Here is a 115,343-nt window from a genome sequence, read left to right on the forward strand (position 1 = left end):
TAACCATCCAGGCATTACTGGCACAAACATTTCCAAATTCATAACTTGGACAGAAACCAATAATATGACGGGCATCGGTTAATATGTAGGCTGTATTTGGAGCCAGTAATATCCAAGCAACACTTAACAAAATAATTACAAGATAATTTTTCTGTTTTAAACGAATAAAATTTACTAACCAATAGGTTATCAATACTGCCAAAGCTGCCAAAAAGAAATTCCAAGCAATAACAGAAATAGGATAACCGTTTATTTGTGTTTCCCAGAATGGCAATTTATTTAAAAATACTTCAGGACGATACAAAGAGTTATTTATAAATCGAGACATAAAATATTATTTCTAGATACTAATTGAATCGAACTGATTGACCAGGTTGTAATGAGCCGTGAGTATGATTATGTTGTTCTCTGGGTGAGCTGATATCGTTATTTAAAACAGCGTCGTGAGTTTTTTCAATAGTAGGTTGCAGAATAGTTTGATTAATTTTATTACCATGAAAATCACTTGGAACTTCAGCTGATAATTCACTAAGTGATAAAGGACGAGGAGATGATTGCTCCACAGGAGCCACTGGTTCAAAAATTGGCTTATTAATTTCTTGAGGTGATACTTGGGGTTTTGTGAAAGAAGCAGAGTAAATTGGTCGTTTAGATAATTGCTCAATTTCTTTCTGTTTTAAAGCTTTCCTCTGATTTGTTGATAGTTCTTTTTCTTGTCGTAAAATTGTTAAGCATTCCTTACAAAATATTGGGCGAACTCCATCTGGTTTAAAAGGAACACGAGTAGTTTTTTGACAACGAGAACATATCGCCTCGTACTTGTACACAGAAGGATCAAGTATTGGCATAGCTTGTGGTTGAGGACTTGGATTTTGTGAAACTTCTCTTACTTGATTAATAGGTTCTGAATTAATTTTTTGAGAAATCGGCTGCGACATAGGCTTAACAGCTGAGGTAGGTTTAATTGGTTGTATTGATTCAGATGGCTGATTTTTACTAACAGTAATGCGTGGAGTTTCTTCTTCGGCATGCCAGCGCATAATCTTTTCTTCTACTTCTTCTCGAGGTGCAGAATAACGTTCACGGGTATTTCTAATAACCTTTTCTTCATTTTGTGTTCGTTCAGAATCTTTTAAAGGGGCTAAACCACGGGCTGAAAATGGATCTGAAGCCACACCATCAATCATTAATTTTAAACAAATACTATATTTTGGAAGATTGACTAAATCTTCTTCAGTAAACACTGGAGTAAATTCTTTAACTAATTCTTCAGCATCAGTAGCCCCAATTCGAAATACTACCAGTGTTCCAACGTTTCCAAAAACAGCTGCTTTAACTTTATCACTAAGCTGCTCAATATATTGATGACCCATTATTAAATTAAGGCGATACTTACGGGCTTCTGAAAGAATGTTGGCAAAACTATCTGTAGCAAAATTCTGAAACTCGTCAACATATAGATAAAAATCCCGTCGCTCCTCTTCGTGAACATTAACTCGACTCATGGCTGCTAATTGAATTTTTGTAATAACCATTGAACCAAGTAACTCTGAATTATCTTCACCAATCCGACCCTTACTGAGGTTCATGATTAAAATTTTTCCTTCGTCCATAACCTCGCGCAAATCAATTGATGAGTTTGTTTGGCCAACAATATTTCGGATTAAAGAACTTGATAAGAATTGTCCAACTTTATTTTGAATTGGAGACACTGCCTCAGCCGCAAATTTATCTGCATAACCAGCAAATTCTTTTGTCCAAAAAGATTTAACAACCGGATCTTGAATATTATCAATAACTTTTTTTCTAAATGACTTATCAGACAACATTCGTGTAACAGCCAATAAAGTTGAATTTGGGTAATCCAAAATTGCTAAGATACTGTTACGTAAAATATATTCCAAACGAGGTCCCCAAGAATCTGCCCACAATTTTTGAAATACTCCAATTAAACCAGAGGCTACCAAGTGTCGTAGATGAGGAGCAACTTGTTCAACAACGTTAAAAGCAATCGGATAATTTACATCTGCCGGATTAAAATAGATAACATCATTAATACGGTTTGAGGGAATATATTGAATAACTTTTTCTGCCAAGTCGCCATGAGGATCAACAACGGCCACTCCCCGCCCAGCCCGAATATCATCAATGATCATATTCTCTAAAATCGTTGACTTACCCATACCAGTTTTTCCAATCAAATACATATGACGACGACGATCGTCAGTTTTGATCCCAAAACGTCGATGTTGATTTCTATAAGTTGTTTCCGCAAATAGCGCTAAATCTGACATATGGTAAAATTTATCCAAAAGGTAAATTATCAGGCACTACACCAGGTTGTTTTGGCGTTTTGGTCTCATGAGAATTATCAACTGGCTCTGGACTAATTTCTTCAATAGACTTTTCTTCTACTGCTTCTGTTACTTCGGTTTCATCATCATCAAAAAAACCAGGTCGACCAGAATTTGGTTTAGCAGTAGTCGATTTTTCTTCATGAATATCATTAGACTTATCAGAAAGTTCATTATCGTCGACAATTTTAAAGCCTGGATCAAAAATCGGATCAAGGTGACCAACTTGCTTTCGACTTTCCTCAAAAGGAAGAGACATTGGAGGCTCTATTCTTCGACCCTGAGAGCGCTGAATTAATGGAGCTTTTGTCACTGCATCTAATGGGAAATGCCACAAGGTTGCTAATTCTTCCACGTTTAAAATCCAAGGTGCACGACCAATCATTTCACTACGAGATTTATACCCACGCATAATACTATTTTTTTTCTGATTGATACGACTCTTGGTAAAGAAATAACTTGCCGAAGTCATTGTCATTTTTGTATCAGGTTTAAGAGCATTAAGATCATTTGTATTAAATTGTTTTATATATCCAACAAAACCATTAACTACCTTTGGTTTATTCATTACCTCCTTACGACTTAAATATATCATTCGAATACAAACTTCAAAACCCATCTTAATCATTTTTTTATGGACAGCTTCAATCTGAGCTTTCTGCATTGGATCCATTTCCATAAAACTTAAAGCTTTTGATTTTTCACTTTTTTTATCATCAACATCACCCCAGAGTTTATATACAACTTCACTAAAATCGCCTAACCATTGTATAAATCTATCTACCAGTTCATTACTTTTTGAAACATGCTTGCTTCTACCTAACTTTTCATCAATAAATTCCTTGGCTTCTTTAGTCCAAGCAGTTCCCGTTGGGACTAAAATAATCTGATACCAAAGTTGTTCTCCTTTTCGCAAGCTACTCATAAGATCCATTAATGAAGTCATTGGATCACGAAACTTAGTTTCTTTTTCACCGAAATCATGCTCAAACTGCGGATAGGTTTTTATTGGCAAGGCTTGATTTGTTACCTGAACAATTTCAGAACCCCAAATATCATAATCTTCATCCGGGAAAACATTTGGAGCTATTTTCGTATAATCCTCTACTTCGTATATTTCAGCATCAGGATATTGCGAATACACTCCTGTTTCAACAAAATTACGAAAATGAGCTGGAGTATGAATTAAAAACTGAATATAGCCTCCAATAGAAATAATCTCTAAACTAAAACCCAACTGAAATTTTCCGTCCCACCACTTTTCAATTAACGAAAAAGAACCATGACCACCAGCGAAGTAGGTAATCATGTTCTCAACGGCCATTAATGATTGAGTATTATTACGAGGAACATCAATGGCTAATAATATAAATTTTTGCTTATGTTCCCAAGCTCCTCGACGTTCAAATAGCCAATACTGCAAAAGTCCCCAAAGCATAACAATTGCGATTGGTAACCAGCCAAAATACCAAAAAAATACACGCCATAAAGCTACTTCCATTGGTAAAGAAAGTAGCTCTTGGATTCCACTAAAATCAAGAGATATTGTCATAACTTTATTTTTATTTTAACACATTTTTGCTACTGAAAGCAAAAAAACAGTCTTTTAGTTATTATACTTTTCTACTTGAGACAAAATATCCTAACTATCAAACTGTCTTTTAGCAATAAAATTTAAATATTACTTACAAGCGCATATTTTCCACCAGCGACACGTTGAAAACGTTTTTTATTCATTAGGGCTAAATCAATAGTAGTTTTCTTTACCATTCGTTGTTCCATAACCTTTTCTGTAATATCTTTTTTGGTTAATGGTTGACCGGCTTCTTCAAGAATTGTGGCAATAATATCAGCTACTGTACCTTTTGAAAATCCCCACTCTTTTAAGGCATACAAGCCTCGGCCGACTAAAATATACTTATCATCAAGAATTAATTCATTATGAACCGTTGCTGTATTGACTGTTTTTTTATCAAAACCAGTTTCATTAATAGTTTTACCAATATCTTGGTAATGCATTGGCTTGCCATTATTTTTCAATACTAGGTAAATCTTGTCATTAATAGTTTTTGGTTTAACATCACGTCGATCAGTATGGCCCCAATCACCAAATTTATTTTGTTCAATATCGGCAATAGATCGAAGCAGTGCATATAATGACTTGAAATTATTAGCTGATTCAGCGTCATTACCCGGTAGAATACTTGTTAGGGTTTTGGATAAATCAAGGCTTTGTTTATTTTCTGGGGACATCTTTTCCTTATGCTTCTTAAACGAATCTAAATTACTGACTGTTTCTAACAACTCGGTAGTTAAAAATAATCGCTTTGCTGTTTTGATATACTGTAATAAATCCTCGGCAATTTCCTCAAGATGTTCAAATTCCTGAAAATGTTGACTTAAAAGAGGGTTGAAATATTTTGAATCATTGATTTCTTTAAAGTCACCATCAAGTATCTTTCCAAGGATGAAGTTAAAGTGGTTTTTATAGACCTTAGTCTCAGTATTATTAGTTTGAGTTGAATCAAGAGCTAACGCTAAAAGAATATCAAAAAGATAGTCTTTATCCATTGTCCCACCATGATCTTCAAGTAACTGGTTCACAAGCGTTCGTAAATCACTGACTACTTCACCAATTTGTTCAAGCTTCTTAATTTTATTAATACTACCAGTTTCAATTTGACGAATACGTTCACGTGTTAAATGATGAGTTTGGCCAATTTCTTCAAGGGTGGCTTTCTTTGACTGACTTAAACCAAAACGACGTTTTAGAATATCTTGTTCGCGTTCATTTAAATTAACAAATAATTTTTCAATCATTTCAATTACATCAAGACGACCGATTTTCTCGGCCTGCACCTGGCTCATAATAGTGTCTAGGATTGAATTAGTTGACATATATAGTAAAAATACCCAAATACAATCTTATTGCATCAATTAGCAGAATATCTGAGGTTTTTTCATTTATTTAAAGATGTTTTAAAGTATAGCATAAAATATTAAAATAGTCAACAGACAGCACATTTCACCTATATACGCTATTTTTTAGCTAATATTAAATAAAAAATATTTAAAAAAGTGTTTTAGATAGTAATAGCTTTTTAATTGAAAGGGTCACTCTTAAAGAGAATTAGCTAATTTTTGTTTACTTATTAATGATAATCGTTTTATTTCTGCCTCCCTCTTCAAAGCACTACTTCTTGTTTTTACTTTTTCAGTATAGACAATTTTTTTAACTTTGTGAGAGCGGGTATAGTGGCCTCCTTTCCCCTCTTGGTGTTCTAAAAAACGTCTTTCGACGTCTGTAGTAATTCCGGTGTATAAGCTTCCATCTGTGCATTGTACTATATAAACAAAGTACATAATTATCAACTACCTAACTTCAAAATTTCATCAACCAACTCTGGAAAAGTTTCTTGATTAAAGTGGCCTTTATCTGTAAAAACCCTGGCTTGGGCAGATGGAAGCCCTGCTTGATACTTTGCAAGTTCTGAGAAAGGTACAACAGGATCATCTTCACTTTGAAATATAAAAATATGCTCAACCTGCTTTTCAATTAATTCTAATGAAGAAGGGAGCCTAAAGTCAGCCAAAGAATAGGTATCAACATTATCAAAGGGCGCAGCAATCAAAAAGACAGCCGAGACAGTTTTTGCTAAAGTATTTTCAGCTAAGTATTTAGCTAAAAATATCCCTCCCAACGAATGTCCAACCAATATAAGCTCTTGATTAATGAAAGGTATATATTTTTCAAACCAAATTTTCCATTCTAAATATTTAGCATTAAACTTATTAGGCATTTGCAAGAGCAGAACTTCATATTCCTCTCCTAATTCAGCTTGCAAAGAACTTTTCCAGCCTTTTAAAAATAGACTTTCTTTATCTACTTCAAAGGCATTTAAAAAAGTAAGATAGTCTTCATAACTATCAAATGTATCGCCTCCATGAATAACTACAAGCTGTTTTTTCATAGGTTATTCGTAATCCTTACTAAAATAAACATTAAAATAAGCTTTGGAATACTTGGCTTGGAGTTTAAGCATTCCTTCCTTTTCAAATCGACGTGGCGAACTTTTGACGATTAATTTTGTATCAAAGACTACTTTACCAACACGACGACTAAAGAGCATAGCCGTGGCACCATCATCACCCCAAAAAGCCAACGGAGGCAAGCCACCAATTTTATTAATCGCACTTCGCCAAGCTCCAAAATTTCCGCCAATCATTATCCCTGCTTTGCGCCCAAATATTAAGTATAAAACATCTGGCAGTAATGGAAAAAGAATATTATAAAAAATATTTGCAAAAAATTTATTCAGACCAGTAAAGCCATAATCATACGGTCCAGAAACCGCTGCCACTCCAGGATGACGTAAATTATACTCAATGCGAGCCAACCAATCTTTTCCTGGATGGCAATCAGCATCAAGAAAGGCCACTATTTCTCCATGAGATACTTCAACACCTCTTTGCCTGGCAAAATTTGTGCCTTTTAGTTTTTCAGAAATGACAATATCAGCACCTGCTTCTCTGGCCAATTTCGCAGTTGCGTCAGTTGATTTACTATCAACTACAACAATCTCATAGTCTTTTCTACTTATTGACTGCTCGGAAATGAATTTAATTGTTCGCTGAATTTGCTTAGCTTCATTCAACGCTGGAATTACCACTGAAAATTTCATAGATTTATGCTTTCTTTATTCTACCATATATCTTGATACCTATAATATATGCAACAATAATGGCAAGTAAAATTATAACAGTATTCCCAAACCCTAAATAATCTGAGACTATTTCCCATTTTGGTCCAAGAATCCAGCCCAGAATCACATATCCACCACTCCAGGTTAGAGCTGATAATAATACGGCTGGAATAAACTCACGGGGTGGCAGACGCAGTAACCCGGCGGCGACTGAGGCATACCCTCGAAGTATGGGCAGTAATCGTCCAACGTATATTCCCCACCGCCCTTTATGAGAAAGAAAGTCTATTAATGAATCTATCTTTTTGCTAGGCAAGAAACGTTTGAAATGCTTCATTATCCTCTCACCAAAATAATAAAAAACTGAATAGATGATAGTTGTGCCAATAAAATCTGCTGATACTGCCGTAATCACAATCCAATAAAAATCCAAGGTGCCTATTGAAGCAAGATAACCTGCAAATAATAAAATTAGTTCATTAGGTATCGGATTTGGTACACCTAATTCTTGTAAGAAGACTAAACCAAAAATAGTGATATATCCGTATTCAATAATGTAATTTGCTAGCTCTGGAGGCATATTAATGTTATTTATTCACAAGCTTTAGAAAAACTGGATCATGATCAGATAAAGGATTCGGTAAATGAACCGGTGTATATTGATCCACCTGTAAATTAAATTTTTCTAAAAATCTAGTAAATATATAATCCAGGTGACCTGATTCTTTTAGTCGATTTATCCACGTTTGTGTTAGTGGATTATCAAGACGATATGTATGCTTAGATTCAGCAGAAAAAATACCAGGGTGAATGAAATTTGTATTAGTAATAACACTTGTAAATGATTCATCAGTCATTATTTGATCTTGATTAAAATCTCCCGCTAAAACTGTTGGAGTTTCCTGATCTTGGCTTACATAAGAAAATAACTTTTTTATTTGCTCAAAACGAATTGAGGCTAAAGGTTGATGCAGATGTGTATTAATTACTCGTAAAATTCCCCACGGAGTTTTTACAAATGTCTCAAGAAAACCTTTGTCCCCCATCCATTCAGTCCAAAAACGTCCGGAAATACCGAATCTAACAAATTTTTCAGAAATAATTGGAAATTTTGACAGAGTTAATAAACCACCTTGTCGGCTGGAAAAATCTAACCATTTTCTATGTAGTCTTGTCTTTGAACCATCTGAATATATGTGATAGGTATCTTGTAAAACATTAGAAAATAAAGACTTAGTTTTTAAACTCCAGACTTCTTGCAAACATATAATATCAGTTGAAACATTTTTAAGAAAATTTGCAATATTTTTCATTCGTTTAAAACTACCACGAGGTGTAAAGAAGGGTAGATTCCAAATATTATAGCTAAGAATAGTTAAATCATCTTGTTTCATACACCAGTATTTTGCATATAAGCTAACCAATAATTTCTTTTATATGATTGGCCTTTGAATTTAGTGTAATTAGTCTTTTTTGTTAGTCGTAATATTTTAAAATATGGACTATATACATTAACAAAATCCTCACGACTAAACACTCTTTCAGTTAACCCCATGTCTTTATTTATATATGTATCATGTTCTTGACCTGGGTTGTCATGTAATAAGTTTTTTGCGTTCTTATCCCCTTCTTTACACAATCCTTTGACAAAAAAATAACCGTCGGGCTTTAAGACTCGCTTTGTTTCTTGTAAATATATCTTTCGTTCGGCTTCATTTAAGGAATTAGATGACATAATATCAATAATCAAATCAAAAAATGTGTCCTTAAAAGAAAAAGGGGTTCCGAAACTAGCAATTTCATAGTGTGCCTTAACGTCCATTTCCTGAGCTCGTGTTCGGGCAAGGCCAACTGCAGTTACAGAAAGTTCAAGTCCATAGACAGTATTATCAAATTTGGCAATATAATTTGCATTCCGACCTGTACCTGAACCGAGATCCAAAACCACTAGATTTTCTATAGGAATACCTTGATTTTTGCGTAAAAATTTAAGAAAATTTTTTAAATCTGTTAATGGCTCAGCTTTCTTGGTTAAGAGTTTAGGTTGTTGGTATTCTTTTTCCCATACCTCTGACTGTGCCATATAATTATTTAATAAACACAGTTGCTAAAACACCAGCAGTTACTAAAACACCACCGACAATGTTACCCACAGATGGTTTTTCTCCTAAAACTATAAATGCCAAAAAAATAGTCAAAGCAATACTTAATTTATCAATCGGTGCCACACGTGATGCTTCGCCCATTTGTAAGGCCTTGTAATAAAATAACCATGACAACCCAGTGGCAATGGCCGAAAGGATAATAAATATATATGAATATTTTGAAATCTTAAATAAATCACCGGCATTTCCTTGCAGGGCAACAATCCCCCAGGCAAAAATAACAATAATCACTGTTCGTATGGCAACTGCTAAATTACTATCAACTCCTTTGATACCAATTTTTCCAAATATAGCCACTAAAGAAGCAAACAAGGCTGACAATAAAGCATAGGTTATCCAAGTCATAAAAATAAATTATACTAAACAATCACAAGGTTTAGTTTTTAAAATTTTCTTTTGTTCTGAAATTGTATTAATAAATAGATCTTGGGTAGACTTACCTTTGGCTAGACTCTTCTCAAGTGGTGAATTATGTATATACCCACGACGTCCCATTTCCTCTACCAGGGCTTGATGTCGGTTATACAAAGCTTTAAGTTTCCCTACCCAGCGTTTTGTTTCTGGGTGTTGCGAGTAGCCTCCCTTTCCCTCATGCTTGGTTAAAATGTTCCATAATCCATGCAATTCACGGTGTTCACCAAGTAAGTGCTTTCGACATAAAATTGTAACATCAACATCCCAGACACGCATAAAATATAATAAAGATACTTAAAATATACGTCTTTTCTCAACTTTTAGCAATCAGAGCATTAAATATTTTATATAAATAAAATAGCCGAATTTCTCCGGCTACTTTACCTATTTCTTTGGATAATCTATTCACGAAGATATTTATAAGCCTGCATACCAACTACAGAACCAATAATTGGTCCAAGAATATACATTACATTAAATGACTTAACACCCATTGCTACAGCTGGATTAATAAGTCCATTAGACCCAAGAAGTACTGCAAAAGCAATACCAAGTAGCAATGAACCACCAACCATTATGCCTGAAAGTTGGTTTGGAGTTTTTCCATAGACAACAGAAGCAATACCAAAGGCAAAGAACAAGGCTCCAACACCTTCCGCAACACCTATCTTAATTTCATTTGTGACCGTTAAAGTTTCTGGGGTGGCAACTGTTGAAATTAAGGTTAGAGCTGCCGCTGCACCAAAAAATTGGGCAATAAGATAGGCAATCGCATCTTCATTAGAGATTTTTTTAATACTCCAGGCCCCAATTGTCACAGCTGGGTTTAAGTGAGTACCTGATAAATGCCCAACAGAGTAAACAAACAAACCAAGCGTTAAAGCTGCCAAAATTGGCGTTGAAACCGGAAATTCACCGGCTAATGAAAGACCAACGACTAATGTTAGTGCAAAAGTCCCAATGGCCTCAGCAATGTATTTATTCATAGAATAAATTAATAATTAGTTAATAATATCTATAATTATATAATATCTTGATAAAACTGTATAGAAAAAAGCAAGACTGCTTAACTCAGATCCCCAACTAAATCGGGGATGACAAGAGGGTTAAGCCAAGTTGATACATCTGTGTATCATAGCCCCTAGTCTCCTCATCATTTCTTGAAAGTCCTAATGTTTCTAGTTCTTTAAACAATTCTTCTCTAATTTGTTCTGGATTAACATCATCAGCTGCAAGTTTTTCAAGTTCTACAAAATCCCCTAACTTTTCGACTTGATCAAGACAAATTTCATATTCACCAAGTTTACCCTTTCTTCTTATTTTTTTTACTCCAACAATTGGCGTCCAGCCTAATATAGATAATATGTTATGCATTTGATCTGGTTCTTTAACTTCTGTTTCATACTCTAAATTATCTAACTCTCTTGAACATTGTTTTTTTAAGGTTAAAACCGTCTTATCTTTTAAATACCGTAGACGAATAATAACGTCTTTTTCTCCAGCAGATTCAAACTCTTTTGTACTATTATTCAAAGAATAAATAACATCATGTTGAGTAATAGGTATTGATAAAAGCACCCCCTTATCATTCAAGGATTTTTCTAAATTTTCAAAGTTTTTTGCCTTAAGTTTAATTTCGATTTCTCTCATATATTATTTCTTAATATTCTTAACTACTTCATCAAAAGTTTTTAGCGAATTTTTATTTTTTGTTTCCTGATTCAAATAACGACGTAGTCTAAAATATTTATACCAACCATATAGACCAAGCAAGAACAAAGTAAGAATTATAATATTACTCCAGGTTATCAAGTTCTTAAGATTAATAAACCATAAGCGCAATTTTGCCCAGAAAGAATCTTTGACTGTAATCTCAATTCTATCTGATGACAATGCTGAACTACCATCAACTACCTCACGCTCGACCCACAATGTATATTTACCTCCACCAGCAATCGGCTCACTCAAAAAATTAAAATTACCATCAGCTTGTGATTTAATATAATAATATCTAATTAAACCATTTTGTGTTGATAAAGATACACGAAGAACTGAGTCAACCGGAGCTAAACCAACAACTCTAATTGAATCATTATCTCTTATTTCTTTATCATAATCAGTTATTGTTATTTTTTCTTCTTCAACATTTTCAAAATCAACTACTTTAGAAGTACTATTTCCGGCTTTATCAAAGGCAACAACTGTTAAAATATGCTTTCCTTTTGATAATGGGGGTAGTAAAGCAATAGTTTCATTTTCAGTAACTGGGACTGTAACCGGAAGCTGAGAATCAATTTGAACTGTATAATAAGCTAAACCCGAACCTTTATCAGTTGCTGTCATAACTGCTGATAATCGATTTTCAGTATCATTTTTAATCGTGGCATTCAAATTCTCAGGAGCTGTTAAATCAACCTGAATTTTATATGTATATACCGGTGACCAATTTTTTCCTACTTGAAAACGAGCGTGAAAATACCATACTCCATCAGTTAATGTATCAATCGTCAAAGTGTTAACCGCGGGACGACGGACAACGGCTGGTGCACCGTCAGATTTTTGGTCAAATGAAGTTTGAGTAGCAGTGGCTCCAGACGGTAATCGCCAATTAAAAACTGCCTTTGGCTCTTTATACCATAATTTATTATCAGGGTGGGTTGGAGAAGTTATGATGACTCGTTCTATTGATGGTTGGTCAGGCTTCTCTGATGGTTCGGGCTTTTTTTCAGGTTCAGGCTTTTTTTCCTCAATAATTAAAATTGAACTGCCACTCTGTCCAGATAAGATATTGGTGCCCAAACCATCATTCTCACGAATTGCCGTACCGGATAAAGAAAACTTTGCTGTACCGGCTTTTTTGGCCTTAAAAACAGCTGTCATAACTTGTCCACTACCGGAAAATCCGGGATTTGGGACTCCACCATTAAAAGAAATTGTCCCGGCACTATTTGAAAAAGCTGGTGGTTCAACCCAAAGAGAAAAAATACCACCCGAGCTAACTGAAACAACTTGAACTAAATCAGTTGGAAAATTTATTATTGCTTCTGCATTATTAATCGTCTTTCCCTGAGTATTAACTGAAACTCGAATTGAGAAATTCTTGCCAGGGTTAACTTGGGCAACTAGGGTTTGTGCAGACATTGTGGCTGCCTGAGATAGAATTGGGAAAAATATAAAATAAAAAACTAAAACCACCAGAAGTGGACGCCTGAGTGTAGCAAAAAACTTATTTTTTATATTTATTTTTTTATTTTCCATTTTCGTATAATCAGGATCAATACAGTTATGAAAATTATAATTATTCCTATTACTACTATCATACCAAACATTCCTACATTCTGAGAAGTCGTAACAAACGTAGCTGATTGACTATTGCCTGCTTTGTCATAGGCCACAACGGTTATTTTTTGTTCAAGTTCTTGATCCTGCAATACATAGGTTGTGCCACTACGTACTGGGTTACGATCGCCTTCAGTGACTTCATAGTGATCAATACCTGAACCGTTGTCAGTCGTCATAAAACTAATAAATTTTTTATTATCAAAGACTGAACTATCTTGACCAAGAGTGATAGAAAAGGGCAACGGTGGCTCAGTATCTTTTTGCACAACTTCTTGCCACTCATCATGCGGTGGCCTATCGGCTTTGTAAATATACATTTTCAATTGATTTCCATTAACTGATACTGGGGTACCTTTACCATCATTAAGATAACCAGTTAGTGAAACCGGAACAATAAATATTTCTCCTGGGTTTTCTGCCGTCAAAGCAATAGTAAAAACTAAGGCATCATCAGTATTAATACCATTTGGAACACCTCCAGTAAAACTTATTGATGAACTTTCTTTTCCAGCTGACAAAGAAGGCTTACTTGGCCATAAAGAGAAGTCAGAACCGGCCACACTTAACTCGTGAATATAGACTGGACCAGCTGAAGAATAGACACCAACTAAACCTTCAAGCGTATTAATAGTTTTGCCCTCAGTATTAAATCGGATAGTTACTAAAAATTTATCTTCAACAACAATACTCTGATTACCGGCGACTGGATACACATATGCAGCCTCAGAATTAATTGGAGAGATTAACAATATTACTAATATCAAACAATAAACAAGTAATTTACTTCTTAGTCCATTCATACAAAAGAATTGAAAAGTCTACTGAGTTAACGTTATTATCTTTATTTATATCAACACAAGGATTTTTAAATGGTGGTTTAGTTTTCCAAAAAGCTAATAAAATAGAAAAATCTATGGAGTTTACTATTTTGTCATCATTAAAATCTGCTCCTTTGCAAACCCGTTCAGTGTCCGGGGGCACTACTGATGTTGGCGGTATTGTCGGTGTAATAGTAATAGTTGGAGGTGGATTTCCTCCACCACCTCCTCCGCCACCACCTCCTCCTCCACCAGCTGAGATGGAAAAAGTTTGAGAAGCTTCTGAGCTATCACTACCGAAATACACAATTAACTTAAAAATATAGGTACCAGGAACTGGAACTATTGCTGCCAGGTTAGTATTCCAATCCTCGTCAGGGTCTAGAAACTTGGCTGCCACGGCATTAAAGATATCATCTCCCCCGCCACAGGCATTACCAGCCGTGGTCACAACACACCACTCATACTGGTATTCATAACCAGTAAGGCCTTCATTAGAAATTGTTACATTAGCACTGACATTTGGCACCACGGTCGCTGTAACACTATTTATAATAACCTGGGCTGGAGGAGCATCGGGATTAACTTGAGCAGAAATGAGAGTTGTTAAAGCTTTGACTGAAGAAAAAGACATCAGCCAAAGTAGAGCTAAAACACAGAACGACGCAACTAAAGTCGCGCCGAATAACAGTCTCTTATTTGTCACAAAAAAATTTAAGATCGAGCCTTCTTAATAATCCAGCGGTTATACCTTCTAAAAATAAATCTTATCAAGAAAAAGCCAATCAACAATAGCAAAACTTCAACTAGTATTAACTGCCAAGGAAACACAAAAAAAGCAAAACTGCCAGTAGCAACATCACCTTTGTTGCCATAGTTAATACGTAAGTCGGCTGTATAACGGCCAAAGGCAAAATTATTCCATTGATACTTAATTGAATCTAAAAATGACAAATCTGAAGGTTGTGACTTTGGAACAACACTGGTATCACTTTTTGATTTCCACCATACTTCAAAACGTCTAATACTGCCGGGCAAAACATTTCCTTCAGTTGCGTTAGCATCAATAACAGCTTTATCTTGACCGATTATGTTATTAATCGTTAAAGAGCTCTTTGGAAAAACTCGATCAGCCCCAGAATTTTGAAAACGATAATAGAAATTTACTGGCAAAGCATTATGCCATTTCTTTTTATCTTTTGTAGCAAACTCCAAAAGTGAGCCATTTTCAATAATATCTCCGTTTACTCTAAATAAAACCAAGGTACCAATTCTACTACCAATTGCTAATTCATTAGGGTTACTATTTGGTGGGGTTGAACCAACAAAAATTGCAGCGAAATAACCACCCGGTTCTGTTCCGTCCGGAATCGTGATTGCAAAATCTACAGTTTTACTTTCACCGGCTGGAACTTCGATACTTGTTGGTGCCGTAATCCAACTTGCTAAACCTTCTTTACTTGGCTTAAAACTTGGGCTTCCGGTTTCTCCAGAAGCCTCAAAATTTTCAAAAGCTGTATAAAGAGTTTTTGATTCTTTTTCGTCGTTAAATATTTTAAAATTTCCACCAACAGATGTACCAGGATCTCCAGACAGTTCAAGTCGAACAGGTGATACTGTCATTGCTTGCAAAGAAAAAAATGGCAACAAAAATAATACTGCGCTTATACCAAAAAAACTGAGCAAACGACGATTATTAATAGTCATATCATCAAAGCAATCTGGCAAGTGTTAGTTTAGAACAAGCCAGTTGCTGTATAGGTGAGAGTAGTAGAATAACTCCCCGGTTCAGTCGTGGCCGTAATGTTGCCAATATAGGTTATACTAAAAGTAGTAGTAGTTGAAGGGACAGTGGAATTTGCTATATCATCCTGGGTGGTTGTGGCATTATAAGCATAGTTAGCACTGGCGTACGGTGCAACTGCTGCACCGCTTCCACCAGAAGCACTAACTTTTAAGCCAAATTGCTCTGTTCCTACGCTTGAAGCTACAGCTGAGCCACCAATAGCATCAATTGTATTCAAACCACTTGTTAAAGTAGCACCTAGTACATAAATAGTATAGCCTGAGGCAGCATTAGTGGCAGCTGTTAAATCATGAGCCGTAACTTCAGTTCCTGACCCAGTGGCTGCCCCGTTTGCCCAACGTGCGGCTGAAGAGCTCAAAGTTCCATAACCGATAGTTGAGTCTGTAGTAGCAAAAGAAATTGTTGGATCAACCGTTGCTGTAATACTTACTTGATCTCCACCAGAAGCTACTATTGCTATACCCAATGTTCCGGAATCAGCAATAGAACCGCCTAAAGCCAAGGAAGCTGTTTGAGCTCCCGAAGGATTGGTAATTTGAATCGTACCAGCACCACCGCTGGTAGCGTTTGATCCAATTTCAATTTGAACACAATGAGTAGCTGTAACCGTATCAGTTCCTGAAGTAAAAGTAATAACTTGGCCTGATTGTCCTACTCCCCATGTGGCTCCAGAAGGTGAACCAGATAACGTCTTATCAGAAAAAGCGCCACCACAAGTTGTCGCTGTGGCCATATCAACGTTATTTACGTTAAATGAACCCATTGTAAAATCAGCGTCAAAGGTTAAAGTAAAGTTTTGACCGGCAGTTATACCGGTAGGGGTAACAAATTGAATTGTATGGTTAGCTAAGGTGCTAACTGCCAAACGGCTTAAGTTATCGGAAAAACTTGTTACCGTTGCTGCTTGAGCTGGCAAGGCAAAGGGCGCTGTCATAGCAATAAATGCTACAACTACGATAATGTGAACTACTCTTTGAAAATATAACTTTCTCATATTATTGAAGTTTAGGATTATTGATTTAATTATAACATATTATTATACAAGTGTGTATAGAGAACCTTATTTTTAGAATAAGCCTGTAGCAGTATAGGTTAATGTTGTCCCATAACTCCCCGGCTGAGTTGTTGATGAAATGTTTGCTATATAGGTAATACTATAGGTAGTGGTAAGCGAAGGTACAGATGATAGTGCAATGTCATCTTGAGCTGATGTGGCATTATAAGCATAATCAGCGCTGGCATATGGAGCGACTACTCCCCCACTTCCTCCAGAAGCACTGGCTTTTATGCCAAACTGCTCGGTTCCGGGGTTAGAAGCTACAGCCGATCCGCCAATAGCATCAATTGTATTTCCTCCACTTGTTAAAGTTGAGCCAAGAACATAAATTGTATATCCTGAAGTGGCGTTAGTTGAGGCGGTGATATCATGAGCCGATGTTTCACTGCCATTCCCAAGAGTATCACCGGTTGCCCAACGAGCACCTGAAGCTGAAAGAGAACCAAAGCCAATAGTTGAATCAGTTACAGCAAAAACAATGACCGGATCAACGTTTGCGGTTACGGAAACTTGGTCACCACCGGTAGCTACTATGGGGATACCAAGGGTTCCTGAATCACCAACACTAGCTATAGTCAGGGTAGCAGTTTGCGCTCCAGATGGATTAGTGATTTGAGTTGAACCAGCTGCTCCAAATGTTGCATTCGAACCAATTTCAACCATTACACATTCTCCAGGTGAAACACCACTATTATCGTTAGTAAAAACAAGATCTTGTCCTACTTGATTAACCCTCCAATTAGGAGAAACAGGGAATCCTAGACCAGTGACTAAAGTTCTATCTGAAAATGATCCATTACAAGTACTAGCAGTTGCTAAATCAATATTAGCAAGAGCAAATGTCCCCATAGTAAAATCTGCATCAAATGTTATAGTAAAGCTCGCAGTAGCACCAACACCGCTTGGAGAAATAAATTTAATAGTATGATCAGCTAAGGTACTAGTTTGTAAACGTGTAAGATTGTCTTCCATGCTAGTAAAAGTAGCTGCTTGAGCGGGCAAGACAAAAGGAGTCATTGTACAAACAAAAACAACTATAATGACTATATTTATTAATTTCTTAACCACGTACTTCATGCTCTACAATATTAAGATAACTATATATACTTAAATATTTATTATACCATTTTTACAAAATTAAATATATACATAATGTCAAAACTTTAGAAATCACCAACCATTGTATAGATTAAAGTTGTAGAATAGTTTCCAGCTTCTGTATTTGAACTGATATTTGCAAGGTACCGAGCACTATATCTTCCATATCCCCCATATGATGAAGCACTGCCAATATCGTCCTGGACTAATGCATCAGCTGCATAGGCAAAGTACGCAGTATCATAAGGAGAAGATACATTATATGGTTGAAACCCTCCGCCAGTATTATAACGAACCCCGAATTGTTCAGTTCCAGGACTTGAAGCAGTTGCTGTGCCTCCAATAGCATCAATAGAATATGAGCCACTTGCTAGGGTTGCACCCCTTACGTATACTGTCCACCCAAGTGCAAAGTTTGAATCAACTTCTATGTAATGAGCTATAACATCAGAAGCAGAGCCAAGAGTATCGCCAGTTGCAAATCGTGCCGCACCAGAATTAAGTGATCCAAAACCAACAGTATTATCATCTATAGTCATTGATATAAATCCTGGAGTAGTGGTGATTTCAGGATAAACATAATTTGAAAAAACCGTTCCATCAGATTCAACGATTCGGAAACAATAAGTGGTATTCACAGGGGAAGAGTTATCTATCAAAGAAAAGTCCCACAAACCGTCTTGTCCTGAATTAATAATTTTTTGGGAATTGGTAAAATTATTAGCTTCGACATAGGTTTGTTGTCTGACAAGATCGCTACCATGAGTTGGGTCATTAGCATTAGTTGTTAAGGCCGCCCCGTCAGTTGGCGTACCATTGTCACTATATGCAATCAAAGTACTACCTGTAACGTCAGTATAAGATGAAGGGGTTCCCCCAGAAGGAGAGGAACATGTCCCTGATCCCTTTCCAACATACTGTAATTTAAAATTTTTCTGTGAAATGCGGAGATCATCATTATCAAGATGTATTAACATACGTAAGCGAAAATCAGCTCCAGTAGTTCCTAAAGTAGCATTAACATCTTGCCCGGCCAATGCGCTTCCAACATCAGTGCTATCTGCATTATTAAAGAATCGAAAGGCGGACTGAGAATACACTGGCTTAGTTTCAATCCACTGCGGAGCAATCATGGCAAAATCCCACTGGTTAATTGAATTGTTAGTGGTTGCACCAGAAGTTCCGGTACGCAATCGAAGAGAAATTTTATTGTTAACAGTATCAATATAATTTTGAGCTTGTGAACCTATTGAACCCTGATAGGAAGCAGATTGTATATTATCGAACATAGAAAGAGATGTTGTACCCGCAGAAATACCCATCATACTATAACCACCGGTATTACCAATAATACCCGAAAAATCACGAATACTAATGTTAACATTACCAGCAGCCCCAGACATAATTGATTGAGCAGTATAGACACTTGTCATAGCAGAATATGCTGGCAACGTAACAGCAAATTTAATATGAGAGGCTGCTGCTTCTTCAACGTTTGCATCGCCATCATTATCAAGAGCATAATAATCATGCCCAAAAGTGTTTGATTCATCTTCAGTGGCAATTTTCCAAGCGTTGGCCGCTGTTGTTGAATCAAAATCTCTTGTTCGGGAACAGTCACCTTCACTGTTTGTACCAAAAGAAATTTCACAATCACCGGTATCTGTGTTAGTTGTACCAACAAGTACATAAATTGCATCGAAACGTATGGCTGTAGTTGAATTTGATAATCCTCGCCAACCAACCCTAATCTCACCATTGGATATATAGTTAGAAATTGTCACATTATTTTTAACAAAAATACGAGTTGCATCAGCCGTTGCACAAGTAATTGAAGAAGCTGTTAGATCTTCCCAAGAAGCTGAGTTAAAATTATATATCTTTGGTCGATGAGTTAAACCTGAGGCTGATGAACAAGAATGATCAGATCGAACATAAATTGAATTCATGCCAGTGTATGTTTTGACATTCTTAAAAGAAAAATAAAAATCAGGGACAGTGCCAGCTGTTCCGGCAACCTCAACACGAACATCATCAAGATATGTCTGTGAACTTGGAATTGTGCTTGTATAATCTCCGGTAATTGATCCACTCCCTAAGTTTGTTAGGCCTGCGGCAAAATATACTGGATTAACTACTGGTGCTATAGTCATATTGTCAATTGAAACTACTGAAGTAGTATTTGTTGTAGAATACAGTCTAACACGAACTTCATTCGTACTTTTTACAAAATTAGTTAAAGGCGTTGAAATAGTAGTATTAGAACCATCGGTCCAATATCCATCATATATAAACCAGGTATATGAAGTCGGAGTAGCAGTATTGATTACAACCTTACGACTATTAATAGTTCGCCAACCACCGCCAGTGCATTGAGCATCAGCGGCATTATCAACACTTGTGGTTGATACCCAATCACAAATCTGCACCAAAGTATCAGGAGCTGTGGCGTCTAAATCAAATTCCGTATAAATCATCATTGTATTCGCACCATTCAGTTGCGTATCTTCAAACACAAGCTGAGCATCATATCCGCTCGTGGTGCTAGCTATCTGCCAATGAAAATTCTCATTACCAATTGTTCCTCGCCAAGAGCCAGTATTAACACCTTCATCAGATGCAGCTGTGGCTGCTAGAATATTTTGGGCAGTACCTGTAACCAGTTGACCTCCAGTTGGTTGAAATTGCCAAGAAGTATTTGCACGATTTTCATCCTCAATCCATTGAATACTCATCATTAAAAAATCCCATTGATTTACTGAATTATTAGATGTTGCGCCACCACCCGAAGTTCCTAAGTGAGCTTGAAATCTTCCATTTACTGTATCCACATCACTAATTGCACTAAATTGCCCTCCGGCTGGCCCACCCCAAGACATACTTCCATTAACAATGTTATCATTATAAGCTAAGCTTGCTGAGCCGCTAGTTGCTATATACAAAAATCCTCCTCCTACAGTTGTGGCATATATGTTTCCAAAACTACGAAGATGAACAGCTACTGTCCCAGCAACACCTGACATTTGACGAGTAGCATACAGCATACCGGTTACTTGTGCATTTGTTGGCAAGGTAATATTCATATCAATTGTGGCTGCTGCAGCCTCTTCAACGTTAGCATCACCATCACTATCACTATAATAAAAATCATGCCCAAGAGTATTTGACTCATCTTCAGTAGCTATACTCCAAGTATTAGCAGTTGTCGCAGTATCAATATCACGAGTATTAGAACAATCATTTGCACTATTAGTTCCAAACGTAATTTCACAAGCCCCTGTATCAGTATTTGTTGAACCAACCATAATATATATCTGATCAAACCGTAAGGTAATAGTAGAATTTGATAAGCCATACCAGCCCACTCGTATTTCACCATTTGAAATATAGTTAGAAATTGTAACATTATTTTTTGCACCAATAAAAGTAGCGTCAGTGGCAGAGCAAGCAATAGAAGCTGTTGTTAAATCTTCCCAAGAAGATGAGTTAAAATTGTAAATTTTTGGCCGATGATTAATACCACCAGCTGAACAAGAGTATTCTGCCCGAACTAAGATAGTATTCATTCCAGTAAAAGTTTTAACATTTTTAAATGAAAAATACATATCAGCCACAGATCCAGCCGTACCAGCAACTTCATATCGAGTATTATCAGAAGCACCCTGTGTTACAACCGTAGTACTGGTGTAATCCCCTGTAACCCCACCTGAACCTAAATTAGTCGTATCAGCAGCACTATATACTGAGTTAATAACAGCAAAAACTCTAAGAAAATCAATTGAGACCACTGAAGTTGTATTTGTCGTTGAATAATATCGTATTCGCACTTCATTTGAACCATTAATAAAATTAGTCAAAGGAGTAGAAATTGGCACATCTGAACCATTTGTCCAATATCCATCATAAATCTGCCAATGATACGCAGTTGGAGTCACTGTTGTAATCCCAGTTTTAGTATTATTAATCGTTCGCCAACCACCGGTAGTACATTGTGCATCTGCGGCATTATCAACACTTGTTGAAGTAACCCAATCACAAATCTGAACCAAAGTTGAAGGTGCTGTAGCATCTAAATCAAATTCAGTTTGAATCATTATTGTATTAGCGCCGTTCAATTGGACAGCACCTAACACTAACTGAACATCGTAGCCACCTGTAGTACTTGCATTTGTCCAATGAAAGTCATCATCACCCATTGTGCCTTTCCAAGAACCAGTATTCACCCCTTCATTAGAGGCGGCCGTAGCCGAAACAATAGTCTGTGCAGTACCTGTAACCAACTGACCACCCGTTGGAGTAAATTGATAGGTTGCTTTTACTGGCTTGGCCGTTTTTGGCTCAATCTTTATTTGGTTATTATCTTTTTTTATTTCAATATGAAATCCCGAAATGATGGATGAAAAAATAATGAAAAAAATAAGAATTTTTTGTAAATATGGCCAACGAATTTTCATAATAACTTATTCAGTAAAAACAAATTTTTTCTCAGAGAGAATTAAAATAGCCTTTTTTTCTTGACTTGAGGGACTACGGTACATAATAAAATTATCACCACTTTCTGGCTCATAAATTTGAGAATTATAGCCTTGGGTTAGAATATTATATGAGTTCAAAACTGTGCCTTTTTTATTTAACCAAAAAACATAGCCATCCTGTAAAGCAATTGGCATAGCTCTATGAACCGAATCATCACCATCTATAAAATTCCAGTAATATCTTTTTTTCTTCTCTGGTGTTTTGGATGTTTTTTTCTCTGAAGAAATATCGGGACTGACAGTCTCTGTTGGAAAAGAGGTGCTTTCCGTATCAGGATTTTCAATAATTAATTTTTCTGTTTCCGATATAGTTTTATCCCCTCTTATTAACTCTTCACTAGTAAGACTTGGTGTTTATAATAAAGGACTTTCAGTAACGATAGGAGTTTGCGTGTCTTCTTTAATGACAATCGCTTCAGTATTGTTTTGATTAGTTTCTGATGATTGTTGAGGTTCTATTGTTCTATACCAAATCTCATATTTCTTATTATCATCTCGTTCAATTCTTATAGCCTCTATCCCATCAAGAGTTATACGATCCAAAATTTTATCAGTATATAAATCTGGCTGTCTAATTGGATCAAGTGAATCCCCTGTACTATATTCAACCACCAACTTAATACCCTCTAAAGCTAGGTTATCTATCTGATCAAAGGTCATCAACGAAGTTAAAGATACTTTTAAGACGGCTAAATCATCAACTGTTAAGGAAATAGGGTATATTTTTGATAACTGCTCCTGGGTTACCTGTCCTAGCGATTGTTGTTTTTTATCAGAAACAGCATAAGAAATACTATATAAAGCAGTCCCTGTATCAACCTCATTTACAATTTCTTTAGTCGCTTCAGCATTACCTTCAGCATTTGTTTCAGCCTGGCTAGAAGAAGTATCATTCAAAATACTATCATTCAATGGTATTTCATTTTCGTTAGAAGCCTCTTCTGGTGCTACATTCTCTTGAGCTTGTGTATCTTTTTGTTCAGTTTGGATATCTATATTTTGTTCATTTTGAAGATCGGTTTTTGTTTCATTGTTGGCCTCAACTGTTTCTAATGGAGCTTCAACTGGAGCAGTAAGTTCCTCTTCTGCCGATACTTCTGAAATAAAAAGAGACCGAATTGAAAAAGGGAGACGTGATGTTGAATCTGGCTCAACTTTAGAATCATTAATGACGGGATCAATATTATCTGCCTCAGGCAAAACTTTAAGATCATTTTGCTCTATTTGAGGGATAATCTCAGAATTTTGGGGTATAACTTCAGAATCAATAGATTTAATCTCACTATCTTGAGGTATTTCTTCCTCATCAGCCACTGGGGTAATTTGATCATAACTTTCTTCTATTGAAGGTTTTATAAAATTATTTTTTTCATTGCCTGATGTCCATAAAAACTCAAGATGAGTATCGGTAATCGAAGCATCTTCAGGTAGGCTTGTAGTATCAAAAGAATAACAGGAAAGAGTATCACCCACAGCAGCTGACTCTGCCCCAATCAAAAGATTGTCAGCTGGATCACCGCTGGCTTCATCAGCGTTATTCCAGCTCCCCACACACTTTGTCGGATATAACGAAATTTCATCAGCAAAAGACTTCTTTGTTTTAAAAAGAAACGGGTAAATAATAAGTAAAACAATAGTAAAGGCAATTACTATTTTAGTACTTTTTCTATGTAAAAAATAACCAAATTTTTTGGGCATGGGTATATAGTATAGTATACCATATACCAGAGTTTTTTGAGGCTTAATTTTTCGTTCTTTTTTTGTAATTCTACTCAACAATTTCAACCCGAACTGTAATTTCCTTATTATCAATCTTTAGAAGTGAAATTGTATAACCAAAAGCTACTGCTTTGTCTTTACCAGCTGATCGTACCCCAGCTGTCTTTGGAGACAATAAAATTATATTCTGACGAACAAGGCGACGAGAAACTTCAAGCTCAGCTCTATCCGCACAACCAAGCGGACCACCTAAGCACCCTCGCCCTGTTAAGTCATCAACCTTAAGAGCTTTAATAAATATATCAGTTCCTAAAACTTTAGTATTTTGTCCTTCAACTAGATCAATCTCCAGGGCAAAATCGGTAACCATTGGTGAAACGTCATCATAATTAATTGCATCTTCATTAGTTTCAATAATAGGACCATTAATTTGCTCCCCTTTTAGTATTTGAGGCATGTTAAATCTAACTACGGGAATTAAATTAGCTTTATAAGCAAGAAAATAATAGCCAAAACTAAATAAAGCCAGGCCTATAACAATTGTGGCCACAATAGGGCTAAAACCTTTAAAAAATAAAGAATGAAAATTTTTTAACCATTTCATATAAATATGATTACCGAGGCAATAAAAAAGAAAATAAGTAAGCTCAACAGATCCTGAATAATTGTGGCCACTGGACCTGCTCCAAGAGCTGGGTCGCTGTGTTGTCGTCTAATAATACTAGGAATTGTCACTGCTAAAATTGGCGCCAAGGTTAAATTAATTAAGGTGGCTAGTCCAACAGTAAAAGCAATGGCTGCCGAATGCAACCAATAGGCTGCAAAAATCCCTAAACAAGAACCAAAAATAACCCCCAAAGCCAACCCAACTAAACTCTCCTTTAAAACATAGTTTAAAAAATGAACCTTTGTCTTTACTATTGCTCTAATATAAATTGTTTCTGTTTGAGAACCTACGGCATCACTTAAATACACAATAATTGGTATAAAAAAAGCTACCCTAATGTCAGCATATAATATTGCTTCATAGTTAGATACTAAAAGCGTTGTTAAAAGACCTCCAAATAAACCTAAAAATAGCCAAGGAATACGATCTCTTAGTAAATGTTCAACTGATTGCGTAGCGGTATTTTCTTGAATGTAAGAATTTTTTTTTCTCCGATCTCGGATTACCATATTGTAAAAAATAAACTTGTAATCTAATTATATCCTGTTTATATGTATTTAGCTATGAGTGGAAGTCAAAACTGTAAAACTTAAAAATTTCAAAACTACAAAAAATCAATGTGTACTACTTCCCAAATTGATAATAAATATTTGTACCATTAACCCCAGTACTAGAACCAATAAGAACGCCAGTCCCCCGTCCGGCTTCAGGTGCAACCATCCCTGAAAGAGTTATAGCTTCTTCTTTATTTTCTAAATTTGCATAAATAATACACTTATCTGTGGCTGTTACTTGATATCTATACATTGACTCCGTATCAGTTCCAGTTTTAGGATCTTTTATCATTGGTAGCATTTGAGCTTGAGGATAGATTGTTTTAAGCTCAGTCATTATCACTGATATATCATATTCACCAAAGCCAGAAATTGGCACATAACAATTCCCTAAAAATAAAAATTTACCAACCTGACCAATATCAAATTTACGCTTTATATCACGAGCTTTATAGCGTGTATTCCCGAAAAAAACCAAGGTGATTGTAGCTAGTAAACCAATAATAGCAATGACAATCAACAATTCAACTAGCGTAAAGCCTGGTCTATTTTTTATCATATACTATAATTATAAAAGTTTTTCTATATTTTGACTAATCAAAAAAACCCCAAAAGGGTTTTTATGAAATAGAATAGAATATATTACTACTTAATTAATTCAGTGAAAATAACTCTTCGCTGATCATAATTTTGCTTATCCTTATCCCAAGAGCCAGCACAGGTAATTAAATTTAAAAAGACACCATCATTATTATTAAATACTTCGTTTGTATCATCATCAGCATTATACATCCGAACTTCCTTAACTATAAAATTCAATTTCTTACCTTGATCATCAATAACAGATACAATATCATCAATGTTAACCTCAGCTAAATCAGCAAAAACTGCTCGGGATTGATCCTCTTTATCAAGATGCCCATCAATAACAGCGCTTCCCTGTTCACCAGGACGAGGACCAAGATTATACCAACCCACATTATCTGGATCCACTGGAGTATCCATTGCTCCCTCGGGCGTAAGACCAACAGACTCCACAGTCGCATCAACATTAATACTACTAATCTCTAGACGTTTTGGTATTCCATAGCTTTTTTCTTGAACTGTGCTCACAAAAAGCTCATCAGCTTGACGATTTACAGAATTCGAAAACTTTAACAATACCAAAGATGGGGAAATAATTAAAATAACAATAAACAAACTATATAACCAATACCAATGGTATGATATTTCCGAAACAGTCTTTTTATTCATTAGACTATAAACAATTTATTTAGAGGCTAAAACTGTCTTTTTTTGATTAAGACTAACAAGTAAGGCAGCTGATAATAAGAAGGCAAGAGAAAGCTGCCAAAGAATTGAATTTGTAGTTCCAGAAGCTGAACCTGTTTTAGGGAATGTAGGTGAGGTAACTTTTTCACCAAGTACAGAGGCAAATTTCTTTTCACCTAAGACTTGTTGACTTGGAGTTCCGTCAGAGAAAACTTGTTCACCAAGAACCTGTTGATCAGGAGTTGTTGGTGTAGTTGGTGAGTTAGTTCCTAGAACATCAGTTTGAAAGAAACTAATTCCACCACCTCCGCCACCGCCACCGCCGTTACCGGTTGGGGTTGGTGTTGGTTCTTCATCATCAATAACAACCTCTACATCGACCAATGAAATTGGTGCAGGATCAATAATTGGCGCAGGCCCTGGATTCACAATACTTTCATCATCATTAATAAAACCTTCACCATCTAAAGCTGGTCCTGGGGGAATAATCGGAGCTGGTCCTGGATTAGGAATAGACTCTTCAGTCCGAGGCCCTTCAATATCAACAAGGTCAATAATCACTGGAGTAATTGGTGGCTGACTTGGATTTGGAATAGATTCTTCACTACCAAAGCCTTCACCATCAAGTGTTGGTACTGGAGGAAAAATTGAAGGATCTGGATTAGGGATAGATTCTTCATCAACCGGACCCTCAACATCAACAAGGTTTATAGGCAAAATTGGGACAGGAGGTTGCTCAGGTCCAGGAATTGCTTCTTCATTAACAAAACCTTCACCATCAAGAGTTGGACCAGGAGGGGTAATAGAAGGACCCGGATTTGGAATAGCTTCTTCATTACTTGATCCTTCACCATCAATCATTGAAATCGGGAATGGCGGAACATTTGCTTCTTCAGGATTTGGAATAGTGCCTTCACTTCCACTATTTTCAAAATTAACAGGCAATAAACAGAAATTGCTAAGTGTTGAAGCAGTGACATCAATCTCATCTGGACCAAAGGCAGGACAAAGTGGTTGAAAAATTTCATTATTAGGATCACTAACTTCCGCACTGGTATCATTAATTACTACAGAAGCATCAACATCATGAAATAATGGATTAAACGGGCTAAGGACTAAAACAAAAATTGAAAACAAAATAATCTTCTTCATAGGAGGGTGTTTAGAAAGTAAGTAAGAATACCTAAAGGTATTTTTTGCTTACATTAGACATATAGTATATATATCACTTTGTATATAAAATGTCAATTATTTTATTATAAAAAAATCTTAATTATTTTATTATTATATCAGAAAACTATCAAAAAGACCATACAAAGAGCCAAACCAAGACCTGAAGCTATTAAGTGAGGATGTTGCTTATGTCGAGCAATAAAGATATTTAATACTAAAGCGATAATAGAAAGAATCAAAATAATTTTATAATACCAACCACTAAAACTAAATATTTGACCAAGCCAAGAGTCTGGATTTGAACGATATAAATTATATTGACTTAATAAAGAAGACTTTTCTGGAACAATATTTACTGCTTCAATGTCAGAGCGGGTAGATTGCCCAGAAGTATCATTTGTGGTAAGAGCCGGAGGCACGATAGAAGAAGAATTGTCGGTAGTAGTTATAATCTCTTGCCCTTGCCATTGACCATTAGCTTTTTGCTCTAAGGCAATCTTACGATCAAAGATATCCACAACTGCACTTGTTGTATCTTTTGGTAAATCAACTTTCACTTGCACAACTTTTTCATAAGGCTTACCAACTGGCTGACTAACAACTATTTTTGGTTTTGGTTGCGTAGGGGGTGGGATATTTTTTTGAATAGCTACTTTTGGAGGAGTAACGACTGGAGCTACTGGTGGTTTAGTTGTTGTTTTTTCCGACAAAACAGCTGGTGGCGGTGCTACTACCTTTTCAATAGTTTTTTTTGGTTCTGGTAGCGGGATAGTATTTGCCAATTGCATAGAACCAAAATACTGAGCTATAAAAACAGTATCTTTATCTTTGTACTGACCACCAACAATACTAACACCAATATCCTTATAGTTTTGATCAACTAAATTACTATAATGAGTTGGGCTTCGTTTCCAAGCACCCATAACATCTTCGGCATTATTAAAACCAACAGCTAAATTTTCTCCAATTACTGCATAGCCTGAATAGCCTACTTGTCTGGCCCAATACTCAAGAGTAAGTCCAGCCGGGCTATGATGAGCAAAATACTGATTAATAAACATGTCTTGAACTTTTTTATAGGCCGCCATATTTAACTTTTGATTCTCAGACAAATTATTCAAAGATAGGCCTGAACGAAGACTATTAGTCAATGTAATAATTTTTTTTCCTTCAGAGGCTGAAACTTCTGGTGACATCCAAGCTGTTAAAGGATAATTAAAAACAAATATCAAAACGATTACTTTTGTAACCAAAGCAACTGAGATATGAAACAAAACTCGCTTGGGGTGAAGTGAAGTAGGCTTGTGATTATTTCCAGAATGAGGAATAAAAAAATCCTTAAAAGTACTTTTACTTAAAGGATGATCAAAAAAGAAAAAATTAGTTGATTCTTTTTTTATAGTTTTCTTTTTCGCTTTCTGAAGTTTCTTTTTGGGCATATTTATACCCTATATATACAACTATTTTAATGAAAAGTCAATTTCTATTTATTAAATATCATGTAGTTTGAGTATATACTCCTTAAACTATTTTGAATATTATAAAACCTCACCAGTAGAACACTGATGAGGCTTTACTAAAATATCTAATCAATTATAAATTTTTCACACAACGAAGTGATTGAGCTCGATTAAAGGTTAAATTTCCAGCATCGCGATAGACTTGAGAACTACTAGCTGTTAACATGCGACGATGAACAGAAGGAATTGAATACTGTGAGGACCAAAACCAAGTCCCAAAGCCATTATTAGAAAAAGTTATACCATTAGCTTCTCGACGTCCCCCTAAAATAGCATTAAAGCGAGAACACCCTCCAACTTTCAAACTTGTACCTTCATTGGTTCCACGATATCCATAGGTTGAAGTATCATAAGGAAAATCAGTATCACAATTTCCTGATGTGCAAACTGCGCGTTCCAAAGTTGTAAATTCATTTTGAGTTGGAATATGCCAGCCATCAGGACAAATACCTTGGATGCCAGGTGTTATTAGATTTCCACCAATTCCACTGTACGTATATAATGCACCGTTAGCTGTACAACTAGTTTCTAAGTTTCCATAGCATGAGCGACCCTTTCCATTATCAGCAACAGAAGCATCAGCACAAGGGGTTGGGCCTCCATTAATACAAGTGCCATCAACTTTAGTTTTAGTCTTTAAATTTTCGGCCATCCAACATTGTTCGCCAATCCGGATTGTTTTATAAGTATAGCCATCTCGGTCAGTGATTGTTTCACCACAAAATGATGGTACTGGAATATCTCGGACACATCGCAATGACTGAGAACGATTAAAAGATAAGTTTCCAGCATCACGAGAAATTTGACCACTACCAGCGGTAATCATACGACGATGAATTGAAGGTAATGTATATTGTGATGACCAAAGCCAAGTAGAATTATTGCGATTAGTAAAAGTAGTGCCATCTGCCTCACGACGACCAGTTAAGAGCGCATTGAAACCAGAGCAACCACCTGGTTTTAAACTTGTAGCTTCATTAGTACCACGTAATCCGTAAGTTACTGTGTCATATGGAAAATCAGTTTCACAAGTTCCTGAAGTACAAACCGAGCGTTCCAAAGTTGTTAACTCATCGTGAGTTGGAATGTGCCAACCAGTTGGACAAATACCTTGGATGCCTGGAGTAGTTAAATTTCCACCAATTCCACTGTAAGTGTACAGAGCACCATCAGTTGAACAATTAGCTTCATTATTATCATAGCAAGCACGACCCTTTCCATTATCAGTCACTGACGCATCAGCACAAGGGGCTGATCCGCCATTAATACAAGTACCGTCAGCTTTAGTTTTGGTTTTTACATTTTCTGCCATCCAACACTGATCACCAATTTGAATTGTTTTATAAGTGTAGCCATCACGGTCGGTAATTATATCACCGCAAGTGGTTGCTTCAACTTCATTAGGAATCTCAAACACAATTTTGACATCGGACTCAAGAACTTTATTACTTACTTTCTCTTCGGCTCCTTTTGTAGAATTTAGTTCTAATGGTTGAATGCTTAATTCTGCTTGAACTAAAGCGCTCCCAACTAGACCGAGAACTACTAAAGTAGTTACAAAAACAATAATCTTTTTGCTCATAAAATGAATATTTAGGCGTTATTTATGCTAATAACGAATAATTAAGTTATCCAGCATCTTACACCCTTAAAAAAATTTGTCAATATTCCCCTAAACAAAAAGGTTATCTAATGTTAGCTATTTTTTTGATTTAAAAAACCAATAAATAATAAAGCTTAAAATTGCTGCAAAGAAACACCATACAGAAGTTAAGGTAACTGTGTAAAAGTAGTTGGCGATCAGTAAAGACAGAAAAGCTAAAAATCCAAGAAATCGTAATAATCTATGACTTGATAATAAACAACTAAAACAGGTGGCAATAATATATAAATACATGATAAATGTTTGTGAAGGACGAGCTAGCACATAATTAATACTGTGATGAAGAATCTCTGAGTTGACCGGAAACATTGTTACAAGCCAAAGATTGTTGACTGCAACCACTGCACCAAGAACAGCTAAAGCAATAATAGCTTTTTTGCGCCAGGATACAGTTTCAACTAAAACTATCGCAATCGGAACAAACACCGGCCACAGAACATGAGAAAATAAAACATATACTTGCGTAGCTATTTTCTGAATCCAAAAAATATTTTTGGTGAGAGATATCCAAACCAGACCCTCAGTTATCTGTTGTAATCCAAATAATAACGGGATAACGGCTAAGGGAATTTCTTTTTTAGTTTTCTTTTGGAGTGTGATGACTCCGGCGGTTGATAATGAGGCACCGGCAATAAAACTTGCTGTTGCTGAAAAACACATACGTAAAAAATTAATAATTAATTTATAGTTTTGTTCCTTTTTCTATTAGACATACATATAGTATACATTATCTTAAATATTATCCTTAAAAAATTTTGTACTACTTTGCATAAAATTATTATGCGATAGTCCAAATTCGTGTAGCTCACCATTATATTCTACTAGCTCAACATCTTTCCCCACCTCAACTAAAGCATCTCTGGTTTTTCTTGACCAATCAATTTCACAACTATCGTCATTTGTTCCGTGAAATATCAGAACAGGGACTGTAACTTTATCAAAAAAAGTAAGTGGAGACATATTTTTCCAAAATTCAGGATTATCGGTTGGAGAACCGTGTGTTTGATTGATTGTTTCAACATGAGCAGAATTTCGAGCTGTCCAGCGATTATAACTATCAACTACATTACTACTAACGGGAGCATATAACACAACTGCATCAATAAGATCTGGTTTAACTACCATTACTGCTTGAGAAATACCACCACCCATAGAGTGTCCAAGCATACCAAATCTTTCTTTACTCAACATATCTAAATCCGAATTTTTTACTGCATACACAGCATTAATCACATCTTCAATGTATCCAAGGCGAACATTTTTTTCGGTATTACTATCTCGGTCAGATTGAGCATGATCACGATAATCTGAATGTAAAATTGCATAGCCTTGTCTGGCTAAATAGTCCTGCTCACGTCGTAGTCCCCTGCCATTCGTATAGACAGAAGTATCAATATAACCATGGTTTAAAAATAAAATTGGCCAACCGCCTGGAGGAACAGTGCCTTTAGGGATATTTAAAATACCTGAAATTGTTAAATCACCGCTAGTATAAGTAATATAATGTCTAGTATAGGCCACATTTTCTTCAAGCACACGACCGAGTGTTAAATCTTTACCATTAAATTCTTTGGTCATTAAAGCAGACAGTGATACGGGATTAACTGGAAGTTCAGAAATATCACTAGACAAATCAGGTATCTCTGTTTTGAGATTGTCTTCACTATTTGTTATTGTGTTGGTATTACTATTCTCTTGGCCTGCTCTGGATGTGATCAACCAAGTGACAGCAACAAAAAATACAAAGACTATGGTAATAATTACAATTTTTTTCATATACCTTATTATAATTGATACATTTGTAATATCCTAATAGTACTAATACAAGAATAAATCATAAATATTTCAAGTAGCTTTATCAAAAGTCAATGTTGACGAATATAGATAAAGCTCATGAGTCAAATGATTCATGAGCTTTTCTATTTTTTAATCAAACCAATTCCAGTTATTACATTTTCGGAGCGGCTTCAAAATCTTGATAAAATTTTTCTCTCCAAGTCACCATTGATGGATCATCCTGAGGAGTAGATCTTACCTGAGCAGCCATTTCTGGATGAGCTTCTTCAAGATGTTTCATGCCATTAGCCATCAATTCATCAGCTGTATTTCCGGTAATCTATACATCACACATCCCGCCCATTTGTGCACATGTCATCATTTTCATAGGTTTATAATTTAAATAATTATTAATGTAAATATATATTTTTTATATTGGCAGGTCAAGAGTGCAAATAATTATTAGGACAATTACTTACAAAGAAATCTTCTTAATATAATTCTAACTATTAAATTGGACAGTAAAATTATACATACCCATACTACATAGAGCTTTAATAGTAGTGCCTGGTACTTGAGGTGGTACTTCTATATCGGTCGTACCAGTAGCGGGAAGATTTTTGCTATAGCCCAAACTTTTAATCCTCAAAGCCGAAGAGCAATCATAGGTACCATTAGTTATAACTCGAATGATTGTCGGAACACCAGCTTTAGCTGATGACTTACTGGGTGAATAACCACCCTTAGCAGTAATTTCAACTATTTGCTTCTCACCATCCATGCTTACATTAGTACTAGGTTCCACAGAGCTATTATTTGAATCACCATAATAGACAACTTTTGGTTGCGATGTAATATTTGATAAAACAATAATCCCTCCAATAAGTGCAATTACAATACCGGCAAATATAATATTTTTTTTATTCATAAAGTATGTGTCAGTAGTATACTAAAAAGCAAAGATAACTGGCAATAGTTCAATGGCGACCAAACTATTATATATATTAAATAAAGCAAAAAAGATAGTAATTATTCCCATTGTTTTGAAAAAAATTCCTGTCTTATTAGGATTAATGGTTAATGAACTAAAACTTATCAAACCTAGTACTGGCAGAGTTCCAAGCGCAAAAGCAAACATAGTCAAAGCACCTGTCCAAAAACTATGCGTTGAAAGTGTATAGATTTGCATTGATTGTGTAAAACCACATGGCAAGAAGAAGGTAATAATTCCAAGCAGAAGTGGCGTAACAGTATGATTAAATTTTTTGATACCGAGTAGATTCTTGGAAATAAACTTCGGCATGGTTGGCTGTAGTTTCTTGGCCCAAGGAAAAATATCCAACAAATTAATACCCATTATTAACAAAACAAGACCAATAACTACGCTAATAATAAATGTAGCAAAGATACCTGGCTCAAATGTCGCTCCAAGCATCCCAATCAAACCACCCAAAAAGAAAAAAGATAGTAACCGACCAATATGAAAGAGTATCTGTGGTTTTTTTCTCTGTCCCCCCTTGACCATATTCGCTGACATAGAAAGAACTAACCCTCCCACAACAGCCATACAGGTTGAAACTGAAGCTACAAGACCAATCACAAAAGCTGTTCCATAGTTTACGGTATTTATTGTCACAAGATTAACAATGCCAAGTTTCTGTAATAACAAAAATAAACCAATAATCAAAAGTGCAGTCGGAAGAGCGATCCTAAAGTCTGACCAAGCAACAACATTCTTTTCTTCTCCTACTCGTAGTGAATATCCATGAGGTTTTAATGTATTAGATAATGTTTCAGCAATAGCCTCTGGTGAGTCAGTCGCAAAATCTCCTTTAACCTCTACAGAACATGAAGTTAAATTTGCCTTCGCACTATCAATATTCGGCAAGGCTTCAAGCTCACTCTCGGTTAATACAACACATGCAGCACAATGCATTCCTTTAACATGAAAAGTATAGGATTTCATAGTTTTATTTTTTTAAGTCGTAGCGAATTGAAAACAACAAAGACACTAGAAAAAGCCATAGCCAATCCGGCAAAAGCAGGATTTAATAACCACCCAAACAGGGGGTAAAAAAGTCCGGCTGCCAAAGGAATACCAATGACATTAAATATAAAAGCCCAAAAAAGATTTTGTCGTATGCCTCTCATTGTCATCTTTGATAGTTGTATGGCTTGTGAAATTTTTGAAATATCACCACCAAGAAGAGTTATTCCAGCTGATTCAATAGCAACATCAGTGCCAGTTCCCATAGCAATACCAACATCCGCTTGCACAAGAGCTGGAGCATCATTTATTCCATCACCGACCATGGCCACAACTGCGCCTGTCTCTTGTAATTCTTTTATTTTTCCAGCTTTTTCCTGAGGCATTACTTCAGCCATGACTACCTTTATACCAGCAAGTTTTGCGATATAGTTTGCGGCTAAATAATTATCACCAGTGATCATTACAACTTTAAGATTTCTTGCCTGAAGCTTAGCAACAGTCTCTTTTGATTCTTCTTTCAAGGTGTCTGAAAGCGCAATCAACCCAATTGGTTTTTTATCAACTTCTAATATAACAACTGTTTTGCCTTGTTCTTGAAGAGAGTTAATTTTATCTAACTCAAATGAATTATTTAACGGCTTATGAATAGTTATATATTTTCCATCAATTATCCCCTCAACTCCCGCTCCTTCAAGAGCTTGAAAATTGGTAACGGTTTCCAAAACTATTTTTTGCTCATTTGCTTTATAAACAACAGCATTAGCCAACGGATGTTCAGAAAGTTTTTCAATACTTGCACTTAAACGAAGTATATCTGTTTCTGTCCAAGCCGTATCAAGAGAAACAATATCCGTCACCTCAGGCTTGCCTTTGGTAATGGTGCCAGTCTTATCAAGAACAATTGTATTAACCTGACTAAGCTTTTCTAGAGCTTGGGCATTTCTAATAAGAATACCCTGTTGTGCTCCCCTCCCAACCCCAACAATAATCGCAGTCGGTGTGGCCAAACCAAGAGCACAAGGACAAGCAATAACAAGAACTCCAACAAATGAAAGGAGACCAAAAGAAAGTGCAGTTGAGAAACCAAAAGCCGAGGTGCCAATTGTCAACCATAGTAATAGAGACAGACCAGCAATACCAAGAACTATGGGTACAAAAATACTAGAAATCTTATCAGCCAGAGCTTGTATTGGAGCTTTTGATCCCTGTGCATCCAGAACCATTTTTATAATTTGTGCCAGCACTGTATCAGATCCAACTTTTGTTGCTTTAAATTTAAAATTTCCTTGTTTGTTCATTGTTGCACCAACAACAAAATTACCAATATTTTTATCAACTGGAATCGGCTCACCTGTAATCATTGATTCATCAATTGATGAATTTCCTTCAATAATAACCCCATCAACTGGAATTTTTGACCCTGGCTTTACAATAATAATATCATCTATTTGTACTTCATTGAGAGCAACTTCAACTTCAACACCATTACGCCAAAGCAAAGCCGTTTTTGCTTGAAGTCCAAGAAGTTTTTCTATAGCTTCGCCAGTGCGAAGTTTTGATCGAGTTTCCAAATATTTACCTAATACTACAAAGCCAATAACGACAATAGTAACATCAAAGTAAGTTGTTTCAGGAAGATTTAAAGCTTCTCTTGATACTGGAAAAAGTGTAATTATTATACTATAAAGATAAGCCACAAGAGTTCCAATACCAATAAGTGTGTCCATATTGGCGACACGAAATTTTATGAACTTCACCACTCCTTGTAAGAACGGTTGTCCAATCCAGAAAAGAACAACGCTTGCCAATATCATAGAAATGATATTGAACACTGACATTGGCATCGGCAAGTTTGGAATTGAAGGAAAAAACTTGGCAACAATATCCCACATCATAAGCATAAAAACCAACAAAGAAATCGGTAAAACAAATTCCGTTTTAGATCTCATAACCATTAGTTCTTTCAGCTTTTCATCTTTTGATTCATTAATTCCATCATGACTGGAGTGATCATGTAATATTATTTGCTCATTTTTATCCACAAACGTATACCCTAATTTTTCAATCTGATTATTCATCTGCTGTATTGAAACTGCTTTTTCATCAAAGGCAAGCGTAGCATTTTCGGTTGCAAAATTAACATTAATACTGTCTACGCCTTGTAACTTTGAAATCTTTTTAGTAATAATTGAGGCACAACTCGCACAGTGCATCCCCTTAATTTTTACTGTTTTGTTAATCATATTAATTACAGGTTATACCACTGTTTTCGCCAATCTTTAAAAAGCTTTAAGGTTGTTGTAAGAAATGTATCAACAGCATCAGCATTGTTTAAAATCTCAGTTCTACTAGATTTAATCTTTATTTCTTGTGTCATTTCAAGACCTTCCTCGTGATGAGCAATAAGGGCGTTAAGAAAACGCAGATCAAATTTATCATCATAGGTTCCCAAATTTGAAACTACTGGATCTTTAACTTGTTTTGTATCTCCATACCAGTCTTTTTTCCAGGTATATAGTTCAGCAATGGCCACTGGTTCATCCCGAAGAATCATTGCCGCTAGATCTTTCATCTCGGGTCGTTGTGTTTGCGTGCTAGCTTGAGTGGCAAAAAGCATAGCACCTCTATGGTGAGCAATCATGGTATTAATATACCGAAGATCAAGCGTCCGATCGGCGCGACCGAAATCCATAGCTGTTTTGTCAAACATACTTACTCTATAATCAGGCGTACTGGCATATCCAAGCATCCAACCAAGAACACCAACTATTATCATAAGAGAGATTACTAAAGAAATTGAAATTTTAGTCATATATGATTTAATTTTTATAAAACACAAAAAACCTACTGCATGTTGTAGATTTTTAGCAATTCTTTAATTGAACCTTCCTTGTCAGTCTTTAACCTTTCAGCAAGACAAGACTCAAGGTGACCCTTTAATAATTCTTTTCGGGCACTATGTAAAAGGCCGATGACGCTATCAATCTGCTGGATAATCTCAGGGCAGTACCGAGCATCATTAATCATTTCAGGAAGTTTTGCCACACTTCCGATGGCCATATTTATCACTTTGCGAGCTTTTGTATTTGGCTCACCATGTTTATGAACATGATTAAATTGTTGTTTTTTCATATACCCTATAGTATAGGGTATATGGTCTAGGTAGTCAAGAAAAAAACTTCTTTCAAAGTAAATACAAATACCTAACTATTTAAAATGATAACCGTTCTTTTAATAGCCACATATCCATACCCCCACAAAAAAGGAAGCCACAAGGGCATAACGCCAAATAAACTATTACGCACAAAGGTCTCAACGCCAGTACTTACAAATATATATTCAATACCAAACATGATAATAAATCCAAGAATAAAAATAAGAAGTTCGTTTGGTAATAACTTTATTACAAAAGCAATACTGATAATTACCAGATATATAGCTGTTAGCCAGTAATCATTAGGAATAATAACCAGAAGGGCTATCATCAATAATACCGGTAGAGTTTCTTGCAATATTAATACTGTTTCTTCATATATATACTATATAACTATTTTTTAAATTTGTTAAACTATAAAAATCAAACGTTATAACTAAAAAACGTCCAGGCGGTCGATATACACTCGTATATCTAAGGCCAAAGACGTTTTGTAGTGATCTTACATCAATTTAGGCAATTACAGGTTCTTGCTTACGATCATTAGTAAAGGAAATAATTGTTAATGCATTTGAAGTATTTGTCGGTGTACTTGAAGAAGAAGGAACACGGGGCACACTTGGTGCAGCACCTGTTTTAGGAAATGACGGGGATGATGTTGTTGTAGTTTTAACTTTCTGTTCACCTAGAACTTTCTGAATGGGTGCTTGTGAAGAAATCTCTTCTATGATGGGTACATTTGCTGGAACAACATTAGTCGGAATTAATACTGATCCGCCTCCGCCCCCTGTAGACGTTTCTTGAATTACAGGTGTAATTGAAGGACATGGATCTTCTGGAAGCACTAATCGATTAATTTGAGGGACTGCCATATTAGCTTCTATAGTAAGGACAATTATCTCTCGACAAGGAATTACCTTTGTTTCTCCAACCGGAACAATAACTGGATGAGGACTTGGACATGTAGCTGGACAAGGAGGTGTTACTGGTAAATTTTCATTAGGAATTTCTGTAACATTACCAAGTGTCGGAATATGTCCTGATGGGGATCGTTTAGGCAATGATAGAGGTAAAACTTCAGGAACTGATACAGGAGTTGGTGGGGTAACTATTTCAATTACAGGTTCAACGTTCTGAGATACAGGCAACACATTCAACACATTCTCAGACTGTGGTAAGACATTAGGTATACTTTCTTGTGTTGGTGCAGTATCTGCAGAAACAATCATTTCAGATGCAAATACTGGAGAAATAGTACTAAAACTTAAAGTAAGAATTGATAATATAATCAGTTTTTTCATAAATAATTTAATATAATGGTTAATAAAAGGCTAATTAGAGGCTAGATACGATATTCGACTTTTAGCCTAAATATAGGCAATTTTATATAGTATCACATTATTTATATTTTGTCAAGTAGCTTGCTTAATTAGCCTTGTTTTATTGACTTTTTATAGCAAATATACAAAAAAACCGCCATTTTGACGGTTTTTATATAACTCTTTAAAATAATTTCCCCTCACTTTTAGTCGTTCAGTGATCTAATGTATGATTTGCTGTATAAGAATGATATTTCTTATAACTAACCTATATAATGCTAATTTCATTATTCAAAAAATCATTCATCATTTTTAGATACCTATTTGCTCTTTCAATATCGTGAGGGCTATCAGATCTATCTTTTTCAGATTGTAGTATTTTCATGAACATCATAACGTGCAAATTATCACCTTTACGACTTTCAGAAAGCCGATCTCTCTCTTCAGCAGAAGTATCAGGGTGATTTTCATGACTATATTTTTTACGTATTTCTTCAAAAGAAGAGATTGCTTCATTAATCTTATCAATATTCTTTTGTTCTCTTGCTTCTTTTTCGTTTATTAGTTTTCCTTCTTCATTTTTATATTCAGGCGTATCAATTTTTGGATAATCGCTTGGCAGTAGAATATTAGTTTCTTTTTTGTTAACATTTTCACCTAAATTTTCATTACTCATAAAATATCTTAATTAATAATAAAATAGGCATGTATTATAAAAAAATCTTAAATTTTAGTCTATAAGATGTCATTGCTTCCTTCATATTCATTCATAATCTATATTATATCAAATTTTTTCTTAAATGTTTATACTCTTAGGACTGATAATTTTCCTTTGTTTATTTTCTTGATAAAAAAGTCAGAATCCTCATGGAATCTAACTTTTGTAGTTCATTCTCTTTGGCTTTTTAGTGATGCAATAATAAATTTACTGCAACTCTGTATAATAAAACTCAATATTAAGATTAAAATTAGACTTAAAAAACTCTTTAATATCTTTATTGTTCTGCCAATCTAAAATATTTTCACCTAGAAATAACTTAAAATATTTTTGTCTATATTCATTTACTATTTGTTCACTAACTACTGGTCCTGTTCCAAGGCTAATCTCACAATACCCATTCTGTGAATATATTCTCGTACCTTTGTTTATTTGCAATGGTGTATTAATCCATCCTTTAATATCACCGGGGCTTGGCAGTAATCCTTTTACAAAAGCTTCTGGGAGCTGTTCGGATTTTTCATAGTTAAGCTTTGGATGATAATGACCAAAAAAATCACCTTCAGTAGGCGTGCTAATATTCCTTGCTTTATTGCCAATTGCAATGGAAATAGTTTTGTCATTATGCTGAACTACTGAAATTTCAAAATTTGCACCTTTCCCTGCATGAGTTCTTAAAATTTCATCCAGGTCAGACTCAGAAAAATGGTCATTGTGAAAAAATATATTTACCTTTTGTTCAGTATAATTTCCGCTATCAGGTAAATATTTCATTAGGTCACTAATAGTCTCAATTTGAATAGGTTTTTCAAACGAACTTTCAGGTTGTTTAGAAAGCCAATTATCAAATGATTGCCTTTCTTGTTCACTTGACTCTAAGTTGTATTTCTTTTCAATTATTTTAATAATATCAGAAGATTCCTCAAATGCAGGCACATTAACCTTTTCTCCTCTAGAATGTATTGATTCTTGATGCATATATTTTATTACAAATCTAAATTGTTGATTGATAGTTTATTTTGTAGTTTCAAGAGATCTATTGTTTCTTAAAGAGTTAATATTCTTGAACCTGATCGTTTTATCCTTCAATAAAAACTTTGTTGTTTGGAATACTTGGATAACGAACTCCTATAATAGTAAATTCTTCAAATACTTCGACTATTTGATCTGAGGTGCCACTTGGTATAGCAATGTAATCCCCTTCTTCAAGCGTTAATAATTCATCACCTATTCGAAATCTTGCCTTGCCAGCAAGCACAACCATATACTCTTTTCCTTCTGGATGATAGTGTAGCTTGTCGTCTGTATCTCCAACTGGAAATGTTTTATAGTAAATCTCGATATTCTCATCTTTAAATTCTGGATCTTTCATGAATTGACCAACAAGCCATCCTCGCTTCTCTGTCATCTGAGTTTTAATTTTTCCGATTTTGAATGGTGGCATGTGTCTTATTTATTAAGAAAGATATTTCCTTTCTCAAGTAACTCTGAGTAATTAATCTTTGAAAAATCATTAGCGTCAACTTCAACCATCTCTCCTATTTTTAACGCCTTCATAGACTCACTATCAATCTTTCCCATAAGAACCTTATCATGTCCTGGATGCCGTTCACCACTTTCTGCCCGAACCTTGACTCTCTCAGAGAGTACTTCAAATGAAGCAACACAATGATACTCTAACACTTCCGCTGAATATGAAGAGATTAACTTATTAAGAGAAGCTTTTGCATTAGATTTAAAGTTTGCCTCAATAATTACTGGCTTTCCGACTTGTAACTCTTTCTCTAGAATTAGATATAATAAATTTATTGAAGCCACACTTAATTTAAGCGACCATTCCTTATCACTCCATCCAAGCGTATTAAACAGCTCCTCTTTGATATCATCTTTAGAAAAAGAAGGAATTTTAAGATGCTTGGAAAGATATTTAGCTAAAGTTGTTTTTCCTGACCCGGAAAAACCAGAAATAATGATAAATTTATTCCTTTTCATAAAAAATAATGGTACAAGCAACTTCGTTCACCAGAACACACTCAACTTAGCTGGCCACTTCGAGCTAGAACCGTAATCGGTCAAGCCCTGTAAGGTTTTTCTTAGTCCTTTTATCTTATCATAACGACGCTCCCTGAGCACTACCGAAAAGTTACAATAGTGACACAGGATCAGTCTATAAAGTTACAGGCCAATGTAACCTTTTCCCTAATTCCCTTTATTTCACTAGGCCTATTTGCTTTTGAACCTTATAGCTATTTCCGTGTTTCAATAGTCCCTTATAAGCGTTAACTGTTTCGGGCCGAGGATATCCTTTCATCTTTTTAATAATTTTTCGCTTTGAAGCCGATCTGATTTGCCGATAATTCGGAAAATGCCTCCAACCCAAAAAATCAACTCCCGAGGCGTAAGTTTTAATACAAACCTTATACTCATGTAAACGCAAATATAATTTAGTATTTAGAAACTTTTCAAATTCTATAAGCGTTTTTTGTAAATATGCTTTATCATCAGAAAAGACAGTGAAATCGTCCGCATAGCGAATATAATATTTTATCCGCAATTCTTGCTTTACATACCTGTCAAACTCGTTCATATAGACGTTTACCAAAAGCTGCGAGGTTAGATTTCCCAAAGGCAGACCGATGCCCGTCTGCCCGGAATTGAAACTAACGAGCACTTTTTTAACAAGCAAAATTATTTCAGGGTCTTCTATGTGACGTTCTAGTATAGTAAGCAACTTGTCGTGATTGACGCTGGCAAAAAATTTCTTAATATCGCATTTCAAGATATAACAAGTCCTTGTATTATTTTTTGATACTTTCCTTGCAAAATATCTGAAACGGTCAATCGCCCGATGTGTCCCCTTGTCTTCACGACATGAGTAGGAATCGTAGATAAATTGTTGTTCAAAATATGGATATAATTCTTTATAGATTAAATGGTGCAATACCCGATCTCGTACGCTTGCCTTATGGATATTTCTTGGCTTCGGATCAGAAACGTTAAAGGCTGAATATGAACCATGAATATATGTTCTATCCTTGAGTGTTCGGTGTAAACCTGCTATGTTATCAGCAAGGTGAGCCTGGAACAGGATGACATCTTTTTTATTTCTTTTGCCGCGCAAAAACCGCTCCCACGTTGTGAGCAAATTATCAATCGAGATAATATTTTCATATTTATGTCCCAACATACAACTAATTTCGCCCCCCCCACTACAATCCCCAACTGTACTGCTTCGCGCCAAGGAAGTCTACTATTCCTGGCACGAATATTTGGTGCATATAAAACGTCTTGACCGTTATACGATCGGCGGACGAATTGACGAGATATTTCTTTCCTTATTGGAATTAATTTTTCAATCAAGTTTTGCATTTGATAAATTCGAAAAACTGTCGCTCGTAACACATGCTATCGGGAAATGCGACTTATTAAAATTCTTTTTGCAGCTTGGTTGGGAGCAAAAAACTATTCCTCACAAACTATATGGCGAGCTGACCTTGAGGCTCGACGAAGTTGGTCGCATGCTTGGCGGCTGGAAGAAAAGCCTGGTAGAAAAAACTCCCACTAAAAGATAATGGGAGAAAATCAAATAAGTGGCAGAAGCAGACCAAGCAGTTGTTGGAATTCCACTGATTCTCGAAGTTACCGAGGTTGAACTTCCAGTCACCGTCCGAGTTGCGATTCACGTTCGGTACCCTGTGGTTACCGTCAGCGCAATGTACGACGCACCGTCTATATCACTGGAAATAGCACCGGCCGTTTCCTGTATTGCAGTAGGAGTCTTGACTCCTGAGCGCGTCGCACCGACTGATTTGATTTTTACATACACAATCGCTCTCGCTCCCAAGACATATCCGAGGAGCAACTCGCCTTTTTTGTATACGAGAGTTTGACCGACAGAGCCCTAGCCATGCCTGACATCTACTATCCATTTTCATTATAAAATGATATTTCACTTATTCGCAAGGATAAAAAAATGAACCCTTGGCAAATACTTGATGTATTCGCACAAAGGTTCAAAAGTTTTAAGAGCAGTAAACTTGCAAAGTATCTCAGTGACTGAGAACTTAACAGTCGCAGAAGCAGACCAAGCAGTCGACGGAACCCCACTGAAACCCGAAGTAACCGAGGTCGAACCTCCAGACACCGCCCGAGCCGCGACCCACGAGCGGTACCCCGTGGCCACCGTCAGCGTCTTTCCAGAGATTTTCCTTTTCATCAAAGGAAACTGTCCATTTGCCGATTGGGAATTTTTCTTTATCTACATCACGCAGCAAAGAAATGCCCTGAGCACCCACGAAAATTGCGTTCTGTTTCTTTAAGAATGTCATGCAATCTTCTGATGATACGTTTTGCAGTATTGGAAATATTTTTACAGTATAAGTTTTGCCCGGTATAAGCTTATTACTTACTTTGGCAAAGTTCTTGTCAGTAATGTCGCTGTTGTAAAAATAGAATTCCTTTTTATACTTTTTGCCGAAAGCTTTGAGCTGTTCTTCGTGATTATAATCACTAGGAACTGTAAACTTGAACTCTGTCATAGCTCCACCAAAGCGTCTGTCTATTACAGGGAAATCCTGTTTTAGAACATTTTTTACGTTGAACTTTTTTTGTTCTTCATTAGCTTTGAGGCAGGCTTCCAGATTTAAAATTGTAAGCTCGTCGCCTTTTGATGCGGCTGCGTTAATTTTAGCAACCAAGTCTGTATGTAGGCCGAAAACACGTTTCGGATCTACGCCGATGTTATTATCCATCAGTTATTCTCCTTGTTAAAGAATTCCTAGATTCTGCTAGGGCAGGTATAAGAATAATCTTATGGATAATATTATATCATATATCTATAACTTTGTCAATATATCCTTAAAAATGGCTTATTTATTAAGAATAACCTAGATAATCTGAGAATATATGCGATATTATGCAACCAACCAACTACCACTTCCCTATTATTTCCTTTTGCTCACTAATAGTTGAAAGAGTCGGATTGGTTTTTCCGTTTTCAATATTACTAATAAAAGATCGGTCGACCCCTAACTTTTTAGCAACTTCTTCCTGAGTAATATTTGTCTTTACTCTGATTTTTTTTAAATTTTTTCCTAATTTCTTTGAATCATCTTTCATAACAATATTATATCATAATTATATCATAGTTTGTTGTATTATAATACAACAAAACACCCTCTAATTTAAGGATGTTTTGCTAAGCGTCCCGGGCGCCCGAGATGGGTACGCACCTCGTGCTAGCTCAAGTTGGCTGCGGGACCAGGATTCGAACCTAGATAGCCAGGACCAGAACCTGGAGTCCTACCGTTAGACGATCCCGCACTAATAAAGTTATAAGGTTAAAAGTTATAAAGTTTATAAAGCTAGGAAGTTTTCTTTATAAACATAATTACTTTACACCTTATAAACATTTAACTCAGTAAATTACCCCACTACTTTCCCACCAAACGTCTTGAGTAAATTATCAATCGCTGACGAATCAATACCAGCCGCTTCAACCGCTGCACTGGCTATTGTTGCTGGCTCTACGTCCAAGACATCTGATTTCATAGTATCTATGATAATTGCCTCTGGGTCAAGGACTGGGATAATACTCACAGATTGCCCTGAGATATCCTTAAGCAAACCTTCAACAAGGCCCTTAATAGCTGGGTCATTTAAACGATCATGATGAATCTTGTATTTAAAAGCCAATCTGATGGTATTATTCTCACCGGCAGTTGGGTTACACGATTTAATGACAAAAGCCAAAGAATGATTATGCTGTCTAATCCGAATTAATAGTTCCTGCCAAACATCATTCAAGGCGGCTTGGGTAAACATTAGTTGCTTATTTTCGGACGAACTTTGCCCAGACGATACATTTTGATTATTCAGAGTATTTCCTGCGGGTGCTGAACCTTTGGTACTTGGACGCACAGTCGAAGGTGTTGAGTACTGACTTTTTGGTTCACCTGTTGGTCCAAAACAAATATCAACAATCGCTAGTTCTAAAGGTAGTTGCGAAATCGGAGCGTCTTTTATCTCCCTACCCGCCACACTAAACCGTTCAATAATTGTTGAAATATCAACCAACTCAAATTTTGCAGTTACATCAGTCAATCTACTTTCAATACTATCACCAAACTCCAAACCAGTTTTTATACCCGACGTAGGATTAATTTTTGCAAGCAGTGCCTGCCGAGCCATTTCCACAACATCTTGGGAAAATATTTTCAAATCAACGCCGTCATCAACTAATTGATTTACATAACCAACTGCCCCCGAAGCATCTTTAATCATCAAAAATTCTAAAAAAGTAATCGCTTCTTTGAGCAAACTACGAGGAATAACTAACTCAGCTTCAGCCAAGGTAATCATTGTTCCTTTGAGTGAATTACTCTCCCCTCCCAAGGAAATAATTTGCCCAAACAAACTCTCAGCATCACGCATATGTCCACCAGAATGTCTGGCCACAGCTTCAATCACTGCTGGTTCAATATTAATATCTTCACTGGTCGCAATTCGTGTTAATTTTTTGACAATCTCGGCATAACCAATCTTTTTAAAATCAAAGCGCTGACAACGAGAGATAATCGTTAATGGCAATTTATGAGCTTCCGTAGTGCAGAGGATAAACATCACGTGTACAGGAGGTTCTTCCATTATTTTTAATAAAGCATTAAAAGCAGCTGTTGAAAGCATGTGTGCTTCATCAATAATAAATACCTTATATTTTGAGCGAGATGGGGCAATACGAGCTGCAGCGATAATTGAATCACGAACATTATCAACGCCAGTGTGGCTCGCAGCATCAATTTCAGAAATATCTAAGGAATTTCCCTGAGTAATTTCAAGACAACTTGGGCAAGCATTACACGGATCAGCACTTCCCTTTTTACGTTTTTGACAATTAACAGATTTAGCTAAAAGCCTCGCCATGGTCGTTTTGCCAATAGCTCGTGGACCACAAAAAAGATAGGCATGAGCCAATCGGTCAGCAGTTATTTCAAAAGACAGAGTCATTTTAATTGACTCTTGTCCGGCAACTTCAGCAAAGGTTTGTGGACGATATTTTCTATAGAGAGTAGGCATAGATTGGAGGTAATAACCTGTATATTTTAGCCTGGACAAGGATATAAATCAAGGCTATAAAAACAGTCATCCCGGCGCCGTATACTACGGAAATCCGGGATAACAATAAAGGGATTACTAATAGATGACCAGGTCAACGTCAGAGTTTATATAGACCAGATCCCCGACCAAGTCGGGGATGACATACAGCTTTTTCTAACTCTTCTTAAAAACATGTTCAACAGCAGCCCATCTTGATTCACCAGTTTTTGGAACTAGAACGACAGCTTCATCACCATTCTCGCCTTTGAAATAGGTAACACTGGCACCAAGAATTCTAAAACGACGATTACCTGCTGATACTGTCCATTCACCAGTAGCAGACTGCTCCAGAACACCAGACAAACGTAATCGATCAATTGGAGCAATCTGTTTATAAATCATTGTGCCTTGATCAGTAATTGATAATTTTAACAAATCACCTTCAACAAGTTTTGATTTTGAGGCATAGTTAATTGGCACAATATATTGTTTGCCATCAGCACCTACCATTCTCTCGCCATCAAAAACACCTTCAATGACTTTATCAATATGTGGGGCAACATGATCTGTATCAGTTTGATAAGGCATAAAATGATCCATACCTCCAAGCCCTGACAAAAAATCACCTAAGGCGTCGCTTGATTGGCGAAGGTTTGAAGCCAAGGAACGCAAGGCCATTAATTTTTGTTTTGAGATTACTACTCCTTGTTCACTATTACTTGAACCCTCTTCTTGATTTTGATTTTCCATATTTTGTTTTATATAAAAGACAAATATTATTTTTGTACTTTTGTTTTATAAATAATTAATTAATATATTATTATCAATCTAACTAGCTGTGATTTTACTTCTTTCTAAAATTTCTGCTTCAACTTTATCACGATGTTGACCATACTTCATTCGACTTAAATGCTTTAGTTTACCAGGCATATCATCTCTCTTTTCTGTGGTCGACTGTAACGTCTACATTGAAAACGGGCGACTGGTAGCATGGTCTAGTAATAGCTTAACATACGCAGTATATTTTTCAACATTAATTAGGTCATATTCGTTAAAAACTGGGGAAAACTCCTTTTTCAGGAACTCAGCATCCTCTGAACCAACTTTGAAAGTGATTATGGTCCCAACGTTTCCAAAGACTGCTTCTTTGATTGAGGAGTCACCTTTGTTTGTTAATTGACCAATATACTGGTGAGCGACAATTAAACCAAGGCCATACTTACGAGCTTCGGAAAGAATCTGCGAGATAGAATTAGTAGTGAAATTTTGAAACTCGTCAATATACAAATAGAAATCTTTACGCTCAGATGAAGCCAAATCTGCACGCGACAAGGCAGCCATTAATATTTTTCCGACAATAATCATGCCCAGTAAATAGGCATTTAACTCACCAACAATTCCCTTTGGCAATTTAACCAACAATATTTTCTGTGAATCCATAATATCTCGCAAATTAAAGGAACTATTTTGCTGACCAATAATTGGTCGCATCATATCATTGGAAATAAATGAGGTTAGTTTTGAGGTTACATAGGGCACAACGTTGGCCAAAGCAGCGTCCCCTCCCGCCTTCTCCGCTTCTTTTCGCCAAAAATCAACAACCGTTGAATCATTACAACGTGATAATTTTAAATTACGAAACTCCGCATCAGCTAAGACTTTTGGAATTTCCATTAAGGTTGAACCAGAGCTTGGATCACTCATAATTAACAACATGGCATTACGCATATACTGTTCAAAAATTGGACCACCAGTTGCTTTCAAATCATACAATTTATCAAAAATACCAATCATTTCGTTGATAACAAAAGTTTTTTGTTCAGGATAGCGTGGATCAAATTCCAATAGGTTAATAGACAACGGTCGTTCAATATCCGCTGGTGCAAAAATAACTACATCATCAGCTCGCTCAGGCGGAACACGTAGCAAAACTTCATCAATCAAATCTCCGTGAGGATCAATCATACAAATTCCATGTCCTGCTAATACATCCTGAATCGCCATATTAGCCAGTAAGAAAGATTTTCCAACACCAGATTTACCAATAATATATGTATGACGTAAACGATCAGCTGATTTTATTTTTACTTCATGCGAAACACCGCGAAAAGTATTGGTTCCCAATAATAATCCTTCAGTTGGCAAATTAACAGGGGCAGCTGCTTGTTTGGCGGTTAACCATAGTATATTTGGCGTCTCAGCATTTTTTAAGGGCAAGTGGTATAAGCTCGCCATTTCCTCAGTGTTTAAAATAAAACAGTTATGCTCTTTGAATCGTCTAAAAATAAAATCCCTAATAATATTTGTGCTATTTTTCTGCAAAGAGACTTGTAAACTATTGCCATATTCATAATAATTATACTGACTAAAACTAGCAGACAATTCATTAATCATTGCCCGAGCCCGAGTTTCCGTTGGTGCACTGGCAATTAATCGCAAATTTACATCAAGTCCTGCTTTAGAATTTTTTTCTTCAATGCCTTTAAGCGCCTCTTCTTCTTTGGCGCTTAATTTTTTTACAATTTTATTATCAACTGGCGAAGGGGATTTCAAGGTTTTTCCAATGTCTGAAGCCATGCTCATAGCTTCTTTAGCAAAACCAGAACCAAGAGCTTCGGACAATGAGCCAGTTTCTTGAGCTTTATGAGCCACCTGACGAGCACGGCTGTGCCAATCCCCTCTGGCACTACGAACAATATACTGGACAGACAAACCTTCTTGATCACCAACTTTTGACATGGCATTAATAATTGAATTAAGAGGATCAGCATCATCTTTCTGATAGGTTTTTAAGGGTAGGATATTTTCGGATTTTGTGTGGGCAGTGGCAGCCACAATAACACTATTTGGTCGAAATATATTATAATCACGAACTTCCTCAATAACAGCATCAGGATAAATAGCATTTAATTGATGTTCAAGATAATTTCTATGCTCACGAGGGGCTACCACATAGAAAGCAATCACTTTATTATGAGCCACAATTTCAAAACCAAAATGATCATTACGACCTCGTAACCAATGACTTACACCTCGCTGGGCTTTTAGACCACCGATAGCAGTGAATAGACCCTCACCTTTTGCGATTTCTTCTCGGAGTTGTTGCACCGACATTGCTTGACTATTATCTTCTGGTCGTTCTTTTGGTAATTTTACTAAATAGACAATATGATCAGACACTGAGCGAACGGTAAGGGCACGGCGCAAGACATAGAGAGCAACAATTAATAAAAGCCTTCCCCCACCAAAAACAATCTAAACCCGCTCTAGGCTCGGCTCGCCAAAAGTTGCTTCAAATGGAATTGTTGATTGGGTGTTTAATTGTTCTTGTCCAAAATCCATAGACTAGTCATGATTATGTAGTTTGAGCAAACGATCAGCCTTTATTTTAGCTTCTTGCTCAAGAAAAAATTTGCTGACCCCGGGAATTAATTTTAACCAACCGGTAATAACTTCAATTATTTTTTTTAACTTAACTGTGGCTGATGATAATAAAGAATTAATTTCTTTAGCAGTTTGCTCACCAGTCACCCGAAACTTTACTTTATCAGCTTCAGGTAGCTTAAAATAAATCTCTGAGAGATCTTCTTCCAAGATACGTTCAATATCAGCCAGGCGTTGAGCTTCGACTGGATTGGTGGTTGAACTAACTGACTGCGTACCTATGTTTGTTGGCAAAACTGCCTTCTCGGCCGATTCTGTGGCCTCTGAGCCAGCTTTATTGGCCTGAACTTCAGGCGAGGCGACACGTTCAAGATCAGTCCCTTCTGTAGTTGGAGCTTTGGATTGTTCGGGCTTAATTACTATCTGTTCAGCCATAGAAATATACTTCTTATTCTATAAGAATTATTACTTACATTATACAAAAAATTGCCCTTAAGAGCAATTGCAAAATCAGGAACAAAAATTATAAAATTAAAAACTACAAAACTATAATGAAAACTAGATTTTCCTAATCTTCACCCCATCAGGATGATCTTCAATACTATAGCCTAATTTCTGAATTTTGGTTCGCAAAACATCAGAAGTTGCCCAGTCTTGATCAAGACGAGCTCGTTCTCGCTCAGCGGCTAATTCACGAATTTCAGAAGGAATCTCTTCTGCTAGATTATTGGTTCTAATTAAATCCAAACCAAGAACAGTATCAAACGATTGAATAGTCCCCAGTTTAATTTCGGAATTAAGATCTGACTTAAGTAAGCCCTGCAAAATAGCTACCGCTTGCGGCATATTAAGGTCATCATTAACTGCAGTAGTAAATTGCTCGGAAAATGATGAGTCAATCTCCCCTATCTGAGCGCCTAAATTCTCTATAGATCGTCTTACATTACTTAAAGCAGTGGCAGCTTGTCCAAGCATTTCCGGTTTATACGTCATTGGTTTGCGATAGTGTGTTAGCAAACAGGCATAACGAAAAGCTAATGGTTCAACTTTTTCTTCTTCCGTCACTTTTTCTAATAGCAATATATTGCCCTCACTTTTGGCCATTTTCTCAGAGTCACTGATATTTAATAAAGCACCATGTAGCCAATAATTGAAAAACTTTTGATTCGTGGCTGCTTCAGATTGAGCAATTTCATTAGTATGATGGATATTTATATGATCAATACCTCCACAATGAATATCAAGATGATCTTTTAGAAAATGCAGACTCATTGCCGAGCATTCAATATGCCAACCGGGGAAACCTTTTCCCCATGGTGATTCCCATTCCATTTGTCGTTTCTGATCTTTTGGAGAAAACTTCCACAAGGCAAAATCAGTAGCATTTTTTTTCTCATCATTTTTTTCAACCCGAGCACCTTCTTTAAGTTCATCTAAGTTAAGATGACTTAATTTATTATAATCAGCAAATTTTGAAGTATCATAATATACACCGTCAGAAGTTTGATAGGTATAGCCTTTTTCTTGTAAGATTGTAATCAAATCAATTTGTTCAGAAATATAGTCAGTAGCTTTGCACCAAACAGCCGGTTCAATAATATTAAGGGCTATTAAATCTTTTTTGAATTGAGCCAAATAAAAATCAGCAATTTCCCAAGCTGTTTTGCCTTCCCTAGCCGCTCCTTTCTCCATTTTATCTTCTCCCATATCTTGATCACCAACTAAATGTCCAACATCAGTAACATTCATGATATGCTCAACTTGGAAATTATTATAGAGCAAAGTTCTTTTTAAAAAATCTTCAAATATATACGTCCGCAGATTGCCAATATGAGCATAGTGGTACACTGTCGGACCACAGGTATATAACCCAACCGGTGAGGCGATTGATTTGAATTCTTCTTTACTTCGACTGAGTGTATTATAGAGAAACAAAGACATGAGATCTAACATCCTAGTTGATTAACTGGATGAGTTTATGTAAATAAATATAAGAAAATAATCGCTACTCGCTAACAACGCGCCAGCTATCATTATAAAGATTACCAGCCACGATATGTAATGCTCCATTGTGAACTACTATACCAGTAGCATGTCTAGCTCCAGGATATTGTTCTTTATGCCAAGTAATTCCATCACTACTAGAATACAGCCCTTCTTGATTTACTGAAGAATATCCTCCCATCAAATACCACATTTTATTGTCAAAGACTACACCATTAGGATAAATTGATCTCATTGCACTAGGTAATGTAGCAATAAGCGTCCAATTAGCTCCATCATCAATACTTTTATATACAGTCTGATTATAATTATCAGTTCCACCAGAATAATACCTACCACCGCCCATCATATACAAATCACCATTAAATGAGTACATAACGCCAGCAGAAAAATTTGCAATCGGTAGATCTCCTGTTTTTTCAAATTGATCAGTTATCTCATTATATCGAAGAATATCTGTATGCATGGTTGGGGTTAATCCAAAATCAGATTGGCCACCAGCAATATAAAAAGATCCTTCATGAATTGTCCAAGCATATAAACCTCTTGTACCAGCGGCACTACCCCAATCTGCTGTACGCTGTGTCCATCCACCAGCAGTTGTGTATGTCCACACATCTTTGCTCAAAGTGTCAGCATCACCTCCAAACATCCACATTTTTGAATCTTTTACACCCATAGCTACATGATGACGGACTGACCAAGATGCATTTGCATTTTGTGTCCACGTAATACCATCAGCACTTTGCCAATCAGTATCTGTACTACCTGATCCAGGAAAAATTCCAGTATTCCAACCACCTAGTAAGCGTAGATTACCCTCAAATGATAGAAGAGAGACTCCATCCATAGCCGGAAACTCTGTATTACTATCTAATAATTCTAAACTATAAGGGGTTACATATGGGCTATACGATTGAAGATCAATGTCGTAATAATTAGAAATATTATTACTAATTGCCTGTACTTGAGCTTCCGTTAATCCGCCGGTATAGTAAATTTGTTCTGCAAGTTTAGTAGCTACACTCAACGATGGGTCTTCTGAAACTAGCCTATTAAAACTAATGGGGTTATTATTCCCAAGATCATACCAGCCAACAATTTCGCCATTTATGGAAAGTGAGGCCCACTTGCTATCAACTCTTCGGATATGTGCAAGTAACCAAGAATTCTTGGGTATAGTGTATGTAATAAAATCATTAGCAGCTGCGCGACCATGAGAAACTGTTGTGGCATCGTAATAAAGCAAATCAGCCCAAGTACCTCCATTATTACCACCAAGTAGAAAACCACTATTTATATTATTTAGATTGAATACACCAAAGATATCATAGGTTGTTCCGAGAGTCTGGCTTGTGAACGACATATCCTTACCTGCTGCATTTAACAAAGTAGGTTTACTATTAACCTGATTTAATTCAACCAGTAATTGACTACCATTAGTTGTTTGAACAGCGTTCACACCGTTATTACTTTGATCATACCAGGTACGAACAGCTCCTGACCCACCTCCCACGAATGTAGAGAAAGCACTTGTGTCATAATCTCCAGCGTTAAATCCAATATCTGACAATCCATTATCAGACGATCGACGAATTTGTGTGGCTGGACCAAGATAGTCACTTCTTAATTTTCTATTTGAATATGCGAGTAAAGGAGAAACAACTAAATCAGCCAAATAATTTGATATAACTAGAGCTTTATTAGCAGCAAGGTTAGTTGCCGGAACAAAATTTGTCATTGCATTCCCCGCTTGATCAGCTATTGTTCCCGCAATTGATGAAACTGTTAAATCAGCCGAACTATCAGTGAATTGCACAGTGTAATTACAAGTCCCAGTACTTGAATTTGTTGCCGTAAAAGTACAGCTAGAATCAACATCACCAGTCTCCAAAGTTACCGTTATACTTCCGGTTGAAGTTATAGCCTCAGAAAATGTTACATCAATATCTATAACTTCATTATCGCCATAGGTACCATTAGTTTTATCAGAAGTAATGTTAGTTATAGTTGGCGCAGTTGTATCAATCACAAATGAAGAAATTGTGATTATATTTGAAATATTGCTTGCAGAATCAGTAACCTTTAAAGTACAGGTATTATATGTTCCATCAGCTAGTGCTGAAAATACAATAATATTCAAACCAACCGTCGCTAGAACAGTTACACTTGTACAACTTCCTGTGTAAGTGATCGTTCCGGCTTCATCAGATGTAAAAACATACGAAGGGGTATTGTCACTACCCGGAGTTACAACTGGCGTCACTTCGGAAATAATTGGGGCAGTTGAGTCAATAACTACTGTCGGCGTGCTTCCTCCGCTACGGAGAACAATAGTATTAATTCTAAATGCGGGAATAGTAAGTATATTTGATTGAAGACCCTTGGCATCAATAACTTTCACTGTACAACCAGAATATAGACCATCAGATAATGAATTTAATGTAATAGTATTTACACCAACAATTACTAGAGTGGTTGAGCTTGAACAGCTACCTCCATAAATAATTGATCCTGCACTATCAGTTGAAAAAGTATAATTAGGAGTTTTATCAGCAGTTTGGACTGGGATGGCCGTAACTTCAGAGATGACTGGAGCCTTTAATACTTCTTTTGGTACTACCTCGGAAAGATCGACAATCTTTTTAAAAGTTACAGGATCTACTTTACCAGTTTGCTTTATTTTTTGTGAAGATTGAAAAGCAATCACTGCCTTTTTTGTTATTTCTCCAAAATATCCAGTTAATGTTGGATACGTAAAGAATCCCTTATTCTTTAGAAATAATTGCAAACTTTTTACATCTTCACCTCGAAGACCAATATATAATTCTCTTTCTAAAGCTTTGACTTTAGTAGAACTAGGTGGCTTGACCTCAGAAGTATTTACATTACTTGTTGGCTTACTAATCGAGTTAAGTACTTTGAGAGTTTTCGGTCCTACTCGTCCGTAACCACTATCTTCTAAGCTATTCGTTACAATCTTTTTGCTAACTTGAAATTTTTTTACTGCCTCCTTGGTCACCAAGCCAAAATATCCTGTAATTGAGTCATGATTAAAAAAATCAGCCTCTTTTAAGGTTTGTTGAAGAGCCGAAACATCAGCTCCAAAATCACCATAGGAAAGCTCCCTATTAAAAGTATAAGCAGAAGCGTTGCTCAAAGATGGACTAAATATAATAAATAATAAGACTAGAAGTAGAATTTTTTTGCTCATAATATAGCTATAATAATAGCATATTCTCATTAAACAACCAAGTTTCTGGTATTTCAAATATACACTTAAAAAAGTATCTTCAAAATAACCAATTTCTTGATGTTTAATTCAAGCAAAAGAAGTGGTTGACGCTAGAATAAATTTGCTGACCTTCTAACCTAAAACCAAAAGAAGAATATATTCTTCCAGATAATGGAGCCACCCATCGGGATCGAACCGATGACCCACGGTTTACAAAACCGTTGCTCTACCAGCTGAGCTAGGGTGGCGAATTGCACAATACACTTGACTATATACCATTTTAGATAATCAATCAAGTATAATTATTAATGAAAGCAGTTGACAGATACTCAAAAAACATCTATAGTGATGCTTTGCTCATTATTATTCTAAAATCAAAAAATTAACCTTCCATGGAGAAAAAAAACAATGAAATAGGCAAGATCGCAAAAAGTCACAAAAAAATATCCATGTTGCAAGAAATAACTGGAAACTTTGGGGTTTGCCTTCCTTTCGGTTTGAGTGTACTCTTCCCGATAATATATACCTGGCTTAATTTGAAAATGACGTATGTAATACAAATTGGACTTGGCATTTTTGTAACCTGGTTTTTCGTTTATTTTCTTCATCTAGGGATTACCACCTATCAAACCATAAAAGAGGATAAATGGATAATAAAGATTATGAGCATTATCCAACCAATATATCTTTCTTTAGGAGCGATAAATGTCCTGCTATATACTTATTACAATCACAGCAAAAATTTAGATTTTCTTGAATTGCAGAATGTCATTAAGATGTCATTTCTGCTGGTGATGGGCATAATTGCATTTAGTTCAAAACTTCTCTTCAATTTCAGAAAGAACTGAAAGCATGTACTCCCAAAAAGAGTTTCCCCACTGAGTTATGACACATTAGTGGGGATTTTTATTTTTTATGGCTGGAATAATAGTCTAGAAAAGTATTATAATAATAATCAGTAGAATTAATTGACAAATACATTTTTTATGATTACTGTAGTTTTTAGAACATTCAAAATTTCAATCTAAACAATTTAAACGGAGGTTTATAATGAAACACTTTCTTCGCTTTCCAATAACTACCACCTTTCTCTTTGTGGCTAGTTACCTTGTAGGGGGATCCTACGTTATAAAAATCATACTCAGAAATTCTAGTAACTCTGGGAATGATGTCTCAAACGGCTTGGTAGCGGTGGCCTGTCTGATTATTTCACTCTTTTTTTATTACATCATAATAACATCAGCAAAAGAACCTCCGCTCTACCAAAAACTTTCAATATATATTTACTCTATAAGCAGCTTTTTAGTTCCGTTGCTATATCTGTTACTAATTCTAAATAATCCAATCACAGCTAATGATTGGGTTGATATAGCATTACTAGCATTACTAATATTTCATTCTACGGCAGTTGGAGCATTTTTGATTGAATTTATTATTAATGATAAAAAATATAAATCACAAAATTTCGAATCCAGAATACATTCATGATGTTAGAATGTAAAAAATTAAAAAAAGCCAGCTAATTTCTTGTCTAACAACTTAAATTTAAATAGCGACTCCTAGAAGCCGCTATTATTTTTTTTGAAAATTTTTTCTTATTCCGAATCTTCCAGCATTCTCGAATGTAGTTTGTATACATCATCTGATATATACTCAAGAATTTTTATATTCTCCGGGTATTGGATGAATAATCCAAACTTTAATTGCCTTTTTTCATTATCAATTAAATCAATAACTGGTGAAATTGAAGAAGAATGTGACTGTCTTCCGATCAAAGAGTTTAGTAGCATAACTCTTTCTGTAGCTATTCTACTAACAAACAGCAAAAAATTTTCTTGTTCAAATTTAAAGTTCTCATCCTTATTACTTCTGAATATGCGATCAGATTCTTCAAAGGAAGATTCAAGATCACGTGACTTTAGAAGAATCATTTTTCCAAGATTTACTTGCCAAGTTAGACCATTATCACTAATCCCTAGTTCATCCGGCAAGAAATAAAATTTAACTGACATGGCTTCATTGTTTTGGTTTATAATATGTAAAATTGTGGTGAAGTGCGTGACTCAATTTTACCAGTTTCCAGATTCCTAAAAAGAAATTTAATCTCGTGTAACTCCAAGATATTTATTTCTTGCGGATATTCTTTTTGCAGTTGTTGTTTTAGTTTTTGGATATTTTCATCAGATATCTTATCACTTTCACAATAACAGCTAAAGATATCTTGAGAAAATAAAAAGTTATTAGCCTTATTATCTTCATAAAGACTAATAGCTTCTGAAAAAGCCTCCTCCTGATTTTGTGCTTTTAAAAGTTGTCTCTCATTTGGATAAGGCTTCCAGGACAAAACGTCATTACAAACTAACTTGATAGAAACATAGTAGTATCCCATGACATTGTTATTTGATTTGGTTTGAAATTATGTTGATTTTAAAGTTCAAAGTAGAGATTAATGTAAAATTTTTACTTTAATCGATACCTTTTAAAGAAAAGTTTTTTCTTTAATTGTGCATCCAGCAGGATTCGAACCTGCGACCATCGCCTTAAAAGGGCGCTGCTCTACCAACTGAGCTATGGATGCGAAAATAAATTATACTCTATAATACAGAATTATATATTTGTTAGCAAGCCCAACCTCTTATATAATACTGCCTTCTACCTGTCTATAGACTGCGACAGTAAAAGCGGACATATATACAAAGTGGCAATTAATCAAAGGTGCTTATAAGAAAATCGCCACCAAGGCAAAAAGCACTTCTGCATCATACTGAAATCCCTTGAAAAAATCAAGGGATTAAGAAAAGGCCTATTTTTTGATAATCGCAAGAGAAATAACTATTCGCAAAGCAATTAGATTGAAGTAATAACAAAGCGGACCAAGGCGTATGAAGTAAAGATAACAACTAGTCCCAGTATTGCCCAAACAATAATATCACGGCCTTTTTTTATTTTCTCGCTACTACCCGCTGCCAACATCCAGGTAAACCCTCCATAGATAACCATTAGCAAAGCTAAAGAGCCAATAACACCTAATACAGCGCTAATGATCTTTCCAATAAGCGTTGGAACATCACTGCTACCAATAGGGTTGGTGAGGGAGACGGTTTTAGCTGAATTTGGGTCATTACCACCAGGTGGATTTCCGCCCGGAATATCACTGTCCGGTAGAGCAAAAGTTAGTCCTGGAAGCATTAATAAAATGAATAGGCAGACTCCTAATATTATTTTAATTCTCTTTATTTCCATATATTTATTTTATACTTCTATTATATCAAAAAATATACAAAGAAAAAAGCGCCGGCAAGATTTCTACCAGGCGCTTATTATTCAACTCAATATTTATTATTCTATCCATGCCCTGATGCTTATATCATCCTCGGCAACTACAACCGCTTTTCCTCCCCATTTAAAATAGTGGGAATTAATTCCGGCCGTTTTACCTATCATATCTTCTTTAGTTGGCTGGTAGTCATAGGTGGTTCTTTCTACCACTGAAAAATCACCAGAGCTTTCAAAAATAATTTTCGATTCATCCGGAAACGAAAGTAGGGTTTTTCTTTCACCTTTTTTTAGATGGAAAACCTTTTCTTTTTTTGTATCAGAGTACTGATTGTTTTCTTGCTTATCAGACTCATTACTTTCTTCCTTCTTTTCATTAGCATGCTTGAAAAGAAAATTTTGAATATCTTTGTACAGATTATCATTCTTTTCAATTGCTTTAGCCATATCAAGCATCGTACTAATATTCTTGTCAATTCTTTGACCTATACTCTTTGTAAGACTGGTATCTGCCCCTTGTCTCATGTATGATACTTGTAGACTAGTCAGAGAATCATTTTCTTTTTGTAGCCTTGTAAAGTGTATCTTCGCATCCATACTGGGCTTGAAGTCATCAAAATTATTTAGGTCTCTATTCTTTCTATTTGAAACTATGGTATCAGTAGTAACCGGGAAATATTTGCAAAAGACATATTGTCCTGTCAAAATTATAATTGCAAAAATTAAAAACCCAGTAATTCCAAAGGTTTTACCATAACTTTTTTTTAAGTTATATGATAAGACCCCAATTACTCCTAATAGTATTACCGGAATAATTATATACCAGGCATCGATATTCTCTTTAAACGACTGAGCAATTACCGCACAAGCGATAATCGCAAAAATTACAATTACTATGTGTGACTTAAAACTCTGATAAAATTGTTTCATTATTCTTCTTTTTTTTAGTTTGGTTTAAAAATTTTTACTAACATCCTCGGCAACAACTCCATCACAAATTCAGCAAGTATATCAATACTGAATAATGTACCAAGGCCATACTTCCCACTAACACCCCGTTTAGTAGGTTCATCTTGCTTAATAGATGAAGAGCTACCTGTTGAAGCAGTGTTAATATTTCTTATGTCATCAATCGTACTTTCTAGAAATGGATCTCCGACTGAATCAGAGGCCGGATTATTCAACTTTTTCATTACTATATTCCATGCTTCTAGGCACTCTTCTCTAAATGCAACTGGTACATAAAGGAATGATGCTATTGAAAAAATGAATGTTCCAAACCAGAAATATCGTTCCCAATTACTTGAAGGAACTTCGGGCTTACTAATTAAAGCATCACCAAATCCGATTAGAAAACAGACAATCCATAACACAACTGATGTTAATAACATGATCCCGCAAAGTTTGTTATTTCTCCTTGCTTTTCGCTTTGCTTCTGTATCTGGTTCCGCTTCTCTTTTAAGCTCAATATGAGCAGTCTTACGTATACCTGAAACTCTTGCACTCACTTTTATTTCCTGTCCTGGAGATAGTTGATCAGGGATACTTAGAGTACAAATTCCTTCAGTGTTTGTGGTTACGGCCTTCTTCTTTAGTAACCAAAAAAAAGTTACTTTTCTTCCACCTACTCCGTTACCCCTCTCATCGGTAACAGTAGCGTTCACGATTGCATCTCCAGTATCATTATCAACAACACCGTTAATATCAAGGTGTTCCGGGTCAACACTTGGCGTTTTTCTTAGCTTTTCCAAACTGACACTAAAACTTTTTTCTTCAACTCTACCCTTGAGAAAAATTCTTAGGTTGATACTTTTACCGGCTTCTTTTAATTCTGGCTCATAGGTGAATCCTGCAATACCCATGTCATCTGTTGTGCTTACTCCTATCATTTCAGTAGCTTTTTTAAGAACAACATCTATTGACGGGACTGCATTGCCATTTAATGTTACTCTTGCCTCAATTGGAATAATAAAATTTGATGAATCTGGATCAATTCTACCTATGTCTAATTTTATTTCCCATTTAGGCGTGGTAGGGGCTTGTGTACTTTGATTGTTTTTAGCCATTATAGCTTCTCCTTTTATTTTATGATTAATTTTAAAATTTCTTTCCAAAATTCTGTAATATACAATTATATCACTTTTGTCATATATTGTCAATAGCATGGCTTATATGCTAAAATAAGGCTATGATTAGCCATATTTTAAAATATATTATTTAATTCCACCTATAAATAAAGAAAATACTACATACATCTGTCATCCCCGACTTGGTCGGGGATCTCGTGAATAATAGGAAATATTAATTTTATTCAGATCCCCGCCTACGCGGGGATGACGTATTAAAATAGCGGGGATGACAGAAGAAAATCATGGATGACATTTATATTATAAATCTGGGCTAGATCCCCGCCTTCGCGGGGATGACAGAAAAATAACGGGGATGACAGCAACATTAAACCTTTAAACATTATAACCTTATAACTATAACGCTATTCCAAATGCGCTCTCTCTTCCCAATCCCCTAGCTGCTTACGAACCGCTGGATAATTTTTAAGCGTTGCATCTGCTTCAATTAAATCCAAAGCAGCTTCCCGAGCTTTCTTAATTAATTCAAGATCATAAAAATTTGCCATCTTTAATTCTGGAAAACCTTTTTGTTCAAGACCATAGACTTCCCCTGGTCCACGAAACTTCAAGTCAGCTCGAGCTAAATCAAAACCACTATCAAAATGTAAAAGGGCTGATAATCGCTCTTGAGACTTTGGATCAGTAGTTTCGGTCATAAGAAAACAATATGATTGATAAACACTGCGACCAACACGACCTCGGTACTGATGTAATTGTGCCAATCCAAATCGATCAGCATCTTCAATCATCATCACAGTAGCATTTGGAATATCAACACCAATTTCAATCACTGAAGTAGCGATTAATAATTGAATTTTCCCAGAAGAAAACTCTTGCATCACGTGTTCTCGTTGTTCTGCTTTTAATCGACCATGTAATAGTCCAACTGTAAAATCTTTAAAAACTCCCTGATCCAGTCGCTTAAATTCAGAATTTACTGAACGCACACCAAGTTTGTCTGAGGGTTCAATTAAAGGACAAACGATAAAGGCCTGACGACCACTGGAAAGTTCATTGGCAATAAAAGCATAGGTGCTCTCACGATCAGTTTCTCCGGAGAGTTTGGTAATAATCTTTTTTCGTCCCACCGGCATCTGCTTGATGATAGAAATATCCAAATCACCATACATTGCCAAAGCCAAACTTCGTGGAATGGGAGTTGCGGTCATGGACAGTAGATGAGGCATCTCGCCTTTCGCAACTTTTGCCGTTAAGAGTCCACGTTGTTCAACACCAAAACGATGCTGCTCATCAATAATCGCCAACGCTAAATTATTAAAGCTAACAGCTTCTTGTATTAAACTATGGGTGCCGATAATAACCATTGCTTCACCAGAAGCAATACTAGCAAGCATTTCTTTTTTGGGAATTTTGGCTGTTTCTTCCCCTGGTAATTTTATGAGCTGATAACTACGAGTGAAGAGAGCGATTGCAAAATTACAATCTTTGAAAATTGTTTCGGTCAAGGTTTTAAAATGCTGAAAGGCCAAAATCTCCGTTGGAACCATTAAAGCTGTTTGCTGACTGTTTAAAGCAGCATTGTAAGCTGCAAGACTGGCCACAATAGTTTTTCCAGAACCAACATCACCTTGAAGCAATCGCAACATTGGTTTAGTTTTTCCCATATCTTGAATAATCTCCCAGGCACTTTTTTTCTGATCAGTTGTTAAATCAAAAGATATACCCTGAACAAATGTCTTAGTTGCTTCCTCATTAAAAATAACTTCCGGAGCGATTAAACTTAGAAATTCCTGACGCTGTTTTTGCGCCCGCAGTTGTAATAGAAATAATTCATTAAATCCCAGACGATCTTTAGCTGATTTCAAGTCTTCAACACTTTTTGGAAAATGAATATTTCGAATAGCTAAAGCCAGGCTCTCTAATTTATACTTCTGTATCACTGCTTCAGGTACCCAATCTAAAACTGAATCGGCTAGAACGACAATCTGAGCTATGGCTGAACGTAATTGTTTTTGACTAATTGATGAGGTCAAATGATACATCGGAATAATCCCCTGCGTATGAATCGCCTTTCCACTAGAAACTTTTTCATACACTGGTGACGTCATCACTAATCCGGTAAAATCTTCTGTCACGCGACCGGCTAACGACAAATGATCACCAACTCGCAGTGACCTTGTCAAAAACGGTTGATTAAACCAAATCACTCGGAGCATTTCAGTGCCATCACTGATCAAGGCTTCGGTAATGTTCATCCGTCGACGTGGGCTTCGTTTATTTTGGATTAATTCTAGTTGCCCAGTAACAGTAACTGTTTGTCCTACCTCTAAATCAGCAATCTTTACTGTCTCTCGTAAATCATCATAGCGAAAGGGAAAATAATATAATAAGTCAGCCACAGTCTGTAAATCCAGACGTCGCAAATTTGAGGCCGTCACTGTCCCCACTCGCTTTAATTCTGTTAGAGACGTTGAAATGTCCATAGAGTTATATATAGATAACGATACAGAATACGGTCAGAAAAATCAAAAACCCCTGAAGAATAGTCAGAGGGTTTTGAGTTTAATATTGTACGCAAATTCACGTCTTCTCTTTTTTGCACCAGACCCCGCAGACGCAGGAATGACAGTAATAAATACTACTTTATAACTTTTAACTTTAAAACCTTTTACTGGTATTTGTGTCTCCGGTAGGAATCGAACCTACATTTTAAGATCCGCAATCTCATGTCCTATCCATTGAACGACGGAGACGAATGCCTAATATAAATAAGACAAGATGACTATATCATACTATATAAAATTTGTCACCGGGTCTCTGCTATGTTCAAAAACAGCTAATTGATTACAGCCAAGCTGGAATTTACTATAGCGCTTTACACTAAATTTATTCAGAACTGCCAATTTAGTAATCTCGGCTTTGGTCCAATAATGTTTATGTTCAGCAATATTATCTTTTTCCAGAAAACCAACTCGAGCTAATAATTCCAGAATGGGTTTGGCCAAAGGTGTTGGGGTAGTTAAGAATATTCTACCACCTGGCCTGAGAATGGTTTTAAATGTATTAAAAATTTTAAATACTTCATCCATTTCAATATGTTCAACCACGGCTAAAGCGATAATCGTATCGCAACTAGTTTTGTCCATTATTGAATGATCATAGTTTACAAGCAGATATGTTCCACTCACATATTTTTTTAGCTCACCCTTATTACCACCAAAATCCATGACATCACCAACCAAATATGGTTTTACCATTTTAAAACGATAATTCTGAAGAAATTTTTCTAAAAAAAGAGAGGCAGCGATCATACTATGATATGTTTATATTTAATATATAACTAACAAATAAAATTCTTACCAACGTCCTCCCCCTCCTCCGCCAAAACCACCACCAGAAAATCCTCCACCCCTAGAACCAGACCCGCTTGATATAGTTGCAATGCTTCTTGATACCTCAGAAGAGAAGCTTGTAATACCTTGAGTAAATGAATCTACATTAAACATAGCTGTACCAATATACCACGAACCAATAGTTGGTTGAATATGCATTTCTTTCATAGCGTTAACCAATCTATCAGTCACTCCAAAAACCATAGCATATGGCAACACTTGCATAAAAATATTTTCTTTTTCAAAAAATGGTTGTCGATATTTTTCTGTACCACTAACAAATAGTTTATAACCCAGTGCTTGACGATATATTTCACGTCCATAGGCAGTGCGCTTTGGCATATATGATGATAAACAAGCCAGTATGATAATAGATAAAACAGCTCCAAGAGAAAAGCCCAAACTTATCCAATAAACCATACTATGTCCAAGAGAGGAAAGAAACATTCCAAACAAAATAATACAAAGTCCACCAAAGATAATTGTCAATGTGCCGGCGGATACCAAATATTGTTTTCTTATTGAATCTGGATTAGCAAAAAACAATTTTTTCTCAGTAACTGAAGCATAGATACTTTTTTTTATGGCTGAAATTTGAGCCAGAAAATCTTTTCGCTTCGACGTGGAAAGTTCATATAACAAAGCGGGCAAGCCTACCGGTGGCATCTGAGGTAACTCTGATAATCTAATAGTTTTATCTTCAGAAAATAATGATTCCAAAATTAATTTTTCATAAGGCAATAAATCATCTGTAGACTTCTCGAGACGATCAAGTTGATAATCTGGCTCGGAAACTTTAGTATCTTTATTTCTATCAGTAATAGTCAGATAGCCTTTAATTGCTAGATCAACAATCGTCGCACTAATATCTCGTGCTTCTGATTTTTCATCAACTAAAACAGCGATTTCAGCCGGTCGTAAATTCAGAGGCGGCTCATACTCTACCCCAATTGGTTCATGAGCACCAAATAATGGCATTGTTACTTCTTGTTGGTCAGGATCATGTAAACTTTTGCGGTTATAATAACTATCACGACCATTACGCCACCAGAGTCTAATTAAAAATATTAAAGCAGGGATAAAGGTTAGTAAAAAACTAAATAATACTGCTTTTTGTACTTGTGGCTGATCAATGGTTAAGGGTTTAGGTATTGTAATAAGTGGTACGGTATCTTTTGGAAATCCAACAGCAATCGTTAATCCTTCATTAGGCGCCAAATACCGCGGGCTAGAATATAGAATTTCCCCATTGCCCCTATCTTCTACACAAGTCTCTTTTGAACCACGTGGTCCAAAATAGCAAGCAGTTTGGTTAAACCCTCCAGATGTAATTGAAACTACTGCTTGAACAGAAGCCATTGAAACATCCCAATCATTACCTGTAACATTCCAATATAATTCATCATAATTCGAATATGCTTTTATAACTCCTCGCACAGTATAATTAATAATATATCTTTTTTTCCCAGAGATTAACGTTTCCGGATCACCAATTTTTATCTCAACCTTGCCCTGAGGATAGATTGTAGTATACTCAACATTTTTTTCACCATCACTAACAAATTTAACATCTATCTCAGTATATTGTTTATCGCCATTTTCTTGCTTATAAACTATTGGTATATATCGATAAATTCCATGAGATTCTTCAAAAAATGCTACATCAATAATTTCGGTTACTTCAACGCTACCATCCTGTTGAATCTTAATAGCACTGTCAAAACTATCGACAGTATAACCTCCCTCGGCCTGAACCTGCGAGAACGGAAATAGAAAAATAATAGAAATTAACACGAAAAAAAGTTTTTTCATATGTAGGTTACTATGAGCACTGTAAAATATTACCCATCCCAATAATTTCTGCCTGTTTGTAATGCCTCAAAATAGGTTGGAAGTGCGCTAAACAATGGACTAGGAAGATTATCTATTTCATACCATCCCCATTCCTCAATTTTGTCTGGCTCCATAATTTCTGGCTCACCACTCTTCCAATCGGCGATTAAACCAATGTCAACATAATGTTTTGGTGCATAGTCTTTTAAATTTAAAAGACGAAGAAAGCGAATATTATTAATTTCCATACCTGTTTCTTCTTGAACTTCACGTTTGGCACAATCCTCAAATGATTCCATATACTCAAGATGTCCACCAGGCCAAGCATATTCACCTGCTCCATGTGAGCTTTTTCTTTTTCCCAATAATACTTTTCCGTCTTTAAATATCATTACACCAATTCCGACTCTTATTTGTTGCTCTTGATTCAAAGACATAAATATTATTAATATTATTGAAGCTTCGTAAGATAGTTAATAATCATTTCTCTAACCTCGGGATTAAAACTAATATATATTTCTTCGTATTCTTTTAATGAAACCCAACGCCACTCAGAAAACTTTTCCGGTTCCATTAGCAAAGCATCTTGCTTTGTTGTACAGTAGAATACCAAAACCACATCGCCTTCCTTGGCTCCCGGGGCCTCACCAATAAAATCCAAAATTTTCAGATCGGTAATATTTACCTCTTCGGCAACTTCTCGACGTAGGGTTTCCTCAATAGTTTCTCCTAAATCTGATCTACCTCCTGGAATTGTCCAAACTGAAATTTTTTTCCACTTATCAGGGGTATAATTGCGATATCCAACCAGAAACTTACCATCTTTCATAATTAATGCAATCGGGCAAGTTATACCATCTCCTAGCTTATTGAGATAATTATTCATGTTCATATAATACGATATATTCTACTGTTCATCAATTATAGCCTGCTTAATATACTTTAAAGGCAATTCTTTAGGAAATAAAATTTCAGGGTGAAGTTTCCAGTAGGCTCTGAATTTTTCATCATTATTGTTATATGCTCTGTCTTTCATAGCCTGACCAAAAAAATCTCGTACTTCCTTATTCTTTATTTCCCAAAACCATTCAGTGTCTGGGAGGGTTTGTAAAAATTCAGTAAGATAAGAAATAAATTGTGAGGCTGGAATTTCTTGATCCTGATAATACTGTTTTGCTTCTTCAGTATCAGCAAACATCAACCATTCACCAGCAGTAGAAACTTTAGCTTCGGGAATATTAAGCGCCTCTAAATCAATCTCCAGGGTAACGTCGCCATAATTTTCTTTTTGATGGCTAGCAAAAACATAATCGTCTCGATTTTCCTCTCTATCCATATGACCCGTACTAGTTGTTTCAAAATCATCAAGCTGAGTTGTAGTTATTAAGCCTCGTTTTACTAACTCTCGTTCACTAAGGATTGCTCCTACTTCTTGTATCTTTTCCCACTTCTCTTTAGTCGTTGTATGATAGAGCTTCAATTTTTCTTGAATTTCTTTTTCAATCATCTCACGTGATTTATCTCGATTCGGAAGATTTGTTTTTTGTAGATTTTCAATTGTCATAAACATTATGTTTTAGGTATAGAAAAATTCTTTAGATGGCATAATACACAATTTCGATAAAGCTATATTATTTTTTTGCATATACTTCTCAACTAATATATACCCCAAACGATAGCCTATCCATTTTGGTAATAAACCACTACCAAAAAACTAAATTGTATGATTATAGTCCAAACCATCAAAAAATTCTTGTGCAGTAGACCAATAACTATCTTCGTCTTTGATTGGACGGATGTAAGGAATTTCCCGTGAAAAAACTGATTTCTCAATATAACAAGCTATACCTTCGGAAACTATTGACTCAAGAAGAGTGTTTCTGCATTCAAGTCTATTTTCTCGAACCAGATGAGAGAGTTCGTGATATATAGTTGCCGGAATTTCTACCTCAATAATCTTGTTTAAATCTTTTCTAGAAAAATCAATTTTAATTTCAATACATGATTTTCCAATAGCACTTCCGGCTATTCCCAGTTCAGGAATAACAAAAAAATCTTGTGCCTGAATTATGACTATTTCAACACGGCCAGTGTATTTAAGCAAATTCTTAGCCATATTAAGGGAATTAATCGCAACACGAAAAATATCCTCAACATTTTCGCTGGGAACATTAATAAGATGAATATTACTTTTTTCGTTAGTTTCAGGTGTCATAATTTAAACTCCGGTACAAATCATTAACCGCATCAAGAATAAAAACATTTCAGTTGTTCAAGTTGCCAAAGAATTCGGAAGTCAAAACTAATTTTACTTCGATCACTATTCTCGCCAGAACGAACCAAGGTTCTATTCCTTTATTATTCTACAGTTAGAAATTAATAATTCCCAATAGTGGCCGACTTCTTGCGGACTGCCCCTTAAAGTTGAAGTTCAGCGAGACAAAGTTGTGTATTGGACGAAGTTCGAATGTATTTCGAAAAAAATCCGCAAGATTTTAACAAAAGATACTTCATAAAAATACCGTTTTTCACATTCGCATTATAACTTAACATTGAGCCAAAACACAATAGAATGATATAATAATCAATGTCGATAAGTTTTTACACAATATGACAAAAACCACTACAAAAAATAATTTCATAAATCCCGATACTGGTAGAATATCTATCACGGAAGCATTCGGTGAGAATTTGGCGATTTTGCTTGCGGAGAAGATATCAACAGTACATAAAAAATTTGATTCAAAAAGCTTTATTCAAGATACTAAGAAAGAAGTTATTGATAAAAGCTACACCCAAAGAATAGAAGTGATTGCCGATTTACTAAAACAATATCTACCAGAAAAATACACTGATGCCCTCGCCATTCTCATTAAAATACTTGGACCAGAGAACGAGGAAGAAACAGGAATGTTTACTAACTTCTACTGGCTCATGCCGGTTGGTAAATTTGTCGAGAAATACGGACTAGATAATTTTACTGAGTCAATAAAAGCGATTGAAGAAATTACTAAAAGAAATACTGGTGAATATGCCATCCGCCCTTTTGCTCGCAAGTACCCCACTAAGACGCTCGCAGTATGTACTAAGTGGGCAAAGAGTAAAAATTTTCACTTACGTCGCCTTGCCTCAGAAGGTTTACGCCCAAAGCTTCCGTGGGCACCAAAGCTCGACGTATGGAACGATAATCCAAAACCGATTTTTGAAATTCTAGAGATTCTCAAAGAGGACGAAGTGAAGTTTGTAAAAAAGTCAGTTGCCAATCACGTTCGTGACTGGGTAAAGATAAATCCAAAAGAAGCAAAGAAGTTAATTTCCGACTGGTCAAAATCAAAAAACCAACACACTAAATGGATACTTAAACATGCACAGCGATAAACCTATGACAATAACCACAGCACAAAAATTTGTCGAGAATATAAAAAAAATATGTCGCAAAGCGATATTTTCCGAGAGCTAGGATTAAACCGGACATATATTAGTAATGTCGAGAATGGCAAACAAAATCTTACAATTAGTACAATGGACAAAATCGCCAAGGTGCTTGGGGTGAGTGTAGATAAACTTGTAAAATGATATAATTTTATATAAATAAAATATGAAAAAAGTATACAATACAATTTCATCTCTAGCGGAACACATGTCATATGCGCGAGTTATGACTGCGCTCGTGGCATCAATTGCCATCCTTGTGGGCGGTCTCCTCTCTGCTAACACATACTATGAACTCTCGAGGTACCCTGTACGGCTCTTTGCCGGTCAGTTGGCGTTTAGTCCTGAGAAGGTTGCCGAATGGTATCAGTTTCTCGTTGCAAACGACACGCTTAATATATACATCAAAACTCAATATATAGATTTCATTTTCATTTTTGGCCTGATGGCTACTATATTTTTCACACAACTACTCATTGTAAAACTCAACACCAAGGGGAGTAGGTGGTATACCTTTGCAGTGGGGATGTGTTTTTGGGGTCCACTCCTCGCAACTGCTGATATTTGGGAAAATTTAACTACTTTGACTATGCTTTCAAACCCCACAGGATTTACTCCCACTCTTGCTTATATAGCGTCGTCATTTACCGTGTGGAAACTTTCATGGTCGCTTATTGGTACCACACTCGTCGTGGTTCAATTGATTAGTTTAAGTTATAGGAAAATAATGAATATTAAATAGAATAAACTTATGAATCAAAAAGCACATACTATTAAAAAAATATTTAGTACAGAAACGTCTATTTCGGTATTGATTAATGCTTCACCAGAGAAGGTTTGGGGCATACTCACCAATGTACAAGGGTATAAAAATTGAAATAGTACACTCGTATCTATTGAAGGTGAGATAAAAGCAGGCGGGCAGGTAAGACTTATTTCTAAACTGGATCCAAAAAGAACATTTAAGCTTGTGGTAAAGACTTTTGAACCACCAAAGAAGCTTGTGTGGGGGGACGTGATGGGTACCAGAGTGTATTCACTTACACAAGAAGGAAGTGGAACCTTGTTTACTATGGCTGAGAAAATTAGCGGGCCTTTTTTTCCATTGTTTTCAAAAATGATTCCATCTTTTGATGAATCATTTGATGCATACGCAGAGGATTTAAAAGTTGAAGCAGAAAAATAATATTATTTTGATATAATCGAAAATATAAAAAATTTTTTCCTATAACAATTACAACAAAATGAGCAGAATGCAAAGAATATTATATAAAGTCTAGCGCCTTAGCAAGGCTTCCCCTTGAGCCACTCGGGCATCCCTCCATTGCTATTACATCAAAGAACAGACTACTGTGTATACTCCGGTAAAAACTTTAGCCATCCCATCTTTATGCAAAGAATAATAAATCCTGTATATACTAAAGAAATAATACCAGTTTTAATCAATTCTACTTTAAAGCTTTTTTGTTTTGTTTCAGTCATTAAATGACGAATCCCCTGGTGCATTAAGATAATGCCAATGATATTTGTTAACCAGTAGCCAATAATTAGTGCGGGAATAAATAATTTTTTATGTATCCAGCCAAAAGGCAGAGCAAATAAGTAGGCTAATGGAATATTAATTATAACATCATTCCACCAAGATAGAGGAGATAATATAAATCCAATAATCGTCATGCTCCAGCCAGTGATCTTTTTTCTCAAAGTCATACAAGATCAAAAAAAAATCAATAATTTCTTTTTTATTCTTAATACTTATTATACTTACTCCCCGCTAATACTTGTCTTCTTGCGAATTCTGAACGACGAAGTCGAGCTTCAGCGAGACACTGGCGGTGTGTATTGGACGAAGATGGAATGACTATTGCTGAAAAACTAAATAATTTCAAAAGCTATAATTTTTTTGCATAAATTCCCCAATCATATTGATTAGTATCTTTATACGCTCCAACTTTATTTAGACCAAAATTATTAGTATGAAAATCAGCTGAGCGAGAATTTTTAATTGGCCCTTCACAGATTTCTCCTATATATAGCGTATAGCCTTTATCTTTTGAGAATTTAAATAAATTGTTATTTATAGCGGTTCCTACGCCAGAAATATTTCCTCTTGAAGCTAAGTGTTTTCCGTAAACAACTTTTTCCTTTTCTAAATCAATTGAAAGATCACCAACTTCTTTTTTCCATTTTGGGTGTTTTTCTAAAAAATGTAAAAAATCATATGATAATGAATAACCAACAATCTCACCAATTTTATTTTTAGCGACAAAAATATATGAATTATTAGAATTATTTATGGCCTCAATTATATCTGATTCGGAAATAGGATTAACTAAAAATCCGCTCTCCATAAGCTCACCAACATTCTGCTTATCCGACAACAATCTTTCTTTCTGAATTTCTAAAATATCTTGTATATTATTTTCTCCAGCTATTTCAACACTAATATGTTCCTTTTCAAAATTGTTTTTATCAATAGAATTAAAAATCATAAAAATTTAACAAATTTATTTTTTTTATCTACTAATATAACTTTTGCATCCATTTGTTTGTCAACAAGTTCAAACCCCATAATGATTATCTCTTCTTCTTTTTTAATTAAATATGCGGCGGCTCCATTCATACAGATAACACCCGTGCCCCTTTTTCCCTCAATTACATAAGTTTCAAGTCTTGCGCCACTCGTATTACTAACTACTAAAACCTTTTCGCCACGCCACAGGCCTACTTTTTCCATTAAATCTTTATCTATTGTAATACTACCAATATATGATAAATCAGCCTCGGTTACAATTGCTTTATGAATTTTTGATCTAAGTAGAAACCTCATATGCGTTTATATTACCATAAACAAATGAGACAGTACTAAAGAGGCATAGGGAGTGTCTCATTTTCTATACTAATTTTAATTTTTTAACCATCTTCAAAGCTTCAAAAATATAATTAGAATTCAAACCCTGCAACAGTCCTTTTCTAACTTTTTCTGTTTTGTCTTTATTAACTACTTCTTCTTTCTGTAAAGTATTAATTTTTTCTAATAAAATATTTCTCATTTTATCCGCTTTTTCATTTTTTATACCGACTAAGCTGGTTCCTACTATAAAAGAATTCTCATCAATGAATTTATTTCTTAAAGCCCAGGCCTCGGGCGAATCATCACCAATGTAGCTAATTAATACAGCTAGATCACCATCTTCTCCTTTAGTAAAAAATTCTTGACGCAAGACATCAACTTTTTTTCCTGACAATCCAATTAGACTATTAGCTACTGACGGCATCATTAATTCTTGATATTTATTTCTCAATTCCCAAGATTTTTCATCATCGACTCCAACTAAACCTTCAAACACATTAAACAAAACTTGGTCTTTCAGCTCATCTCTTAATTGCCAAGCTCTTTCGTTTTTTAACCCTGCTAAACTATCGGCCAATCCTTCTTTTACACCTGGTTTATCTAAATAATTACTTTTTAATTTTTCCCTTATTGCCCAAGCCTCTTCGCTATCATCGCCGGCCAAACCTCGGGCCACGCTTTCTGGCGCAAAGACCAGCAATTCGTTTCTAAGCTGATAAGCCTTATTTGTTCTTATCCCGGCTAAACCCTGAACTACTCCTCTTTTGCCATCACCATTTTGATCATGAGACAGAAGATATTCCCTAACTTCCCAAGCCTCTGTCGTATCCAGGCCAGCCAAACAAGCACCAACATAAAAAGGTTCAATATCTTTAAAATTATTATAAACTTTATAAATATCAATTTTTTCTTTCATAGCTGCGGGAATTTCAATTTCATTATCTGTTTGTTCAAAATTTTTCATATTTCTAATAATGCTTATGATAAACCAAATATAGCAAAAATAACCTAGAAAATAGACATACTTTATCTCCTTCTTATCTACTCGGGTCACCACTCACTCGTAGCTACTCGGGTTGCTCCGATACTTAGTTGTCTTGGCGGTGGCGATTTCCGCAACTTTGAACCAGCAAATCGCTTAAGCTTTATTAGACTTGATAAAGTTATACGAAATTTGCGACTAATATACAAAGAAAATCCTGCTTATTTTGATATTCCACAATTCACACAAAAAATTTACTAATTTACCGCTATAATCCGCTACAATCTGCTATATGTTTTGTGGCGGAAAAACTAGCGATATCATTCTCTGAGCCAGTCCAATTCTTTCTTGGGAGGAAACTTTATCCTTATAAAAATCAAAAAGTAAAGAGTAAAATTCAGGGCTGAGCTCTTTAATTTTTGCCATTCGCTGTTTTGGTGCCGGAGTCCACAATTGTCTCAAATCAAAGAATAGTTCAGTCAACGAATAAACAGTTTTAAATAAGACTAAATTTGCTGTAGCCGAATCTTTATCAGTAAGCTTTGCCACCGATCCAATTTCATCTTCTGAGCTAAATTTATATTGTCTAACTTGATAGGGATCATTTACCTTTTTCCCTTGTTTAATGATTTCTGACGCTTTTATCTTTAACCTCTCAATGATTCCGTCTTTGTCATATAAAATCCTTGCTACTTCCCATAGGCCGTAGCAATCATCCTTATGGCTTTCCCAAAAATCAGCGACCGATTTTTCTGTGGTGTAAATAATTTCAAATGCTTGCTTATCTTTATATTCGACAGTGCGTCTATATCCTTCGGTCAAAATGACAACTAAATCGACATCGCTATCTGGCCGATTATTTCCTCTTGCCCAAGAACCAAAAAGAATAACACCCAACACGTCTGATCGTTGTTTTAATTCTTCAAGAAATTGTTTGGTCTCGTTATTCATAAAGTTCGAATCCCTTCAATGTAAACCTATTTTACCAAATTTCGTTTTAGAAAAGTAGTGTAAAATAAGGATTTTTAAGTGCTCATTTTTCAAAACTACTGGCGGAGAGAGAGGGATTCGAACCCTCGAGCCGCTTTCACGACTGACAGTTTTCAAGACTGTTCCATTCAACCACTCTGGCATCTCTCCAATTTAATAATCATTATTATCTTTCACTATACACTAATTCGCACTTTTCTTGACGATATTTTAAAAGAGATATATAGTAATACTACTAGGACTTCGGTCTCCGAGACCCCGTATTTCTTTCTGAAATGCGGGGATCGATTTTTTTATAAAAGATTTTTTATAGATTCTTTTACTTTATTAAACTCTAATTCTGATAATTTACTAATTTTTCTCAATAACCGCTTACTACTAATAAGTCGCAATTGGGATAAATTAAAATAATATACTATATCACGATTTATCAAACTTAAATAATACTCTCTGTCCTTATATTGATTAGTTAGGGGTACAATCCAAAGAGTAGATTTATTAAATTTTTTTAAAACCAATACTGGTCTCTCGAAATTGCCATGTTTTCCATTTTGTTCAGAGCCAATATTAATTCCTAAACTCACCCACCAGATCTCTCTTTCCTGAAAAAACACGGTGTTGTCATCTGGTTTATTATGAATTTTTAACTTCAATTTTGTCCAATTAAAAAGTGTTGCCCAATATTCCTCCATATATTTGAAAATATATCAGGAGGGATTATTTAAATAAATATTATATCAAATATAAATTAGTTACAATATTTATCCAAATCGACAGAACGAACCCAGGGTTCTCATCCTTTACTTTCAGTCATTTATTATTTCTCGAGCTTACGCTCGAAAAATCATAAATGCGGAGAGAGAGGGATTCGAACCCTCGAGACTCGTTAAAGTCTAACACCTTAGCAGGGTGCCCCTTTCAGCCACTCAGGCATCTCTCCAGACTTCACAAAATATCCAAAAAATATATAAAACGCGGGACAGTATTTTCCGCGTCTTTACTTGGTTTTTGGACAACCTGTGCTATAATAAAGATACAAGAAAGAGACTAAACTGTCAATAATATGGCTGAATCTATCAACAATCAAGAAGCTAAAAATCAAGGAGAAGAAATTGGCCACCTCGGCATTGAACTCGCCACCTGGGAAACACCAGAATATCACACTCATGACCGCCCTACCTGGTGGTATATTGTCTATGCCATAGTTGCCATTGGATTGATTGTGTATGCACTATCTACCAATAATTTCCTCTTTGCTATAATTCTCGTCATTGGAAGTTTCACGTTAATTATCAATGATGCCCGAACTCCACAAACAGTTCTTATTAGTCTAACAACGGAAGGAATTATTGTTGGTAATCGCTTTTATGACTATGATGAAATAAAAAATTTCTCAATTGTCTATAAGCCAGCTCGTGATCTTAAACAACTGTATTTTGATTTTAAATCTTTTACCAAACATCGACTATCAATCGCCCTTCACGACACTAACCCCTTGTTTCTTCGCGAACATTTAATCAAATATCTACCAGAGGACCTTGAACGAACAGATGAACCAACCTCAGAAATTATTGCCCGTTTGTTAAAACTATAATTTATATATTCGGAAAAACGGCTGAACATGTTAGTCGTTTTTTTCATATTAAAAACCATGCCTTCAGTTAAAGCTTTTCAAAAAATTATTAAGGATTATTATAATAAACAAGGGCGAATTTTTCCTTGGCGAGAAACACGCAATCCATACAAAATTCTGGTCTCAGAAATAATGCTTCAGCAAACTCAAGCTCCTCGGGTTGTTGAAAAATATAGATCGTTTATAAAACGCTTTCCTTCAGTTGCAAATTTAGCCTCCGCCAAAACAATTGATGTACTACAAGAATGGCAAGGCTTAGGCTATAACCGTCGCGGCTTAGCTTTAAAAAAAGCTGCCGAAATAATTATGAAAGAATACAATGGCAAAGTTCCTAATTCTTTAGAAAGCCTCCTTTCACTTCCTGGCGTTGGCCCAGCCACCGCAGGCGATATTCTGGCTTTTGCCTGGAATCAACCAAGTATAGTTATTGAAACAAATATTCGGTCAGTTTTTATTCATTTCTTTTTTAAAGATACAACAAATATTGCTGACTCAGAAATTCTACCATTAATCCAAAAAACCTTGGATAGAAAAAATCCCCGCGAATGGTATTTTGCTTTAATGGACTATGGAGCCTTTCTAAAAAAGAATCATCTAAATCCAAGTCGTCGTAGTAAACAATATAGTCCTCAATCCCCTTTTTCTGGATCTAACCGTGAACTTCGCTCAAAAATCCTACGCTATATTATTGCCTATTCAAAACAGCCTCTAGAAAATATTGTTGAAAGTCTTCAGGCTGACAAAGAAAGCATTGAAAAGAATCTAAGAGCTCTGGTCAAAGAAGGGCTCCTTCTGAAGCAAATGTATAGAAAAAAAGAGTATTTCAGTATCCCCTCTTAAATCCTAGCCTTTAGCAACCACTAACCCCCAAACTTCCAACGCCCCGGCTTTCTTAAGAGCTTTGGCTGCTTCGTGTAAGGTCGCACCAGTAGTGACGACATCATCTACCAAAATAACCAATGAAGGCGGAGTAGTAGTTGTCTGAAACGAATCAATGAGATTATGAAGTCGCTCAGAGCTGTTAAGCTTTGCTTGCGCCGGACGATGTTCGCGTTGCAATATATCATTTCTAAATTTAAGATTACAGTACTCTGCAACCTGCATTGCCAGCAACTGAGCTTGATTGAATTCCCGCCACCGCTCTCGACGCTGACTTAATGGAACACCTAGTACAACCGCTGAGAAAAAGTCATGCTCAATGGCATAGCCAAGATGAGACTGTTGTATAAAAACTTCCAGTTTCTTATTTAATATATTTGATAAATCATAAGCCAAACTTTTCACAAACCGATATTTATACATTCGTATTAATGAACCAATAACTTCATCTTCATAATCAGCAGCAATTATAATTCCATCAAAAGCATAGCGTGGCTGACAATCCTGGCATATACCACTTGAAACATTAATTTTTGAACAACCGAAACAAATTAAAGGATACGTAAATAATGTTTTAACTTGGCAAGACTGACAGAAGTATTCTCCTTCATGTTTACATATCAAACATTCTTTTGGAAATAGGCAATCCAAAAACCACTGGAAAAGATTAAACTTTCCAGTGGAGGTATTTTCTATGTTCCCTCCAGACATAGTAATTAGTTATAAGGTTAGAATGTTAAAAGGTTATAAAGTTAAAAAGTTATAATGTTATAAAGTTATAAAGAATAATCTGAATTTACTTTATAACATTATAAACCTTATAAACTTTTAACTAAATAAAGTTATTTCTCCCAAGCAACTGTATCAACCTTCCATTCGTTATCAAGTTTTTTCATTGTTAATAAAAGATTCTGATTATAAGTTTTAACTTCACCGCTTGCATTTTCTTCTTGACGCTTTGTGGAAACAGTGATGACTGCAGTCCCAGCCTCAGCATCATATGAAGTAAATGTCGGCACAATCGCCTTTGTTGTGACACCAGAATAATCTAACGTGGTTACTGGTTTTGCTTGTTCTGAAATAACAAATTGTTTGGTGGCAGCTTGCAATTCAGGAGTCATAAACAACTCCAAATCACTTAAATTGCTAAAATCAGATTGTGACGACGAAGAACCATATCTTTCCGTGAATGAAATTGCCAACTTCGTTGCTTGATCTTTGAGTTGAGTTGTAGCATCTCGAGGTGGAACCTCTAATGGGGTTGTGTCTTTTATAACCGCTGGAGCCTCTTGATTTACTTGATTGTCATCACCCGGTGTATCGGATTTATTAAAATCATAAATAAAAATAAAATAGATAATTAGGGCAATTACCAATAATCCACTGACAATAAGGGCAATTAATTTTTTACTCATATAGATATTGTATTATATTCAAGAAAATTTGTCTTGTTATTTAGGAGCTGATTCAGACTTATATACAGGTCCTGCCTCAGCTTTTTTTGCTTCTTCAATTTCAAGTAATTGTTTTGGATCAGAAGTAATTAACTGATCTTCAACATACGACGCCACGATTTTTATTGCCGCGTGCTTATTACCAGCAAAGAAAATACCTTCACCAACTCCACATTCTAGCAATAGATACTTTTCACTTTCGGTTAAGATAAAGGTTTTTTGAACAAGTTCAATAGCGGCCGAAGACTGCTTTAACAAAATTTGCATTGACGAGTTAGTTACAATCGCCTGGCCATACGGCGAGCGTAAAAAGTCATTAACGTCCTGAGTGATAGTCGTAACACCCAGATAATACTTACGACAACGTTTTACCAAAGCAAAGATAAATTTAGCACTATCCTCATGTTGCATTAACCACCAGGCTTCATCAATAACTAAAATTCGTTTACGAACTTCACTGCGAACAACATTCCAAATATAATTAACAACAGTATAAATTGACATTGGACGAAGCTCATCTTCCAAATCACGAACTGAAAAACAAACCAACTGATTATCCATTTGGACATTTGATGGATTATTGAACAAACTGGCAAAGGTTCCTTCAGTATACTTTTGTAATCGTGTCGCTAAATCGGCTCCGCCTTCCATACCTTCCAAAATATCCTGAAAGTCTTTCATGATTGGCGGTTCAATATTGGATAAATCAGCATCAGGCGTAATATCTTTTCGAGCATAGGTTTCCAATAAAGCTCGATCAACAATTGAATCTTCTTCGTACGTTAAATTACCAATCATTAAACGAACCAAACCTTTAAGCGTAATAACTGCACTACGAATAATATCTTCTGTTTTAGTTTGATCACCAGTGGCTTTTGGTAAATCAAAAGGATTAATTTTACTTTTACTAGCCAAAGAAATATTTACATAGGTTCCACCAACCGCCTCGGCTAAATGCTTATACTCATACTCAGGGTCAATGACAATTACTTCAGTTCCCATCATTAAACTACGTAAAATTTCTAATTTTATAGCATAACTTTTTCCCGCTCCAGACGTTGCAAACACAACGCTATTGGCATTTTGCAAACTAAAGCGATCAAATAAAATTAAACTATTATTGTGTCTATTAATACCATATAAAATTCCATTATCACTCGTTAATTCGCTGGATACAAATGGGAAAGATGAGGCGATTGGTGATGAATTCATGTTAAAAGCAATATACATTTCATCATTGTTCAAGGGGAGAGTTGAGTTAAAACCTTGTTCTGCTTGATAGAAAACTCTTTTTGAAAATACCAATCTTGATCCAAGTATATCTTCTATAGTATCTGAAGTTCTATCAAGCTCTGCCATATCATCAGCATAAAAAGTAATATATAAAGCAAATTGGAAAAACTTTTCTGTGCCTTGGGTTAATGAGTCACGTAAACCTTCAATATCAGCTACGGCAGTTTCGCGAATTGGATCACGAGGAGCTCCCTTTTCAGTATCAGCAGCGATCTGCGCTTCCAGGGCACCAACTTTATTTTTTAATTGTTTTAAGATAATGCCACTCTTTACTGGATAGAAAAACATGGCGATATCAAAGGTTGTATTTAAATTAATTATTGGCGCAAACCACCCAACACTAATATAGCGAGGATAAGAAATAACAAAAATAGTTCGTAAGAATTTTCCACCCAATTTCAAATAATGAGGATTGACTTCAAAGCTTTCAGGAGCAATTAGTTCAATAATAGAAAGCAGTCCCCGACGAAAAGTTTTTTCTTCGGTAACTAATTCTTCGGCTGTTTGAGCTTCTTTATCAAAATGCTCAAGCTCAACAAACGGCGTTTCTTCATCACCGGACTTATCAGCGACTTCAGGAGGAACTTTTTTCTTAAATATTTCAGAAAATTTTACCATACTATTGATTATCTTCAAGTCGCAATTGATCAACTGGACCAATTTTTTGGTTGACAGAAGTTACAGGATTATAGGTATTATAATATAACTCAATTAAACTTTGGGTATCAAGTTCAATGGTGTTTAGACCAATTGAATCAAGACCAGAAGTTACATTATCCAGACGTCGTTGTAATTCTTGACGTAAACTTTTAAAATTATCTTCCTTCATTTTTATTAACGAAGCAGGGCTAAATGTTTCTGTTAGGCGAGGCAAGAACCCCTTTTTCTTGTCGGAGAGTGGGTTATAGGGCACAACAACATAAAACCGCTTATTCATAATTTTACTCAAAGAAATCAACTCTTTAATATAGCTAATATACTCCTTAATTTGCATTCTCAAAAGTTCATTAGTTTGTTCTTTTTCTTTCTGGCCAAGACTATTTAAATAATTTTCAATATTTAATTCTCGAGATTGGATAACAATTTGGAGAGGAAAATTAATATTATTTAAAAAACTAACATAGGCCGAAACAATTGAACTTTGTTCGTCCTCATTTTTTAGAGCAAAATTAATACTTGAGACAAGGATAACTGCCCGTAGACTACCATCCTTCATAATCACTGTATCCTGACGAATACCAGCAATATCAAGGTAATGCAAGGTTGAAGGTCGTGTATTTTTTGGGCCGGACATATTGATAATTAGAAGTTAAAGTCACGTCGATCACGAGTCACCACAACGTCATCATCACTTTCTCCCTGATATGAACCTTTCGTATCAACTATTAATGACAACTCACTTAAACGACTGGCAGAATACGTTTGATGAGGGTGTGCAACTTCAACCGGTTTTACTGGCGCATCAAACTCAATTGCTCCTACCAGTGTATCATCTTTACGCCAAACACGTAACCGCGGTTTTTTAAAAGTCTGCAGTATATTTAGAACAAAATAATGAAAAGCAGCTCCATTAATTTTAACAAAGGCAAAGATAATTGCAATTCCAAAAATTACTACACTTATTAAAATAAAAGGTGTTAGGCTAAATATTTTAAAACTTGCAGCGATCAGCACCATAGCAACTAATAAAATAACAAACTGTCGCACTGTGATGGCGGCAATAATTTTGTCTTCAATATCTATGAATTGTGGAACAGTAAATTGGAGCATATTTGCGATGTCATCCCGGACAAACGAACGAAGTGAGCGCGATCCGGGATCTGGTTTTATGTAATCAAATAATGCATATTAAAACTTCAAACTTTTATTTAATGAAATAATAGCTGATAGTTCTTCTGGTTTTAGAAAATCTTTATCTTTTTTTAGTTCACGATCCAGTACGGCACCGAGGGGCAAGTTCTCATTTAAGCTACGTCGGCAAACAGCTACATACAAACGATTTAAAGGACTCTCATTCCAAGCCACAACCGCCTCAATTTTTTTAGCATAATTTTCATTACCAAGTAACTCAATTTTTGACTTTATTTTTTCAACCGCCTTAAGGGCATCCGGGTCTAAGCGACGAAAATTAAGTAGCGTAAAAGATCGTAATTCTTCAACTGGGCTTAAAGCTTTGGCAGTATATCGAACATCATCCATACGAACTTTTCCGCCTTCACCTGCAACAACATTATTAACCGGAGTTACTGGGGTGGTTATTTTACGCAATTTAAACTTATCAACTTTCTTTGCTTGTATGGCCTCTTTTACTACTTGACGAGAATCAGTAAGAGGAACTGCGGGTACTGGAATTGGTTGAATTGGCATAACAGCAGGCGGTGGAGGCATCAGTTCGTGATCAACATCTAATAGTTGAGATTTTGCAGCGACCGGTCTTGCGGGAATATTCTTTAATTTACCCTGATCACGAAGTGAGGTTGTTAAATCATAGGCTTCTGTGGCTACCGTAGCTATAATATCTTCTGGTAGTTTAATTTTTTGAGGCGGGCTCTCAACTTTCTTTGATTCAGTTTTAATAAAATTATTAGCAATGATTAATGTTCGTTCGGCAGCGTCCTTACTCAAGGCTACACCACCAAGTTCAGAAGCTTTCGTTAAGGCTTCCATGGTAGCAAGCTTGTCACGACTACCACGTAAATAAGTTTTTACTACCTGACGAAACTTTCCAGCGGTTAGTTTTTCTGAAAAATTTAGACGACTTTGCTTTACTATTTCCTCAACAAAACCATCAATTGCATCATCAAATTCCGAGGCTGTTAAATCTTGCTTTGATTTGCGAACTTCAGCTTCATCAGCTTCTGAAAAGACTAATTTTGCACCACTATCTTCACCAAGAATATAATCAATCACATCAGCAAATACTCCCCTTCGTAATCGCAGGTCAAGATTTTTAGCTGCCTCAGCACTTAAACCAAGTTCATTGATCAAATATGCAATTAGAGCATCAAACTTAATCTCACCAACCATTATCTTCATAACGGTTGATGCTAAATTTACTTTATACTGCTTACTCAAATCATCAATTAAGGCCATAACTGATGGGTCATTAATTTTTGACTGAATATTTTTTGGCAGTTTGCTGAATTTTGTGAGATACGTAAGCATAACTAAAAAGTAGAAAGTTCAAAATGTTATAAAGTTATAAGGTATTATTACAGAGATTCTTAGTACAATACAAAAAGTAATCAACAAAATATATCCTACACCTTCTCAAGTTTCTTTATTTCCTCTTCAATAGCCTCGCGTTCCAAACTATGTGGAGGATATTGCAGAAGCATATTTTTGAGATTCAGTAATTCATCTGATTCATTACTTATAGTTTCAACTGGAGATCTGGAAACTACTTGCCTTGGCGGTTGTGACTGTTGAGGTGATGGTCTAGGCGTTGGCTTTGCCAGCGGAGTAATAGGCTTTTTTACTGGAGTTGGAGTTGAAATAATTGTTTTTGGAGTTGATACTACTCGTGGTGGTTTTGCTATCACCTGCTCTTGTCGTTTTTGGGCAGTTTCTCCGGCTGGTTTGGTTGCTACTGGCTTAAAAGATTCTGAAAAAGAGGTTTGTCGTTCAGCAACTTCACTAACTTCTTCTCTCGTATTTATTATTTCATCTGGCATTACTTCTTCTGTAACTTCCTCGTCAACGGGGATAATTTCCCAACCTTCGCCATCATCAGAGGGCATACTATCAGGGAAAAACTTGATATTAATGTAAGTTTTTAGAACCTTAGCTAACAACTCTCTTTCGCCTGGAGTTAGATTTTTTGCATTATTAGAATTTATCAAAAAAGCAGACTGACTCATGCTGTCATAGGTTTGACTTCCATATTGTGTGATAAAATCTTTAATCCAGTTATTGATAGATGGGTTAACCAATTGACCGTTGATACTAATAGGGACACTTGTTATAGGTTCTATATTATCATATATCGCTTGCTCTAATTTACTCTTAAAATTCAATTCACGGGCCAAAATAAAAAGCAGTCTTTGGTTAATTACGTCAGTAATTATTGCTGGTCTTAATATTTCTGCCCTTAAGTTACTTTGAAACATTTTGACAACATAACTCTTCTCTTGCTCTAACGTCATCTCTTTATTTGGAGATGCATTAATGAAATTTACTCTCTCCAGTAAAGGCTTTAAAATTGTTTCTTCAATTTCTCGACTTAAACCACGAGCTTTAACCTTTTCAAATTGATACTCAGTTTCAATATAATCAGCAATACCATCAAGCTCTAGCTCACCAATAGCAAAATTAATAATTAATGGTGCAAGATTAATATCATATGCACTTTCTAAGGCACGTAGTGGCTTGATAACTTCAGGAGCTGAGCAAGAGAGTCTTAACTCTCTTGGGAAGTCATTATTAAATTTTTCAATCGCTTCTTCAATAATAAGCATAATAATATTTAATGATCAGGTTATGACTTCTTTGAATCTTGGCTTTTAGGTTTTTTAGGCTCTTCTTCTTCATCGTCATTATGACCTCCTTTTCCCTTGGTAAAATCATCAACTTTTTTACCAGTATCAATTTTATCTAAACTTTCTATATAAACAGTGAAATTCGATTTTGAACCTGGATTATCACGAAGGAAGACTCCTAACCCCTCTTTCATACCTTGTATAACCTTTTTCTCAGAGTCTGTTGGTCCATCACCTCTAGCACTGATTACTCTAAGTTCTTCGTTTATTTGCTCAAGTTTTTCGTTTGCTTCTGAATCACCCTTTGCGAGCATCTTCCAAACACGAGTAGTGGTTTCATCTAAACCACGGGCTCCTCGAGTAAATGATGATTTACCTAAGTCTCTTAGTTTCTTAAAGCCAATAGCAGAGAAAATTTCCGCTGCATGTCTCATTGCTTCAAGTCCTTTTTTAATCGCAGCATTTGTTAACTCTAGAGGATCATATTGCTCTAAAGCATTACCTGCTTTATCAGTTAATTTTGTTACAGTGCTAGGAGAGGTATCAATTGGCATGGCATCTTTGTGGTGTTCATTAATTTCTTTGGTTTTTTCCTGATGTTCTTTCTCAATCTCCTCGGCTTTTTTATCATGAGCAGTATTTACTTTTTTAGTCTCTGACTCAACCATGGCTGGAGAAGATGCATACGCACGACGTATGTCTTCAAGGGATTCATCTCTTTCTTTTTTATTATCATTAAGTTTTCTTTCTTTTTCCTGATCAGCTGTCTCTATTTCAGCATCCCTGCCCCGGGTTTTCTTGGCAGCTCGATGATAGTCTCGTGCCAAATTAATTTTATCTTGATATGCTAAATTAATTTTTGATTCAGCATCCTTGCCGTCAACGCCATATTTATTATAAGCTTCTTCAACGCCTGCGTCATAAACCGTATTTGCTTTATTACGTAAATTGCTATAACGATCTGATATAGAATCAAGTTTTTGCTTGTGTTCAATACCAAATTGCTTAATTTCACCTTCAGAAGCTCCACGAGCTTTCATGGCAGTACGCTCTTCAAGAAAACGAGCTTTCTGTGCGTCAAGATCAGCTTGTTCATTTGTATCGTAATTATGTAATTTCTGATCACGTTCTTGTTTTAAAGTAGAAATTTTACTATCTCGTTCTTGACCTAATTTTTTATACGAATTTGCCTTTTCCTCCTTTGCTTGAGTTTCTAAATCTTTAACAACCGTCGCAGTTTCAATAATATTATCATGTGTTCTTTCTTTTTCAACTTTCTCTTGGTGCTTAGTAGAAAAATCTTTTAACTTTCCACCCATCCATTTTAATGGTAACAATCCGGTTACCGTTGCTTTTATAATCTCTGCAGGGCTTCCACTCAAAGCAGCGGCAGTTATTTGACCTCCAAACGAGGCCTTCGCATATTCATCTAATCCTTTCAATCCTTCCTCTTTTATACCAAATTTTTTAAGAATTTTAAGTTTTCTATCTCTACCAGCTTCTTTCTGTGTTTTTTGTATATCCTTACCCCATCCTGTAAGAAAATCACCACGTTTCTTTGTTGCTTCGCCCAATACACCATTTGTCAATTTGCTTATACGGTCACCAGCCTTACTGGTCAAACTTCCAGTAGCACGTAATCCAACCTGAGCAGTTGACTTTCCAGCACTTTTGGCTAAGTTACCTGTTTTCTTCAATCCCCACCTATTAACTGCCATTCCCTTGCCAACCGCCTTAGCAGCAACGCCACCTAAATCTTTGGTAATAATAACGCCACCAATTAACATCCCAATGGAAATAACAAACTTAAGCATCCCCTCTGGAGTTCCAGCTGTAGAAAGTCCAGCTGCAGCCAATTTACCCTGGTGAGCTTTTTCGTTATCAGATCCGGTAAATGTTACACTAGAAATATTTTTCACATCAACGGTTGCACTAGCAAACGATAACCAAATAAAGAATGCTAAAATTGGCCCCGACACGACATTTTCCGTAAACTGACTCCACCATTTTGAAGCATATTTTGAAGTATTTGGTAAGGCACCGAGTAGATATGCCAAAGGTGATAGTGTCACTAAGATCCACAGCATCACCATACGCATTACTAAAACAAATAAAATTATCACAATGACACCAATAGAGATAATTACATAGCCTAAACCCAAGAGATATGTTCCTGTAATCGAAAGCGCATTAACATCAGTTGCACCTTCTTTTGATATATTTAATAATTGATTAATTCCGAGCATGTCCGATAGATTACCTCCTCCAATATCTCGAAAGCCATTAACAAATGTCAACATTATAACTTGAGCAAAATCGATAATTACTCCACAAATTAATTTTGAGAAATTGATTAGAACTGCCATTAATAGCATTTTTGGTAATAACTTTTTCCATGAATAGCCCTCAATATTTAAAACAGTCGCAAAGGCAATTATCAATAAAATCAAAATAAAAAACATGTTACAAACATCTCGTATTATCCTCCAACCCTGAGTTACTGCTTCCGAAGTTACAAAATCATTATAAGAACTAACCCAAATCAAAAGCTGAATTAATACAACTAAAATTCCTCCACCAATCCAAATAAGCATTGAAACAATATGACCTACAACCGAAGCGGTTGCAGTACCAATATTACTTTCTGCACTTACTGAGTTAACAAACAAAAAACAACCAATAAGTAAGATGGCTATTAATTTATTTTTATGACTACGAAAAAACTTCATGTAATATATTTATAGTAATGCCTTTACGGCCTCCCAAAAAAAACCGAAGCCAAGATCAATTGCAGTCGTCGGGTCATTAATAACCATAATAACTAAAATAATAGGGACTAAGGCTAAGAGAATCAAAGCTGCCACTAATAAATCCAAAATGATTACTAACATTTTCTCCACCAATCCAAGACCAGATACCGGCAGACCCAAGATTGACTCCATCGCCGGTCCACCTCCTTCATTACCACCCTTGCCAACCTTTGGTAACCATTCTTTCCCCAAATCACAAAAAAATTTATCTCCCATAACCATATTCAGAAACCAGTGAACATTAATCCAAATTAATGTTGCACCCCAGCTATCAATCAAATTTAACCAAGCTTGTTGAAGCATTTTACTAGTAGCTTGCTGGATTGGAGCTGCTGCTAATTCAGTTGCTTGCTCTCCAAGTCCACTATTCTTTACATTTTTAGCATCCTGACGAGCTTGGCGATATAAATTTGATATCGCACCTGCACGTTTAGAAGCTGAATCTTTATAAGGTCGATCCGTAAAAGCCTGGCCAAAATCCTTCCAACTATTCCTGACAAGTGCTTGATCATTATTCGCCAAACGGGCTTGTAGCTGTTTTTGACGTAGCATATCACTTACATTAAAATCACTTTGCTTAACTTGATCAAAGGTTAGTCTTTTTGATTCAGCCATATGTAAAATTTGTCTTTATTATACCATAATCTTATCCGAAAGACCAAGTATTTTTACTACAAAACCAACAAAAAAATCCAAACTGGAAATATTCCAATATGGATTTAATAAAACGTCTAAATAAAACTACAAAATCAGCCCCTAGGCATCTTTCATTGGCGGGAAAACTACTGTTTCACGCACTGAACAATCATTGAAAATAGCAAAATTTCGTTCACTAAAACCAAAGCCGGCTGCTGGGGGCATTCCATACTCCATAGCTTCTAGATAATCAGTATCCAGCATCTGCGCTTCTGTGTCGCCTTTTTCACGCAATTTCATCTGAGCCTCAAAGCGCTCAGCTTGGTCAATTGGATCATTCAACTCACCAAAACCTTTGCCCATTTCAGAGCCACAAGCCAGAATTTGCATTCGTTGAACAACTTTTGGATTATGAGGGTCTTTTTTAGCTAATGGTTCAATTTCAATTGGTTGGTTGATAAGAAAATGAGGCTGCATTGAAACTTCTGGCAAAATACGGATTTTCTTTTTAAAAATTAAATCCATCAAACGTCCTCTGCCAGCAGTCTTTTCAAATTCAATATGCTGTGATGTGGCATAATCTTTCAACTCGTCTTCAGAAGCGGTGTTCAAATCAAGATTGGTATATTGCTTGAAAATCTCAAAATAATCCAAAGTTTTCCAATCTCCACTCCAATCAATAACAGAGCCCTGATAATCAAGTTGCAAGGTGCCAAAGGTTTTTTGAATAATATGTTGGTACATTTTTTGTACAAATTTCATCATGGTAGAAAAATCTGCATAAGCCCAGTACCATTCTAATTGAGTATAATCCTGCAAGTGCTCACGGTCAATTCCTTCGTTACGGAAAATTCGTCCAATTTCAAAGACTTTTGGGTAACCTGCCACCAACATTTTCTTCAACGGTAGCTCCAAAGAAATGCGCAAATAAAAATCCTTGTCCAGGGCATTATGATGCGTGATAAATGGCTCGGCTTCAGCTCCACCAGGGATTGACTCCAAAACCGGCATATACATTTCAATAAAACCATTATCTTTTAAAAATTCTCGTGTCGCATCCCAAAAAATTGCTTTTTTAATAAATAAATCTTTGGTTTTTTGATCTAGTAAAATATCCAAATAACGTTTGCGTAACTTTGTTTCCTCATCACTAATGCCAAAGTGTTCGGTTGGTAATGGTCGCAGTGACTTTGATAGCATTCGGATAGAAGTAACTTGCAAGGTTTTTTCACCGCTCTTGGTTATGAATAATGTACCAGTTGCTTCTACAAAATCCCCAGTATCAAAATTATCAACAAAAAAACTAAACGTTTCATCCCCTACCTCAGTTTTATGAAGTAAGATTTGTAACCGGCCTGTCCCGTCGTCTATGTGAGCAAAAGCAAGTTGGCCCATTAATCGTAATGAGCGAACTCGACCTACTAATATCAAGGTTTGGCTTGCTAGTTGATCAAAATTTTCTACTACTTCTTCAAGTTCATGCGTGCGGGCAGTTGAACTTGGATAAGCTTCTAGACCTTGCGAAAGCAAGTTTTCCAGCTTCTTTTTTCTAAAGGCAATGATGTCTTCTAAACGTTCTGACATAGTAATAAATATGAATAAATATGTGTTTACAGTATACCATAATAAAGGATTTTTCAAGGGAGGGCTGGCTGATTCTTTTTTAGCTGCTTCAATCACTATCTAATAAAATGTATATATTATTTCTTTATCATCTCGGTGAAAATATAGAAACTTAACATTATATCTAAATGTTCATATCAAATATATAAGACTAATGAGTGGTTTTTAAAAACACAAAACCGCCCAAAAGACGGTTATTGTGTTTAATATAAAATTTTATAATTATTATTTTTTATTATAATAATTTCCTTTTTTCACATTTCTTTGGCCTAAATACTTAGCAGGAAGTCGGTTATTATTAAGAGCTTTATCCTTATATTTCCCAATTGCCTGTTGATAGCGTGTACCAGGATTCCAAGGAATTAAGTCATTATAACCATGACCTGTTATACTAGTAAACTCACCATATGCCGCACTCACGTCACCATACTTTTCACCCTTGATATGTACTCCAGCTACCATATCTCTATATACCCTATCACCATCTCCTGTCGTAATATCATTTGATGGATCCATAGCAAAAATATAATCTTTATGCGTTAATATACTGTCAGCTTTTGGCCAATTAATATCCGATACATTGTTACGCATCATAGAATACATTACTTCTACTGGTTTTTGAATAGGATAAATGCCTCGATCTTTCATTTTATTAAGTAATTCTTGGTAGGTTGCGTCTGCCCCAAGACCAAGATCCAAGGGATCAACAACAACAATTTCTATGGTTTCTGCCTCATCTTCCGGTGTCAGATCTTCTCGTCTAATTAATTGTTGAACTGGATTACTAAACGACCAACCGTATAGCTTTGACAAAGTGAGCATCTTTTTTATTAATTTTAGATTGTTATCATCTCCATCTTCCTCGAGTTCACCAAGCCTAACTTTGGTTAATACTGGGAAAAGAGGATTCTCTTGGTTCTCAACATTATCTTGTAGTAATTCTGTTTTATCTACCTTGGAGAATTCTTCATTGGCTGTGTTCTTTAATTCTTTTCCTTGTACTGCTGCTGTGAGCATACCATAAGCAGTTGCACCAAACACTAATTTACGTTTGTTACGAGAAAGCCATGATTCTTTTTCTTCAACCTTTTTGTTATTTTCTGCTTCTAACTCACTCTCAGGAGTTTTTTCATTATTTTCTTGCTCTGGCACTTGATTATTTGGGAACTGTTCTATATTAGGCATATTTTATAGTTATTTAGTTAATTATCCCCCCCCCTAAGTATATAATATATCTAAAGAAAGAACAACTTCATATATTGGTCAGGATCCTCTCTGTTATTCTCTTATTTTACTGTCATCTCTGTTATTTTACTCTGTCATCCCTGACTTGGGTGGGATCTTTTTTTCTGTCATCCCTGCGAAGGCAGGGATCTAGCTTTGATTCTATAAAGAATCATTCCCATCAATTCTTCTATTCCTCTCTATTTTAACAATGCCACCTTTTAAAAAAGGTGGCATAGATAGATTATAGAGAGGATTAAATAAAATGATAAAGATAATCTTTTTGTACTATTAAGGCTGGATCCCCGACCAAGTCGGGGATGACATGTAAAAATATGGATATGATAGAGGAAAAGACAATGGCATGAATAAAAAAAGATCCTCCACATATGTCAGATTTCAACATATAGTGAAGGAGTCTCGGCTGGCATTCAGGCACGAAATCTTTAGATGGCTTATTTTACAAGCACCATCCTTTTTGTTTCTGTGAAATTTTCTGACTGCAGTGTATAAAAGTACACACCACTGGTCAGATTTGAGGCATCAAAGTCTGCTGTGTAATTTCCTGCGGACAGGCTTTGATCTAAAAGTACTACGACTTCTTTCCCCACCATATTAAAAACTGATAACTTTACCTTCCCAGATTTCGGAATGGAGAAGTTGATCTTTGTTGATGGATTAAAAGGATTTGGAAAGTTTTGAGAGAGAAAATAGCCCAGAGGAATTTCGTTGTTAATGGGAAAGATTCCAACTGAGTGTGAAGTCTTTAGTATAACTCCATTTCTACCAACAATGAAAAAATCATTAGAAGTAGCATCAACACCTTTAAATTCATCTCCGTTTACTCCCCATGGTTCTTCAGTCCAGGTTTCTCCTCCGTTAATTGTTCTCATAATTAAAGCCTTGTTTCCATACATTAAATCATCTACATATTGACCAACAGCACAGGCTTTATTTGGGTCAATCGGACTAACAGCAATATCATACAATTGACCTCGAGATTCAATTATATATTCATTCCAGGTTTCTCCATTATTAGATGTTTTGAATATTAACGGATGATAAGTTCCAGGAACTATTTCATAACCAGCAAAATAGCCACTCTGGGCATGAAAATCAATAGCCTTACTATGGATACTTCCGCCTCGGATCTTTCCATCAGTCCAGTTAATGCCATTATTTGTAGAAACAAAAAGATTTGTGAGACTTGTAGCAACAGTAATATATCCTTTACCATCTACAAACATAACATCAGTAAATAAAGCATCACCTGAAGAAACAATTTGATTAAACCAACTTTCTCCCCCATTTGTAGTTTTGATAACGGTTGAGAAATCTCCAACCGCGTATCCATTCAAAAAGTCGAGAAAATAAATATTCCTTAATGTTTGCTCCGCCGGTGAGGAAATTTGCCAGTTTAATCCTGAATTTGTTGTTTTAAAAACCCTGCCAGACTCGCCTACAGCAAATCCTTTATCCTCATTTATAAAGAAAAATGAAGTAATGAATTTTGGCGATCCTGAGGAAAATTCATTCCAGGATACTCCAGAGTTTGAAGTCTTTAAATATGAGCCATTATTCAGGGCAACATATCCGGTACTAGCATTTACAAAATGTACATCAAAAAGAAAATTTGTGACTCCTGATGGAAGAATTTCAAATGGTTGGGCGAATAATCTTCCCACCATCAATAAAAAAACAAAAATTGTTTTCATTACTGCTCCTGTATTTTTATTAAGAATTATTTTTAAATGAACTTTTAACTTTTATTATGTATCAATACCAAATAAACTTAAGTCCGTCAAATTATGGGAGTTGTTTTACCATAATCTTAATCTTTTCATCATCATTTAACTCATCATCATAACCCCAATTATCAATAATTCTAATTTGAGGCGTAAGAATATAACATGAATCTGCACCTTCACATACAGTTCGGTCATCGCTATAGAATGCTCCATTTGCGTCTTTATCTATTTGAGTATAATCATATAAATGACTAAAATAGCGGGGATTAATATCTGCAAAATTTTGGTTTGTTCGATCATAAGTTAGAGGTACTTGATTAGATTTATTATAACCCAAAGAAATATATATATCTTTTAGAGGTTTTTGTTCTGGGTCAGTTTTTGTCGAAAAAGCCAACGTAACAGTTTGCCTACCATTCACAATAATTGTGGATGTTTCCCCCTCAATCATATAATCAAAAATTTTAGGTTTGATATAACAGTAATCACTATCTCTAGTGCCATCGATACTTGGACGAGTACCATCAAAGCACTCGCTGATAGGTAGAGAAGGTAATATTGAAGGAGAACCATATGAAGTTCCATTCCAAGTATATTGATACCAAGACGTTAGGCGAGGAAAAAGTCGTTTGATTACATCCAAAGCATAATTTCCTCCTCCAGTTTTTGGTTTAGTGACACTTACTTCTTTTGCTCGATTATAACAATATGCAACACAGCCAACATCGTCAGAAGAACTTCCAACATTATCAGCCTCAAGCACCCAATTTCTAGGTGTTACTTGACGTGTATTGCATATTTTAGGATTATTAGCAGCGGTCCCATAAGTATCACAGCGATAAGAACTTAATCCTTCGGTAAATCCACTACACAACTTCCAACCAAAAACGTTTCCTTCATCGTCAATATTAGACGGAAAGCAATTTGAGCCGCAACCATTTCCATCATAATCTAAAGTAATAGCTACACGAGGGACACAGGTATCCCATTGAAATGGAATATCTGAAGAGTGTGCACCATTGTCTGTTGCTCCTTTCCAATAAGAGTTAGGGGTATTTGTACACGAACCCCACGCACAGTCCCAGCGACCAGGGGAATAATCTGTAGGTGTAAAATAAAATGGTTGGCCGTTTTCTGTACACTTTTGTGATGTAATACTTCCAGAATAGGGCAAAAATGAAGTAATAAAATATGGTGAAGGGGCAGGTGTAACTTTAACAATCTGTTTTATTCCTGGAGTGGCAGTAGTGGTAATATACGAACCATAATAATTATCGGCCGCTCTTCTTGGAATGTGAGGAATATTAACAGCTCCTATATCACCCCCAAAGTCAATTTTTCTCGTGCTTGATGGATAGAAAAATGGTGATTCGGGGAAAGTTGTATCTGGCAGTTTTAGGGGAGAATTTTCATCTAAACGAGCGGCCCAATATTTATCTGTATCAACCTTAACAAATTCATTACAATATAACTGAGGCGTCGCTGCTGAACATTGATCCTTAGCATCTAAACAATAATAAACACTCTTGCCATTAAAGTTTATCCCCCCACCTTCTTCCATTGGATCGCTCGCTATACGATCAACCGGATACCAGAGTAAACAGACAGCTGGATTACGAGGATCAGTTTCAAGACAATAACCTTTTAGACCCTTTGTAGTAATGTTAGTTTCATCAGTATGATTACACGACAAAGCATTTTCCGTTGGAAATAAACGACAACTTGGTCCAACATATTGAGGTTGAGGATTAATTAAATTTATTGGAATAATACAATCACTTGGATCAGCACCTGAATCTGAACAGCGAATATTAAGCGAGCTTTCAATTTTAATATCATCAATAAATGATTCAATATCTCCGTTATCAAAAACTAAGGTATATGTAGAGGATGTTGCTTTAAACCCAATTGAACGCTTAACCCACTGATGTGGCTTGTCAGTTTTGGAAATTTTTAATATGTAATCAACAGGATTATTTGTACCTGAACGCAAACCGACATCAAGACTACCACCTCTTCCATAGGAGTAAAAAGTTAAAACATATCGTTTATTAACTTGAAATGTCATTGGTACTTTCGACTCTGCTTCAATAACAATAGGTGGCCGAGGATCATCAGGCTTTAATTCCAAAATATTTTTACCGTCAGGAACTAAATATTTAACATCTCTTTGCTGATTACTCAACTTATATAGTGAATTTAAACTCAACTTAGATAATTCATTTGGATTGAAAATAATCGTGCTTGCATTTAATGCCCAATGATTATCATTATCAATTTCAAAACTATTATTAAGAACATCAACAGTCTCACCAACCTGAGACATCGCTGAAAGATGATAATAATCTGATAATGAGTTATATAAACCATCTCTATATCCAACCTTACTATACCCCGTAGTATTTAAAATAGATTCTACTGCATTACTAAAATTTTGTCTTTTATTAGACACTCTTGCCGCACAGCTTCCATCAGCTGCAAAAGCTTCACACTCTCCAATATCCAAACAAGTTTTTTTATTAGGATTATTTGCATCTGGAATATAGCTTAAACAATCAAGCCATTTTGAACAAACACGATCTGGCTGCACTTTGAGTAAAACGTTAGCATTCTTAATAGGACTTGTGCTTGGAGGAGCTCCATCTATAGTTGTATCATATGTTACATCGGCATTAAATATTAAACGACTCTTGTCCTTGCCATTTTGAGATCGTTCGTTAAATAAGACAGCTCCTTTATCAAAATTAACAAGATTATTATGTGAAACTCTATCTAGATTTTTTGCTATTTGATAATCAACATTAGCTTTCAGCAAATAAACTGAATCATTTGGATTGGGACCTAAGCCAGGCTTATTTATTGTTAGTTTACAGGTTACGAGATTTCTATAATTAGTGCGTGAAAGATAGAATTGAGCACTTGAATGATGGTCACTATTATAATCAATAGTTGTTTTATCAATAAAATTATTATTTTCATCAAGCACCTTCATACCTGGGGCTGGGCAAGAAAGCTTTACTCTCATTCGGGAAGCAGATTCCAATAAAGAACCCTTCAAAATATATAAAGTTTGAGGAGTCAAAGAAATAAATTGAGATGCTTCATCACTTCCTTGAGTCCAAGTCCAGCCTTCAATAATATTTGAAGTTATATCTCGCTGTTTAAAACCTGGATTAACGATTAAGTTCTCATTAAACTTTGAAGTTGGATCTATATATTCTGTACAATCTGCTTGTTCGGCCTGACATAGCCCTGCCCAATGTCTACCGTTACTATCAATAGTAGGTTGCTTAACAGCATTTACTACTCCACCAATCCCAATAGTCTTATCATATGAGGAATCGCATGGAGCATCTGTACATTTTTGTCTAGAGACACAATCACTATCTGAAGCACAAATTGAACCGTTTCCATCGCAACGTTTTACATCTTTCTTGTACCACTCATATTGATTAGTGGTGCCGGTCTTCAAACGCCATTCACAAACTTCTTTTCCTGGATCTTTGAAATAGGTATCACCATCAAGACTTGTCCACTTACTACAACCAACAGCTTCCGCCTTACAAGCAACAGTTCCATAACGATCAGGATTGTTGTTTATATAGATATCGGAAAAGCTAATATCTGTATCATACGTTGATGCAAGTCCCATTCGCTGACAACCTTTATTCGCAACTTCACATTGCTTAGTTCGATCATAGATAGCATAAACAATTTTATCAGCTGGGGTGTAAATACAGCTCTTTTCATTAGGATCACAAGCTTTGTTATCATTATCATCATTAACAATTTTTGCTTTATATTCAGTTGAGTTAAAGGTGTCTATAAGTGCTTCACAGCCAGCTGAAACATCGTCACATAAATCTGTAAAGCTATGTAGGTTAACAGTAGTTGAATCAGCATTTTTATATTGACTACAACCAAGCATGTAACCAGGAGCAAAAGAACCATTCAAATCTTCATCACATTCATCTGGTATAGTCCAAGAATTACTAATTAAATAAAAACGATTTGGAACCTCGGTTAATCTGATGTTATCAATAAAGACTTCATTAGCAAAACTTAATTTTAATTTCTCACCAATATTATTCAAATTTGAAGGACGAGGAATTGAAGTTACTTCATGATCAAGTGTAGTAAGGTTAAATGAATAAAGTTTCCAATCAGTTGTAATATTTGTTCCAGAGGTTGAGAAAATTGCTCGGTCTGGAAGAGGCCTTGCGCCATTAAATAATTCAATATTAGATATTGCTGTTGGAACACTAGCACGAGCCAAGAAGCTCACAGTATATGATTTATTTCTTTTTACTCCTTCACCAACTAATTTCGTAAAGGTATTTCCAAGCAAAGAGTGCCCACCAAGATTTAGTGCGGTATTGGTTCGAACTAGTTCACGTCTATCTTCCCAACCTTCATAAGCATTATCATTATCTTCAAAGGTACTAACCGTAAAAATATTTCTAGTGTTACTGGCAATATTACCTGTATACTCTTGACAACCAGCATCAACAGCAGCACAAGTTGTGCCTTCACCAGGGATTGCATAATATAAGCAACGACTCTGGGTAGCGTCCCATTCACCATTACCGGCTAAACAAGAACTGGCCGTATTTAATTCACGGCGGTATGGATGACAATCATCAGAGCAACTAATTGTTTTTTGATATAAATGATAGGAAACTGTTCCATCCTGAGCATAGAACTGACGACAATCATAGTTATATCCAGGTTCAGATGGTAGTTTTTGATAAATAGAAGCATTACACAACAAAGCTTCTTCAGTAGCTGGAAGTGTGCTTAATGGCTCTTCGCCACGACTACCTGGATCTCTTTGTAATGAATAGACCTTAAGTTGATAACCAGATTCATCAGATCCCTCCCAGGTATAAAAAGGCAAACATCGGGATGCGTCAGGCTTAATACATTTTCGCATAGCACTGTAATACTCAATGGCTTCACCACCTTGACTCAACTTATCTAGATTGGTAAAGGCCGTGCAACCAACAGCCTGTGCACCACAAGTTTTTGCAGTAGCGGGAATAAGATTTACAGCCTGCTTAGCATTAAAGGCATTAGCCTGCTGAACATACGTATTATAACCAACACAAGTTCCGGGACAACTGTCTTGAGCAGTCGTTTTAGCTGTCACCGCAATACCAGTATCAAGTGAAGTAAATAATTCACAACCGACTTCATTAGCATTACATTTTTTTGCAAATTTAAAACATTCCTCAGGTGCATCAGTCTTTAAGCGGTATGGAACTCGAACATTGAATTGATAACAAGTATCTTCTAAGTAGGTTGGTAATATTTTTTGATTAATTACATTCCTTGATCCGTAATCGTTATACGTTGTGCTTGCTCGGCCAGCAGTTAATTTAACACTATCAACATACACAATACCACCTCTACTTCCGACAAAAATTCGGTTATCAGTTATTGTTCCAAATGGATAATAGAAAGTAACAACCAAAGTCTGCCATTGATTCAATACTGTTGAGTCAACATGGTTTGCACCTAGCAAACCAAAGCCTGCAAAAGCTGCGCTTGTTTTTGGGAAAACACGCGCTGACAACGTATAATAATGACCTGGTTCAAATTGAAAGTTTTCTGGCAAAAAACTATGGGGAGTAATACCCGGACCCACTGGATTACTAAATAAAGTCCCCGATCCTTCAATATATAAACTTTGTGTGCCATCATCAACTTCTGTCTGCACTATTCCGGCCTTAACCAGACCATCATTAACTAAAATATACCAACGGTCATTACCATCATATGGCGGAGGAAGAGCAGGCAGATTATATAAACCAGGGTCGCCAGGTCCAGGATTTACTTCATAAATTTGACATTCACCATCATATAACTCACCACCTTCACTATCATTACACTTGCTATCTTCAAAACTAGCATCTCCAATGAGGTTAGTGTCTAGGTTATCTTTAGTTCTTATATATTGATGACAACCTTCACCGGAGATTCCACAAGCAGAAACATTCTTATTAAAATATACTTGTTTAGCATCTGCATCCCAACCAATTTTTTTTGTTTCTTTGTCATATGGACCTGAGATAGCATATTGTTTACAACCAACTTGCCCCGCATCACAAAAATTATAGTCCAAAGTATTTTCTAGAAAAGCTGCTTCTTGACCTGATTCATTTTTAAATGTCTGACAGGTATTATTTCGAGCTTCGCAACTATTATTTGGATTTTGACTAAAAATCCAACGACGTTTTTCTTGTGTGCAGTAACCAAATAAAGCACAGGTTCCATTACTATTCTCTTTTATACATGACTGTTCATCAGCACAGTAATCACTATTTCTCGTAACCGATACTTCTAAATTATCAGGCGTAGATAGATTGGAATTTTTATAGACAGTAGCCCCAAGAATTTGAGAACCATAACCTTCCATACCACAAAACATTTTTGGTAATTTTAAAACCCAGTGTGGATCAACAAGACCACGACACCACTCTTCATCTAATCCAGGGTATGATTTATCATCGCTAAAGCATGCTACTAGATCTGATAGAGTAACATCTTTTGTTTGTTCACTATGACCTCTTATATATTGAGCAGCAACTTCCCAACCAACGGGCAAAACCCGATATTTACGAAGAATGATCAAAGATCGATATGGATATCCTTCTTTATAGCTCATGACATCTCCTCTTGTATTATAACCAACGCGAGCATTTCCATCTAATAAACCTTTTTGGATAGCCTCAGCAACAGTTAAATTTTGCTCAATTGCTTGTGCAAACTGTTGATTAATTACACATTCTGTTGGACTAGGATTCTCCTCATCTCTACAAGCACTTAGCTTAGATAAAACATTATAATCTGCTCGTTCATTAAAACGTGCCTGTAGAATACTGCTGTTTTGCTTGGCAACCTCAATAATTCCTCCGGTACCTCCTTGACTATAGTAATTACTCGATGACGATGAAGAGCTACTAGTATTTTTTGATAGATTTTCGATTAGTTTATTAAAAGCTGTTAAGGCTAGCTGGTTAAGAAAAATATTAACGGCATCAACAAAAACATCTCCGGTTCGCTCAAAAAAAGTTCCTACTTGTAAATCTTTAGCTTCTTTTAATTTAAGTTCCCAAATCCCAGGTGGAGCGGTTCTTTGATTGGAAATTATACCTTTAGGTGAGATCCAACCATTATCTTCACGGCGTTGTAATTCTAAACCTTCTTTTTCTCTCCGAACCCTGTATCCGATTTCGTCATTAAGAGTTAAGGCTGCGCCAACATCAGTAGTGGATGGATCAAAAGCCGTTAAGGCAAGGTTTTTTAAATACTCAGGATCTCTATATAATTCTACTTGATCTCGCCCATTTTCATAAATTTGTTTTAAATTACATCGTGATTGGCTAAGGCCTCTACTTTTACTAGCATAATCTGTTAAGCCAAGAGCAATTCTTATGCTTACTGACAAATCAGGTGAACAGATATCATATTTTTTTATAAATGACCCTTCGTCAGTCTTTGCAAACTCTTCAATAAATTGTCCACCAACATTAGCTCCCTGTTCTTGTAACCAAGGCCCAAATTCTTTGGTAAAATAAACTGGCTTTTGACCTTTACCACCGGAACCAATATAGGTTGCTGTATCATAAGCAAACTGATTTACTAAGCTTCGTAAAGAATTTAAAAAACTAGTTCGAGCAGCTTTTAAAATTGTATTCCAAATAGTGGTCTTAACTTCTAATTTAATTTCATCAATTTGTTTTTTTATTTCTGCCCTTGCAGCGGGAACAGATTCAGCCTCAAGAGTTATCGTTGGAACACCTTGAGCGTCAACTTCTTTGTATGATAAAAAAAGAAAACCAACCATTAGCAAACCAATGATTGTGACAATAAAATTTCTAGGAGAGAAAAAACTTCTTTTCATAAAACTAAAATGCTCATTGTATCATCTCATTAAATGTTTCTACAATTTGTTCATCCGATAATCCGTCTAAGGTTTTTTGGTTCATACCAGCTTGTAATAAAAATTGTCGTAAGTCGGTTGCTTTAGGATTTGTACCAAGAGCATCTTGTAAAGCTTTTTTTTCTTCAGCTGTTAATTGTTTAGTATCTGTTGCCGGTGAGGCAGTCGGAGAGATTGTTGCTGTCTGAGTCACTGCACTATTCAACAAATTTTCTAAAGATGAGTTGGAAAATGTTGTATCAGTTTCTGGTGTTGTAATCTGACTGACAGACGTACACGTTTGTCCCTGCGGACAAGTTGGATCATTACCACTATCAATTTCTTGTTTATCAGAAAAAGTATCACTGTCAGTATCATTTAAATATGGAGAAGTTTTATATAAATTTAATTCATCCCAATCATTAAGTCCATCACTATCAGTATCTTTAGCTCTTAAATCAATTTCACTTTGGGTTGGTTGGTTTGAAGCTACTGACTCAGTCTGTGAATCACCATATAACGGTGAAATAATATTTCTTCGAAGTTGAATAACCCACAAACTAGTAATAGACACCACAGCCACTATCAATAATAAGAAACCAATTTTATGTCGTCTGTCAAAATTATCAAGTCCTAAATTATTAGCGATACGATTAGATAAACTCATAGAAAATTTTTCAAAACATTACAATTCAATATCTTTCTTTTTCATTATAAACTAAAACATTGAGATATAATGATTCTAGCTAAAAATATATGAATTAGCCAAATACTAAATTATATTCACAGCTATAATTATACCTATATTATACCACGATCCCCTTTACAAGGGCAATAAGTTTAAGCCAATTTTCTATGGTTAATTCTTGAGCCCTAGCTTTTTCGGTAATCCCAGCTTGCAATAACGCATCAATAACCTTATCTATCGGTAATTGAAGGCCGGCTGCTACATTTGCTTTAAGCATCTTTCGTCTAGCACTAAAACCTATTTTTACAAGTCTAAAAAATTCTTTCTCGGTTATTTGAAGTGATTGTAATGTCTTTAGATGAGTATTATTTCTTTGAAAATTAACAATGGCACTTCCAACTTTTGGAGCTGGCCAAAAACTAGTAGCCGGAACTAGAGAAATTATTTTTGGTTCAGAATAAAATTGCACTGCCACTGCCAAGATACTCATCTCGCCTGCTTCTGCAACCAATCGTTCGCCAACTTCTTTTTGTAACATTAAGGTTAAACGCCTTGGAAGTATATTTCCTTCATTACCGGAAATAAATTTACGTAAAAAAAATGAGCTAATATTGTAAGGCAGATTCGCTACAACAACGAGTTGATTTTTATCTTGTATAGCTTGCACCCAGCTCTCAGTAAAATTTAAAATCTCTTGATTAAATATTTCTACATTTGAAAATTTTTTTTCTATAATTATTTTTTTTAAAACCCGGGCAATTGTATCATCCAATTCTACAGCGATCACTTTTTGTGCACAACCTGCCAGACGCTCTGTTAAAAAACCAAGACCAGGTCCAACTTCTAAAACTATTTCATCACCTTGTAAGTTTGCAGCCAAGATCATTTCATTATACGCACTTTCATCAATTAAAAAATTTTGTCCTTTACTACGTGAAGGGGTGATGTGATATTGACTACAAAGATTTTTTGTTTGATCAAAAATGGTCATATTCGATTCTGTCATCCCCGCCTGCCTACCGGCAGGCAGGCGAAGGCGGGGATCTAGATTAAAGTAACTGTAAAATTTTTTAATTAACCACAACACTCACCAACTTCCCTTTCACCATAATCACTTTTACAATTTCTTTACCCGTTATCCATTGCTGAATTTTTTCTTGTGAGAGAGCTGTGTTTTTTATTTCATCTTCTGAAACATCACTGCTTATTTCAAACGTATCGCGTAACTTTCCATTCACTTGAACAGCAATAGTAATTACTTCATCTTGTAATAATTCTGAATCATACTCTGGCCAACTTGAAACAAAAATAGAATCTTCAGTCAAACTATTTACGTGGTGCCATAATTCATCACAAATATGAGGGGCAAACGGAGCAAGTAATTGAAGTAGAATATTGTATGTTTCTTTATTAATACCCTTGGAATCAGCCAAAGCATTAACAAAAATCATTAAACTTGAAATAGCGGTATTAAAACGCAGATTATCAATATCGTCACTTACCTTTTTAATTGTTTTATGAAGTAGATTATTAAGTTTTTTATCTTGTGTATCAACGCCAATTTTGTCTTGTAATTGCCAAACCCGACGTAAAAAGGTATGAGCTCCTGAAACACCATTTTCATTAAAATTAGCTGATTGAGTAAATGGCCCCATAAACATCTCATAAATTCTAAAAGCATCAGCGCCATAGCTCTCAATCATTTCATCAGGATTAACCACATTCCCCCATCGTTTACTCATTTTTCGGCCATCTTCACCCATAATTAAGCCTAAATTTGAGTACTTTTTAAATGGCTCGGAATAGGAAACTACTTTAATGTCATATAAAAATTTATACCAAAAACGAGCATAAATGAGATGTCGGGTTGCATGCTCAGCGCCTCCAATATACAAATCCACTGGAGACCAGTATTTTTCTTTTACCTGATCAACTAATTTTTCATGATTATTTGGGTCAATGTAGCGTAAAAAATACCAACTTGATCCTGCCCATTGAGGCATAGTATTTGTCTCCCGCTTTCCCTTTCCTCCACATTTCGGGCAAGTAGTGTTAACCCAATCCAAAATTGAGGCTAAAGGAGATTCACCGGTTCCAGTTGGCTCATATGACTCAACCTCTGGTAACAAAACTGGTAAATCTTTTTCTGATACGCCTACTACTCCACACTTTTCACAATGAATCAAAGGGATTGGTTCACCCCAATACCGTTGTCTTGAAAATATCCAATCCCGTAATTTATACTTTGTTACCCATCTGCCACCAGCCTTTTTGGTAATTGCTTGCTTTGTAGATTCAGAAAGTTCACCAGAAAATTTCTCCGAATTAAACATAATACCATCAGCAGTAAATGCAGTGTCAGAAACTAAACGTTGTTTCCAAATATCCAGTTCAGCACAGACCATATTAGCTTCATTCATATGGTCAAGTGAAACCCACTCAATATCATATTTATTTTTTTCAATTTCAGAAACTTGCTCCGGAGTACTATTAGTTAACTCAAAATGAATAGCAGAAGTATAGGCAATGCGGTTTTCATTTTTATGAGCTGCAAAATATTGCCCTTGAACCGGACCACCTAAGATTTTTACAAATTTTAAATCAGTGTAGCCTGTCTCTTCCCTAACTTCTCGTCGAGCTGCTTCAATAATATCTTCATCCTCTTCAACGCCTCCGACCACAAAATTTCGCCAAGGAAATTCTTTCCATTGTAATAATAAAAACTTTTTAGTTTTTGGATCTTGAACTAAGGCATGAATTGTTCTTCTGGCTACAGTCTTTTTACCCTCTTGAGGTGGATTATTATGATCAATCACTCCGGGAATTATCACATCAATCATTGGTAAATGATACTTTTTAGCAAATTCATAATCTCGGTCATCATGAGCCGGGACTGCCATAACGGCTCCAGAGCCATAATCTACTAAAACATAATCCGCAACCCAGACAGGAATTTCTTTTTTTGTTAAAGGATGAATAACAGAAACTCCTTCTAATACCACACCACTTTTTTCTTTGCCTTCGGCCGTGCGTTCAATATCTGGTTTATTACGAATAGCCTCAATATAGCGCTCAACTTCTTCTTTATTATTTACTTGAGAAAGTAAATCTTGCACCAGTTTATGTTCAGGAGCTATCACAATATACGTAACTCCGTATAACGTATCTGGCCTGGTGGTGAAGACGGTAATTTTTTGTTCTGAATTTGTAACCGAAAAATCTATTTCCGCCCCTTCACTTTTTCCAATCCAATGACGCTGTGATTCTTTAATTGCTTCAGGCCAATCAAGAGCTTCTAAGTCTTCAAGTAATCTTTCTGCATAATCTGTAATTCGCAAGACCCACTGACGCAAAGGCTTTTTTTCAACAACTGTCCCACACCGTTCACATCGACCATCTTCAACATCTTCGTTAGCTAACCCTGTTTTACAAGATGGACACCAATTAATTGGCTCAAAAGATTCATAAGCCAGACCTTTATGAAACATTTGCAAAAAAATCCATTGTGTCCATTTGTAAAAATGTGGGTCAATAGTAGAAACTTCACGTTCCCAATCATAGGTAAATCCAATTTTCACTAACTGATCTTTAAAGCGTTGAATATTTTCTTTGACGGCTATGGCTGGATGAACTTTATGTTTCAAAGCATAGTTTTCTGCGGGTAGCCCAAACGCATCTGAACCCATTGGATGCAAAACATTTTTCCCTTCCATTAATTTTTTTCGAGCAATGACGTCAGTGGCAATATAACCTTTTGGATGTCCAACATGTAAGCCCTCGCCTGAAGGATAAGGGAACATATCCAAAATATAAAATTTTTCAGCATCTGGATTTTCTCGAGTACGATAAAGATTAAGGTCTTGCCAAACCTTCTGCCATTTTTTTTCAATTGTTGAGTGGTTATATTCCATAGTAATATTTTTTTTAATGTCATCCCCGCTTTCTCCATTGTCATCCCCGCGAAGGCGGGGATCTCGTCGTTACACTGAGAATTTGTCTTTTTAATTGTCATCCCCGACTTGGTCGGGGACCTAGTTCTTTTTCAGAACACATATTATTTCTTACTGTCATCCCCGCGAAGGCGGGGACCTAGTTCTTTTTCAGAACACATATTATTTCTTACTGTCATCCCCGACTTGGTCGGGGATCTCGTCATCATCTGTACTCCTTAACAATATCTGAATATAGATCTCTCCAGTCTTCATTAAAATGACTTATTCTACTCACCTTCCATTCACGATTCCATCTCTTTAACCTTTTTTCTCGTAAAATCGCAACTTTAGGATCATCAAAGATCTCATAATAAACTAGCTTATTGACATTATATTGTTTTGTAAATCCTTCAATAAGTCCTTGCTTATGTTCATATATTCTATTTAAAAGACTATGAGTAATACCAACATAAAAAACAGAATGTTTCTTGTTGTTAGAATATAAACAAAATATGATTTCCCTCCTATCATATTATATTTACTTTAGCATACTTTATTGATCAATTGCTCCTTATATTCACCAGATCCCCGCCTTCGCGGGGATGACATTATAAGAGGACAATAACAGGAAAGTCGGAGATGACAATACCTATATATCAATCTCAATTCCCACCGGACAATGATCAGAGCCCATTATAGAATCTAAAATAAAGGCTTTTTTTACATGTTTGCTAATCTTAGCTGATACCAAGAAATAGTCAATCCGCCAGCCAACATTGCGAGAACGAGCACCAAAACGATAGGTCCACCAAGAATATTGTACCTTGTCACCATTAAGCTGACGATAGGTATCAACCAGTCCGGCCTCAATATATTTTCTCCCCCATTTTCGCTCCTCATCAGTAAAACCGGCTGATTCGTGATTTTCTTTTGGTCTTGCTAAATCAATTTCTTCTCTGGCAACATTAAAATCTCCACAAATAATCACTGGCTTTTTCTTTTCTAACTTTTTTATATACGCTAATAGTGCTTTATTAAAACGAGACTTATAGTCCAAACGAGCAAGCGTTGGTTGAGAATTTGGAAAATAAGTATTAATAAAATAAAATTTTGGCATTTCAAAAGTTTGGACACGACCCTCATCATCAAATTCGCTTATCCCAATTCCCTCTTGTAGCGACAGTGGTATCATTTTAGATAAAATTGCTGTACCACTATACCCAGGTCGCTTAGCCGGATTCCAGGTTTCTTCATAGCCTTTAAAATCAAACTCCTCTTTGAGCCGACTTTCATGATCAATCTTTATTTCTTGAATACCTAAAATATCAGGTTTAGTTTTTTTTAAAAAATCACCAAAACCATTTCTGACACAGGCTCTAATTCCATTCACATTCCAAGAAATAAGTTTCATACAATAATATAAAATTATACATTCTATTTGAGATAGATTGTCCTAATCAAACATAGTCATTTGTATGATATAATTATAAGGTAGTCCATACATCCTCGCAATATGCCCAAAGATATAATAACTCATCACTCTGGCCATCGCCTTCGCAATATTATCCTTTCTCTGGTTATCATTCCTATTTCATTATTTGTGACTCTGCTTATTGTTGGTTTTGTTGCAGATATTCTGATTCGTAGTCAAAAAATTCAGAATAATGATTATAGTTTCACCGTCCCCTCAACAAACCAAACAGCAAATACTCAAACCTACGATGAAAAAACAAGAAAACTAATTGAAGGTGAAAATAACCCAAGTTTTGGCGCCACAAATCCAAAAGTAACCATTGTTGAATTTTCAGATTTTGCCTGTCCCTTTTGTAAAGCATCTTTTCCAGCTATTAGAGAAATTGGTTTAAAAAACCAAGAAAACGTAAAAATTATTTTCCGTGATTGGCCTGGGCATGAATTTTCACTATCCCTAGCCTTAGCAGCTTACTGTGCTGGGGAACAAGGAAAATTTTGGGAAATGCATGATAAATTATTTCAAAATCAATCAGAAACTTTTGGGGCAGATAAAAATCAGTTAGCCACTTTAGCTCAACAATTAGGAATTTATAATCAAGATTTTCAAACTTGCTTTGACTCTCAAAAATATTTACCCCAAATAAAGAAGAATTTTATTGACTCAGAAATTCTTGGCGTATCCGGAACACCAACTTGGTTTATCAATGGGTCAAAAATTGAAGGAGCATTGTCAGTAACTGATTTAGAAAAAATAATTAGCCCCTATCTTAAATAGAAATATGTCCAAGCGTCACATTTTTTTTATTACAATTTTTTTCAGCTTACTATTATCAAGCACAACTAATAGCTATGCTCAAAATGATAAAAAAGTTGGTTGCTGTGAAAAAACTGAAATTGCCGCCCCAAATAGAATCACAACCATGGATTCAGACAAAGCTGCTTGTGACTTAACTGGACAACAAGGGCCATGGACCGTGAGATTTATGCCGGATTACTTTGCCAATGCCAATAAATGTGACAAAAAAATTGCTACCAAGGCAGAAAAGCTCGACAAACCAATTCCCTTTGTACCAAGAGTAAGTATCCCAGATACCAAATACACTGCCGGGCAAGAGGTTGGAATTGATGAAAGCACATCTGCCCTAGCAAACTATATTGTTGCAATCTTTAAATATTCAACTGGTGTTATTGGAATTATTGCCGCCATTGTCTTAATGCTTGCGGGAATTATGTGGGTCACTGCCGCCGGCAATCAAGAACAAATTGGTTCAGCAAAGAAAATGATTGGCGGTGGTTTAATGGGTCTAATACTAACCCTTGGGTCTTTTGTTATTTTATCAATGGTGAATACAAATTTAGTAAATCTGAAAATAACACCGGTTACTAAAATACAGAATATTAGCTTGGATGAATTAGAAGAAGTTTGTGCTTTAAAAACTGCACAGGATGATACGACTACATCCCAAAATATTACCCGAAAAGCCTGTGAAGAGTTAGCTGCCAATGAAGTTGAAGTTAATAATCCTAATAAATATAAAAAAGTTGAGTGCAAACCATATTCTAATGGTGGATGGATTGCTGAAAATAATACCTGTGTCAAGACTACTGGTTGCTGCCTTCTTGATATAGGTACACAAATTGGACTTTTTGAATGGCCATGGGGCGATGACCAAATTTGTATCCAAGAATTAACTGAAAAGTCATGTGATGGAAATGCTACTAGTGCTCTATCTAACTTTATTCCAGGATATAACCTATTTACAGATGATATTGATGCTGATCATTATCGTGGTCAAAAATGTGAAGCTGTTTCTGATTGTACAGGGAACCTTATTTGTAGCTCCGCGGCAGAATGTTTTGAGAAGCTAAAACTAAAAAATCAATCAGAGAATTAACCCCCCGTATGAAAATTTCTAAAAAATTATTTTTTTTCATAATACTATTTTTTTTATTTATATTTCAAGGAAAACAACATCAAGCACAAGCTGCTTCAGGTTGTTGTAAAGTAATGAAGGAGACTGGAGCTTTTGAAATATCCGCAAGTGAGGTCGTATATCTAACGATGGAGAGCGAGGATTGCGAAAAACAAAAAGGACCAAATTCAGAAGTTACATTTGAAGAAGGTAAACAAGCAAGTGAAGATAAAAATAGCTGTGAAGATGCGTCAGGAACAACAGGAGAAGCTAAACCATCAAAACCAATTCCCCCAAAGCTTCAAGTTTCAATACCTGGTTTTGGAAAATTTTCTGATGTTACTTGTGATGACCCTGAAGCTCCTTGTGCATTCCCTTGGATCGGCGAATACATTGGGGCTATCTATGACTATGGGATCGGTATTGTTGGTATTTTATCCGTTATTGTTATGATGATTGGCGGGGTGATTCGCTTAACCGCTGGTGGAAACCATTCACAAATTAGTCAAGGTAATACCTATATAAAAAGCAGTATTCTTGGTGTTGTTTTTACACTCTGCTCATATATGATCTTGTTTATTGTAAACCCTAATCTAACGATTTTGAAGCCGATTAATGTCTCGTACATAACCAATATACCACTTGAAGAAATCGAAGACGCAGACCATAATCATGGATTAGCTGCTGAACCTTTGAATATTGTTGATGATGTTTTAATTGGCGCTAGTGGCAAAACCTGCAAGGTGTCTGAACGAATAAGAGTTCCTAATGATGTTAATGGACTAGGTATTTTGGATCAATCCGGTCAAACAGCTTGCCCAGACGCTATTAATACTTTAAAAAAAGCGGCTCAATGTATGAAAAATAAAAATGAAAAATATATAATTCGTGTCTCAAGTGCTTCAAGAACTCGTGAAATGCAAAAAGCGGAATATGCTAAAGACTCTAAAAATGCCTGTAACCCTTATAATGGAAACTGCCCACATACGAGTGGCGTTGCTTTTGATGCCTGGGGTTGCTGGAAAGGGGAAGCGGGTAGTTGCAAAGATGCAAAAATTCAAAGTATATTACAAGATTGTATGAAACAAAGTGGTCTTTGTATTCTTTTTGCTGAGTGTTGGCATTTTGAAAATCCTCCATTTTCTAGAAGTTGTGGAACAACTAAAAATTATAATGGGAAATGGTGCAAATCTCTTTGTTTAGAAGCAGGTGGTAAATACAATGAAGCAACTAGGCGTTGTTCTATAAGCCCCTGATTTAAAAGTTTCAATCCCTACGCCAAAAATCAAGATTATAATTTCAAATTATCACTACTGAAATAAATTCAGTAAAAACCATTTATGAACAACTATGCCTCTGCCTCCAAAAAAATATTCAACATTACAAGTTTAGCACTCATTATTTTTTCTGTGTGGCTTATTCCTCATATTAGTCATGCTCAATTAATTTGCTGCGAAACTCATACAATCCCTGACAATGGAAGATCTCATAAAAGCAAAACCACCAAAGAACAATGTGAAGGCTACATAAATCAAACACGAGGAATTAACATACTTCCTGAAAATGAATGTGAAGTTACCGAAGAACCAAAAAAAGAAATTATTTCTGAATCTTTGAAATCACCAGCTCTGGCAGTAAGAATTCCTGGATTAATTTTTCGTAATAACCCTTGCACCGAGGAAAGTTGTCCCAATAACTGGCTGGCTGATTATATTGCCTCCGTTTATGAATATTCTATAATAGTTATAGCTATCTTGGCGGTGATTTCTCTTATGTTGGGAGGGGTTATCTGGCTCATTAGTGCTGGCAATCGTGAAAGAATTGATATAGCCAAAAAACGTATCCTACACGGAATATTAGGAGTTATGTTGGTCCTTGCTAGTTATCTCATTCTTAATTCTATAAATCCAAATCTTATCAGTTTCAAACCGATTGATTTAAAATATATAAAAAATAAATCATTGGAAATGCCTGAAATGACTAAAGAAGAAGAAGAAGTCTTTGATCAGATGGTTGAAGACCAAGAAAATAGCCAAAATAACTCTGGGAGTGGCAACAGAGATTCTGGTCCAGGCGATCCTGATGAAAACGAGTCATATTATTCACAAACAGAATTCTGTAATCCGACCGTGCAGATGAAGAACGGAAAAAAACTAATTCCTAAAAGATATTGCACTGAATTTATTGTTGTTCATACCACCGTCAGTAACGCGACCGCCGCAGTTACTAACGCGATTCATAAGTCAGGAGATTATGATTGTATAGCTTATAATCGCTTCGTAGATCGTAAAGGAATTATAGTGGACGGCAGAGGTGAGGCTTACTCGGGAGGACATGCTCAATGTTATAATGATCGTTCTGTCGGTATAGTATATTCAGGATGTAAAGATGAAAGCTGGGATACTTTTCAAGCTTTCTACCCAAATATAAAATATATAAAACAAGATAGCTTAACATTTGATAAAAGAAGATACATCAGGCCCGAACTGGCTGCCTATATGACTATAGATTCTTTTGATACATCAGTAAAAACTTTCAAATCACCATTAGAAGATGATCAAATTATTATCCAACCAGCACTTATTTCTTTAATAGAGGAAATTAGACGCCTTCAGCGAAAATACGGAATCCCAACAGAGAACGTTCTCGGTCATTTTGAAACAGCCAGGGCTAAAGCCTGTCCTTGTCTTAATATGAATGATATAAGACTTGTCCTTACTATAATGGAACATAACGTATTTCTTTATACTGACATTGAAGCAATACTTGTTTCATTACCTCAGTGGAGAAAAATATATAATATACAGGAACATAAAGGCTATCTCTATAATATACATAATCATTGGCCGCGTTTATTAGCGAAACAACAGTGCTGTTATCCAAAAAACGATCCACCAAAAGAAATATCAGCGGAAAAAAGTTGTATAAATAGAGAAATAAAGACTGATTGTTGGGGAGGTGTTAATGCTAATAAGAACAAAGACGGAAATTACAAAGAATATTAAAAAGTAAAAAGTAACTTAAATAAAAAACCGTTTCCTGATATAATATATATTAATATCAAAAAACGGTCTATGTTCTATCTTGAGCACGGCGATTTGTGCTCATTCTCTAAAACAAATTCTAAATAAGCTTTAGAGAAAGCTTCTTCACTCACCACGTCATACGCCATGTTAGCAACTTTAATTGTTGCCTTTTGAGCAGAAGCCATTGAAGTTTCTTTCTTTTCCAAAGCTCTTAAAAAGAGACATAGGAAAATTGAAGTAAGCATCACCAACATTACTATAGATGCCCTATAAAAAAAAGTGTGGAACCTAGTCATTTCCATTATTCCCCCTTTTTATTAAATTTTTAATGTATATTATATAATAGCATATTTTTAAAAAAATGTCAAGAATAAGCTCAAAATCCTCAATATTTATTAAATTTCTCAAATTAATACCCATTTTAATTGTTTATTTTTTTATAATATACCCAATTAATACACAGGCGCAACAAGGCTGTTGTGCCTGGCAATTAAAAGATACTTCCAAAGCTGAAGCCATCACAACCACAAAAGAAGAATGCCTCGCTTTAAAAAGCAGCGGACGTCAGTATACTTTTCTCGCCTTTTCTAACGACTACAAACCCCACAATGGGCTATGTCTCAGTGCTGAAGCATTTCTAAAGGCTTCTGATGAAAACAAGAGACTTATCGCACCAAAATTATCAGTATTAATTCCAGACATGGATAAGCTTGAAAACATAACCTGCACCGAAGGCAATATTTGCAACATCCCCTGGCTTGGACAATACATCGCTGGTTTACAGCGTTACGCTATTGGCATCGTGGGAATAATTGCGGTTATAGTATTAATGATTGGAGGAATTATTTGGTTAACTTCAGGAGGAAACCAAGGTCAAACTGCACAAGCAAAAAAAATAATCAGCGGAAGCATAGTAGGTCTATTTCTTGTTTTTGGATCATATCTAATTTTGTATCTTGTAAATCCAAATCTAACTGTGATGAAGAGTCTGCAAATTGGCTATATTGAGAAGATTGACCTTGATGAAATTATAGCTGAAATAAAAGACGGGGCACCAATTTCACAAGACGCTAGTGAGCTGATGAAAAAATTTGATAAAGACGGTATTATCAGTCATACGGTTGGGAAAAGTGCTAATACTTATAAAACTCAAAGTTGTAATCGTTCAGTTTTTTCAGGAGGACCAGTGGAGTTTTTTACAACAGGATATTATAAACCCCCGTACGAAAATTCTCAAAAATTTTTTTGTAATATGGGCTTGCAGTGTTCATGCCCCCGTGGATCGTCACAGATTGGTCCTAATAAAAATGTATGTAAGCATAATTATAAATACTGCAGTCCCTTCCCAGCAGAAACACCTTATTGTAATCAAACTTCTTCAGGAGTTGAGCCACAAATTGGCCATATTGCCGCCGATGGGAATTGTTTTAATTTTGGAGACAAAATCTGCTTGAGTGGTAAAATTACACTTACCGTTACTGACAGAGGAGGTGAAATACAAGGAAGAAGAATTGATATTTGGTCTGACGCAGATCAAAAAGCAGCCCTATCTAAAACCGGCGTTGCTCTTGTAACGCTTGGTGCCTGTCCCTAATTTTTATGAATATGTCAGTTATATTATTTAGTTTATTATTTTCTTTAAATATTACATTAGTACCGACTGTAAAGGCTGATTGTTTTACTATTGATAGCCAAATGAATTGCTCATCATTAAAAGGTATTTATACGGAAGTAAATAATAATCAATGTAAAGAGTATCTTGCAGATCAATCAATTTGTTGTTGCTCACTTGATAAAAGTGTAACCACTAAACCAAAGTATATTCTTATCCTTTCAGTCACTGCTTTTTTTGCTATACTTACAGCACTGGTATTTTTCTATAAAAAAAATGAATAAAATAAAAAAAATTGTCTTATTAAGTATTCTATGTGGAGCATTGTTATCTCCCCTCTTTTTTGTACAAGCTCAAGAAGATCCAGCTCCAGATCTTGGAGCTAGCACACCAAAAATAAGCCCTCCAATTGATTTCCCAAAATTAAGTGTTAAGCTACCGGGATTAAATTTCGATAAAGCCATTTGCACAAGTACTGAGTGCAGTAATAATTGGTTAGCAGAATATATACAAGCACTATATCAATATGGAATCAGTGTTATCGCAATTCTAGCGGTAATCACATTAATGATTGCTGGTGTAATCTGGCTAACAGCGGCAGGAAATCAACAACGTGTAAGTGAGGCAAAAAAATGGATAGGCGGAAGTTTGATGGGAGTATTAATTGCCTTAACATCATATGTGGTGTTGAATATGGTTAATCCTGCTTTGACAGAGTTATCGCCAATAAAAATTAAGTATATTGCGTACGGTGAACTACCTGAAATGTCTCAAGAGGAAATAGTAGAAGAAAAGCGCTTAATATCTAAAGGTGAGGTAATCCCTGATGGAAATTATGGAAAAAGACAACGAACTGAGTATATTATAGTTCATACTACTGGAGGAACTGCAAATAGGGATCAAGAACACGCTCATCATAAACGCAAAGGATGGAAGGGTATTGGATATAACCTTTTCATAGAAAGAAACGGCTCAATGGTCGATGGTAGAGGGGAAGATGCTGTTGGCGCACATGCTGTTGGATATAACACCAATGGTATCGGGATTTCATATGTTGGATGTGATCAAGAACCACCTCCCACTAACCAATCTTTTAGTAATGCTGTAAGTAAAGGGACTATTAAACAAGCTCAACTAGATACTTTAATTTCAGCTATTAAAAATCTTCAACAAAAATATAGTGTACCAAGAAATAAGGTTCTAGGGCATACCGAAACACCTGGTGTTGGAAAAGCTTGTCCATGTATTAGTATGGATGAACTTAGATCTAAAATATTACCATAGTTATAATGAAAAAAATCCTAAAAATTATCTTTCTTTGTTTATTATCCTTTGCCATCTTCCACCTCACCACCCAAGATGGTGCTTATTATTCTCGCTTTAAAATGTACAGAATGCTCTTAACTAAACCTTTAGACGAAATCAGAAATGATTACGCCAAAAAATCTTGTCAAAACTTTAGTGAACAGGAAAAAAAAGACGGACACTTTGAAGCGTTTGTCACCGGATATTGTAAACCACAAAGTGAAGATTTCCAAACTCGTCAAAACTTTCTTTGCTCGGTAGCTCTTAACTGTTCCTGTCCTAATGGCAAAGAAACTGAAAAAAATTGTTCATCCTCTTCTTTGCAATGGCAAGGATGCAAAGACTTCACAGAATCAGAAACTGATTATTGTCACCAAACTGCTTCAACCTTAAAACCGGAAATTGGACATATTGCTGCTGACTGGGATTGTTTTGTAAAAAATAGTGAAATAGAAATAGATAGTAAAAAATATAGCGTTACTGACAAAGGTGGTATTATCAAGGGCCGACGCTTTGATATTTGGTTTGATGATTGTTCTGAAGCCGAAAAAGCCACTGGTATTTATAATGTAAAAATTCCTCAGGAATAACTGTATGATTTATTTTTCCGCGTATGCCAACCAAAAATTTGGTATTTTAAATAACCACGGTGTTTATATTAGAAAAGAACAAGTTGAATCAGCCGTGCAATCACCAGACAAACGAGGCAAAATTGGCAGGTATCTGACTTCTGAAAAAGACGGGGTCAAAGTTGTTTATCAAAAAGAGAGTGGAGTAAAAAAGATTATTACTTTCTATCCAATCAAATAATATGCATTACGATCTTGAAGCTAATATTATTAGCTGGGAAATTGGTAAGGGAAATATTACCCGTGTCAAAGAATTTGGAAATTTTATTGTTCACCTATCAAAGGCTGGGAAGCCAATCCTGGTTGAGATATTGGATGCCTCACGTTTTAAGACAAAGCTTAATAAAGTAGAAACTATAAAACAAATTAGTGAAGCTTTTGGCAGTTAAATAATTTTGTCTATAATAAAAGACTCTAGGAAATCTAGAGTCTTTTCTGTATAAAAATACTAAACTGCTGGTTGAACTTTTGAAACTTTTCTGGCTTCAAAGTGAGACATCACACCATTAGTTCGTAAAACATCTACCAAAACTTCAAATTGAGTTTTTATAACCATAGTCTCTTCAATTCTACCAACCCTTGCTTCCAATCTATTAAATTCGGTTTTAGTTACCATAGTCTCCTCGATTCTACCAACTCTTGCTTCCAATTTATCAAAACGTTCGTTAACTTCCCTCT

At 35.7% G+C, this 115,343-nt stretch carries 107 protein-coding genes, 6 tRNA genes and 1 pseudogene (2 of these 114 only partly in view); 17 read left to right on the plus strand and 97 right to left on the minus strand.

Annotation, left to right across the window (positions count from 1 at the left end; all coding sequences use genetic code 11):
- The 44 genes from IPN41_02975 to IPN41_03190 all read right to left on the minus strand — a co-directional run.
- Positions 1-328, minus strand: the 5' portion of a protein-coding gene (locus IPN41_02975; GenBank protein ID QQS60065.1) for a DUF1361 domain-containing protein. The gene continues 335 nt to the left of window position 1, outside the view; only the first 328 of its 663 coding nucleotides appear in the window; it begins with the start codon at positions 326-328; its stop codon lies off the left edge, out of view.
- 19 nt (positions 329-347) lie between these two features.
- Complete coding sequence (locus tag IPN41_02980) at positions 348-2,294, minus strand: type IV secretion system DNA-binding domain-containing protein (GenBank protein QQS60066.1); 1,947 nt, start codon at positions 2,292-2,294, stop codon at positions 348-350.
- A gap of 10 nt (positions 2,295-2,304) precedes the next feature.
- The gene (locus IPN41_02985) at positions 2,305-3,906 is read right to left on the minus strand and encodes a hypothetical protein (GenBank protein ID QQS60067.1); all 1,602 of its coding nucleotides are present in this window, start codon (positions 3,904-3,906) and stop codon (positions 2,305-2,307) included.
- Positions 3,907-4,028: 122 nt separating this feature from the next.
- The gene (locus IPN41_02990) at positions 4,029-5,252 is read right to left on the minus strand and encodes a hypothetical protein (protein ID QQS60068.1); all 1,224 of its coding nucleotides are present in this window, start codon (positions 5,250-5,252) and stop codon (positions 4,029-4,031) included.
- A gap of 222 nt (positions 5,253-5,474) precedes the next feature.
- Positions 5,475-5,717: a GIY-YIG nuclease family protein gene (locus tag IPN41_02995; GenBank protein QQS60069.1), complete on the minus strand. Its 243-nt coding sequence runs from the start codon at positions 5,715-5,717 to the stop codon at positions 5,475-5,477.
- Positions 5,718-5,722: 5 nt separating this feature from the next.
- Complete coding sequence (locus IPN41_03000) at positions 5,723-6,325, minus strand: alpha/beta hydrolase (protein ID QQS60070.1); 603 nt, start codon at positions 6,323-6,325, stop codon at positions 5,723-5,725.
- A gap of 3 nt (positions 6,326-6,328) precedes the next feature.
- Positions 6,329-7,036, minus strand: a complete 708-nt coding sequence (locus IPN41_03005; protein ID QQS60071.1) for a glycosyltransferase — start codon at positions 7,034-7,036, stop codon at positions 6,329-6,331.
- Between the two features lie 4 nt (positions 7,037-7,040).
- Positions 7,041-7,637 (minus strand): DedA family protein, encoded by a 597-nt coding sequence (locus tag IPN41_03010; GenBank protein ID QQS60072.1) that lies wholly within the window; start codon positions 7,635-7,637, stop codon positions 7,041-7,043.
- A gap of 7 nt (positions 7,638-7,644) precedes the next feature.
- On the minus strand, positions 7,645-8,451 hold the full coding sequence (locus IPN41_03015) for an endonuclease/exonuclease/phosphatase family protein (protein QQS60073.1): 807 nt from the start codon (positions 8,449-8,451) through the stop codon (positions 7,645-7,647).
- On the minus strand, positions 8,448-9,140 hold the full coding sequence (locus IPN41_03020; protein ID QQS60074.1) for a class I SAM-dependent methyltransferase: 693 nt from the start codon (positions 9,138-9,140) through the stop codon (positions 8,448-8,450). The genes IPN41_03015 and IPN41_03020 overlap by 4 nt, the downstream gene beginning before the upstream one ends.
- A 4-nt stretch (positions 9,141-9,144) precedes the next feature.
- Entirely contained in the window at positions 9,145-9,567 is a 423-nt protein-coding gene (locus tag IPN41_03025) for an EamA family transporter (protein ID QQS60075.1), read from the minus strand.
- Positions 9,568-9,576: 9 nt separating this feature from the next.
- On the minus strand, positions 9,577-9,912 hold the full coding sequence (locus IPN41_03030; GenBank protein QQS60076.1) for a pyrimidine dimer DNA glycosylase: 336 nt from the start codon (positions 9,910-9,912) through the stop codon (positions 9,577-9,579).
- Positions 9,913-10,037: 125 nt separating this feature from the next.
- On the minus strand, positions 10,038-10,622 hold the full coding sequence (locus tag IPN41_03035; protein QQS60077.1) for an aquaporin: 585 nt from the start codon (positions 10,620-10,622) through the stop codon (positions 10,038-10,040).
- A gap of 97 nt (positions 10,623-10,719) precedes the next feature.
- Positions 10,720-11,286, minus strand: a complete 567-nt coding sequence (gene cyaB, locus IPN41_03040) for a class IV adenylate cyclase (protein ID QQS60078.1) — start codon at positions 11,284-11,286, stop codon at positions 10,720-10,722.
- A gap of 3 nt (positions 11,287-11,289) precedes the next feature.
- On the minus strand, positions 11,290-12,894 hold the full coding sequence (locus IPN41_03045) for a hypothetical protein (GenBank protein QQS60079.1): 1,605 nt from the start codon (positions 12,892-12,894) through the stop codon (positions 11,290-11,292).
- Entirely contained in the window at positions 12,876-13,778 is a 903-nt protein-coding gene (locus tag IPN41_03050) for a hypothetical protein (GenBank protein QQS60080.1), read from the minus strand. The genes IPN41_03045 and IPN41_03050 overlap by 19 nt, the downstream gene beginning before the upstream one ends.
- The gene (locus IPN41_03055) at positions 13,759-14,430 is read right to left on the minus strand and encodes a hypothetical protein (protein ID QQS60081.1); all 672 of its coding nucleotides are present in this window, start codon (positions 14,428-14,430) and stop codon (positions 13,759-13,761) included. The genes IPN41_03050 and IPN41_03055 overlap by 20 nt, the downstream gene beginning before the upstream one ends.
- Positions 14,431-14,510: 80 nt before the next feature.
- Positions 14,511-15,503, minus strand: a complete 993-nt coding sequence (locus IPN41_03060; GenBank protein ID QQS60082.1) for a hypothetical protein — start codon at positions 15,501-15,503, stop codon at positions 14,511-14,513.
- A gap of 29 nt (positions 15,504-15,532) precedes the next feature.
- Positions 15,533-16,597: a hypothetical protein gene (locus IPN41_03065; GenBank protein QQS60083.1), complete on the minus strand. Its 1,065-nt coding sequence runs from the start codon at positions 16,595-16,597 to the stop codon at positions 15,533-15,535.
- A 72-nt stretch (positions 16,598-16,669) separates the two neighbouring features.
- A complete protein-coding gene (locus tag IPN41_03070) occupies positions 16,670-17,737 on the minus strand; it encodes a hypothetical protein (GenBank protein ID QQS60084.1) in 1,068 nt (355 codons plus the stop codon).
- Positions 17,738-17,823: 86 nt separating this feature from the next.
- Positions 17,824-22,212: a hypothetical protein gene (locus tag IPN41_03075; protein QQS60085.1), complete on the minus strand. Its 4,389-nt coding sequence runs from the start codon at positions 22,210-22,212 to the stop codon at positions 17,824-17,826.
- A 6-nt stretch (positions 22,213-22,218) separates the two neighbouring features.
- Positions 22,219-22,428 carry a hypothetical protein gene (locus IPN41_03080; protein QQS60086.1) on the minus strand — a complete coding sequence of 70 codons (210 nt, stop codon included), beginning with the start codon at positions 22,426-22,428 and terminating at the stop codon, positions 22,219-22,221.
- 219 nt (positions 22,429-22,647) lie between these two features.
- Complete coding sequence (locus IPN41_03085; GenBank protein ID QQS60087.1) at positions 22,648-23,991, minus strand: hypothetical protein; 1,344 nt, start codon at positions 23,989-23,991, stop codon at positions 22,648-22,650.
- A 70-nt stretch (positions 23,992-24,061) separates the two neighbouring features.
- The gene (locus tag IPN41_03090; GenBank protein QQS60088.1) at positions 24,062-24,616 is read right to left on the minus strand and encodes a hypothetical protein; all 555 of its coding nucleotides are present in this window, start codon (positions 24,614-24,616) and stop codon (positions 24,062-24,064) included.
- The gene (locus IPN41_03095; protein ID QQS60089.1) at positions 24,613-25,188 is read right to left on the minus strand and encodes a magnesium transporter; all 576 of its coding nucleotides are present in this window, start codon (positions 25,186-25,188) and stop codon (positions 24,613-24,615) included. Before IPN41_03095 ends, IPN41_03090 begins: the two co-directional genes overlap by 4 nt.
- Positions 25,189-25,303: 115 nt before the next feature.
- Entirely contained in the window at positions 25,304-25,792 is a 489-nt protein-coding gene (locus IPN41_03100) for a type II secretion system protein (GenBank protein ID QQS60090.1), read from the minus strand.
- A gap of 86 nt (positions 25,793-25,878) precedes the next feature.
- Entirely contained in the window at positions 25,879-26,487 is a 609-nt protein-coding gene (locus IPN41_03105) for a class F sortase (protein ID QQS60091.1), read from the minus strand.
- A gap of 15 nt (positions 26,488-26,502) precedes the next feature.
- Positions 26,503-27,657, minus strand: a complete 1,155-nt coding sequence (locus tag IPN41_03110; GenBank protein ID QQS60092.1) for a hypothetical protein — start codon at positions 27,655-27,657, stop codon at positions 26,503-26,505.
- 137 nt (positions 27,658-27,794) lie between these two features.
- Positions 27,795-29,117: a CAP domain-containing protein gene (locus IPN41_03115; protein ID QQS60093.1), complete on the minus strand. Its 1,323-nt coding sequence runs from the start codon at positions 29,115-29,117 to the stop codon at positions 27,795-27,797.
- 154 nt (positions 29,118-29,271) lie between these two features.
- The gene (locus tag IPN41_03120) at positions 29,272-30,780 is read right to left on the minus strand and encodes a hypothetical protein (protein QQS60094.1); all 1,509 of its coding nucleotides are present in this window, start codon (positions 30,778-30,780) and stop codon (positions 29,272-29,274) included.
- A 117-nt stretch (positions 30,781-30,897) separates the two neighbouring features.
- Positions 30,898-31,521: a hypothetical protein gene (locus IPN41_03125; GenBank protein QQS60095.1), complete on the minus strand. Its 624-nt coding sequence runs from the start codon at positions 31,519-31,521 to the stop codon at positions 30,898-30,900.
- Positions 31,522-31,593: 72 nt separating this feature from the next.
- A complete protein-coding gene (locus tag IPN41_03130; protein QQS60096.1) occupies positions 31,594-32,637 on the minus strand; it encodes an alpha/beta fold hydrolase in 1,044 nt (347 codons plus the stop codon).
- A gap of 502 nt (positions 32,638-33,139) precedes the next feature.
- On the minus strand, positions 33,140-33,565 hold the full coding sequence (locus tag IPN41_03135; GenBank protein QQS60097.1) for a cupredoxin domain-containing protein: 426 nt from the start codon (positions 33,563-33,565) through the stop codon (positions 33,140-33,142).
- 21 nt (positions 33,566-33,586) lie between these two features.
- Positions 33,587-34,603, minus strand: a complete 1,017-nt coding sequence (locus IPN41_03140) for a sulfite exporter TauE/SafE family protein (GenBank protein QQS60098.1) — start codon at positions 34,601-34,603, stop codon at positions 33,587-33,589.
- Positions 34,600-36,870 carry a cadmium-translocating P-type ATPase gene (cadA, locus tag IPN41_03145; protein QQS60099.1) on the minus strand — a complete coding sequence of 757 codons (2,271 nt, stop codon included), beginning with the start codon at positions 36,868-36,870 and terminating at the stop codon, positions 34,600-34,602. Before cadA ends, IPN41_03140 begins: the two co-directional genes overlap by 4 nt.
- Before the next feature lie 5 nt (positions 36,871-36,875).
- Complete coding sequence (locus tag IPN41_03150; protein QQS60100.1) at positions 36,876-37,439, minus strand: DUF305 domain-containing protein; 564 nt, start codon at positions 37,437-37,439, stop codon at positions 36,876-36,878.
- A gap of 32 nt (positions 37,440-37,471) precedes the next feature.
- Complete coding sequence (locus IPN41_03155; protein ID QQS60101.1) at positions 37,472-37,759, minus strand: metal-sensing transcriptional repressor; 288 nt, start codon at positions 37,757-37,759, stop codon at positions 37,472-37,474.
- A gap of 71 nt (positions 37,760-37,830) precedes the next feature.
- Positions 37,831-38,112 carry a hypothetical protein gene (locus IPN41_03160; protein ID QQS60102.1) on the minus strand — a complete coding sequence of 94 codons (282 nt, stop codon included), beginning with the start codon at positions 38,110-38,112 and terminating at the stop codon, positions 37,831-37,833.
- Positions 38,113-38,293: 181 nt separating this feature from the next.
- Positions 38,294-39,082: a hypothetical protein gene (locus tag IPN41_03165; GenBank protein QQS60103.1), complete on the minus strand. Its 789-nt coding sequence runs from the start codon at positions 39,080-39,082 to the stop codon at positions 38,294-38,296.
- A gap of 286 nt (positions 39,083-39,368) precedes the next feature.
- On the minus strand, positions 39,369-39,776 hold the full coding sequence (locus tag IPN41_03170; GenBank protein QQS60104.1) for a hypothetical protein: 408 nt from the start codon (positions 39,774-39,776) through the stop codon (positions 39,369-39,371).
- A 249-nt stretch (positions 39,777-40,025) separates the two neighbouring features.
- Positions 40,026-40,796: a hypothetical protein gene (locus IPN41_03175; GenBank protein ID QQS60105.1), complete on the minus strand. Its 771-nt coding sequence runs from the start codon at positions 40,794-40,796 to the stop codon at positions 40,026-40,028.
- 100 nt (positions 40,797-40,896) lie between these two features.
- Positions 40,897-41,262 (minus strand): cupin domain-containing protein, encoded by a 366-nt coding sequence (locus tag IPN41_03180; GenBank protein ID QQS60106.1) that lies wholly within the window; start codon positions 41,260-41,262, stop codon positions 40,897-40,899.
- Positions 41,263-41,267: 5 nt separating this feature from the next.
- Positions 41,268-41,810, minus strand: coding sequence for an ATP-binding protein (locus IPN41_03185; GenBank protein ID QQS60107.1), 543 nt, complete (start codon positions 41,808-41,810; stop codon positions 41,268-41,270).
- Between the two features lie 217 nt (positions 41,811-42,027).
- Positions 42,028-43,005: a group II intron reverse transcriptase domain-containing protein gene (locus IPN41_03190; protein QQS60108.1), complete on the minus strand. Its 978-nt coding sequence runs from the start codon at positions 43,003-43,005 to the stop codon at positions 42,028-42,030.
- 82 nt (positions 43,006-43,087) lie between these two features.
- Between IPN41_03190 and IPN41_03195 the strand changes: the two genes are divergently transcribed.
- A complete protein-coding gene (locus IPN41_03195; protein ID QQS60109.1) occupies positions 43,088-43,390 on the plus strand; it encodes a four helix bundle protein in 303 nt (100 codons plus the stop codon).
- A 492-nt stretch (positions 43,391-43,882) separates the two neighbouring features.
- Here IPN41_03195 and IPN41_03200 read toward each other — a convergent pair whose 3' ends face one another.
- The 25 genes from IPN41_03200 to IPN41_03320 form a co-directional block, all read right to left on the minus strand.
- The gene (locus IPN41_03200; protein QQS60110.1) at positions 43,883-44,569 is read right to left on the minus strand and encodes a hypothetical protein; all 687 of its coding nucleotides are present in this window, start codon (positions 44,567-44,569) and stop codon (positions 43,883-43,885) included.
- A 178-nt stretch (positions 44,570-44,747) separates the two neighbouring features.
- A complete protein-coding gene (locus tag IPN41_03205; protein QQS60111.1) occupies positions 44,748-44,936 on the minus strand; it encodes a helix-turn-helix transcriptional regulator in 189 nt (62 codons plus the stop codon).
- A 130-nt stretch (positions 44,937-45,066) separates the two neighbouring features.
- Positions 45,067-45,140: transfer RNA gene (locus IPN41_03210), tRNA-Gln, on the minus strand.
- 102 nt (positions 45,141-45,242) lie between these two features.
- Positions 45,243-46,892 (minus strand): DNA polymerase III subunit gamma/tau, encoded by a 1,650-nt coding sequence (gene dnaX, locus IPN41_03215; protein ID QQS60112.1) that lies wholly within the window; start codon positions 46,890-46,892, stop codon positions 45,243-45,245.
- A gap of 195 nt (positions 46,893-47,087) precedes the next feature.
- A complete protein-coding gene (locus IPN41_03220) occupies positions 47,088-47,663 on the minus strand; it encodes a hypothetical protein (GenBank protein ID QQS60113.1) in 576 nt (191 codons plus the stop codon).
- 213 nt (positions 47,664-47,876) lie between these two features.
- Entirely contained in the window at positions 47,877-50,120 is a 2,244-nt protein-coding gene (locus IPN41_03225; GenBank protein ID QQS60114.1) for a type IV secretion system DNA-binding domain-containing protein, read from the minus strand.
- Between the two features lie 138 nt (positions 50,121-50,258).
- Positions 50,259-50,732 carry a hypothetical protein gene (locus IPN41_03230; GenBank protein ID QQS60115.1) on the minus strand — a complete coding sequence of 158 codons (474 nt, stop codon included), beginning with the start codon at positions 50,730-50,732 and terminating at the stop codon, positions 50,259-50,261.
- A 123-nt stretch (positions 50,733-50,855) separates the two neighbouring features.
- Positions 50,856-52,238, minus strand: a complete 1,383-nt coding sequence (locus IPN41_03235; GenBank protein ID QQS60116.1) for a cysteine--tRNA ligase — start codon at positions 52,236-52,238, stop codon at positions 50,856-50,858.
- A 64-nt stretch (positions 52,239-52,302) separates the two neighbouring features.
- The gene (locus tag IPN41_03240; protein QQS60117.1) at positions 52,303-55,515 is read right to left on the minus strand and encodes a peptidoglycan-binding protein; all 3,213 of its coding nucleotides are present in this window, start codon (positions 55,513-55,515) and stop codon (positions 52,303-52,305) included.
- A gap of 193 nt (positions 55,516-55,708) precedes the next feature.
- Positions 55,709-55,784: transfer RNA gene (locus IPN41_03245), tRNA-Thr, on the minus strand.
- A gap of 1,347 nt (positions 55,785-57,131) precedes the next feature.
- Entirely contained in the window at positions 57,132-57,548 is a 417-nt protein-coding gene (locus IPN41_03250) for a hypothetical protein (protein QQS60118.1), read from the minus strand.
- Positions 57,549-57,565: 17 nt separating this feature from the next.
- Positions 57,566-57,925 carry a hypothetical protein gene (locus tag IPN41_03255; GenBank protein ID QQS60119.1) on the minus strand — a complete coding sequence of 120 codons (360 nt, stop codon included), beginning with the start codon at positions 57,923-57,925 and terminating at the stop codon, positions 57,566-57,568.
- A 116-nt stretch (positions 57,926-58,041) separates the two neighbouring features.
- Positions 58,042-58,114: transfer RNA gene (locus tag IPN41_03260), tRNA-Lys, on the minus strand.
- A gap of 269 nt (positions 58,115-58,383) precedes the next feature.
- Positions 58,384-58,779, minus strand: a complete 396-nt coding sequence (locus tag IPN41_03265) for a hypothetical protein (protein QQS60120.1) — start codon at positions 58,777-58,779, stop codon at positions 58,384-58,386.
- 96 nt (positions 58,780-58,875) lie between these two features.
- Complete coding sequence (locus IPN41_03270) at positions 58,876-59,742, minus strand: hypothetical protein (protein ID QQS60121.1); 867 nt, start codon at positions 59,740-59,742, stop codon at positions 58,876-58,878.
- 14 nt (positions 59,743-59,756) lie between these two features.
- The gene (locus tag IPN41_03275) at positions 59,757-60,926 is read right to left on the minus strand and encodes a hypothetical protein (GenBank protein QQS60122.1); all 1,170 of its coding nucleotides are present in this window, start codon (positions 60,924-60,926) and stop codon (positions 59,757-59,759) included.
- A 377-nt stretch (positions 60,927-61,303) separates the two neighbouring features.
- Positions 61,304-63,385 carry an ATP-dependent DNA helicase RecG gene (recG, locus tag IPN41_03280; protein QQS60123.1) on the minus strand — a complete coding sequence of 694 codons (2,082 nt, stop codon included), beginning with the start codon at positions 63,383-63,385 and terminating at the stop codon, positions 61,304-61,306.
- A gap of 198 nt (positions 63,386-63,583) precedes the next feature.
- A tRNA-Arg gene (locus IPN41_03285) sits at positions 63,584-63,655 on the minus strand.
- Between the two features lie 39 nt (positions 63,656-63,694).
- The gene (locus IPN41_03290; protein ID QQS60124.1) at positions 63,695-64,213 is read right to left on the minus strand and encodes a methyltransferase domain-containing protein; all 519 of its coding nucleotides are present in this window, start codon (positions 64,211-64,213) and stop codon (positions 63,695-63,697) included.
- Between the two features lie 45 nt (positions 64,214-64,258).
- Positions 64,259-66,106 carry a DUF2207 domain-containing protein gene (locus IPN41_03295; protein ID QQS60125.1) on the minus strand — a complete coding sequence of 616 codons (1,848 nt, stop codon included), beginning with the start codon at positions 66,104-66,106 and terminating at the stop codon, positions 64,259-64,261.
- 29 nt (positions 66,107-66,135) lie between these two features.
- Positions 66,136-66,564, minus strand: coding sequence for an NUDIX domain-containing protein (locus tag IPN41_03300; protein ID QQS60126.1), 429 nt, complete (start codon positions 66,562-66,564; stop codon positions 66,136-66,138).
- Positions 66,565-66,578: 14 nt separating this feature from the next.
- A complete protein-coding gene (locus tag IPN41_03305; protein ID QQS60127.1) occupies positions 66,579-67,019 on the minus strand; it encodes an NUDIX hydrolase in 441 nt (146 codons plus the stop codon).
- Positions 67,020-67,034: 15 nt separating this feature from the next.
- A complete protein-coding gene (locus tag IPN41_03310; protein QQS60128.1) occupies positions 67,035-67,691 on the minus strand; it encodes a hypothetical protein in 657 nt (218 codons plus the stop codon).
- A gap of 12 nt (positions 67,692-67,703) precedes the next feature.
- Positions 67,704-67,799 (minus strand): hypothetical protein, encoded by a 96-nt coding sequence (locus IPN41_03315; GenBank protein ID QQS60129.1) that lies wholly within the window; start codon positions 67,797-67,799, stop codon positions 67,704-67,706.
- A gap of 42 nt (positions 67,800-67,841) precedes the next feature.
- Complete coding sequence (locus tag IPN41_03320; GenBank protein QQS60130.1) at positions 67,842-68,342, minus strand: hypothetical protein; 501 nt, start codon at positions 68,340-68,342, stop codon at positions 67,842-67,844.
- 395 nt (positions 68,343-68,737) lie between these two features.
- Between IPN41_03320 and IPN41_03325 the strand changes: the two genes are divergently transcribed.
- The 4 genes and pseudogenes from IPN41_03325 to IPN41_03340 all read left to right on the plus strand — a co-directional run bounded on the left by IPN41_03325 (position 68,738) and on the right by IPN41_03340 (position 70,745).
- Positions 68,738-69,505, plus strand: a complete 768-nt coding sequence (locus IPN41_03325) for a DNA alkylation repair protein (protein ID QQS60131.1) — start codon at positions 68,738-68,740, stop codon at positions 69,503-69,505.
- 51 nt (positions 69,506-69,556) lie between these two features.
- Complete coding sequence (locus IPN41_03330) at positions 69,557-69,703, plus strand: helix-turn-helix transcriptional regulator (GenBank protein QQS60132.1); 147 nt, start codon at positions 69,557-69,559, stop codon at positions 69,701-69,703.
- Between the two features lie 22 nt (positions 69,704-69,725).
- Entirely contained in the window at positions 69,726-70,301 is a 576-nt protein-coding gene (locus tag IPN41_03335; protein ID QQS60133.1) for a hypothetical protein, read from the plus strand.
- 9 nt (positions 70,302-70,310) lie between these two features.
- A pseudogene (locus IPN41_03340) lies at positions 70,311-70,745 on the plus strand (SRPBCC domain-containing protein).
- A gap of 161 nt (positions 70,746-70,906) precedes the next feature.
- Here the strand turns inward: IPN41_03340 and IPN41_03345 are convergent.
- The 8 genes from IPN41_03345 to IPN41_03380 all read right to left on the minus strand — a co-directional run bounded on the left by IPN41_03345 (position 70,907) and on the right by IPN41_03380 (position 75,325).
- Positions 70,907-71,269: a hypothetical protein gene (locus IPN41_03345; protein ID QQS60134.1), complete on the minus strand. Its 363-nt coding sequence runs from the start codon at positions 71,267-71,269 to the stop codon at positions 70,907-70,909.
- 182 nt (positions 71,270-71,451) lie between these two features.
- Positions 71,452-72,051, minus strand: coding sequence for a hypothetical protein (locus IPN41_03350; GenBank protein QQS60135.1), 600 nt, complete (start codon positions 72,049-72,051; stop codon positions 71,452-71,454).
- Positions 72,048-72,389, minus strand: coding sequence for an aspartate 1-decarboxylase (locus tag IPN41_03355; protein ID QQS60136.1), 342 nt, complete (start codon positions 72,387-72,389; stop codon positions 72,048-72,050). Before IPN41_03355 ends, IPN41_03350 begins: the two co-directional genes overlap by 4 nt.
- Positions 72,390-72,453: 64 nt before the next feature.
- Positions 72,454-73,377, minus strand: coding sequence for a hypothetical protein (locus IPN41_03360; GenBank protein QQS60137.1), 924 nt, complete (start codon positions 73,375-73,377; stop codon positions 72,454-72,456).
- Between the two features lie 306 nt (positions 73,378-73,683).
- Positions 73,684-74,346, minus strand: coding sequence for a nucleotidyltransferase domain-containing protein (locus tag IPN41_03365; GenBank protein ID QQS60138.1), 663 nt, complete (start codon positions 74,344-74,346; stop codon positions 73,684-73,686).
- A gap of 99 nt (positions 74,347-74,445) precedes the next feature.
- A tRNA-Ser gene (locus tag IPN41_03370) sits at positions 74,446-74,535 on the minus strand.
- A 143-nt stretch (positions 74,536-74,678) separates the two neighbouring features.
- Positions 74,679-75,077 (minus strand): type II toxin-antitoxin system PemK/MazF family toxin, encoded by a 399-nt coding sequence (locus tag IPN41_03375; protein ID QQS60139.1) that lies wholly within the window; start codon positions 75,075-75,077, stop codon positions 74,679-74,681.
- A gap of 161 nt (positions 75,078-75,238) precedes the next feature.
- Positions 75,239-75,325: transfer RNA gene (locus tag IPN41_03380), tRNA-Ser, on the minus strand.
- A 123-nt stretch (positions 75,326-75,448) separates the two neighbouring features.
- Here IPN41_03380 and IPN41_03385 point away from each other — a divergent pair.
- Both IPN41_03385 and IPN41_03390 read left to right on the plus strand, forming a co-directional pair.
- Positions 75,449-75,979, plus strand: coding sequence for a hypothetical protein (locus IPN41_03385; GenBank protein ID QQS60140.1), 531 nt, complete (start codon positions 75,449-75,451; stop codon positions 75,977-75,979).
- A gap of 57 nt (positions 75,980-76,036) precedes the next feature.
- A complete protein-coding gene (locus tag IPN41_03390) occupies positions 76,037-76,858 on the plus strand; it encodes an A/G-specific adenine glycosylase (GenBank protein QQS60141.1) in 822 nt (273 codons plus the stop codon).
- A gap of 3 nt (positions 76,859-76,861) precedes the next feature.
- On the opposite strand, the gene IPN41_03395 is transcribed toward IPN41_03390, so the two are convergent.
- From IPN41_03395 to xth, 18 genes are all read right to left on the minus strand, one after another.
- Positions 76,862-77,608 (minus strand): ComF family protein, encoded by a 747-nt coding sequence (locus tag IPN41_03395; protein ID QQS60142.1) that lies wholly within the window; start codon positions 77,606-77,608, stop codon positions 76,862-76,864.
- A 131-nt stretch (positions 77,609-77,739) separates the two neighbouring features.
- Complete coding sequence (locus IPN41_03400) at positions 77,740-78,312, minus strand: hypothetical protein (GenBank protein QQS60143.1); 573 nt, start codon at positions 78,310-78,312, stop codon at positions 77,740-77,742.
- A gap of 36 nt (positions 78,313-78,348) precedes the next feature.
- Positions 78,349-80,262, minus strand: a complete 1,914-nt coding sequence (locus tag IPN41_03405) for an ATP-binding protein (protein ID QQS60144.1) — start codon at positions 80,260-80,262, stop codon at positions 78,349-78,351.
- A 1-nt stretch (position 80,263) separates the two neighbouring features.
- A complete protein-coding gene (locus tag IPN41_03410; protein ID QQS60145.1) occupies positions 80,264-80,938 on the minus strand; it encodes a hypothetical protein in 675 nt (224 codons plus the stop codon).
- An 8-nt stretch (positions 80,939-80,946) separates the two neighbouring features.
- Positions 80,947-81,414 (minus strand): PrgI family protein, encoded by a 468-nt coding sequence (locus IPN41_03415; GenBank protein QQS60146.1) that lies wholly within the window; start codon positions 81,412-81,414, stop codon positions 80,947-80,949.
- 78 nt (positions 81,415-81,492) lie between these two features.
- Positions 81,493-82,809: a hypothetical protein gene (locus IPN41_03420; GenBank protein ID QQS60147.1), complete on the minus strand. Its 1,317-nt coding sequence runs from the start codon at positions 82,807-82,809 to the stop codon at positions 81,493-81,495.
- A 95-nt stretch (positions 82,810-82,904) separates the two neighbouring features.
- On the minus strand, positions 82,905-84,101 hold the full coding sequence (locus tag IPN41_03425) for a hypothetical protein (GenBank protein QQS60148.1): 1,197 nt from the start codon (positions 84,099-84,101) through the stop codon (positions 82,905-82,907).
- A 20-nt stretch (positions 84,102-84,121) separates the two neighbouring features.
- The gene (locus IPN41_03430; GenBank protein QQS60149.1) at positions 84,122-86,851 is read right to left on the minus strand and encodes a hypothetical protein; all 2,730 of its coding nucleotides are present in this window, start codon (positions 86,849-86,851) and stop codon (positions 84,122-84,124) included.
- A 9-nt stretch (positions 86,852-86,860) separates the two neighbouring features.
- On the minus strand, positions 86,861-87,547 hold the full coding sequence (locus IPN41_03435; protein QQS60150.1) for a hypothetical protein: 687 nt from the start codon (positions 87,545-87,547) through the stop codon (positions 86,861-86,863).
- Between the two features lie 141 nt (positions 87,548-87,688).
- Positions 87,689-89,152 carry a lysine--tRNA ligase gene (lysS, locus tag IPN41_03440; GenBank protein ID QQS60151.1) on the minus strand — a complete coding sequence of 488 codons (1,464 nt, stop codon included), beginning with the start codon at positions 89,150-89,152 and terminating at the stop codon, positions 87,689-87,691.
- A 264-nt stretch (positions 89,153-89,416) separates the two neighbouring features.
- Positions 89,417-90,376 carry a hypothetical protein gene (locus tag IPN41_03445; GenBank protein ID QQS60152.1) on the minus strand — a complete coding sequence of 320 codons (960 nt, stop codon included), beginning with the start codon at positions 90,374-90,376 and terminating at the stop codon, positions 89,417-89,419.
- Between the two features lie 494 nt (positions 90,377-90,870).
- A complete protein-coding gene (locus IPN41_03450) occupies positions 90,871-92,130 on the minus strand; it encodes a T9SS type A sorting domain-containing protein (protein QQS60153.1) in 1,260 nt (419 codons plus the stop codon).
- A gap of 91 nt (positions 92,131-92,221) precedes the next feature.
- Positions 92,222-100,069 (minus strand): hypothetical protein, encoded by a 7,848-nt coding sequence (locus tag IPN41_03455; GenBank protein ID QQS60154.1) that lies wholly within the window; start codon positions 100,067-100,069, stop codon positions 92,222-92,224.
- A gap of 13 nt (positions 100,070-100,082) precedes the next feature.
- On the minus strand, positions 100,083-100,754 hold the full coding sequence (locus IPN41_03460) for a hypothetical protein (protein QQS60155.1): 672 nt from the start codon (positions 100,752-100,754) through the stop codon (positions 100,083-100,085).
- Between the two features lie 139 nt (positions 100,755-100,893).
- Positions 100,894-101,766 carry a ribosomal RNA small subunit methyltransferase A gene (gene rsmA, locus IPN41_03465; GenBank protein QQS60156.1) on the minus strand — a complete coding sequence of 291 codons (873 nt, stop codon included), beginning with the start codon at positions 101,764-101,766 and terminating at the stop codon, positions 100,894-100,896.
- A gap of 79 nt (positions 101,767-101,845) precedes the next feature.
- Positions 101,846-104,686, minus strand: a complete 2,841-nt coding sequence (locus IPN41_03470) for a leucine--tRNA ligase (GenBank protein ID QQS60157.1) — start codon at positions 104,684-104,686, stop codon at positions 101,846-101,848.
- 244 nt (positions 104,687-104,930) lie between these two features.
- Complete coding sequence (locus IPN41_03475) at positions 104,931-105,224, minus strand: GIY-YIG nuclease family protein (GenBank protein ID QQS60806.1); 294 nt, start codon at positions 105,222-105,224, stop codon at positions 104,931-104,933.
- A gap of 132 nt (positions 105,225-105,356) precedes the next feature.
- Entirely contained in the window at positions 105,357-106,118 is a 762-nt protein-coding gene (xth, locus tag IPN41_03480) for an exodeoxyribonuclease III (protein ID QQS60158.1), read from the minus strand.
- A 102-nt stretch (positions 106,119-106,220) separates the two neighbouring features.
- On the opposite strand from xth, the gene IPN41_03485 reads away from it, so the two are divergent.
- The 4 genes from IPN41_03485 (at position 106,221) to IPN41_03500 (ending at position 111,098) form a co-directional block, all read left to right on the plus strand.
- Positions 106,221-106,955, plus strand: a complete 735-nt coding sequence (locus IPN41_03485; protein QQS60159.1) for a DsbA family protein — start codon at positions 106,221-106,223, stop codon at positions 106,953-106,955.
- Between the two features lie 4 nt (positions 106,956-106,959).
- Positions 106,960-108,075: a hypothetical protein gene (locus IPN41_03490; protein ID QQS60160.1), complete on the plus strand. Its 1,116-nt coding sequence runs from the start codon at positions 106,960-106,962 to the stop codon at positions 108,073-108,075.
- Positions 108,076-108,083: 8 nt separating this feature from the next.
- Positions 108,084-109,349, plus strand: a complete 1,266-nt coding sequence (locus IPN41_03495; GenBank protein QQS60161.1) for a hypothetical protein — start codon at positions 108,084-108,086, stop codon at positions 109,347-109,349.
- Between the two features lie 84 nt (positions 109,350-109,433).
- Positions 109,434-111,098: an N-acetylmuramoyl-L-alanine amidase gene (locus tag IPN41_03500; GenBank protein ID QQS60162.1), complete on the plus strand. Its 1,665-nt coding sequence runs from the start codon at positions 109,434-109,436 to the stop codon at positions 111,096-111,098.
- A 74-nt stretch (positions 111,099-111,172) separates the two neighbouring features.
- Here IPN41_03500 and IPN41_03505 read toward each other — a convergent pair whose 3' ends face one another.
- Positions 111,173-111,373 carry a hypothetical protein gene (locus IPN41_03505; protein QQS60163.1) on the minus strand — a complete coding sequence of 67 codons (201 nt, stop codon included), beginning with the start codon at positions 111,371-111,373 and terminating at the stop codon, positions 111,173-111,175.
- Between the two features lie 107 nt (positions 111,374-111,480).
- On the opposite strand from IPN41_03505, the gene IPN41_03510 reads away from it, so the two are divergent.
- The 6 genes from IPN41_03510 to IPN41_03535 are packed head-to-tail and all read left to right on the plus strand — an operon-like array spanning position 111,481 to position 115,054.
- Entirely contained in the window at positions 111,481-112,713 is a 1,233-nt protein-coding gene (locus IPN41_03510) for a hypothetical protein (GenBank protein ID QQS60164.1), read from the plus strand.
- A gap of 11 nt (positions 112,714-112,724) precedes the next feature.
- Complete coding sequence (locus IPN41_03515) at positions 112,725-113,015, plus strand: hypothetical protein (protein QQS60165.1); 291 nt, start codon at positions 112,725-112,727, stop codon at positions 113,013-113,015.
- Positions 113,008-114,015, plus strand: coding sequence for an N-acetylmuramoyl-L-alanine amidase (locus IPN41_03520; GenBank protein ID QQS60166.1), 1,008 nt, complete (start codon positions 113,008-113,010; stop codon positions 114,013-114,015). Before IPN41_03515 ends, IPN41_03520 begins: the two co-directional genes overlap by 8 nt.
- Positions 114,016-114,020: 5 nt before the next feature.
- On the plus strand, positions 114,021-114,626 hold the full coding sequence (locus IPN41_03525) for a 3D domain-containing protein (GenBank protein QQS60167.1): 606 nt from the start codon (positions 114,021-114,023) through the stop codon (positions 114,624-114,626).
- 4 nt (positions 114,627-114,630) lie between these two features.
- Positions 114,631-114,846 carry a hypothetical protein gene (locus IPN41_03530; protein QQS60168.1) on the plus strand — a complete coding sequence of 72 codons (216 nt, stop codon included), beginning with the start codon at positions 114,631-114,633 and terminating at the stop codon, positions 114,844-114,846.
- Position 114,847: 1 nt separating this feature from the next.
- Positions 114,848-115,054 carry a DUF2283 domain-containing protein gene (locus tag IPN41_03535; GenBank protein ID QQS60169.1) on the plus strand — a complete coding sequence of 69 codons (207 nt, stop codon included), beginning with the start codon at positions 114,848-114,850 and terminating at the stop codon, positions 115,052-115,054.
- 59 nt (positions 115,055-115,113) lie between these two features.
- Here the strand turns inward: IPN41_03535 and IPN41_03540 are convergent, their stop codons facing one another.
- A protein-coding gene (locus tag IPN41_03540; protein QQS60170.1) for a hypothetical protein crosses the window boundary here: on the minus strand, positions 115,114-115,343 show its 3' portion. It continues 340 nt past the right edge of the window; only the last 230 of its 570 coding nucleotides appear in the window; its start codon lies off the right edge, out of view; its stop codon occupies positions 115,114-115,116.

It is taken from the genome of Candidatus Falkowbacteria bacterium, assembly GCA_016699775.1.
Classification (GTDB): Bacteria; Patescibacteriota; Patescibacteriia; order Patescibacteriales; family Patescibacteriaceae; genus Patescibacterium; species Patescibacterium danicum.

What these genes read in the sequence shown, in the direction of transcription:
- IPN41_02980 (QQS60066.1), bottom strand. Translation starts at nt 2,294, where the DNA reads ATGTCAGATTTAGCGCTATTTGCGGAAACAACTTATAGAAATCAACAT.
- IPN41_02985 (QQS60067.1), bottom strand. Translation starts at nt 3,906, where the DNA reads ATGACAATATCTCTTGATTTTAGTGGAATCCAAGAGCTACTTTCTTTA.
- IPN41_02990 (QQS60068.1), bottom strand. Translation starts at nt 5,252, where the DNA reads ATGTCAACTAATTCAATCCTAGACACTATTATGAGCCAGGTGCAGGCC.
- IPN41_02995 (QQS60069.1), bottom strand. Translation starts at nt 5,717, where the DNA reads ATGTACTTTGTTTATATAGTACAATGCACAGATGGAAGCTTATACACC.
- IPN41_03000 (QQS60070.1), bottom strand. Translation starts at nt 6,325, where the DNA reads ATGAAAAAACAGCTTGTAGTTATTCATGGAGGCGATACATTTGATAGT.
- IPN41_03005 (QQS60071.1), bottom strand. Translation starts at nt 7,036, where the DNA reads ATGAAATTTTCAGTGGTAATTCCAGCGTTGAATGAAGCTAAGCAAATT.
- IPN41_03010 (QQS60072.1), bottom strand. Translation starts at nt 7,637, where the DNA reads ATGCCTCCAGAGCTAGCAAATTACATTATTGAATACGGATATATCACT.
- IPN41_03015 (QQS60073.1), bottom strand. Translation starts at nt 8,451, where the DNA reads ATGAAACAAGATGATTTAACTATTCTTAGCTATAATATTTGGAATCTA.
- IPN41_03020 (QQS60074.1), bottom strand. Translation starts at nt 9,140, where the DNA reads ATGGCACAGTCAGAGGTATGGGAAAAAGAATACCAACAACCTAAACTC.
- IPN41_03025 (QQS60075.1), bottom strand. Translation starts at nt 9,567, where the DNA reads ATGACTTGGATAACCTATGCTTTATTGTCAGCCTTGTTTGCTTCTTTA.
- IPN41_03030 (QQS60076.1), bottom strand. Translation starts at nt 9,912, where the DNA reads ATGCGTGTCTGGGATGTTGATGTTACAATTTTATGTCGAAAGCACTTA.
- IPN41_03035 (QQS60077.1), bottom strand. Translation starts at nt 10,622, where the DNA reads ATGAATAAATACATTGCTGAGGCCATTGGGACTTTTGCACTAACATTA.
- cyaB (QQS60078.1), bottom strand. Translation starts at nt 11,286, where the DNA reads ATGAGAGAAATCGAAATTAAACTTAAGGCAAAAAACTTTGAAAATTTA.
- IPN41_03045 (QQS60079.1), bottom strand. Translation starts at nt 12,894, where the DNA reads ATGGAAAATAAAAAAATAAATATAAAAAATAAGTTTTTTGCTACACTC.
- IPN41_03050 (QQS60080.1), bottom strand. Translation starts at nt 13,778, where the DNA reads ATGAATGGACTAAGAAGTAAATTACTTGTTTATTGTTTGATATTAGTA.
- IPN41_03055 (QQS60081.1), bottom strand. Translation starts at nt 14,430, where the DNA reads ATGTCTTTTTCTTCAGTCAAAGCTTTAACAACTCTCATTTCTGCTCAA.
- IPN41_03060 (QQS60082.1), bottom strand. Translation starts at nt 15,503, where the DNA reads ATGACTATTAATAATCGTCGTTTGCTCAGTTTTTTTGGTATAAGCGCA.
- IPN41_03065 (QQS60083.1), bottom strand. Translation starts at nt 16,597, where the DNA reads ATGAGAAAGTTATATTTTCAAAGAGTAGTTCACATTATCGTAGTTGTA.
- IPN41_03070 (QQS60084.1), bottom strand. Translation starts at nt 17,737, where the DNA reads ATGAAGTACGTGGTTAAGAAATTAATAAATATAGTCATTATAGTTGTT.
- IPN41_03075 (QQS60085.1), bottom strand. Translation starts at nt 22,212, where the DNA reads ATGAAAATTCGTTGGCCATATTTACAAAAAATTCTTATTTTTTTCATT.
- IPN41_03080 (QQS60086.1), bottom strand. Translation starts at nt 22,428, where the DNA reads ATGCCAATTGCTTTACAGGATGGCTATGTTTTTTGGTTAAATAAAAAA.
- IPN41_03085 (QQS60087.1), bottom strand. Translation starts at nt 23,991, where the DNA reads ATGCCCAAAAAATTTGGTTATTTTTTACATAGAAAAAGTACTAAAATA.
- IPN41_03090 (QQS60088.1), bottom strand. Translation starts at nt 24,616, where the DNA reads ATGAAATGGTTAAAAAATTTTCATTCTTTATTTTTTAAAGGTTTTAGC.
- IPN41_03095 (QQS60089.1), bottom strand. Translation starts at nt 25,188, where the DNA reads ATGGTAATCCGAGATCGGAGAAAAAAAAATTCTTACATTCAAGAAAAT.
- IPN41_03100 (QQS60090.1), bottom strand. Translation starts at nt 25,792, where the DNA reads ATGATAAAAAATAGACCAGGCTTTACGCTAGTTGAATTGTTGATTGTC.
- IPN41_03105 (QQS60091.1), bottom strand. Translation starts at nt 26,487, where the DNA reads ATGAATAAAAAGACTGTTTCGGAAATATCATACCATTGGTATTGGTTA.
- IPN41_03110 (QQS60092.1), bottom strand. Translation starts at nt 27,657, where the DNA reads ATGAAGAAGATTATTTTGTTTTCAATTTTTGTTTTAGTCCTTAGCCCG.
- IPN41_03115 (QQS60093.1), bottom strand. Translation starts at nt 29,117, where the DNA reads ATGCCCAAAAAGAAACTTCAGAAAGCGAAAAAGAAAACTATAAAAAAA.
- IPN41_03120 (QQS60094.1), bottom strand. Translation starts at nt 30,780, where the DNA reads ATGAGCAAAAAGATTATTGTTTTTGTAACTACTTTAGTAGTTCTCGGT.
- IPN41_03125 (QQS60095.1), bottom strand. Translation starts at nt 31,521, where the DNA reads ATGTGTTTTTCAGCAACAGCAAGTTTTATTGCCGGTGCCTCATTATCA.
- IPN41_03130 (QQS60096.1), bottom strand. Translation starts at nt 32,637, where the DNA reads ATGAAAAAAATTGTAATTATTACCATAGTCTTTGTATTTTTTGTTGCT.
- IPN41_03135 (QQS60097.1), bottom strand. Translation starts at nt 33,565, where the DNA reads ATGAATAAAAAAAATATTATATTTGCCGGTATTGTAATTGCACTTATT.
- IPN41_03140 (QQS60098.1), bottom strand. Translation starts at nt 34,603, where the DNA reads ATGAAATCCTATACTTTTCATGTTAAAGGAATGCATTGTGCTGCATGT.
- cadA (QQS60099.1), bottom strand. Translation starts at nt 36,870, where the DNA reads ATGATTAACAAAACAGTAAAAATTAAGGGGATGCACTGTGCGAGTTGT.
- IPN41_03150 (QQS60100.1), bottom strand. Translation starts at nt 37,439, where the DNA reads ATGACTAAAATTTCAATTTCTTTAGTAATCTCTCTTATGATAATAGTT.
- IPN41_03155 (QQS60101.1), bottom strand. Translation starts at nt 37,759, where the DNA reads ATGAAAAAACAACAATTTAATCATGTTCATAAACATGGTGAGCCAAAT.
- IPN41_03160 (QQS60102.1), bottom strand. Translation starts at nt 38,112, where the DNA reads ATGATAGCCCTTCTGGTTATTATTCCTAATGATTACTGGCTAACAGCT.
- IPN41_03165 (QQS60103.1), bottom strand. Translation starts at nt 39,082, where the DNA reads ATGAAAAAACTGATTATATTATCAATTCTTACTTTAAGTTTTAGTACT.
- IPN41_03170 (QQS60104.1), bottom strand. Translation starts at nt 39,776, where the DNA reads ATGAGTAATGAAAATTTAGGTGAAAATGTTAACAAAAAAGAAACTAAT.
- IPN41_03175 (QQS60105.1), bottom strand. Translation starts at nt 40,796, where the DNA reads ATGCATCAAGAATCAATACATTCTAGAGGAGAAAAGGTTAATGTGCCT.
- IPN41_03180 (QQS60106.1), bottom strand. Translation starts at nt 41,262, where the DNA reads ATGCCACCATTCAAAATCGGAAAAATTAAAACTCAGATGACAGAGAAG.
- IPN41_03185 (QQS60107.1), bottom strand. Translation starts at nt 41,810, where the DNA reads ATGAAAAGGAATAAATTTATCATTATTTCTGGTTTTTCCGGGTCAGGA.
- IPN41_03190 (QQS60108.1), bottom strand. Translation starts at nt 43,005, where the DNA reads ATGTTGGGACATAAATATGAAAATATTATCTCGATTGATAATTTGCTC.
- IPN41_03200 (QQS60110.1), bottom strand. Translation starts at nt 44,569, where the DNA reads ATGGATAATAACATCGGCGTAGATCCGAAACGTGTTTTCGGCCTACAT.
- IPN41_03205 (QQS60111.1), bottom strand. Translation starts at nt 44,936, where the DNA reads ATGAAAGATGATTCAAAGAAATTAGGAAAAAATTTAAAAAAAATCAGA.
- dnaX (QQS60112.1), bottom strand. Translation starts at nt 46,892, where the DNA reads ATGCCTACTCTCTATAGAAAATATCGTCCACAAACCTTTGCTGAAGTT.
- IPN41_03220 (QQS60113.1), bottom strand. Translation starts at nt 47,663, where the DNA reads ATGGAAAATCAAAATCAAGAAGAGGGTTCAAGTAATAGTGAACAAGGA.
- IPN41_03230 (QQS60115.1), bottom strand. Translation starts at nt 50,732, where the DNA reads ATGGCTGAACAGATAGTAATTAAGCCCGAACAATCCAAAGCTCCAACT.
- IPN41_03235 (QQS60116.1), bottom strand. Translation starts at nt 52,238, where the DNA reads ATGTCTTTGTTTCTCTATAATACACTCAGTCGAAGTAAAGAAGAATTC.
- IPN41_03240 (QQS60117.1), bottom strand. Translation starts at nt 55,515, where the DNA reads ATGAGCAAAAAAATTCTACTTCTAGTCTTATTATTTATTATATTTAGT.
- IPN41_03250 (QQS60118.1), bottom strand. Translation starts at nt 57,548, where the DNA reads ATGTCAGTTAAATTTTATTTCTTGCCGGATGAACTAGGGATTAGTGAT.
- IPN41_03255 (QQS60119.1), bottom strand. Translation starts at nt 57,925, where the DNA reads ATGGGATACTACTATGTTTCTATCAAGTTAGTTTGTAATGACGTTTTG.
- IPN41_03265 (QQS60120.1), bottom strand. Translation starts at nt 58,779, where the DNA reads ATGGAAATAAAGAGAATTAAAATAATATTAGGAGTCTGCCTATTCATT.
- IPN41_03270 (QQS60121.1), bottom strand. Translation starts at nt 59,742, where the DNA reads ATGAAACAATTTTATCAGAGTTTTAAGTCACACATAGTAATTGTAATT.
- recG (QQS60123.1), bottom strand. Translation starts at nt 63,385, where the DNA reads ATGGACATTTCAACGTCTCTAACAGAATTAAAGCGAGTGGGGACAGTG.
- IPN41_03290 (QQS60124.1), bottom strand. Translation starts at nt 64,213, where the DNA reads ATGATCGCTGCCTCTCTTTTTTTAGAAAAATTTCTTCAGAATTATCGT.
- IPN41_03295 (QQS60125.1), bottom strand. Translation starts at nt 66,106, where the DNA reads ATGAAAAAACTTTTTTTCGTGTTAATTTCTATTATTTTTCTATTTCCG.
- IPN41_03300 (QQS60126.1), bottom strand. Translation starts at nt 66,564, where the DNA reads ATGTCTTTGAATCAAGAGCAACAAATAAGAGTCGGAATTGGTGTAATG.
- IPN41_03305 (QQS60127.1), bottom strand. Translation starts at nt 67,019, where the DNA reads ATGAACATGAATAATTATCTCAATAAGCTAGGAGATGGTATAACTTGC.
- IPN41_03310 (QQS60128.1), bottom strand. Translation starts at nt 67,691, where the DNA reads ATGACAATTGAAAATCTACAAAAAACAAATCTTCCGAATCGAGATAAA.
- IPN41_03320 (QQS60130.1), bottom strand. Translation starts at nt 68,342, where the DNA reads ATGACACCTGAAACTAACGAAAAAAGTAATATTCATCTTATTAATGTT.
- IPN41_03325 (QQS60131.1), top strand. Translation starts at nt 68,738, where the DNA reads ATGACAAAAACCACTACAAAAAATAATTTCATAAATCCCGATACTGGT.
- IPN41_03330 (QQS60132.1), top strand. Translation starts at nt 69,557, where the DNA reads ATGTCGCAAAGCGATATTTTCCGAGAGCTAGGATTAAACCGGACATAT.
- IPN41_03335 (QQS60133.1), top strand. Translation starts at nt 69,726, where the DNA reads ATGAAAAAAGTATACAATACAATTTCATCTCTAGCGGAACACATGTCA.
- IPN41_03345 (QQS60134.1), bottom strand. Translation starts at nt 71,269, where the DNA reads ATGACTTTGAGAAAAAAGATCACTGGCTGGAGCATGACGATTATTGGA.
- IPN41_03350 (QQS60135.1), bottom strand. Translation starts at nt 72,051, where the DNA reads ATGATTTTTAATTCTATTGATAAAAACAATTTTGAAAAGGAACATATT.
- IPN41_03355 (QQS60136.1), bottom strand. Translation starts at nt 72,389, where the DNA reads ATGAGGTTTCTACTTAGATCAAAAATTCATAAAGCAATTGTAACCGAG.
- IPN41_03360 (QQS60137.1), bottom strand. Translation starts at nt 73,377, where the DNA reads ATGAAAAATTTTGAACAAACAGATAATGAAATTGAAATTCCCGCAGCT.
- IPN41_03365 (QQS60138.1), bottom strand. Translation starts at nt 74,346, where the DNA reads ATGAATAACGAGACCAAACAATTTCTTGAAGAATTAAAACAACGATCA.
- IPN41_03375 (QQS60139.1), bottom strand. Translation starts at nt 75,077, where the DNA reads ATGGAGGAATATTGGGCAACACTTTTTAATTGGACAAAATTGAAGTTA.
- IPN41_03385 (QQS60140.1), top strand. Translation starts at nt 75,449, where the DNA reads ATGGCTGAATCTATCAACAATCAAGAAGCTAAAAATCAAGGAGAAGAA.
- IPN41_03390 (QQS60141.1), top strand. Translation starts at nt 76,037, where the DNA reads ATGCCTTCAGTTAAAGCTTTTCAAAAAATTATTAAGGATTATTATAAT.
- IPN41_03395 (QQS60142.1), bottom strand. Translation starts at nt 77,608, where the DNA reads ATGTCTGGAGGGAACATAGAAAATACCTCCACTGGAAAGTTTAATCTT.
- IPN41_03400 (QQS60143.1), bottom strand. Translation starts at nt 78,312, where the DNA reads ATGAGTAAAAAATTAATTGCCCTTATTGTCAGTGGATTATTGGTAATT.
- IPN41_03405 (QQS60144.1), bottom strand. Translation starts at nt 80,262, where the DNA reads ATGGTAAAATTTTCTGAAATATTTAAGAAAAAAGTTCCTCCTGAAGTC.
- IPN41_03410 (QQS60145.1), bottom strand. Translation starts at nt 80,938, where the DNA reads ATGTCCGGCCCAAAAAATACACGACCTTCAACCTTGCATTACCTTGAT.
- IPN41_03415 (QQS60146.1), bottom strand. Translation starts at nt 81,414, where the DNA reads ATGCTCCAATTTACTGTTCCACAATTCATAGATATTGAAGACAAAATT.
- IPN41_03420 (QQS60147.1), bottom strand. Translation starts at nt 82,809, where the DNA reads ATGCTTACGTATCTCACAAAATTCAGCAAACTGCCAAAAAATATTCAG.
- IPN41_03425 (QQS60148.1), bottom strand. Translation starts at nt 84,101, where the DNA reads ATGCTTATTATTGAAGAAGCGATTGAAAAATTTAATAATGACTTCCCA.
- IPN41_03430 (QQS60149.1), bottom strand. Translation starts at nt 86,851, where the DNA reads ATGAAGTTTTTTCGTAGTCATAAAAATAAATTAATAGCCATCTTACTT.
- IPN41_03435 (QQS60150.1), bottom strand. Translation starts at nt 87,547, where the DNA reads ATGGCTGAATCAAAAAGACTAACCTTTGATCAAGTTAAGCAAAGTGAT.
- lysS (QQS60151.1), bottom strand. Translation starts at nt 89,152, where the DNA reads ATGTCAGAACGTTTAGAAGACATCATTGCCTTTAGAAAAAAGAAGCTG.
- IPN41_03445 (QQS60152.1), bottom strand. Translation starts at nt 90,376, where the DNA reads ATGCCTAATATAGAACAGTTCCCAAATAATCAAGTGCCAGAGCAAGAA.
- IPN41_03450 (QQS60153.1), bottom strand. Translation starts at nt 92,130, where the DNA reads ATGAAAACAATTTTTGTTTTTTTATTGATGGTGGGAAGATTATTCGCC.
- IPN41_03455 (QQS60154.1), bottom strand. Translation starts at nt 100,069, where the DNA reads ATGAAAAGAAGTTTTTTCTCTCCTAGAAATTTTATTGTCACAATCATT.
- IPN41_03460 (QQS60155.1), bottom strand. Translation starts at nt 100,754, where the DNA reads ATGAGTTTATCTAATCGTATCGCTAATAATTTAGGACTTGATAATTTT.
- rsmA (QQS60156.1), bottom strand. Translation starts at nt 101,766, where the DNA reads ATGACCATTTTTGATCAAACAAAAAATCTTTGTAGTCAATATCACATC.
- IPN41_03470 (QQS60157.1), bottom strand. Translation starts at nt 104,686, where the DNA reads ATGGAATATAACCACTCAACAATTGAAAAAAAATGGCAGAAGGTTTGG.
- xth (QQS60158.1), bottom strand. Translation starts at nt 106,118, where the DNA reads ATGAAACTTATTTCTTGGAATGTGAATGGAATTAGAGCCTGTGTCAGA.
- IPN41_03485 (QQS60159.1), top strand. Translation starts at nt 106,221, where the DNA reads ATGCCCAAAGATATAATAACTCATCACTCTGGCCATCGCCTTCGCAAT.
- IPN41_03490 (QQS60160.1), top strand. Translation starts at nt 106,960, where the DNA reads ATGTCCAAGCGTCACATTTTTTTTATTACAATTTTTTTCAGCTTACTA.
- IPN41_03495 (QQS60161.1), top strand. Translation starts at nt 108,084, where the DNA reads ATGAAAATTTCTAAAAAATTATTTTTTTTCATAATACTATTTTTTTTA.
- IPN41_03500 (QQS60162.1), top strand. Translation starts at nt 109,434, where the DNA reads ATGAACAACTATGCCTCTGCCTCCAAAAAAATATTCAACATTACAAGT.
- IPN41_03505 (QQS60163.1), bottom strand. Translation starts at nt 111,373, where the DNA reads ATGTTGGTGATGCTTACTTCAATTTTCCTATGTCTCTTTTTAAGAGCT.
- IPN41_03510 (QQS60164.1), top strand. Translation starts at nt 111,481, where the DNA reads ATGTCAAGAATAAGCTCAAAATCCTCAATATTTATTAAATTTCTCAAA.
- IPN41_03515 (QQS60165.1), top strand. Translation starts at nt 112,725, where the DNA reads ATGTCAGTTATATTATTTAGTTTATTATTTTCTTTAAATATTACATTA.
- IPN41_03520 (QQS60166.1), top strand. Translation starts at nt 113,008, where the DNA reads ATGAATAAAATAAAAAAAATTGTCTTATTAAGTATTCTATGTGGAGCA.
- IPN41_03525 (QQS60167.1), top strand. Translation starts at nt 114,021, where the DNA reads ATGAAAAAAATCCTAAAAATTATCTTTCTTTGTTTATTATCCTTTGCC.
- IPN41_03530 (QQS60168.1), top strand. Translation starts at nt 114,631, where the DNA reads ATGATTTATTTTTCCGCGTATGCCAACCAAAAATTTGGTATTTTAAAT.
- IPN41_03535 (QQS60169.1), top strand. Translation starts at nt 114,848, where the DNA reads ATGCATTACGATCTTGAAGCTAATATTATTAGCTGGGAAATTGGTAAG.